Origin of the sequence: Amycolatopsis sulphurea (assembly GCF_002564045.1) — a bacterium.
Lineage (GTDB): Bacteria > Actinomycetota > Actinomycetes > Mycobacteriales > Pseudonocardiaceae > Amycolatopsis > Amycolatopsis sulphurea.
Map to the genome: position 1 here is coordinate 4,414,815 of NZ_PDJK01000002.1, position 114,502 is coordinate 4,529,316.

104 protein-coding genes, 1 tRNA gene, 4 pseudogenes and 2 CRISPR repeat arrays (2 of these 111 only partly in view) are annotated in these 114,502 nt (G+C 68.5%); of the genes and pseudogenes, 54 read left to right on the top strand and 55 right to left on the bottom strand.

The genetic code is table 11. The annotated features are described in order from the left end of the window. From ATK36_RS26300 to ATK36_RS26310, 3 genes are all read left to right on the top strand, one after another. Positions 1–1,403, top strand: partial view of a DUF8128 domain-containing protein gene (locus ATK36_RS26300; protein WP_098513934.1) — the 3' portion only. 1,234 nt of this gene lie to the left of the window's left edge; the window shows 1,403 of its 2,637 coding nt (coding positions 1,235–2,637); the start codon falls outside the window, past its left edge; its stop codon occupies positions 1,401–1,403. Between the two features lie 69 nt (positions 1,404–1,472). Beyond that, positions 1,473–2,543: a replication-relaxation family protein gene (locus ATK36_RS26305; protein ID WP_098513935.1), complete on the top strand. Its 1,071-nt coding sequence runs from the start codon at positions 1,473–1,475 to the stop codon at positions 2,541–2,543. A 7-nt stretch (positions 2,544–2,550) separates the two neighbouring features. Then, positions 2,551–3,513, top strand: a complete 963-nt coding sequence (locus ATK36_RS26310) for a C40 family peptidase (protein ID WP_098513936.1) — start codon at positions 2,551–2,553, stop codon at positions 3,511–3,513. Here ATK36_RS26310 and ATK36_RS26315 read toward each other — a convergent pair. Next, on the bottom strand, positions 3,486–3,938 hold the full coding sequence (locus ATK36_RS26315; protein ID WP_098513937.1) for a hypothetical protein: 453 nt from the start codon (positions 3,936–3,938) through the stop codon (positions 3,486–3,488). The genes ATK36_RS26310 and ATK36_RS26315 overlap by 28 nt on opposite strands. Positions 3,939–4,038: 100 nt before the next feature. Continuing rightward, positions 4,039–4,911 (bottom strand): restriction system modified-DNA reader domain-containing protein, encoded by an 873-nt coding sequence (locus ATK36_RS26320; RefSeq protein ID WP_098513938.1) that lies wholly within the window; start codon positions 4,909–4,911, stop codon positions 4,039–4,041. Positions 4,912–5,230: 319 nt separating this feature from the next. Between ATK36_RS26320 and ATK36_RS26325 the strand changes: the two genes are divergently transcribed. Further along, positions 5,231–6,076 carry a MarR family transcriptional regulator gene (locus tag ATK36_RS26325; RefSeq protein ID WP_098513939.1) on the top strand — a complete coding sequence of 282 codons (846 nt, stop codon included), beginning with the start codon at positions 5,231–5,233 and terminating at the stop codon, positions 6,074–6,076. Between the two features lie 887 nt (positions 6,077–6,963). On the opposite strand, the gene ATK36_RS26330 is transcribed toward ATK36_RS26325, so the two are convergent. The 4 genes from ATK36_RS26330 to ATK36_RS31710 form a co-directional block, all read right to left on the bottom strand. Further along, positions 6,964–7,302: a hypothetical protein gene (locus ATK36_RS26330; protein WP_098513940.1), complete on the bottom strand. Its 339-nt coding sequence runs from the start codon at positions 7,300–7,302 to the stop codon at positions 6,964–6,966. A 490-nt stretch (positions 7,303–7,792) separates the two neighbouring features. Beyond that, positions 7,793–9,559: a vWA domain-containing protein gene (locus ATK36_RS26340; RefSeq protein WP_098513941.1), complete on the bottom strand. Its 1,767-nt coding sequence runs from the start codon at positions 9,557–9,559 to the stop codon at positions 7,793–7,795. A gap of 43 nt (positions 9,560–9,602) precedes the next feature. After that, entirely contained in the window at positions 9,603–10,796 is a 1,194-nt protein-coding gene (locus ATK36_RS26345) for an AAA family ATPase (RefSeq protein WP_098513942.1), read from the bottom strand. A 44-nt stretch (positions 10,797–10,840) separates the two neighbouring features. Next, positions 10,841–11,116: a hypothetical protein gene (locus ATK36_RS31710; RefSeq protein ID WP_141544546.1), complete on the bottom strand. Its 276-nt coding sequence runs from the start codon at positions 11,114–11,116 to the stop codon at positions 10,841–10,843. A 673-nt stretch (positions 11,117–11,789) separates the two neighbouring features. Between ATK36_RS31710 and ATK36_RS26350 the strand changes: the two genes are divergently transcribed. Further along, a complete protein-coding gene (locus tag ATK36_RS26350; protein ID WP_098513943.1) occupies positions 11,790–12,260 on the top strand; it encodes a winged helix-turn-helix transcriptional regulator in 471 nt (156 codons plus the stop codon). A 63-nt stretch (positions 12,261–12,323) separates the two neighbouring features. On the opposite strand, the gene ATK36_RS26355 is transcribed toward ATK36_RS26350, so the two are convergent. The 13 genes from ATK36_RS26355 to ATK36_RS33895 form a co-directional block, all read right to left on the bottom strand. Then, positions 12,324–15,494, bottom strand: coding sequence for an AfsR/SARP family transcriptional regulator (locus ATK36_RS26355; protein WP_098513944.1), 3,171 nt, complete (start codon positions 15,492–15,494; stop codon positions 12,324–12,326). A gap of 104 nt (positions 15,495–15,598) precedes the next feature. Next, positions 15,599–16,048: an SPX domain-containing protein gene (locus ATK36_RS26360; RefSeq protein WP_098513945.1), complete on the bottom strand. Its 450-nt coding sequence runs from the start codon at positions 16,046–16,048 to the stop codon at positions 15,599–15,601. Between the two features lie 46 nt (positions 16,049–16,094). Continuing rightward, positions 16,095–16,586 carry a pilus assembly protein TadG-related protein gene (locus ATK36_RS26365; RefSeq protein WP_245915176.1) on the bottom strand — a complete coding sequence of 164 codons (492 nt, stop codon included), beginning with the start codon at positions 16,584–16,586 and terminating at the stop codon, positions 16,095–16,097. Continuing rightward, the gene (locus ATK36_RS26370) at positions 16,583–16,996 is read right to left on the bottom strand and encodes a pilus assembly protein TadE (protein WP_245915179.1); all 414 of its coding nucleotides are present in this window, start codon (positions 16,994–16,996) and stop codon (positions 16,583–16,585) included. The genes ATK36_RS26365 and ATK36_RS26370 overlap by 4 nt, the downstream gene beginning before the upstream one ends. Positions 16,997–17,137: 141 nt before the next feature. Further along, positions 17,138–17,488 (bottom strand): TadE/TadG family type IV pilus assembly protein, encoded by a 351-nt coding sequence (locus ATK36_RS26375; RefSeq protein WP_387000173.1) that lies wholly within the window; start codon positions 17,486–17,488, stop codon positions 17,138–17,140. A gap of 164 nt (positions 17,489–17,652) precedes the next feature. Continuing rightward, the gene (locus ATK36_RS26380) at positions 17,653–17,841 is read right to left on the bottom strand and encodes a hypothetical protein (protein ID WP_098513947.1); all 189 of its coding nucleotides are present in this window, start codon (positions 17,839–17,841) and stop codon (positions 17,653–17,655) included. Between the two features lie 36 nt (positions 17,842–17,877). Continuing rightward, positions 17,878–18,771 carry a type II secretion system F family protein gene (locus ATK36_RS26385; RefSeq protein WP_098515190.1) on the bottom strand — a complete coding sequence of 298 codons (894 nt, stop codon included), beginning with the start codon at positions 18,769–18,771 and terminating at the stop codon, positions 17,878–17,880. A gap of 5 nt (positions 18,772–18,776) precedes the next feature. Continuing rightward, positions 18,777–19,709: a type II secretion system F family protein gene (locus tag ATK36_RS26390; protein ID WP_098513948.1), complete on the bottom strand. Its 933-nt coding sequence runs from the start codon at positions 19,707–19,709 to the stop codon at positions 18,777–18,779. Further along, positions 19,697–21,181, bottom strand: coding sequence for a TadA family conjugal transfer-associated ATPase (locus ATK36_RS26395; RefSeq protein ID WP_098513949.1), 1,485 nt, complete (start codon positions 21,179–21,181; stop codon positions 19,697–19,699). Before ATK36_RS26395 ends, ATK36_RS26390 begins: the two co-directional genes overlap by 13 nt. After that, positions 21,178–22,041, bottom strand: a complete 864-nt coding sequence (locus ATK36_RS26400) for a MinD/ParA family ATP-binding protein (protein ID WP_245915182.1) — start codon at positions 22,039–22,041, stop codon at positions 21,178–21,180. The genes ATK36_RS26395 and ATK36_RS26400 overlap by 4 nt, the downstream gene beginning before the upstream one ends. 38 nt (positions 22,042–22,079) lie before the next feature. Next, positions 22,080–22,793 (bottom strand): hypothetical protein, encoded by a 714-nt coding sequence (locus tag ATK36_RS26405; protein WP_098513951.1) that lies wholly within the window; start codon positions 22,791–22,793, stop codon positions 22,080–22,082. Positions 22,794–22,908: 115 nt separating this feature from the next. Further along, entirely contained in the window at positions 22,909–23,961 is a 1,053-nt protein-coding gene (locus ATK36_RS26410) for a hypothetical protein (protein WP_098513952.1), read from the bottom strand. After that, complete coding sequence (locus tag ATK36_RS33895; protein ID WP_245915184.1) at positions 23,955–24,596, bottom strand: hypothetical protein; 642 nt, start codon at positions 24,594–24,596, stop codon at positions 23,955–23,957. Before ATK36_RS33895 ends, ATK36_RS26410 begins: the two co-directional genes overlap by 7 nt. 207 nt (positions 24,597–24,803) lie before the next feature. On the opposite strand from ATK36_RS33895, the gene ATK36_RS26420 reads away from it, so the two are divergent. Beyond that, complete coding sequence (locus tag ATK36_RS26420) at positions 24,804–25,457, top strand: prepilin peptidase (protein WP_245915186.1); 654 nt, start codon at positions 24,804–24,806, stop codon at positions 25,455–25,457. Positions 25,458–26,190: 733 nt separating this feature from the next. After that, positions 26,191–26,740: a CRISPR direct-repeat array (repeat unit 36 nt; unit sequence GCCGCAATGGAGTCCGGCGCTGTGCGCCGGAGGCAC). 74 nt (positions 26,741–26,814) lie between these two features. After that, entirely contained in the window at positions 26,815–28,260 is a 1,446-nt protein-coding gene (locus tag ATK36_RS26425; RefSeq protein WP_387000211.1) for an IS1380 family transposase, read from the top strand. Positions 28,261–28,468: 208 nt separating this feature from the next. Then, a CRISPR array of direct repeats spans positions 28,469–29,407; the repeat unit is 36 nt; unit sequence GCCGCAATGGAGTCCGGCGCTGTGCGCCGGAGGCAC. Between the two features lie 170 nt (positions 29,408–29,577). On the opposite strand, the gene cas2 is transcribed toward ATK36_RS26425, so the two are convergent. The 8 genes from cas2 to ATK36_RS26465 form a co-directional block, all read right to left on the bottom strand. After that, positions 29,578–29,865 carry a CRISPR-associated endonuclease Cas2 gene (cas2, locus tag ATK36_RS26430; protein ID WP_098513954.1) on the bottom strand — a complete coding sequence of 96 codons (288 nt, stop codon included), beginning with the start codon at positions 29,863–29,865 and terminating at the stop codon, positions 29,578–29,580. Positions 29,866–29,871: 6 nt separating this feature from the next. Beyond that, positions 29,872–31,515, bottom strand: coding sequence for a CRISPR-associated endonuclease Cas4/Cas1 (locus tag ATK36_RS26435; RefSeq protein ID WP_098513955.1), 1,644 nt, complete (start codon positions 31,513–31,515; stop codon positions 29,872–29,874). Between the two features lie 9 nt (positions 31,516–31,524). Continuing rightward, entirely contained in the window at positions 31,525–32,916 is a 1,392-nt protein-coding gene (gene csb2 / locus ATK36_RS26440; RefSeq protein ID WP_098513956.1) for a type I-G CRISPR-associated protein Csb2, read from the bottom strand. Then, positions 32,913–33,878 (bottom strand): type I-G CRISPR-associated RAMP protein Csb1/Cas7g, encoded by a 966-nt coding sequence (gene cas7g / locus ATK36_RS26445; RefSeq protein WP_098513957.1) that lies wholly within the window; start codon positions 33,876–33,878, stop codon positions 32,913–32,915. The genes csb2 and cas7g overlap by 4 nt, the downstream gene beginning before the upstream one ends. Then, complete coding sequence (cas8g1, locus tag ATK36_RS26450; protein ID WP_098513958.1) at positions 33,875–36,055, bottom strand: type I-G CRISPR-associated protein Cas8g1/Csx17; 2,181 nt, start codon at positions 36,053–36,055, stop codon at positions 33,875–33,877. The genes cas7g and cas8g1 overlap by 4 nt, the downstream gene beginning before the upstream one ends. Beyond that, positions 36,055–38,406 (bottom strand): type I-G CRISPR-associated helicase/endonuclease Cas3g, encoded by a 2,352-nt coding sequence (gene cas3g, locus ATK36_RS26455; RefSeq protein ID WP_211291959.1) that lies wholly within the window; start codon positions 38,404–38,406, stop codon positions 36,055–36,057. The genes cas8g1 and cas3g overlap by 1 nt, the downstream gene beginning before the upstream one ends. A gap of 658 nt (positions 38,407–39,064) precedes the next feature. Continuing rightward, positions 39,065–39,508, bottom strand: coding sequence for a DUF3558 family protein (locus ATK36_RS26460; RefSeq protein ID WP_170069912.1), 444 nt, complete (start codon positions 39,506–39,508; stop codon positions 39,065–39,067). Between the two features lie 144 nt (positions 39,509–39,652). Further along, complete coding sequence (locus tag ATK36_RS26465) at positions 39,653–39,880, bottom strand: hypothetical protein (protein WP_098513960.1); 228 nt, start codon at positions 39,878–39,880, stop codon at positions 39,653–39,655. 1,548 nt (positions 39,881–41,428) lie between these two features. Between ATK36_RS26465 and ATK36_RS26485 the strand changes: the two genes are divergently transcribed. From ATK36_RS26485 to ATK36_RS26545, 13 genes are all read left to right on the top strand, one after another. After that, a complete protein-coding gene (locus tag ATK36_RS26485; protein WP_098515194.1) occupies positions 41,429–41,911 on the top strand; it encodes a hypothetical protein in 483 nt (160 codons plus the stop codon). A gap of 2 nt (positions 41,912–41,913) precedes the next feature. Next, entirely contained in the window at positions 41,914–42,624 is a 711-nt protein-coding gene (gene queC / locus ATK36_RS26490) for a 7-cyano-7-deazaguanine synthase QueC (protein ID WP_098513964.1), read from the top strand. Positions 42,625–42,919: 295 nt separating this feature from the next. Further along, positions 42,920–43,618, top strand: a complete 699-nt coding sequence (locus ATK36_RS26495) for a reverse transcriptase family protein (protein WP_245915189.1) — start codon at positions 42,920–42,922, stop codon at positions 43,616–43,618. 3 nt (positions 43,619–43,621) lie between these two features. Further along, complete coding sequence (locus ATK36_RS26500) at positions 43,622–44,179, top strand: formylglycine-generating enzyme family protein (protein ID WP_098513965.1); 558 nt, start codon at positions 43,622–43,624, stop codon at positions 44,177–44,179. Continuing rightward, positions 44,176–44,664: a DUF6884 domain-containing protein gene (locus ATK36_RS34475; protein WP_098513966.1), complete on the top strand. Its 489-nt coding sequence runs from the start codon at positions 44,176–44,178 to the stop codon at positions 44,662–44,664. The genes ATK36_RS26500 and ATK36_RS34475 overlap by 4 nt, the downstream gene beginning before the upstream one ends. A gap of 101 nt (positions 44,665–44,765) precedes the next feature. Then, complete coding sequence (locus ATK36_RS26510) at positions 44,766–45,701, top strand: glycosyltransferase family 2 protein (protein WP_245915194.1); 936 nt, start codon at positions 44,766–44,768, stop codon at positions 45,699–45,701. Between the two features lie 62 nt (positions 45,702–45,763). Next, a complete protein-coding gene (locus ATK36_RS26515; protein WP_098513968.1) occupies positions 45,764–46,078 on the top strand; it encodes a hypothetical protein in 315 nt (104 codons plus the stop codon). 176 nt (positions 46,079–46,254) lie between these two features. Further along, positions 46,255–47,043, top strand: a complete 789-nt coding sequence (locus ATK36_RS26520) for a radical SAM protein (RefSeq protein ID WP_245915197.1) — start codon at positions 46,255–46,257, stop codon at positions 47,041–47,043. A 98-nt stretch (positions 47,044–47,141) separates the two neighbouring features. Beyond that, positions 47,142–47,705, top strand: a complete 564-nt coding sequence (locus tag ATK36_RS26525) for a phosphoribosyltransferase (RefSeq protein ID WP_098513970.1) — start codon at positions 47,142–47,144, stop codon at positions 47,703–47,705. Then, a complete protein-coding gene (locus tag ATK36_RS26530; RefSeq protein WP_098513971.1) occupies positions 47,698–48,819 on the top strand; it encodes a glycosyltransferase family 4 protein in 1,122 nt (373 codons plus the stop codon). The genes ATK36_RS26525 and ATK36_RS26530 overlap by 8 nt, the downstream gene beginning before the upstream one ends. Next, on the top strand, positions 48,819–49,676 hold the full coding sequence (locus ATK36_RS26535; protein ID WP_245915199.1) for a 5'-3' exonuclease: 858 nt from the start codon (positions 48,819–48,821) through the stop codon (positions 49,674–49,676). Before ATK36_RS26530 ends, ATK36_RS26535 begins: the two co-directional genes overlap by 1 nt. A 29-nt stretch (positions 49,677–49,705) precedes the next feature. After that, the gene (locus ATK36_RS26540) at positions 49,706–50,305 is read left to right on the top strand and encodes a PIG-L deacetylase family protein (protein ID WP_245915205.1); all 600 of its coding nucleotides are present in this window, start codon (positions 49,706–49,708) and stop codon (positions 50,303–50,305) included. Between the two features lie 96 nt (positions 50,306–50,401). After that, positions 50,402–51,793, top strand: a complete 1,392-nt coding sequence (locus tag ATK36_RS26545; RefSeq protein ID WP_098513974.1) for a helix-turn-helix transcriptional regulator — start codon at positions 50,402–50,404, stop codon at positions 51,791–51,793. A gap of 84 nt (positions 51,794–51,877) precedes the next feature. Here the strand turns inward: ATK36_RS26545 and ATK36_RS26550 are convergent, their stop codons facing one another. From ATK36_RS26550 to ATK36_RS26595, 10 genes are all read right to left on the bottom strand, one after another. Beyond that, positions 51,878–52,426, bottom strand: coding sequence for a flavoprotein (locus ATK36_RS26550; RefSeq protein ID WP_098513975.1), 549 nt, complete (start codon positions 52,424–52,426; stop codon positions 51,878–51,880). Further along, entirely contained in the window at positions 52,423–53,667 is a 1,245-nt protein-coding gene (locus ATK36_RS26555; RefSeq protein ID WP_098515196.1) for a helix-turn-helix domain-containing protein, read from the bottom strand. The genes ATK36_RS26550 and ATK36_RS26555 overlap by 4 nt, the downstream gene beginning before the upstream one ends. 88 nt (positions 53,668–53,755) lie before the next feature. Next, on the bottom strand, positions 53,756–54,229 hold the full coding sequence (locus tag ATK36_RS26560; RefSeq protein ID WP_245915206.1) for an NUDIX domain-containing protein: 474 nt from the start codon (positions 54,227–54,229) through the stop codon (positions 53,756–53,758). After that, complete coding sequence (locus ATK36_RS26565) at positions 54,222–54,581, bottom strand: hypothetical protein (protein WP_098515197.1); 360 nt, start codon at positions 54,579–54,581, stop codon at positions 54,222–54,224. The genes ATK36_RS26560 and ATK36_RS26565 overlap by 8 nt, the downstream gene beginning before the upstream one ends. Positions 54,582–54,595: 14 nt before the next feature. After that, positions 54,596–55,879: an NsdA family TPR-like regulatory protein gene (locus ATK36_RS26570; RefSeq protein ID WP_098515198.1), complete on the bottom strand. Its 1,284-nt coding sequence runs from the start codon at positions 55,877–55,879 to the stop codon at positions 54,596–54,598. A 585-nt stretch (positions 55,880–56,464) separates the two neighbouring features. Next, the gene (locus ATK36_RS26575) at positions 56,465–57,229 is read right to left on the bottom strand and encodes an ESX secretion-associated protein EspG (protein ID WP_170069913.1); all 765 of its coding nucleotides are present in this window, start codon (positions 57,227–57,229) and stop codon (positions 56,465–56,467) included. An 8-nt stretch (positions 57,230–57,237) separates the two neighbouring features. Beyond that, complete coding sequence (locus ATK36_RS26580; protein WP_098513977.1) at positions 57,238–58,560, bottom strand: hypothetical protein; 1,323 nt, start codon at positions 58,558–58,560, stop codon at positions 57,238–57,240. Next, on the bottom strand, positions 58,560–59,183 hold the full coding sequence (locus ATK36_RS26585; protein WP_098513978.1) for a DUF3558 domain-containing protein: 624 nt from the start codon (positions 59,181–59,183) through the stop codon (positions 58,560–58,562). Before ATK36_RS26585 ends, ATK36_RS26580 begins: the two co-directional genes overlap by 1 nt. Next, complete coding sequence (locus tag ATK36_RS26590; RefSeq protein WP_098513979.1) at positions 59,180–59,512, bottom strand: hypothetical protein; 333 nt, start codon at positions 59,510–59,512, stop codon at positions 59,180–59,182. Before ATK36_RS26590 ends, ATK36_RS26585 begins: the two co-directional genes overlap by 4 nt. A gap of 241 nt (positions 59,513–59,753) precedes the next feature. Continuing rightward, on the bottom strand, positions 59,754–60,104 hold the full coding sequence (locus ATK36_RS26595) for a hypothetical protein (protein ID WP_098513980.1): 351 nt from the start codon (positions 60,102–60,104) through the stop codon (positions 59,754–59,756). Positions 60,105–60,535: 431 nt separating this feature from the next. Here ATK36_RS26595 and ATK36_RS33905 point away from each other — a divergent pair. Continuing rightward, positions 60,536–60,619: pseudogene (locus ATK36_RS33905) on the top strand (HAD family hydrolase); the annotation flags it as partial. Between the two features lie 272 nt (positions 60,620–60,891). Here the strand turns inward: ATK36_RS33905 and ATK36_RS26600 are convergent. Then, complete coding sequence (locus tag ATK36_RS26600) at positions 60,892–61,692, bottom strand: class I SAM-dependent methyltransferase (protein WP_098513981.1); 801 nt, start codon at positions 61,690–61,692, stop codon at positions 60,892–60,894. Between the two features lie 14 nt (positions 61,693–61,706). Further along, positions 61,707–63,038, bottom strand: a complete 1,332-nt coding sequence (locus tag ATK36_RS26605; RefSeq protein WP_098513982.1) for a helix-turn-helix transcriptional regulator — start codon at positions 63,036–63,038, stop codon at positions 61,707–61,709. Positions 63,039–63,505: 467 nt separating this feature from the next. Between ATK36_RS26605 and ATK36_RS26610 the strand changes: the two genes are divergently transcribed. From ATK36_RS26610 to ATK36_RS26665, 15 genes are all read left to right on the top strand, one after another. Next, on the top strand, positions 63,506–64,123 hold the full coding sequence (locus tag ATK36_RS26610) for a 6-pyruvoyl trahydropterin synthase family protein (protein ID WP_245915207.1): 618 nt from the start codon (positions 63,506–63,508) through the stop codon (positions 64,121–64,123). Beyond that, a complete protein-coding gene (locus ATK36_RS26615; protein WP_098513984.1) occupies positions 64,120–64,839 on the top strand; it encodes a 7-carboxy-7-deazaguanine synthase QueE in 720 nt (239 codons plus the stop codon). The genes ATK36_RS26610 and ATK36_RS26615 overlap by 4 nt, the downstream gene beginning before the upstream one ends. A gap of 89 nt (positions 64,840–64,928) precedes the next feature. Beyond that, the gene (locus ATK36_RS26620) at positions 64,929–65,366 is read left to right on the top strand and encodes an NUDIX domain-containing protein (RefSeq protein ID WP_098513985.1); all 438 of its coding nucleotides are present in this window, start codon (positions 64,929–64,931) and stop codon (positions 65,364–65,366) included. A gap of 61 nt (positions 65,367–65,427) precedes the next feature. Then, entirely contained in the window at positions 65,428–65,769 is a 342-nt protein-coding gene (locus tag ATK36_RS26625) for a hypothetical protein (protein WP_098513986.1), read from the top strand. A 260-nt stretch (positions 65,770–66,029) separates the two neighbouring features. Then, the gene (locus ATK36_RS26630; RefSeq protein WP_098513987.1) at positions 66,030–66,377 is read left to right on the top strand and encodes a hypothetical protein; all 348 of its coding nucleotides are present in this window, start codon (positions 66,030–66,032) and stop codon (positions 66,375–66,377) included. Positions 66,378–66,763: 386 nt separating this feature from the next. Next, the gene (locus tag ATK36_RS26635; RefSeq protein WP_245915208.1) at positions 66,764–67,411 is read left to right on the top strand and encodes a DUF3558 domain-containing protein; all 648 of its coding nucleotides are present in this window, start codon (positions 66,764–66,766) and stop codon (positions 67,409–67,411) included. 1 nt (position 67,412) lies between these two features. Beyond that, positions 67,413–67,802 (top strand): helix-turn-helix domain-containing protein, encoded by a 390-nt coding sequence (locus tag ATK36_RS26640; protein WP_245915209.1) that lies wholly within the window; start codon positions 67,413–67,415, stop codon positions 67,800–67,802. A gap of 153 nt (positions 67,803–67,955) precedes the next feature. Next, entirely contained in the window at positions 67,956–68,771 is an 816-nt protein-coding gene (locus tag ATK36_RS26645; protein WP_098513988.1) for a Scr1 family TA system antitoxin-like transcriptional regulator, read from the top strand. 157 nt (positions 68,772–68,928) lie between these two features. Continuing rightward, on the top strand, positions 68,929–69,564 hold the full coding sequence (locus ATK36_RS26650; protein ID WP_098513989.1) for a hypothetical protein: 636 nt from the start codon (positions 68,929–68,931) through the stop codon (positions 69,562–69,564). A 242-nt stretch (positions 69,565–69,806) separates the two neighbouring features. After that, on the top strand, positions 69,807–70,394 hold the full coding sequence (locus ATK36_RS26655; RefSeq protein ID WP_211291961.1) for a transposase: 588 nt from the start codon (positions 69,807–69,809) through the stop codon (positions 70,392–70,394). Further along, on the top strand, positions 70,294–70,743 hold the full coding sequence (locus ATK36_RS33010) for a transposase (protein WP_245915393.1): 450 nt from the start codon (positions 70,294–70,296) through the stop codon (positions 70,741–70,743). Before ATK36_RS26655 ends, ATK36_RS33010 begins: the two co-directional genes overlap by 101 nt. Positions 70,744–71,040: 297 nt before the next feature. Further along, positions 71,041–71,439: a transposase family protein gene (locus ATK36_RS33015; protein ID WP_281259116.1), complete on the top strand. Its 399-nt coding sequence runs from the start codon at positions 71,041–71,043 to the stop codon at positions 71,437–71,439. Then, the gene (locus ATK36_RS33020) at positions 71,439–71,762 is read left to right on the top strand and encodes a transposase (RefSeq protein WP_211291963.1); all 324 of its coding nucleotides are present in this window, start codon (positions 71,439–71,441) and stop codon (positions 71,760–71,762) included. The genes ATK36_RS33015 and ATK36_RS33020 overlap by 1 nt, the downstream gene beginning before the upstream one ends. Further along, positions 71,759–72,493: a transposase gene (locus tag ATK36_RS33025; RefSeq protein ID WP_211291964.1), complete on the top strand. Its 735-nt coding sequence runs from the start codon at positions 71,759–71,761 to the stop codon at positions 72,491–72,493. Before ATK36_RS33020 ends, ATK36_RS33025 begins: the two co-directional genes overlap by 4 nt. 357 nt (positions 72,494–72,850) lie before the next feature. Beyond that, on the top strand, positions 72,851–73,825 hold the full coding sequence (locus tag ATK36_RS26665; RefSeq protein WP_211291965.1) for a serine hydrolase: 975 nt from the start codon (positions 72,851–72,853) through the stop codon (positions 73,823–73,825). A gap of 329 nt (positions 73,826–74,154) precedes the next feature. Here the strand turns inward: ATK36_RS26665 and ATK36_RS26670 are convergent, their stop codons facing one another. From ATK36_RS26670 to ATK36_RS34855, 5 genes and pseudogenes are all read right to left on the bottom strand, one after another. Then, positions 74,155–75,483 carry an AlbA family DNA-binding domain-containing protein gene (locus tag ATK36_RS26670; protein ID WP_098513991.1) on the bottom strand — a complete coding sequence of 443 codons (1,329 nt, stop codon included), beginning with the start codon at positions 75,481–75,483 and terminating at the stop codon, positions 74,155–74,157. Positions 75,484–75,995: 512 nt separating this feature from the next. Further along, positions 75,996–76,069 (bottom strand) — tRNA-Arg (locus ATK36_RS26675). A gap of 905 nt (positions 76,070–76,974) precedes the next feature. Beyond that, entirely contained in the window at positions 76,975–77,442 is a 468-nt protein-coding gene (locus tag ATK36_RS26680; protein ID WP_170069915.1) for a peptidase inhibitor family I36 protein, read from the bottom strand. A 170-nt stretch (positions 77,443–77,612) separates the two neighbouring features. Next, positions 77,613–78,416, bottom strand: coding sequence for a substrate-binding domain-containing protein (locus ATK36_RS34850; protein WP_425427411.1), 804 nt, complete (start codon positions 78,414–78,416; stop codon positions 77,613–77,615). Further along, positions 78,405–78,986 (bottom strand): annotated as a pseudogene (locus ATK36_RS34855) (LacI family DNA-binding transcriptional regulator); the annotation flags it as partial. The pseudogene ATK36_RS34855 and the gene ATK36_RS34850, both read right to left, overlap by 12 nt. Positions 78,987–79,987: 1,001 nt before the next feature. Between ATK36_RS34855 and ATK36_RS33915 the strand changes: the two are divergent. From ATK36_RS33915 to ATK36_RS26735, 10 genes and pseudogenes are all read left to right on the top strand, one after another. After that, positions 79,988–80,257, top strand: a complete 270-nt coding sequence (locus tag ATK36_RS33915; protein ID WP_245915212.1) for a hypothetical protein — start codon at positions 79,988–79,990, stop codon at positions 80,255–80,257. Positions 80,258–80,266: 9 nt separating this feature from the next. After that, positions 80,267–82,285 (top strand): bifunctional copper resistance protein CopD/cytochrome c oxidase assembly protein, encoded by a 2,019-nt coding sequence (locus ATK36_RS26700; RefSeq protein WP_211291966.1) that lies wholly within the window; start codon positions 80,267–80,269, stop codon positions 82,283–82,285. 103 nt (positions 82,286–82,388) lie between these two features. Then, entirely contained in the window at positions 82,389–84,065 is a 1,677-nt protein-coding gene (gene ettA / locus ATK36_RS26705; RefSeq protein WP_098513993.1) for an energy-dependent translational throttle protein EttA, read from the top strand. 20 nt (positions 84,066–84,085) lie between these two features. After that, positions 84,086–85,225, top strand: a pseudogene (locus ATK36_RS33920) (hypothetical protein); the annotation flags it as partial. A 1,761-nt stretch (positions 85,226–86,986) separates the two neighbouring features. Further along, positions 86,987–88,096: a hypothetical protein gene (locus tag ATK36_RS33925; protein ID WP_387000134.1), complete on the top strand. Its 1,110-nt coding sequence runs from the start codon at positions 86,987–86,989 to the stop codon at positions 88,094–88,096. Positions 88,097–88,894: 798 nt separating this feature from the next. Then, positions 88,895–93,880, top strand: coding sequence for an NAD-glutamate dehydrogenase (locus tag ATK36_RS26715; protein ID WP_098513994.1), 4,986 nt, complete (start codon positions 88,895–88,897; stop codon positions 93,878–93,880). Next, positions 93,877–94,299: an acyl-CoA thioesterase gene (locus ATK36_RS26720; protein WP_098513995.1), complete on the top strand. Its 423-nt coding sequence runs from the start codon at positions 93,877–93,879 to the stop codon at positions 94,297–94,299. Before ATK36_RS26715 ends, ATK36_RS26720 begins: the two co-directional genes overlap by 4 nt. Further along, positions 94,292–94,930, top strand: coding sequence for a DUF8010 domain-containing protein (locus ATK36_RS26725; RefSeq protein ID WP_098513996.1), 639 nt, complete (start codon positions 94,292–94,294; stop codon positions 94,928–94,930). The genes ATK36_RS26720 and ATK36_RS26725 overlap by 8 nt, the downstream gene beginning before the upstream one ends. Positions 94,931–94,994: 64 nt before the next feature. Next, entirely contained in the window at positions 94,995–95,255 is a 261-nt protein-coding gene (locus ATK36_RS26730) for a hypothetical protein (protein WP_098515202.1), read from the top strand. Between the two features lie 165 nt (positions 95,256–95,420). After that, positions 95,421–95,852 carry a DUF6292 family protein gene (locus tag ATK36_RS26735; protein ID WP_098513997.1) on the top strand — a complete coding sequence of 144 codons (432 nt, stop codon included), beginning with the start codon at positions 95,421–95,423 and terminating at the stop codon, positions 95,850–95,852. A 277-nt stretch (positions 95,853–96,129) separates the two neighbouring features. Here the strand turns inward: ATK36_RS26735 and ATK36_RS26740 are convergent, their stop codons facing one another. The 4 genes from ATK36_RS26740 to ATK36_RS26755 form a co-directional block, all read right to left on the bottom strand. Continuing rightward, positions 96,130–96,333, bottom strand: a complete 204-nt coding sequence (locus ATK36_RS26740) for a cold-shock protein (protein ID WP_098515203.1) — start codon at positions 96,331–96,333, stop codon at positions 96,130–96,132. 229 nt (positions 96,334–96,562) lie between these two features. Beyond that, positions 96,563–98,137 carry a glycoside hydrolase family 13 protein gene (locus tag ATK36_RS26745; protein WP_098513998.1) on the bottom strand — a complete coding sequence of 525 codons (1,575 nt, stop codon included), beginning with the start codon at positions 98,135–98,137 and terminating at the stop codon, positions 96,563–96,565. Then, on the bottom strand, positions 98,137–98,526 hold the full coding sequence (locus tag ATK36_RS26750; RefSeq protein WP_098513999.1) for a globin: 390 nt from the start codon (positions 98,524–98,526) through the stop codon (positions 98,137–98,139). Before ATK36_RS26750 ends, ATK36_RS26745 begins: the two co-directional genes overlap by 1 nt. Before the next feature lie 35 nt (positions 98,527–98,561). After that, a complete protein-coding gene (locus ATK36_RS26755; protein WP_211292079.1) occupies positions 98,562–99,539 on the bottom strand; it encodes a mechanosensitive ion channel family protein in 978 nt (325 codons plus the stop codon). A 143-nt stretch (positions 99,540–99,682) separates the two neighbouring features. Between ATK36_RS26755 and ATK36_RS34860 the strand changes: the two genes are divergently transcribed. Beyond that, on the top strand, positions 99,683–100,390 hold the full coding sequence (locus ATK36_RS34860; protein ID WP_245915213.1) for an HNH endonuclease: 708 nt from the start codon (positions 99,683–99,685) through the stop codon (positions 100,388–100,390). A gap of 137 nt (positions 100,391–100,527) precedes the next feature. Here ATK36_RS34860 and ATK36_RS33935 read toward each other — a convergent pair whose 3' ends face one another. Then, on the bottom strand, positions 100,528–100,692 hold the full coding sequence (locus ATK36_RS33935; RefSeq protein WP_245915214.1) for a hypothetical protein: 165 nt from the start codon (positions 100,690–100,692) through the stop codon (positions 100,528–100,530). A 563-nt stretch (positions 100,693–101,255) separates the two neighbouring features. On the opposite strand from ATK36_RS33935, the gene ctaJ reads away from it, so the two are divergent. Continuing rightward, entirely contained in the window at positions 101,256–101,507 is a 252-nt protein-coding gene (ctaJ, locus tag ATK36_RS26770) for an aa3-type cytochrome oxidase subunit CtaJ (RefSeq protein WP_098514002.1), read from the top strand. Beyond that, a complete protein-coding gene (locus ATK36_RS26775; RefSeq protein ID WP_098514003.1) occupies positions 101,494–101,979 on the top strand; it encodes a DUF5130 family protein in 486 nt (161 codons plus the stop codon). Before ctaJ ends, ATK36_RS26775 begins: the two co-directional genes overlap by 14 nt. Before the next feature lie 79 nt (positions 101,980–102,058). Here the strand turns inward: ATK36_RS26775 and pepN are convergent, their stop codons facing one another. Next, positions 102,059–104,626: an aminopeptidase N gene (pepN, locus tag ATK36_RS26780; protein ID WP_098515205.1), complete on the bottom strand. Its 2,568-nt coding sequence runs from the start codon at positions 104,624–104,626 to the stop codon at positions 102,059–102,061. Positions 104,627–104,798: 172 nt separating this feature from the next. On the opposite strand from pepN, the gene ATK36_RS26785 reads away from it, so the two are divergent. Then, entirely contained in the window at positions 104,799–105,416 is a 618-nt protein-coding gene (locus tag ATK36_RS26785) for a mycothiol-dependent nitroreductase Rv2466c family protein (RefSeq protein ID WP_098514004.1), read from the top strand. Here the strand turns inward: ATK36_RS26785 and ATK36_RS26790 are convergent. Together ATK36_RS26790 and ATK36_RS26795 are read right to left on the bottom strand one after the other, a co-directional pair. Further along, a complete protein-coding gene (locus ATK36_RS26790; protein ID WP_098514005.1) occupies positions 105,409–106,209 on the bottom strand; it encodes an MBL fold metallo-hydrolase in 801 nt (266 codons plus the stop codon). The two genes, ATK36_RS26785 and ATK36_RS26790, sit on opposite strands and share 8 nt — an antisense overlap. After that, positions 106,206–106,946, bottom strand: coding sequence for a 2-phosphosulfolactate phosphatase (locus ATK36_RS26795; RefSeq protein WP_387000205.1), 741 nt, complete (start codon positions 106,944–106,946; stop codon positions 106,206–106,208). The genes ATK36_RS26790 and ATK36_RS26795 overlap by 4 nt, the downstream gene beginning before the upstream one ends. Before the next feature lie 51 nt (positions 106,947–106,997). Here ATK36_RS26795 and ATK36_RS26800 point away from each other — a divergent pair, with 51 nt between their 5' ends. Both ATK36_RS26800 and ATK36_RS26805 read left to right on the top strand, forming a co-directional pair. Then, complete coding sequence (locus ATK36_RS26800) at positions 106,998–107,471, top strand: ribose-5-phosphate isomerase (protein ID WP_098515206.1); 474 nt, start codon at positions 106,998–107,000, stop codon at positions 107,469–107,471. After that, entirely contained in the window at positions 107,471–108,280 is an 810-nt protein-coding gene (locus ATK36_RS26805; protein ID WP_098514006.1) for an Fpg/Nei family DNA glycosylase, read from the top strand. Before ATK36_RS26800 ends, ATK36_RS26805 begins: the two co-directional genes overlap by 1 nt. A gap of 1,247 nt (positions 108,281–109,527) precedes the next feature. Here the strand turns inward: ATK36_RS26805 and ATK36_RS26810 are convergent. Further along, positions 109,528–110,304, bottom strand: coding sequence for a hypothetical protein (locus ATK36_RS26810; protein ID WP_098514007.1), 777 nt, complete (start codon positions 110,302–110,304; stop codon positions 109,528–109,530). 145 nt (positions 110,305–110,449) lie between these two features. On the opposite strand from ATK36_RS26810, the pseudogene ATK36_RS26815 reads away from it, so the two are divergent. Beyond that, positions 110,450–111,302: pseudogene (locus tag ATK36_RS26815) on the top strand (TIGR03619 family F420-dependent LLM class oxidoreductase). A 233-nt stretch (positions 111,303–111,535) separates the two neighbouring features. Further along, the gene (locus ATK36_RS26820; protein WP_211291967.1) at positions 111,536–112,090 is read left to right on the top strand and encodes a glycerol-3-phosphate responsive antiterminator; all 555 of its coding nucleotides are present in this window, start codon (positions 111,536–111,538) and stop codon (positions 112,088–112,090) included. A 1-nt stretch (position 112,091) separates the two neighbouring features. Here the strand turns inward: ATK36_RS26820 and ATK36_RS26825 are convergent, their stop codons facing one another. Both ATK36_RS26825 and ATK36_RS26830 read right to left on the bottom strand, forming a co-directional pair. Then, positions 112,092–113,450, bottom strand: a complete 1,359-nt coding sequence (locus ATK36_RS26825; protein WP_098514009.1) for an FGGY-family carbohydrate kinase — start codon at positions 113,448–113,450, stop codon at positions 112,092–112,094. Continuing rightward, positions 113,450–114,502, bottom strand: partial view of an FAD-binding oxidoreductase gene (locus ATK36_RS26830; protein ID WP_098514010.1) — the 3' portion only. It continues 393 nt past the right edge of the window; 1,053 of the gene's 1,446 nt are visible here — the last part of the coding sequence; its start codon lies off the right edge, out of view; its stop codon occupies positions 113,450–113,452. The genes ATK36_RS26825 and ATK36_RS26830 overlap by 1 nt, the downstream gene beginning before the upstream one ends.

Sequence of the window (114,502 nt, forward strand, 5' to 3'; positions counted from 1 at the left end):
CGATCTCGCCGCCACCGGGTATCGCCACGCCCGGCCCGGAGGCCAAGCCGATCGGGGTCACCGACACCGGACACGAACGCCCCGTGGCGCTGCGCATCCCGGACGCACGGCACCACCTGCACGTCATCGGCGCCACCGGCTCCGGCAAATCCACCTTGCTGGGCAACATGATCCTGGCCGACGCCGAAGCCGGGCGCGGGATCGTGCTGATCGACCCCAAGGGCGACCTCGTCACCGACATGCTCTCCCGCCTGCCTCGCTCGGTGGCGGATCGTGTCGTGATCTTCGACGCCGACTCGAAGTCCCGGCCGCCGTGCCTGAACCCGTTGGACGGCGGCGAAACCGACCTGACCGTCGACAACCTCGTCTCGGTGTTCCGGCGGGTCTACTCCGCGTTCTGGGGGCCGCGCACGGACGACGTGATGCGCGCCGCCTGCCTGACCCTGCGTGCCCAGGAAGGCGTCGCCACCCTCGCCGATCTGCCCAAGCTGCTGGCCGATCCCGCCTTCCGATCACGCGTCACCGCCGGGATCACCGACCCCGTGCTGCGCGGGTTCTGGTCCTGGTACGAGGAACTCACCGACTCCTCCCGGAGCCAGGTCATCTCGCCCTTGATGAACAAGCTGCGCGCTTTCCTGCTGCGCCCGTTCGTCCGCGACGCCATCGCGGGCGGACATTCCACAGTGGACATGGCGGAGGTGCTCGACGGCGGGATCTGCCTGGTGCGCATCCCGAAAGGCTCGCTCGGCGAGGAAACCACCCGGCTGGTCGGGTCGCTGGTGGTCGCCCGCACCTGGCAGGCCACCACCGCCCGCGCCCGCACACCGCAACGCCAACGGCGAGATGCGTCGATGGTGATCGACGAGTGTCACAACTTCCTCAATCTGCCGTATCCGATCGAGGACATGCTGGCTGAGGCGCGGGGCTTCCGCGTCGCGATGACGCTGGCGCATCAGCACCTTGGCCAGCTTCCCCGTGACTTGCGGGAAGGCATGTCCACCAACGCCCGCAGCAAGATCTTCTTCAACGCCTCCCCGGAGGACTCCCGCGAGCTGTCCCGCCACACCGCACCCCGGCTGTCTGATCACGACCTGGCGCACCTCGGCGTCTACCACGCTGCCGTACGGCTCGTGCTCAACGGCGAAGAAGCCCAGCCGTTCACCATGCGCACCCAGCCGCTTCCTCGCGCGATTCCCGGCCGCGCACGAGAAATCCGCGGCATCGCCCGCCGCGCCTTGCGCAGCCGAGTTCCCGGTGCCACCGCGTCCGGTTCGCAGGCACCAACCCGGCCTCCGCAGCGGCCCGCCGGGGCCTCGGAGCAGCCGCGGCTAGCCAGCGGTGAACGCCGAGGCCAGTCCGGCGTCCGGGCGCGCAGCGCCGACCCACGCCGCCAGCAGTCCTGACCCGACTCGGCCACACCACAAAGACGGACGGCAGTCCTTTCCGCCCAACACTTCCCGGAGGCTCGCGTCATGATCACCAATCCCACCAGGCAGCGCACTCTCCGAGGTCACAAGGCGACCTGGCCCACCCCGCGCGCGGCGAACAACGCCGATCACCAGGCGATGCTGGCGAGGCGGCTGACCCTGCGCGATCGGTGGATCATCCGGATGCTGCATGAGCACCACGTGCTCACCTCCCACCAGATCACCGCGCTCGCGTTCCCGTCGTTCCGGTCCGGCCGGATGCGGCTGCGAGAGCTGTTCCAGTGGGGCGTGGTGGACCGGTTCCAGCCGTTCATCACCGTCGGCACCGCACCGATGCACTACGTCCTCGCGCCCGCAGGGGCCGCGGTGCTTGCAGCCGAGGATGGCCTGGATGTCAAGGAACTCGGCTACCGCCATGACCGCGCCTTCGGGATAGCCCACTCGCTGCGGCTCGCGCACACTGTCGGTGTCGCGGAGTGGTTCACCGCCCTGGTCGACCGCGCTCGCCACAGCCACGCCGAGGAGCGCAGCACACTCGGCGCGTGGTGGTCGGAAGCCCGCTGCGCACGGCACTTCGGGGACCTGATCAAGCCCGACGCCTACGGCCGGTGGGCCAGCGCCGGCGGGGAGATCGAGTTCTTCCTCGAGTACGACTTCGGCACCGAGGCCCTGGCCAAACTCGCCGGGAAACTGGCCGGCTACGCCGCACTCGCCGAAGCTACCTGGATCACCACGCCGCTTCTGGTGTGGCTGCCGACCTCGCGGCGCGAGGCCACCGCTCGCCGGCTGCTGGCGCGGGCCTGGCGCGAACTCGACGATCCGTGCTCGGTCCCGGTCGCCACCGCCGCGGCCGAGCTGCTCAACCCCGAGGCCGCGCACCCCAGCCCCGCTGACGAGGTCTGGTTATCCCTGGACACCACCAGCGGCAACGCGGTGAGCGCCCGGCGCGAGTTGCACCGATTGCTCGAGGCATGGCCGCACGTCGTACCTCCCCACCTCAGCACGGACAGCCAGTCGGCTCTCAGGCCGGACTCGACGCCCGCGCGGATGGCCGTAGCGCCCGCGCCGATGCCCCCGGCACCCATCTCAAGCGAATCGAGCACCGGAAGGCGGTGAGTGCCCGATGATCCTGAAAGTGGGTGCCATCCTGATCGGCGCGGTCCTGTTCATCCTGATATTGATCGGCGGCGGGGTATCGAGCGCGATCTCAGCCATCTTCGGCAACGCCGGTAGCCAGCCCAGCGCGACCGCGCTCGCCGACATCCCACCCGACTACCTCGCGCTGTACCGCGCAGCGGCCGGGGTATGTCCGGGGCTGGACTGGTCGGTCCTCGCCGCTATCGGCAAAATCGAGACCAACCATGGGCGCTCCACCCAGCAGGGCGTGGGCACCGGGGAGAACTTCGCGGGCGCGGGCGGGCCGATGCAGTTCCTGTCCGGAAGTTTCAACGGAGTGCTTGCCCGCCACCAGATCCCGTCGGGCGGTGCCAGCCCACCCTCGCGGTACAACCCGCACGACGCGATCTATGCCGCCGCGTACTACTTGTGCGACAACGGTGTCAGGCGAGGCGACTTGCACGCGGCGATTTTCGCCTACAACCATGCCGACTGGTACGTCAAGCGGGTACTTGGCCAGGCCAAGCACTACGCCGACGCCGACGCCGCTGCGTCGGTCGGCACGGGCGACTGCGACGCCGTCCAGGCCACCAACGCGGTGGCGGTAGCCGCGATAAACTATGCCTGCGGGCAGAGAGGGCTTCCATATGTCTGGGGCGGCAACGGGCCCGATGGCGGGCACGCGGGCTTCGACTGTTCGGGGTTGACCAAGGCAGCCTATGCCGCCGCCGGAGTGATCCTGCCGCGCACCGCCCAGACTCAGTTCAACGCCGGTCCGCACGTCCCGGCTGGGCAGTCGCTGTTGCCGGGTGATCTCGTCTTCTACGGCACGCCCAACAATATCCACCACGTAGGTCTCTACATTGGTAAAGGTTTCATGGTGGACGCGCCAGACTTCCGTCAGGTTGTGAAGGTACAACCCTTCCGGCACAAGGCAGATGACTACGCAGGTGCTACGCGTCCCGGCTGATTCTTTGGGGGCGACGTCAAGGATTCCACATCGCCGATGCCGGAGCCGATCATGGCAGAGAACGGTCGGCCTTCGCGGTCGACGAACAGGATGCGTTGCGTGAAAAACGGGGGCGTGGTGGCATCGAGTGCAACAATGTTGTGGTAGCTGGCCAGTTCGAAGAGCGCGTGGGTCACCTCGCGGATGGTGGTGCGATCCGGGTCAGCCTCGACCGACAGACCTTCGACCCGGATCTCCAGGACGCGCTGCTGGGGCAGCACGGTAATCACGGTGCACATGTGCGCGGGGAGGCCCCCGTCGACACGCAGCTCGGCGATGTCGTCGGCCAGCCGCACGGCGGCAGCCTCCAAGGTGTAACCAAGGCCGACCCCGGCACGTGCGCCCCGCAGCACAAGGCAATCCACTGTGGATTCAAAGCGCGTCATGGTGCTCTCCTATGGTCGGCCGGATGCGCTGTATGGCAGGTGAATTGGCCACCACTCAGCGGATCCGGCGCGGACCAGCATCGGGGTTGAAGGGGGCGGATTACGTCCATCGTCGTGCGCGGAGTTCCCCGCGAAGGTCGCCCAACGTGCGGCCGTCGGATGCGCGCCGAAACGCGTTCCAGCCGTTCTGGTGGTTGCCACCCAGAGCCGCAGTGGCGCCAGACGGGTTGCCAAGGACACGGCCGTCGGCGAGGACGAGGGTGCCGTCGATCCGGATGCGGGCGGTGTGCCGGATTCCGAGGCTGGGGCGGTTCCAGACCAGTTCCTCGCCTGCAGTGACCAGTCCGGCGTCCAGCAGCTCGGCGATGCTGCCGCGTGCCCACTTCGGTGGCGTGGTCGGCGGTGGCGTGGTCTCCGACGCGATGGTGGCATCGGTGTCGTCGCCGTGCAGCCTCATGACGGCGGCGGCTGTCGGCGCGACGAGATTCGGCCAGCCGTCGTCGAGCCCGCGCCACTGGCCGACCCGCTGCCACTGTCCCTGGTGCGCCAGCAGCATCTCGACATCGGTGGTGTGGTCCCGGGATAACCGGTGCGCCGGGTCGGCCGGGTGGGTCAGGCGCACGACGAGGTCGCCGTCGTACAAGCCGTCGGCCGGGGGTTGTTCGGTCACCCAGTTTCCTGCGAACAACGTCACCTCGCCCGCGCGGTCGGGGTCGGCATCGCCGATGATGTCGGCCGCCGTCACGAGCATCGCCCACACGCCGTCGGGGCATCGCATCGGCGGAGGAGCGAATGTCGGGGCGAGGATCATCGTGTCCGGCGGCAGCCCCTCCCGCGTCCGCATCGTCGCCTCGTCGTGCGGCCGTGACGCCCCGGCGGTGGTGTTATCGATCGGGGGTTCGGTTCGCTGCGCGTCCACGGCCGCGTCGGTGGCCAGGTCGGGTGGTTCGTGGATGTCGCGGTCGATCTTCATTGTCTATGCGCCCCTTCGTTTTCCGGTGTGGTCGGTCGGGTTGCTGACATTTATGGACGCTTCCCGGCCGCGTGGTTGTCAACGGGCATGTGTGCGTTGGGTGCGAAGTGGACCCGTGTGGCGCAACGATTCCCAGATCCCACGCCACCGTCTACACGAGACAGACGTCTTCTTTGCCGAACCAGCTTGACGTCATGGGCCGAAGGAAGCGTTCATAGTCGTGTGGCCCGAACACAACGGCAGCGCATCGGGGGCCACGCCCGCTCCGGCCGGGGCATGACCACCCACCACCGATCATGAACGCGAATCGAGGGATGTCATGTCCAGCAAGACCCGCACCCGCAAATCCCGCACCACCACCAGCACTACCGGATCCGCTCCGATGCTGCGATCGGTTCCCGAGCAGACCGTCGCCTCGAAAGTTCGCACGGACACCGAAGACAAGTTGTGGGAGGCGTTGTACGCCGCCCCGAACAGCACCGCCGCCGACCTGTCCACGGCCGCGAAGGTCGGGAAGTCGACCGCGCAGAAGATCCTCGTCAAATGGGCCGCCGACGGCAGCGTCACCCGCACCGCCGGGATTGCCGAAGGCGGTCGGCGCGCCGCCGACCTGTGGGCGATCACCGAAGTCGACGCCCAGGACGACTTGACCCTCGCAGACACCCCTGCGGCGGAGCACGTCGACACGACGGACGTCACGCAGGCCGGGCCGGTCGCCCAGGACGTGCCTGACGCCGCTGACGCCACGGTCGCCGAGGAAGACCCCGCCGAACAGACGGAAACGGCAGCCGATGACCCGCAGGTCCCGGTTGACGTCGTTGCACCCGAGCCTGTCGCCGAGGCGAGCCAGTTCGCCGCCGACGGCGCGGCGACCGACGTCGACAAGCCAACCGAGGGCGGCTCGGACGCGACGAGCGAGAAGAAGGTACGGCTGGCACCCGGTGGGTTGCGCGGTATGGTCGAGGACTACCTGCGCGACCACCCCGACCAGGAGTCCGGCCCCACTGCGATCGCGAACGCGCTGGGCGGTAAGTCGTCGGGCGCAGTAAGCAACGCGCTGGACAAGCTGGTCGCGAGCGGCGTGGCGGCGAAGACGCAGGACAAGCCGAGGCGGTTCGCGCTCGCCCCGGCCGAGCGGGAGGCTGCCCCTACACCGACGAACTAACGCTCTGACGGTATGGCGAATGTGGTTGTTTCCCAACGGAATTCCGTTGGGAAACAACCACATTCGCGTCCGATCGCTATCCGGCTGGCGTGATGGCCTGTGCGGCGACGTCGGCGGCGGGTTCCAACAGCTCACGGGCGTAGTCAGAGTTGCGGCTCTCGGCGTAGTGGTCGGCGTCGAGCCCGAACCGCAGGCCGTCACCACGTGCTCGTGGGCGAACGGCGCGTTGGCAGGCAGCACGTGCAGGCCGCGAGCGGGGCCGGGCCGCAGCAGGCCCGTGCAGGATCTCGGGGATCGCCGGAGTGGCGAGGTCGGCCACCGGCTAACGCTGGCTCAGCAACGTACTTCGGCTGCGCGGCCACGCCCGAGGGGGCCTCGCCGGCGGTGCGGCCCAAAAAGGTAAGCCGGCGGCACCGGGAGGGGGGCCAATGTTGGCTCGGATCGGGATCGGCAAGGTCCCGGAAGCGAGTCCAGGTGAAGTCGCGGTCTTCTGCGTTGTGTCACCGAAGACGGGTAGGTCAGCGTCCGGACCGGCTGCGACTCCGGCGCCGCCGTCGGACGGGTCTAGGTCAGGCAGAACCACGGACCGTCGTGGGCCGACATCCGCGCCTGTCTGTCGGCGAAGGCGAAGGCGTACCGACCTCGGCGGCTCGCTGGTGAGCCGTGGCACCAGCGCGGCGACGGGCGCGTACATGCCTGGGTCGCCGACGGCGGGCGAGCCTCGTGGCCGTGACGGCGTTGTCCGTAGTACGGAGCCGGGTCAGTTCGACCGGGCCGTCGAGGTCGGCCCGTGAGCCCAGCCAACGGGCCTCCGGGCGGTGCCGACGTGGAAGTCTGCGTGATCGGTGGCCATGCTTTGAGCCCTCCGGTCGGTTGCGCAGCCGAGGTCAGCGGGGCTTCACCCAGGCGCACCGTGCGGGATCCCAGGTTGCCTGGGTGTAGAGGCGGTTGAGGTCGGGAAGTCCGGGGCTGATCATCCAGCCGAGTTGCTCGCAGTCGAGTTGACCGGGCCACCACCCGGTCCAGACGTCTCGCCCGCAGTCGTGGTCGAGGTCGCATATCAGCCGCTGCAGCCCGGTCACCAGGCAGCGCGCGACGTCACAGCCGCCGTCGTACTCGTCGTATTCGTGTGGCTCGCCGACCGCGACGGTGCAGTCCGGGCAGTTCGACTGGAAGTCCAGGAGACGGAACTGTTTGCCCTGAGCGTTTTCGCTGTTGTCGTTCATCGCGTTCCCTCAGCAATCGGGGTCATCGTCGGACTCGTCCGAGAGGTTCGTTTCCACGCTCGGCCTAGTGCGCCGTGTTCATCCGGTCGACTTCCTGCCGGGTTCGTCTCGGCAATCGCGATCTCGGTGACAGCGAGGACCCTTTGGGTTGTCACCTCGGTGATCCGCAGCGTTCGGCGGCGGACAGGGTCTGCCGTGCGATGGGTGTTTCGGTTGAGGCTTCCGACATCGTGAACTCCTGTGCGCTCGTAGGGATGAGGTCGTTTGATTGGTCTTACTGCGACGCGCGCTGTTGGACACGTAGCCACGCGCGCCTGGTCGTGATCCACACCCGACCGTGGGCGAACGTGAACACCCAGCCCGTGTCGTGGCTGTCTGGCCATAGCGACGGACAGCCGTTGCGTAGGTGGTAGCCGTGTCCGTGGTACTCGTCGGCCCGGACGTCGAGCAGGTCGGCTACGGTGTCGGTGTAGCGCTCCGGGTGCGGGTGTCAGTGGGTGGCGCGCAGGGCGGCGGTGGCGGCGCGGCCAATGGCCTGCGCGGTGGTGGTGGGGTCGTCCAACACGTGCACGGTCGTCCCGGTCAGCGGTTCGCCGTGGCCGTGTGGGGCGATCCATAAGACAGCGCAACCGTTGGCACGCAACCGATCGACTAGCCGCTGGGCGTTGCGCCGCAACAGGTCGGGTACGAACCCGTCGGACACGATCACCAGCAGCCGCGCGGCACCGGACTGGGACAGGCCGAGCGCACCGTCAAGGGCATCGATTGCGGTGTCGATGGCTTCCCAGTCATCCCGTGCAACGAACTCGGTCACGGCCTTGGGCCTGGTGCCGGGGCGGGTGATCGGGCGGATATGGTTGCCGAAGATCACGGTTGCGGTGTCGGCGGGCACGGGGGTCTGCGCGGCAGCGTTGGCCATGATCCACGCCGTCGAGGCAACCGGACCAGCGAAGCCGCCCATGGACCCGGACACGTCGCACGCGATGCCCAGCCGTAGCGGCGGGGTCGGTACGGATGTGCGGGTAGTGCGGGTAAACGGCTCGGCGGTGGGTATTGCCCCGGCGGCGAGTTGCGCCTCGCGTGCCAGCGCGCCGCGCATCCGCAACCGACCGGGTGGGATCGGTGAGGTCGACTTCGTCGCGATCCGGTCACGGACCCCGGCGGTGGTCAACGAGCGTGACAGCACCCGCGCGGCCGTGCGTTCGGCGGCGGTCGGCAGGCGGGTGCCGCTGATCCCGGTGTCGCCGTCACGGGAACTACCGGGGGCGGCGGAGAACACCTTCTCGGCGGTCTTCTCCGCTTTCGCGCGGGCGGCATCGGCGGCGGCCTTCTCGCGGGCGGCGATCTCGGCGGGGTCCTCGGGCAGCTTCGCCCGCGCGACCGCGCGCGCCACCTTGCCGAGCGTCTTGCCGATCGCATCCGCCAACGGAGACGGTGATCCGGTGCCGGATGGGTCGTCGCTGTCGGGGTCGGCGGGGTTGGACAGGCACGGCGGGGTGGTGTCTGGATCGGGTCCGATGATCTCGCACCACCGACGGCCGAGGGCGAGCATGGCGTCGGTGTCGTCGTCGGCGACCCGGAACGCCGCGCACCACACCGCCCGTAGTTGGGCGAGTTTCTCCTCGCCGAGCACGGTTTCCACGGCACGAGCAACGGGCGCGCTTTCGGTGCGGGTGAGGATGCCGCCGTCGGTGCGTCCCAGGAACAGTGCGGCCGTGTGCGCGGCGTCGCGCGGGGTCATTTTCGCGGGGAAGGCGAGGTCGTCGAGTTTCATGCCGCCCGTGACGATGGTCTTCACGCACGCGCGCAACCAGTGGCGGTCATCGGGGCGGCGGCGGATCTGTGCCCGTTCGATCCGGGGCTCTTCCAGCAGCAGCGCCGCGTCCACCGCGCCGGGGTCGGCGTCGTCGGGGACGGCGGCGAGCCACCGGGTGTGTTTGCTGTGCGCGCATTCGTGGGTCAGCGCGCCCCAGGTGGGGGCGTAGCGTTTCCGGTCGCTGATTCGGTGGGGTTTGGCGGTGGCAGGGTCGACCGGGTGTAGCTGCGTACCGTCGACTTCGATCATGGCGGTGGCGGGCAGGAAACACGCCGGGGCACCCTGTCCCGCACCGGGCGCGATGGTGACCAGTAGGTCGTCGCGGTCGGCGATCGCGGGGACTTCGGCAGTCAGTGCGGCGGACAGCGCGTCCCATCCGGGGGCAGCGGGGAACACGGCCGACGCGGTGGCGGCGGGGTCGGCGATCATGTGCGCGGTCATCGCGGTGTGTCCTTTCCGGACGGTTCGGGCGGGCGGCGGTGGGTCAGATACGGGCACCGAGTGCCAGCGGGGCAACGGTTTTACCGAAGACGATCTTGACGGCGGTGGCCACGATGTCGCGGTCCTCTTCCGGGGCGGCGCCGATCAGGTTCCCGGCGGCGGCGTCTGTGCCCAACACATCGGCGATCTTCTGGAATGCCAGCAGTTCGCGCAGTTGCGGTGCCCACCGGATCTCGCCGCCCGCCTGCCGGGTGGACAGGTTGCGCGCCACGGACACGGCGCGCGTGTCGATCTTGAGTTGGGTGGCGAGATCGTAGTCGGTGGACACCTGGATCTGCACGGAAAACCGCGACGCCAACGCATCGGACAGCACCGCACCGTGCACACCGGGGTTGTGTCCGGCCACGACGTAGAAACCGGGGGCGGCGTCGATGACCTCGCCGCCGTTGGCCTTGATCATGATTTGGCGGCGGCCGTCCATCGCGGGGTAGACCACGGCGAGCACGGTCGGCGGTATGAGCGTGGCGTCGTCGATGAACAGGGTCCGGCCTTCGCGCATCGCGCGGACCAGCGGACCGTGCACGAACACGAATTTTCCGTCCGGGGTTTGGGTGTACTCGCCCACGATGTCGGCGACCGTGGTGTCGCCGTCGCCCTGAACCGTGACCAGGTCACCGAAAGCGGCCTCGACGACCGAGGTTTTCCCGGTTCCGGGTGGTCCGTACATCAGGGCGGCGACCCCGGCGTCGCGCAACTTGCGCAACGCGGTCACGTCCGGAAGTCCCGACAGCTTGCGCGGGTGGTAGAGCTGCCCGTTCGGGCGCGTGACCGGACCGGTGACGGCCGGAGCTGCCGGGGCGGCGGGCGTGGTCGTCGCGGGCGGTGGCGTCGTCGGGCGGGGTGTGCGGGGGCGAGGTGTGCCGGACGGGACCGCGACGGGCGCGGCGGCGGCGTCGGCGGTGGTCGGGGTTGACCGGTAGCGGACCGGTTTGGTCGAGGTTTGTTCGGCGTAGCCCCCGGCGGTGAGCGCGGCGAGCGCGTTGCCGATCGCGCCGGACGACTTCCCGCCGAGTGCGGCGGCGATGTTGCGCGGGGTCAGTTCGGTGCCCGCCTGATCGGTGAGGACTTGCGCCACCTGTCGGCGGAGTTCGCCGTTGGGTAACCGCCCGCCCGCCGGGGCGGTGGTCGTCGTGCCGGATGCCACCGGGGCGGTCGTCGGCGTGGCTGGCGTGGTCATCGCGGGTAGGTCCTTTCGATCTAGTGCGGGGCGGCGGGGAACGGTCAGGCCGCCACGGCGGCGGTGTCGTCGATGACGTCGGGCGCGTTCTGATGGGTTTCGGCGGCGGCGGTCACCGTGTTGTCGTTTTCGGTGGCGGTGTCGGCGTAACACATAATCGGCCCCATTCGTCGGACATAGCTCGCGCCGGGTGTGGTATTCGGTGTGGTTTCCGGTTCCCCCGACGGTAATTCAATTATGACTCTGCCACGCGCCGCGCGCAATAGAAATAGCCGCCCATTTTCAAGACTCTTTTCGCGATGTTCGCCGCCGCCATTCATGGCGAATGGAAAGCCGTCCGTACGGTCACAACTTCGGCCGCCGTTGCCCCGATTTCCGCAGGTCGGCGACCAGGCTGTGCGCCGGCCACCGCGGATAGGAATGGTTCGGCGGGACGCGGGGAATGACGTCAATGAAGGCAAGAAGTAAAACAAACAAATAGGAAAGGGGGTCAGGAGTGAGCGTAAGATGAATAGAAAGGGTGACCAAGGGGGGCAGCATGGAAGCGACGACCATCCAGCCTGCCCCGATGTGTCTACCGGCTTGTGGACAAGCGAGTCTGGGATACCAGCGGATCCTCCGATGGCCCGCATGACCAGCGTCTTCGTAGGCTGTTGGGGGTGGTCCTCTAATCTGACCCCCCGCATGAACACTATCATGATCCCCCGTGTGAACCATCAACGGAAGCCACTGTGCGTGGCGATGATGTCCGAAACGACTACTTGGCGTGATATTCGGTCGTCGTTCGCTTTGAGTAGGAATACGGTGGGCTGGTTCCGCCGTTCGGCGTAACGTGGAGGGCTCTATCGCCACGAGGCGAGGAGGCCAGGACCGGCTCTGTGGTCGTGCTGAGCAGGCGCGACCGTTCAGGTGGCTGCCGTAGGGGGCGCGTCGCCGGACGAGGGGACGACGGGCGCGGCGCGAGGGCCGGGTCAGTGCACGCGGGGAGGCGCTATGAAGGTGGGGGACGAGAGGTTCCTTCGGGGTTTGTACGATCTGAAGTACCTTTTCGGGGACAAGTGGGCGCCGGCCATCCTGGTCGCGCTCTCGGGTGGCCCCATGCGGCGAAAAGAGATTCTTTCCACGATCAGCTCGTATTCCATTGGTGAAGAATGGTCGGATAAACACGCCGTCCTGCACGATAGCATGCTGGCGCGCACATTGAAGAAGATGACCGAAGAAGGTCTTCTGGCGCGCATCCGGTGCACAAAGACTTTCCCGGTCACGGTTACTTATGAGTTGAAGCCGGAAGCCTTGGAGTTTTTGATGCTGACGGAGACGCTCGTGGCCTGGGCTGATGAGCATCAGGGACTCATCGCGCAAGCTCAGGCGTACAGTCGCCGGAATGGCGACGAGACGGGTACGCTGACGGGAATTGGTGAGCTGGAAGAAGTCGGCCTCACTGATGACGAGGACGACGAATAGGCAGACGTTCGAACGGTCCGGGGCCGGGTATCGGCAGGCCCGCGCCGCCGTTGCCCCACGGTCTCAGCTGGCTGCGATGCGCCCACGTTCGCCCTGGGCCTGTGCACTCGTGGCGCCGGCTGAGTCGTCCTCGTGGCGCTGTCCCAGCCGGGCAGCCAGCCCCCGAGCCTGCGGAGTCGGCGTCACGTCGATTTCGGCGAGCCGTGTGGTCAGCAGGGTCAGCGTCCGCGGGATGGCGTCCAGCTGCCCGAGGCGTTCCTGCAGCCGCATGATGTCGCGGTAGAGCAGTTCGTTGTGCGGATCGAAGGCTCGCGCGACTTCCAGCAGGTCCAGGGTCTGCTGGGGATCGGAGTCCACCAGCGCTCGAGCCAGCGCCGCGACGGCGTCGATGGCGTCGCGGCGGATCGCCTCGCGTGCGGGCTCGATCCACTCGTTCGACATGCCTTCGGCTAGTGGGCCGCCGTAGCTGCTGACCACGTCGCGGTATGCGTCGACACGCGCGGAGTCGGTGGCGGCGGCGCGGCGGGCGGCGACGGCGTTCGCGAAGCGCCAGTAGTCACTGCGAACGTTCGTGGGATCGAGCTGGTAGCGGCCGTTGCTGGCGGAGACGATGTCGGTCACCGTGCCGTTCGTGGCGGCGGCGAGCGTGCTGCGCATCCGCGACAGCGCTGTGTGCAGGGCGTTGGTTGGCCGCGCCGGCGGGTGCTGGCCCCACAAGGCCGAGACGAGCGTCTCGCGGGTGGCACCGTCCGGATGCAGGGCCAGCAGGACTAGCAACTCCTTGGTCCGGGGCTGCAAGGCGCCGGTGATCTCGTGCGCATCGCTGGTGGCGCCGGGTTCGGGGTGCCAGTGCACGCGCAGGTCGCCGAGCACGGTCACGGTGATGAGCGCTGCGCTGGTGCCCTGTTCACCGCTGCTGCTGCTGGTGGTGGTCGGCGGTGTCTCGGCCACAGGTTTGGCGGGCTCGCTGGTGGACGCCGGTTCGTCGGCTTCGCCCTCGTCGTGGTGCTCGGTCTCGTCGTCGGCCAGGCGCGGCGCGGCCTGCCGGCCGCTGGGGGCCGGTGGGCGCAGCCGGACGCCGGGCGGCTGAACCTGAGCGGGCCCGAGGATCTCCAGCTCAGTGTCCGGAGCTGCCGGTGCCATGGCCGCGGCCGTGACTTCCAGTTCAATCTCGTCCGCGCCCGAGCCGCCGGTCTCAAGAGGGTCGGCATCGCCCGGCGCTTGGTCGTTGCCGGCGGGGTGTGCCGCCACGATGCGAGGGCGCGGCACGGGCGGCGCGACGAGGTCGTCGGTGGCCGGCGGGTCGGGTTCGGCTTGACGCAGCAGGGCCAGCAGTTCGGCCGCGTCGTCGTCGCCGAGGCGGAACATCTGGGTGCCACGCAGGGCCTCGCCCAGGCCGGGGCCGGTGGCCGAGATCGTGCCGTCGTCGCGGACGTAGGCGGTGACGCCGGGTTGCCACTGGCCCAGCAGCAGACCGGTGACGCCGAACGGCGCTCCGTTGTCCAGGATCGCCTGCAACCGCGGGTGGTGTGCTGGTGGTCGTGCCACCAGCACCAGAGGCGGACAGGTTCCTGGCTCCGCGTCGGGTTCACGGCTGTCCGTAGCTCGCACCAGGGTTTCGGCCTCCAGCGCGTCCAGCGCGTCCTCCAGGTTGGCGACGACTCGCACGGCCGAGGGCAGGTGAGCTTGGGTTGCTCCGCGTCCGAGCACGGAGACCAGGTCGTCGGCCGGGACGACGATCGTCCCGGCCGATGTTGCCGGGTGGTCAGGGGAGGTGGTGAGCGCGGTGATCAGCAGAGCATGGATTGCGGCGGGAGCGCCGGCGCCGACCAGGCCGAGGCCGCGGGCGGTCGCGAGGTCGAGGGCGACCTCGCGACCGTCGCGGACGCCCAGACCTGGCGCGACGGTGGGGGGTCGGCCGCCGCCGGTCTGGGGTGTGCCCACCACGAGGGGCGGCGCGGGCGGGACACGCTGCGGACGCTGCTGTTCCTCGTCGTCCGGGTAGTCCTTGTCAAGGTCGATCTCGTCGTCGGTCTCGGAGCGCAGGTGTGCCAGCCGCAACTGGTAGACCACCGGGGCGACGGGCAGGTCGTCGCGGTCGCCGCTGCCGGGTCGGTATCGGCTGTTGTGGCGGCGGCGGGCGACGAGCAATGCCGTGCTGATAGCGGCGGCCAGGCCGAGTCCGACGAACAGCTCCGGTCCCCAGCGGAAGCCGGGTTCACTCGTTGCGGGAGCCGAGGTGGTGCCGCTCGTGGGCGGTGGTGCCTGTTGGGGGGACGGCGCTGGTTGCGCTGGCGTGGACGGTTGGATGCTTGGTGGTGGAACAGTGGTGGTCGGCGGGGCGGGAGCGGATTGGTCTGGGTCGGCTGGCTGTTGCGGCGGCATCGCGGGCGCGCTCGCGTCGCGAGGCAGTGCGAGTTCCTCGCCGGGGAAGATCAGGCTGGGTTTGGTGAAGGTGTGCCCGTTCGGTTGCGGTTTGCCCTTGTTGAGGGCGAAGATCTCCGGCCAGCGCGCGCCGTCGTCGAGGGTGCGTTCGGCGATGCGCGACAACGAGTCGTGCACCCCGTTCTGTGGTGCGAGCACGACCACCGACTCCGGATGTGTGGGTGCGGCGACGGTGGTGCTGTCTCCGGTGGTGGTCTGGGTAGTGAAGACCGCGTTGCGGGCCACCGGGGTCTCACCGGCGGGGAACGGGTGTTGCCAGGCCGGGGCGGTCGCCACGACTTGCGATCCGGTCCCGAGCGCCGTGGACAACGAGGTGGGTGGTGCCGGGGCGGGCCGATTGCCCAGTACTGCCAGCAGGACCGCGCCGACCAGTACGGCCGCCAGCGCGTGCATCGGACCGGCGGCGGAGAAGGCCGGCAACCGGGCCGCGTCGAACCCGCTCCGAGCCAGATCGGCCGTGCACCGAAGGACGTCGATGGTGAACGCGGCCCACGTGATCCAGCACAGGCAGGCGAGGAAGTCCAGCAGGAACGTGGTCGTCATCGGGCCAAGCAGCACGCCCTGGACCTCGGCCCACGTCGGGACGTGGTTCGGCAACGGCCAGCCGACGTAGCGCCACAAGGCCCCGGGCAAGCCCGCTACAAGCGCGAGCAGCACCGCGGCTCCGATGAGCCCGCGGAGCACCCGGCCGCCGAACCGGAACATGCTGGCCAGCGCCCACCACACGCGGCGGCCCGCGCCGGGTGACCGCGTCGGCTCCCGGCCGGACTGGTGCGATGTCGAGGTCACAGCTGACTCGTTTCCTTGGCAGTACAGGGCTTTAGGGTTCGATGCTCACCACTTCACGGGGCAACGGATGCACGCGTCGGGTGTGTCTTGGTGACAATCGCCTTTCAGGTCACCCCCGCCGTGACGCGTTCGGGCGTGCCCGCGGTGTCGGTGCGAGGTGCGGCGGGCTCGCGCGGCACGGACGCAAGGCCGTTTGTCGGTCCCTTCGTCGCGGACGGTCCTCGGGCTGTGGTGCTCGCCGCAGTCACAGCGGGCTTCTTCTTTTTCGTGGTGCGGTTCGGTTTCCGGGTCGTGAGCCATCCCGTCAGATCGGCTGCCGGAATGTTGGTGAACCGCGCCAGCTCGTCGATGTCCAGCACGTCGCTCGCGTCAGCGAGTACTTCGCCGAGCTGTCGTTCGACCTCATCGAGTTGCGCGGCGAGCTCGGTTCGGGTCTTGGCGAGTTCGCCGACTTGCTTTGCCGCGGCGGTTCGCTTCAGTCGCCGAGCCGTGTCGGCCGCCTCGACTCGGCGGTCGATCTCCTCGGCCGTGGCGATCTCGTCGGTCGTAGCCATCCTGATCTCCTCTGTGTTGACGTACTGGTGTGAGCGTTTGGTGCGGCTATGGGTCGATGGTCACCACCCCGCGCTGGGGATGAGCGCTGCCGTTGCCATGGACGGTGAGGCTGGAGATCCCGACCATGCCGAGCAGTTGCGTGTTGTGGGAGGCGGTGATGGTGACCGTGACGGTGTCTCCGGAGACGGACACGGTCCCGGAGGCGCCGACGGTGGCGAGGTAGCTTTGCGCGTCGACGGCCGCTTGGGCCGGCACCAGTTGGAGGGTGCCGGTGCTGCGGTATGCGGAGAGGTCGATGGCCTGGGCGCCTGCGCGGGCGGCGGCCTCCGCCTGCCCGTTGGCCTTGACCTTGGTGGACAAGGCCAAGCCACCGTCCAGGGTCAGCCCGGCCAGCGCGAGGATCCCGATGGTGAGTACCACGACGAACGCGGTCGTCCGGCCGTCGTCGGCTCGCCACCAGGTCCGCCGCTGCGTTCGCCACCAATGGCTCCACCGTGTCCACCAGAGTGTCGACTTATCGTGTGCCTGGCGGATCATGCGCCGCCTCCGGAGGCGTTCCCCGAGATCGAGCGCCAGGTGTCGACTGGTTCGACAGCGGTGGCGGACAAGCGTTTCTGACCGGGAACTCCAAGGATCAATGCGTCGCCGAAGTCGACGGCGCACGATACAGTCACGCTGACGGTGCCGCCTGGTCGCATTCCGCCGGTGGCGGTGTCCACGCTCAGGGACGCGCACGAGACTCCGGCCGAGGACAGCGCGTTGGCGGCGGTGGACTGGGCCGCCGCCGTCGCGGTGGCTGTGATGCGTTCGATGCTCGCAGCGCGGGCCGCTTGGTGCGCGGCATCGTCCAGCCGCAGCCGGGCATCCACCCCTCGGTGGATCACCACGGCGACGAACACGAGCAGCATGACCAGAAACGGCGCCGCTAGGGTGACTTCCGTAGCCACGGAGCCCCGGTCCGCGCGCCACCAGGCCACCCACCAACTCCAGCGGGGGTGATCGCGCCGCAGGGGGCGTTCTGGACTACCGGACGGGCACGTGGTGGCGGTCCGGGCGGTGGGCGTGTTCGTGGTCGTCATGGCGTCCGATCACCTACCGCTGGCCAGATCGGGGACGAACCGTTCGACCGGGCCGGACGCCTCGGCGTGCACCGGCAAGCTGAGGAACGGGATCACCGACGTCGCGGTTCCGGAGATCCGGATCGACGCCGAGTTGGAGGTGCGGTCGGCACCAACACTGGCTCCGGTCAATGGGCCGCGTGCGAGCTGATCGAGCATCTGCTGCGCACTCGCGCTGCCCGCGGCCGCGGTTCCGTTCTGGGCTCGTGCGGCGGCGAGCCCCTGGGATGTGGCTGCCTGGGCGATGTGCGTGGCGTGCGACCACAACGCGAACTGCACGATCGCCAGCAGCATCAACAGAAGCAGCGGTGTCGCGATCACCAGCTCCGCACTGACAGCGCCGCGGTCACCGCGCAGCAGCAGCCGGATATGGGCTCGTGAGGCCGTCCTCCCGCGCGCAGGCCGCGACCGGCCATCACCGCAGCCTCTGTCGGCACGGTGACGGCGGCGGCGCGACCATTGTGCCTGCTCCCCGCGTATCACGGCTACAGGTTGATGCCGTTGGCCTTGGCGGTGACCTTCGCGATGATGATCGCGATGATCGCCAGCGCGGCCACCACCAGCAGCGCCGTCACCAGCACGGTCTCGGTCGAGTACCCGGCCTCGGGTTCCCGGCGCAGCACTTCCCACCGTGCTTTTACCGTCGTCCACAATGTCACCAGGTAGAGGTGCATCGCGTTTCTCCTCCCATTTCCACGTGGTCCCGCAGCTCACAGTCCATTGAGGACTTGAGTGAGAGCGGGGTAGGCGATGAACGCCAAGAAGCCCAGGAACAACGCCATCACCGGCAGCGACATGCGTTCGGTGGCGGCCTGGGCGTCGCCTTCGGCGTTGGTGATCTGGTGGGTACGCAGGGCACCGGCCTTGGCTGCCAGTGAGGTGCGGACCTTCGCGCCTTCGGTGCCGGCCAGGCTGACCGAGGCGGCGAGCTCGGACAGTTCGGTGACGTCGAGTTCCTCGCCGAGCTGGCGCAGCGTCGCCCATGGTGTTGTGCGGGTCAGCCGGGCGGTGTCCAGGGCTCGGCGGATCTGCTCGAACGCCCAGCCTCGGCCGATGGCGACCGAGTCGTTCAGCGCGCTGTCGACCCCGGCGCCACCGGCCAGAGTGATCCACACCAGGTCGAGGTAGGCGGACAGGGCGTGGCGGAACCCGGTGCGCAGCTTCGCCGCGTCGGACTTCGCTTGCAGGTCGGGCAGGACGAATCCCGCAGCGGCCAGAACGAGTCCGGCGATGATCGGGAACTCGATTCCCAGCGACAACCCGGCCAGCGTGAGCAGCAGTTGCAGCAGGACGGGGGCGAGCAGCCCGGCGATCGCGAGGGTTGCCTTCTCCGCCAGATGGGTCGCGACCGGGCGGCCGATGACCGCCAGATCGCGAGCCAGCCGCTCGCCGGGCAGACCGAGCGCCCGCAACGGCGCGATGAACGGGCGACCGAGCCGGGCCGCCCACCCAGTGTCCTTGGCGGCCAGGATCGGCGTCGGCGCGGGCGCCGCCGTGCTGCGCGCCAGGACCGCGCCCAGAGCGGGCCGGGGAGGGAAAGCCCACACCGCCAGCGCCCACAGGCCGAGGCCCAGCCCGGCTCCCAGAATCAGTGCGGTGATCACGGTGGTCACACCTGCCTCTCGGCGACGAGTGCGGGCTGGTCCTCGGAATCGGCGGCCAGAGACAAGAACCGTTCGGGCTCGGCGACCCTGGCGACCCGCACCAGCCACGCGAACCCCAGTCCAAACAGGACCCCGATGCCCAGCAGGACGATCTGCCCGGTAGCCGAGTCATAGGCCGACAGGTACGGGCGGTTGAGCAGCACGACGGCCACGGCGAAGCACAAGGTGGTGCCGACGATCACCCGCACGCTGGTTCGGGTTCGGGCGCGTCCGGCTTCGACCCGCATCCGCATCGAGGCTTGCTCGCGCGCGGTGTGCGCCAGCGAGCCGAGCAAGTCGCCGAGCTGACGGGCCCGCTGTTCTGCCGCGAGCACCAGCGCGGCGATGACGAGGTCGCCGGTGGGGTCGGCGAGCTGGCCGGCCAGGTGGCGCAGAGAGGGCGCCAGCCGGTCTCCGTTCTCGATCCGCACCGCGAGTTCGGTGATCTCGCTGCGGATGGCGGGCGGCGCCAGCGGAGCGGTCGCGAGGATGGCCTGCTCCAGCCCGGCGGCGGCCGAGAGCGTGTCGCGCAGCATCTCCGTCCACGTCGCGATCGCTTCGATCCGCGCCACTCTGCGGGCGTGCTCGGGGTCGCGGCCCAGGACACGGGGCAATGCCCAGACCGCGAGCCCGGCAAGCACGGCGCCGACGATCCAGCCAGTGGACACCCCGGTGAGCACACCCACCGCGACCGCCAGGCCGATCCGCAGCGCCTGGCGCTGGTCTCGCGGCGCGGCTTGGGCGCGGCGCGTCTGCCCGCGGCGGAACAGTCCGGAGCGCCGGTTCGGGTCCACGCCGCGCCAGCCGATGATGACCAGCAGCAGCCCAACCCCGGCACCGACGCCGAGCAAGGCAGACAGGGCGGCGGTGGCGCTGATCGTGATGTTCACCGCGGCCACCAGCCTTCCGGCTGCTCCAGTAGGCCGGGGTCGAACCCGGCGTCGACGAGGTCGTCGAGGGTGTCGGTGCGCAGCGCTCCGGCCACCGGGCGGGCGCGGCGGTCCGCGCCGGGCCGGTAGACCTCGTTGGAGACCACCTGCGGGCCGTCGGCGCCGACGACCTCGCGGATCGAGGACACGACGCGAGTGGTGCGGTCGGTGCCGCGGGCCAGATGCACGACAAAATGCACCGCCGAGGCCACCAGCAGGTTCGTCGCGTCCAGCGGCAGGCGCTCGACGCCTTGCGCGGCATAGGACGCCAGCCGGGTAAAGGCGATCCGCGAGCTGGAGGCGTGCAGCGTCGCCATCGAGCCGTCGTTGCCCTGGCTCATGGCGTTGCACATCGGGATGACCTCCGGTCCGCGGATCTCACCGACGATCACCCGGTCCGGCGACATGCGCAGGCCCCAGCGCACCAGCTCGGCCTGGGAGATCGCGCCCTCGCCCTCGACGTTCGCTTCACGGGCCTGGAAGGCGGTCACGTCGGCGTGGACGTCAGGGTCGAGTTCCAGACCGAGCTCGAAGGCGTCCTCAATGGTCACGATGCGCTCCATCGAGTCCATCTCCGACGCGAGTGCCCGCAGCAGGGTGGTCTTGCCCGCGCCCGTGCCGCCGGTGATCAGGATGTTCTTGCGTGCCCGCACCAGCGCGCGCAGGAATTGCTCCAGACCGGGGTCGATGGTGCCGCGAGCGCGCAGTTCAGGCAGTGTCACCGTGAGGTAGCCGTGCCGGCGGATCGACAGCGAGGTCACCCCGCCCGCGGTCAGACCCATCACCGCGAACAACCTCTCCCCGCCGGGCAGTTGGAGGTTGACCGCAGGGGAGCCGTAGTCGAAGCGGCGTTCCTGGCTGGATGCGCGCGCCGCGAGCAGCCGGACCAGATCGGTCAGCTCCTCGTTCGAGCCCGCGATCGGAGCGACCCGCGCGCGGCGGCCGTCGTTGTACTGCACGAAGACCCGATCGAACCGGTTGGCGTTGATCGTCTCCACCGCCGGGTCATCCAGCAGGGGCTGCAGCCCGGCCATGCCGAACAGTTCGTTGATGACCTCGGTGATCACCCGCTGCTCGATATCCCGGCCGACCAACGCCCGATTGTCCATCAGCTCGTTCTCGCTGTGCGCGGCCACCGCGTCCTCCAGGATCGCCTGCGCCAGCTCGCGGCGGCCCTCCCTGGTGACCGGGGCGCCGGTGCGGTTCTGCTGTGCATCCACTCGCAGCGGCAGTTCGGTACCGAGTGTGTCTCGCAGGTGCTGGCGAAGCCGTCCGACCGCCTCGGTCGCCTGCCTTGGCTCCGGGCCGCTCGGAGCAGGCTGTCGCAACGGTTGCGCCCAGCTGGGATGGCCGGCCGGAGTCGTTGGCCAGGCGGGTGGCTGTCCCTGCTGCTGGGGGCGCAGAGGCACCGGCGGCGGATAGCCGTTGGACGGATAGGTCATGACGCTTGCCCTCCGCGCGAGGTGTTCTCGTGGTTCGGCGGCAGGGGCGCGGGCGCGGGTCGCAGACCGTTCTCCGAGACCGGACTGGCGGGCACGCCGGGCACTGCGCGCAGCACTTGCATCGGCTGGCTGGTGGCGGGTAGGCGCTGGGACAACGCGGGTGGCGATGCGTGTTCGGAGATGAGCATTTCCGCGATTTTGTGCGCGACCTGCCCGAGAGCCGAATGAGCCGGTCCGCTGCGACCCCACCGCACCGGACCGGGCCGTCCGCACAGCACTGCGGCGCCGTGCGGATCGTTGGGAACGCGGCCCAGCGGCAGGACTCCGAGTTCGCGGGCGACTTCGGCAGTGGAGTACCCGTCGCCGACCAGCACCATCGCCGGATGCGCGGTCCATCGGCCGATGGCCGGCAGACGACGGGCGAGGTGCGCGAGGTCGTCGGCGTGCGCACGAGTCAGCAAGATCATCGCGTCGGCCGAGCGCACGATCGACATCGCCGGAGACCCGGCATCGATCCGGCCGCAGTCCACGATGACAACGGACTCCGGCGCGCTCGCCGCCGTCCGCAGGATGCCCACTCCAGTCGCTGGGTCGGCCAGCGCGGACAACGCCGCTCGGGCGCGGTCCGCGTCCGGTGGCGCGGCCACCACCGGCAGCCCGCCCGGCAGAGCTTGCGTGTGCTGCCACACCAACGCCCGGTCGTCGTTGCGCCGGGCGGCGACCGCCAAGCTCACCAGCCCTGGGGCCGATTTCAGCGAGAACCGCGTACCGACGTCCCCGCCAGAGGGGTCAGCCTCCACCAGCAGCGCGCGCGTGGGCGCTGGCCAGCGCGCGGCCAGCGCGACCGAGAACGTGGTCACCCCAGGCGACCCTTTCACCGACAAGACCGCCACCAACATCACTGACCCATCCCCGGAAGCATCACGATCGACAACTGGCCCGCGGGCACGGCGGCGACCTGGCGGGCGGCGGCCTGGCTCAGCTGCACCGACACCACAGTGATCTGCTGGTTCGGCGGCGAGGTCACGCTGGTGACCACCGCCGGCCACACCATCGTGGAGTCCGGCGTCGGAGGACCGGCCAGCGCGGCGCCCGCCTGGCCCGGCACGAACACCACAGACACGTGCGCGCCCGGCGACACCTCCACCGGGAACTGGCCCGCCTTCAACGACAACGCTGCGATCGCCTGCCCCGTTGCAGGAGCACCGGCACCGCGCACCGCGTCCAAGGTCAGTAGCGCGCCGGCGGGAAGGCTCGCGGACATCGTCTTACCCACCACGCTGACCGCCTGGTTCGCATCCACAACGGACACACCGGGGTCGACGGCGACGTTGACCTGCTTGAGATCCTGCACAGTCAGCACCTGCCCGACCGCCACCGGCCGAGCCAACGCCAAGACCGATTCGCGGTTTCCGGAGTTCAGCGACACCAGCAGGAAAGCGGAGGCGCACGCCAGCACAAGCAGCGCACCCAGCAGCAGGTGCGGGAGGCTGCGCCGCCGTTTCGTTCCGCGCAGCCGCGAGGCAGGCTTCTTGCCGTCCGAGACCCAGGGACCGCTGGCCGACTTCGTGTGTCGGTCGCTGTTCGGCTGGGTCGAGATGTTCGTGGTCACGCCGGTACCTCCTCCGGGCATGGGAGTAGTGCGCCGCGTCGCCAAGGTTCTTCAGCGAGCGGAAGGACGAGTTGTTGTTTGTGTTGTTATGAAAGGAGGTGCTACCCGAGCGAGGTCAGCCGCCGCCGTTGTTGAGGGCTTGGGACTCCGCGACACGGAGGACCGCGTTACCGGTCGTGGTCAGGCCCGGGAACGTTCCGCCTTGGCCTGCACCGGCCCAGGCGACTGTCCAGCGCACCGTCGCGGCGACCGGGAACGCTTGCCCCGCTTGCTTTGCGGACGAGGTGCGGTAGGTGTGGCCGCAGTCCGGCGAGGGAGCTTTCGGATCACTGCCCGTTCGGAACGGTGTACCCGCCCCAGTACACGTCACGGTGCTGCCGTCGCCCATGGACCACGTCACAGACGTCGGTGTCGCGGTAGCTGTCACGGATACACCCGGCACGGAGGCTGTCGCCGACACTGGCCCCCACCCGCTCGCCAACCACATCCACGTCGGCAGGTTCACCAGTTGATCACCGACAGGGTTCGCCGCGATCGTCGGTGTGGGCAGCCGCAACTGTTTGCGCGCCATCTGCGCCAACTCGGCTGGTGAGGGCAACTGTGCCTGCACTGGCTGCTGCCCATCCGCGATCCACTTCGGCGGCCGATATAGGGCGTCGACGGCACCCGGACCGGCGCACTTCCATACGTACCAGGCACCTTGCGGCCCCTGGGCCGGTTGAGCGGCCTGCGCGAGCACCACGCCACCTGCTGCGGGGCGCGTCAACACAGCAGATTGAGAGGTCCCGGTGTCTGCGTTCAACGGTTTGGCGACCGCGGCGGTGATCACGCCGCCGGATGGAGGCTGGAAGTCGCTTTTCACGTACGAGCACTTCGCCAGGTTCGAGTTTCCGTCGATGAGCGTGTCGCCGGGGCCGCTATGGCTCGTGTCGGGATTGCCCGTGCCCGGACGCTCTGGCTTGCGGCCGGTTCCCGGTTTGGCGCCATCTCCCGGGTTGCTCGGCTTGGTGTCGCCGCCTCTGCCCGCACCAAGGTCACAGACCGGCGCGGGCGTTTGGTTGCACGTGGTGCTGCCGTAGCCATCGTCAGCGAGAGCTGGTCCGGCGGCGCAGATACCGCCGACGACCACTATTCCTGTCGCAATCGAGACACGTCGTAGTTTCAACATGTCCCCGCCCCATGGACGCCGTACTCCGAGACCTTCCATGATCCGTCGGCCTGCTTCTGGGCAATGGCGTTAATGAGGTGTCGGCCGCCCGGGGTGTCGTTGGCCAGTTGCCCGGTGGTGGCCTTGTACTTCAGCCAGTTCGTACTGTCGGAGCAATCGGTGATCACGATCTTGTTCGGGTCGTCGGGAGGTTCGGCAGAGGACACCGAAGGCTCGTACGTGGGTTCGCCCTTGGTGATCAGGCCGTTGTAGTGATCTGCGTACAAGGCCCGCGACATGTTCGTCAGCGCGATTCCCGTCGCATACCGTCCCAGCTTCGGCGACTGCCAGTCGGACGTGGTCCCGGCGGTGACGAAGTCCCGCCACATGCCGCGGTAGGACGCGAGGGCATCCTGCTTGGCTTTGCCCGCAACGGGCGATGCAGTGGCCGGTCCAGCCGATGTCGGCTGGACCGGTCCGGTGGGCAGGGTTGTCGTGCCAGGCGATGAAGAGGCGGTGCCGGCACCGCAGGCGGCGACGATCACCAGCATGGCCCCGAGCCCGAGCATCGACCCGATCTGGTGCCCGCCTACGATCACGGCCTTGGAAGCCACCACGCCCCACCCCCGGACATCAATGAAGATCGTCGTTCTCACTGTGGTACAGACCACGACTACACCACTCGCCCGGTCGACTGCAAAGCGTGTATGTGACTGACTTTAAAGTCGGAATGGGGTTTCAACAGATCTTCACTCTTTCGAGGCACGGGTATCACTGTCTGAGGTTGCCGCGGGTGAGACTGAGGCGTGGCCAGCAGCTTTCCGGAGGTGGAGGTTGGCACATCGACTACCAGAAGTAACTGATTGCGGCGCTGGCTGATGCTCACCTTGTTCACTGCGGCGTGGGCAGGCATGGGGATCCTCGCGGGCGCGGCATCGGCGTTCGGCGTTTCACGCCTGCTCCGGGTGGCTCCACCTGCGGGCAATGCAACGCGGCTCACGACTGCGGTGCTGACCGCACTCGCGTTCGGTGCACTTGCCTGGCACTTCGGTCACCAGTTCGATTTGCTGCCGTACAGTGTCCTCGCCGCACTCGGAGTCGAACTCTGCGTGATCGATACCCTCGAGCAACGGCTACCCAGCGTGCTCATCTATTCGGGTATCGTCGTCGTCGGGGCACTTCTGGCTACTTCGGCGATCCTTCATTCCAGAGGGCCGGATCTCCTGCGCGCCCTGGTCGGAATGGTGATCATCGCCCTGCTTTACCTCGTACTCGCGCTGGCGTCCGGAGGCGGGCTCGGTGCCGGCGACGTGAGACTGGGCGGTCTGCTCGGCCTGGCGCTCGGCTGGCTGAGCTGGTCGGCACTCGCCACGGCTACCGTCCTCGGCTGGTTCGCAGCCGCCCTGGTGTGGCTGCTGCTTCGAGCGACTCGACGACGGCAGCAGGGCTCATTGCTTCCGATGGGGCCGTTCCTGCTGCTCGGTGCTTTCATCACGATCACGGCCGTTCCGACATGACGTTGCTCCGTCTGCGACATCAACGACGAGGCTCGGCGGACCGCTCCGGAGGCCGGTTGCCGTCGGGCTTGCGTGACCACGCCGGAGAATCTCCGCCATCGCCCCGCACCCGTGGTGCTGGGCGCCCGGCTGAGATACGGGCCAGTTCGCTCCACCGCATCTGGCTGGTGAAACCAGACGGTCCACGACCGCCCGTCGACCGGTTGTCACTCACCTTGCGCAGTCCTGCCCCCCGTGCCCGACCGCTGCGGGGAAGACAGCGATGACCGTTCCCACGCCACGCGGGAACACATGTTCGATCGTAAGACCTGATCCGTGCAGGTCAAAGGCGCGAGCCGTCCTCTCGCTTTAAGCGAGAGCTTTTCCGACAACTTGAGAGAACCGGGTCTACGGCGTAACCGATCTGGGTGAATTTCCCCGCCTCTCGCGCTACCGTGCCGGTCGGCACCACCGGCTCGGCCGGTCAGCTGGATCCGGTAGGAGCGGTCGACCAGTCCTCGGCGTCATCGAAGAGCTTCTCCCTAGCCTCCCCGGACCTGTTCCAGGCGAAGCTGCGGGTCCTCGGCGGCTCACGTTGCTGTGCTGCCGCTCCGTCTTGCTGACGACTTTTCTTGTGGCTCTTCTGGTGACGCGGACGTTCGATCACGAAGCATGTCGCCGATCGCAGTGATCCCCAGCAAAGACACCCAAGTCGCGACGTTGATGGGTTGGCCTACCGCGATGGCCGCCCCTGGCCGCAATGGAGTCCGGCGCTGTGCGCCGGAGGCACCAGCACGCGCCGCCAAGCGATGTGCGGCCCTTCGTCCCGCTCACCGCAATGGAGTCCGGCGCTGTGCGCCGGAGGCACATCCCGGAATGGATCGACGAGGCGAAGCGGCGAAACGCCGCAATGGAGTCCGGCGCTGTGCGCCGGAGGCACATCGACGGCGCCGCCGAACCCGGGGAGGCCTCGGCGTGCCGCAATGGAGTCCGGCGCTGTGCGCCGGAGGCACATCCCGGAATGGATCGACGAGGCGAAGCGGCGAAACGCCGCAATGGAGTCCGGCGCTGTGCGCCGGAGGCACATCGACGGCGCCGCCGAACCCGGGGAGGCCTCGGCGTGCCGCAATGGAGTCCGGCGCTGTGCGCCGGAGGCACCGCTGAGCTAATCGCGCGAGGTGGAGACGGGATTCGAAGCCGCAATGGAGTCCGGCGCTGTGCGCCGGAGGCACGGTGCCGACCGCGGTGATCGGGGCAACCCGGTCCGGGCCGCAATGGAGTCCGGCGCTGTGCGCCGGAGGCACTAGCCCGCCGCTTTCGTGCCGATTCGGCGTGATGGGTGTCAATACAGGAGAAAGGTGCTCTGAGCTGCAAGGATATGACTTGTCGAGGGTCATGTCCGAACCAGCACAGGAGCACCTTTCTGGTGAGCAAGCCTACCGGGGCCTACCCATCGTTGACGGTCGACACCACGGGAACAGTGATCGTGTCGCAGGCAGGAGCGACACTGCTGACCACCACGGTGACCAAAACCGGCCTTTACCAGGCACTCTCGACAGCCATGGCCCGCTGGCGGCACCCCAACGCCATCCACGACCCCGCCAAGATCATCTGCGACCTGGCCGTCACACTGGCTCTGGGCGGTGACTGCCTGGCCGACATTTCCATCCTGCGCGCCGAACCCGGCTTGTTCGGCCCGGTCGCCTCCGACCCCACCGTCTCCCGTCTGATTGCCACCCTCGCCGACGACGTCAACGCGGCACTGGCCGCGATCAACACCGCCCGCGCCACCACACGAGCAACCGCCTGGACACTGGCCGGCGACCAGGCGCCCGACCACAACATCACCCCCGAGCACCCGGTGATCGTCGACCTGGACGCCACCCTGCTCACCGCCCACTCCGACAAGGAGTCCGCAGCACCAACCTTCAAGCGGGGCTACGGTTTTCACCCGTTGTGCTCGTTCGTCGACCACGGTGCCAACGGCACCGGCGAACCACTCGCGTTCCTGCTACGCCCCGGCAACGCGGGCTCCAACACCGCCGCCGACCACATCACCGTCACCCGCGATGCGTTGCGGCAACTGCCTTTCACCGCCAAGGGCGGACGCGTCGGCCGAAAAGTGTTGATCCGCACCGACGCCGCCGGGGCCACCCACGACTTCCTGGACTGGCTGGTCGCCCGGAAACTGGGCTACTCACTCGGATTCACCCTGCCCGACGACGCCGTCGAGCGCCTGGCCCGCATCCCACGGCAGGCATGGACTCCGGCCTACGACGACGACCGCATCCCCCGTGATGGGGCCTGGGTCGCCGAGGCCACCGGAGTCCTGGACCTGACGGGCTGGCCGAAAGGGATGCGGGTCATCGTCCGCAAGGAACGACCGCACCCCGGCGCGCAGTTGCGGTTCACCGACGCCGACGGGCTGAGGCTGACCGCGTTCGCCACCAACACACCCCGCGGACAACTCGCCGATCTGGAGTTGCGGCACCGCCGACGGGCACGTGCCGAGGACCGCATCCGCGGCTGCAAGGCCACCGGTCTGACCAACCTGCCCATGCGCGGATTCGCCCACAACCAGATCTGGGTCGCGATCGTCGCGTTGGCGGTCGAGCTGACCGCATGGACCCAGATACTCGCCCTCACCGGCCACCACGCCCGCAGATGGGAGCCCAAACGCCTGCGGCTACGCCTGTTCTCCATCGCCGGGCGCATCGCCTGCCACGCCAGGCGGGTCCACCTCCGGCTGGCCGGCCACGCGCCCTGGGCTGATCTGGTCCTGACCGCCTACCAGCGCCTACACGACCTACCGCGACTGGCTTGACCAGCCAGAACCCTGTTCCTACGAACAACCAGCATCACCATCGGGCAGTGGAACCCGGCGACACCCGGTCGACAGCGGGCCATCTTGGCCATCCCGAACAACGGAAGGAGCACGCGCAACAGCCACTGGTCGCGGTCTCAAGCCCGGCCGTCACCCACACGAAAGATCCGGGCTAGGCGGGAGAACCGCCTGTCGCCTCGGTTCCGGCGCCGCAATGGAGTCCGGCGCTGTGCGCCGGAGGCACATCCGGATCATGGACCTAAGGTTTTTTGCCTCTACCTATAGCCGCAATGGAGTCCGGCGCTGTGCGCCGGAGGCACACCCGGTGCGGTGAGGACCGGGTTGCCGACTACGCGTGGCCGCAATGGAGTCCGGCGCTGTGCGCCGGAGGCACGGAGGCGTCTCTGAGGCGGCGGCTCGCACGTGACACGCCGCAATGGAGTCCGGCGCTGTGCGCCGGAGGCACCGCAGGGCGGGCCCCCCTACAGCATCGAGAGTTATCGCCGCAATGGAGTCCGGCGCTGTGCGCCGGAGGCACCTGGAGCAGCCCGGCGAGCTGCTCGCTCAGGAAGTCGCCGCAATGGAGTCCGGCGCTGTGCGCCGGAGGCACATCGCGACGTCGCCGACGAGCTGCAGCGGATTGCACCGGAGACGCCGCAATGGAGTCCGGCGCTGTGCGCCGGAGGCACCCCGAAACTCAGAGGGAAGGTCAGCCGACCTTGTTCATGCGGCCGCAATGGAGTCCGGCGCTGTGCGCCGGAGGCACAAGCTCCTGGACGCCCAGGCATTCACGCACGGACAGATCGTGCCGCAATGGAGTCCGGCGCTGTGCGCCGGAGGCACTCCGGCGGTTCCGGACTGGTGTCACCCGCCGCTTCTTTTGCGCCGCAATGGAGTCCGGCGCTGTGCGCCGGAGGCACAACCCGAAACACCACCGAGCCGCCGCGTGGAGGGCTCGGGCCGCAATGGAGTCCGGCGCTGTGCGCCGGAGGCACCTCACCGGAACCGCTCAGGCACACCGACACTTAGAATCTAGGCCGCAATGGAGTCCGGCGCTGTGCGCCGGAGGCACTCCGGGAGCGCCGCGCCGAAACTGGCGCCCGCCGACCACGCCGCAATGGAGTCCGGCGCTGTGCGCCGGAGGCACGGCTCGCTGGTTTTGCGGGTCGTGACCTGGGATTTTACTCCAGGATGCGAGCGGTCGTCGGTGCAGGCTGTGAATTGGCTGGGGTGTGGCTGGGCTGGGGTGGGTTTTGGGGGTCTGATCTGTGTGCGAGCGGTGGCTGGGGGTTGGGTGGGTACTGGACCGCTCGCGGTTCATACGATCTTGGCGCGAGGGTTCGGAAGCGTGCGGGGTTTTCCGAGGGTATGGATGGGTGGCGCGGACGGGATCGGGCCGAGGTCGATGTGGATGATGCTGTCGTGAGCCAGGTCGATGACGTCGGTGGCGCGTGATTCGAGTTCGGCTCGTTCGGCGGGGGACAGGTCGCAGAGGAAGACCGAGTATTGGAGGCGTTCGCCGTGGTCTTCCATGAGTGTGCAGACTCGTCTGAGCCTTGCGGGGTCGGCGATGTCGTAGGCGATGACGTATCGATGCCGGGCCATGGGTTTTCACCTGGTGATCATTGGCTTGTATTCGGGAATCTCTCCGACGAGGGCGCCGGAGAGGAGCCGCGCTTGTAGATCCATGACGCGGCGGTAGGAGATGCGGTAGCCGAAGAGTGGATGTTGGATTTCGGTGTCGAGCCGGCGTTCGTAGGCGCGCAGGACGGTGCGTCGGCCGTTGGCGGTCAATGAGACGGCTCCTGCGCGGCGGAGGAAGTCTGAGCTGGTGATTTCGCCGTTGTTCAGCAGGCTGATCACGACAGAGTCTGCGATCAGCGGCCGGAACTCTTCGGCGAGGTCGAGGGCAAGGGAGGGCCTGCCGTGGCGTGAGCGGTGGTAGATCCCGAGGTAGGGGTCGAGGCCGACACCGAGCGTGATCGCGACGAGGTCTTTGGTCAGCATCGCGTAGCAGAAGGACAGCAGAGCGTTGAGCGGGTCTGGTGGTGGCCGCCGGTTGCGTCCGAGCTGGGAAAACGTGTGGGCGATGTGATCGGCTGCGGGAGCGATCATGGCTGGGAAGGCAGCGAAGTACAGTCTGGCTGCGGTGCCTTCGATGCCCAGGAGAGTGGGGAAGGTGCTGGTGGATCGTGCTTGCTCCGCAAGCCGCTTCAGCGAGGCTACGGTGACGTTCACGTCTCCTCGGGCATTGCGCCGGAGCAGAGTTCTGGCGTTGAGGATCTTGCCGGCGATCATGCTCTGTGCGTATCCGGTGCGGCTTTGCGCGTGCGCAGCGGTTTGGCGCCTTCGCAGCTCGGCGTATTTGGGGGGTTGTCCGAGCGCATAGCCGTGCAGCCAGCCTCCGGTGCTTAGCCAGAGGACCGGTATCTGGCGGGCGAAGCATGCCTGCAACGCCTGGGTGCTGACCTGGACTCGGCCGAACACGGCGAGCTGAGCGACGTCGATCAGCCGGAACGAGGCGAGCTTCTCCTTGTCCCGGGTTATCTCGAGTCGTCCGCTGCGGACTCCGACGAACGAGCCTGGTTCGGTGACATATACCGGCCGTTGGTCTGGATCGCGAGGAACCAGGCGACGTGGTGGCTGGTCTCGGCGTGCGAGAAGTGCGTTCGTTTCGTCGGGCAGGCACAGGCCGACGAGTGAACATCGAACGCATTTGGGGCTGTCGACCAGCGGAAGCGGTGCTGTGTCGCGCTCGGCTACGCGGCGGGCGCCGGCGACGACGTCTTCGACCCGGGCAACGCGTTCCCCGGTCAGCTCGATGCGGACCCGTTGCCGAGTGGCGGCGTAGTACAGCTCCGCGTGCGTGCACGAATATCCGTTGTCGCGCAATGCCAACGCCTGCAGGCATACCTGCACTTCGTCGCTTGGCCACGGGCTGCCGTCCGGCTGCGGCTTGCCTTTCTTGTAGTCGACCGGGACAACGGCTCCGTTACCGTCGTTTTCGAGCAGGTCGAGCTTGGAGATCACGCCGAGCCGCGGCGAACTCACCGTGATCGATCGAGCGGCTGTCACCGGGCCGTCCTCCGGTAGTGGTACGGCGCCGGATGCTTGGTCGACTTTGCGGTGGACCTGTTGGCCGAGACGGGTGTCGTCGTTGTCGGCGAACCGGGCCTCGACCCATTCGAGGTAAAACAGGCGCGGGCAGTAGACGAACTCGTTGACCATCCGCGCGGGCAACAGGTCTTCCAGCATGACCGCTCCTCACGGTCGAGGAATGAACAAGCCTAGTCCGAAGTGGCTCAGATGTCCCAGTGCCAGAGGGCCGGCGATTTCCCGGTTCACCGTGATGGTGACGAATGCGGAGGGTCGCCGGCGGTCCGGGGCGGAGGGCCTGGTGCGTCTGAACGGGGTCCTTTCTTCTCGAAGGTTCAGGTCGCGGATGTGCAGGTCGTCGAGTCCGCGGTAGCCGAGTTCTCGTTCGATTTCGGTGCGGAGGAATTCCGGCCAGTCTTTGTTTTTCGGGTATCGCGTTGGGGTGAACGGGGTCAGCGAGGTCCAGCGGCGTGACGGCCGAGCCAGTTCCGGGGCGGTGTCGTGGATGTTGCCGGTGTCGGTGGCGCGGAGGTTGAGGCGCCATTTTTCGTTCATGCCGGTGTGGAGTCGTGTCGCGGCGGTCAGCGCGTCGAGTTCGTCGCCGCTGAGCCCGGCGGGGACCCAGACCAGCAGCCCGCTCAGGTGGCGGTCTTGTGTCAGTGGCAGGTAGTGCGCGTGCCGGTGGTGGTCGCGGGTTGTGGTGCCGGTGGCGGTTTTGCCGCCGAGGAGGGTGTCCGCGGGTTCGGTGCGGAGGTCGCCGAGTTTCCGCAGCGCGGCTTTGCGTAGCAGGTCGGTGTAGATCAGCGCGTCGGTGCTGGGCGGTTTTACGCGTTGGGCGATCGCGAACCGGATGGCGGTCACAGAGGTTGTCGGGGGCCGTCGCCGCGGGCGGGTGGTCGCGGGTGTTTTCTGGTAGCCGGCGAAGCGGGTGCCGCGGGGGAACAGCAGCCCGCCTCTGCGGACGTCGACCGGCCGTGCGACCAGTGCCTCCAGGTCGAGGGGATGTTCGGCGGCGAGCACGGCGGTGACCTCGGCGTCGGCGGGGATCATTTCGGCCGTTTCGACGGATTGCCAGATGTCGTGACCGGCTGGTTCCCAGTGGTCGGCGAGGGTGGCTTCGCAGATGCTGTCGGCCCGGCCCAGGTAGGGCAGGGACGCGGCGAGTTTGGCCAGGGCGTCGCGGTGCGGGCCGGTAAGGTCGAGGCCGCGCCATTGGAGCGCGAGTTCGGCGTCGGGGTCGAGGACGGCGAAGGCGTCCAGGGTCTGGTCGACGCTGATGCCGGCGGTGGTGTGTTTGCTGTCGGGGTAGTAGTGGCGGGTGTGGGCGATGGTGTGGGCGGGCACGAACACTGTCGGAGGCACGGCGGCGAGCTTGTCGAGGAGCGGGTGCACGACGTGCTCGTCGAGGTCGGGTGCCCGGGTGCGCCACACGGCATACAGCGCGCGCAGGATCCGCCAGGGCGACGGCGGCAGTTCGACGGCGCCTTCGTTGACGTGACGTCCCCAGGGGGTGGCGTGGTAGCGGCCCCAGGGGAAGCGCAGGGCCAGGGTGACGGTCATTTTTTCTTGCCTTTGCCGGTCCAGTGCACGGTCAGGGGCTCTCCGCTGCCCAGCATGTCGGCGCAGTGGGGCACCAGTTCGGTGATCTTTGCGGTCAGGTGGTCGAGGGCGGGCAGCGGTGGGCTGTTGCGGCGGGCTCGGACGTCGCCGTCCAGGTCGAGATCGCAGGCGGTGCGCAGCCGGAGACCTCCGGAGAGCAGGGACCGGATTTCCCATAACGCGATCGTTTCGAGGAGGTCGGTGGTGGGTGCGGGCAGGCCGTAGGAGTGCAGCAGTTCGGTGTCGAGGACGAAGGATGCGCGGATGTGTTTGGCGGTCCATTCGGTCCGGGCGAACGGGACCGATCCGTAGCCTTCGGAGGTTCCTTCGGTGTCGTCGGAGATCTGGTGGCGCACGCGGTCGGATTTGCGTCCGCCGCTGTCGGCTCGCTCGACGTGGTGGGCTTCGATGACGCTGGAGAGGGCTCGGGGGAATTTCGGCTGGCCCCACCAGGCCTTGTGGGCGAAGAACACGCCGTGGATGAGGCAGAACGGGTCCAGTCCGGCGATCGCGGCGGCCATCGCGGACCGGTTGAGCGGGGTGTCTTTGGCCAGGCCGAGGCGTTCGCCGATGAGGTCGAATACGGGTTTTCCGTCCACTGTGGAGGCGTGGACGAACGGGGAGGCGAGCCGGTGGGCTTCGAGCCGGCTGGAGGTGAGGAATTCGCCGGTGCTGTCGCGGACCACCCGGATCCAGGGCAGGCCGTTCATGGCGGGCACCGGCTGGTTGCCCGGCTCGTCCCAGGCGGTGGCTTCGAGCCGGTTGGCCATCGACTGCACCGATTCGACCAGCAGCGCCGGGACGTCCTGGCCGTCCTCGAACCGGGTGAAGGTGGCCGCGCCGAGGTCGGGGAACCCGGTCGGCTGGAAGGTGCTGCCCAGGATCGGGACGAGATCGGCTTCGTAGGCCAGGCGGGTTGTCACTGTGTTGACCTTTCTGGAGTGGGCAGGACGGAGATCCGGTTCAGTGCCCGGATCCGGTCGCGTTCGCTGATGCGGAACAGGAGCACGGCGGTCAGCCGGTCGCCGCTGATGCGGGCTTCGGGCGGCCGGAGGACCTGGGGGATACCGGTGATCGTCAGGCGGCGGGCCGCGTTGTCGAGCACGTCGGGGACGTGGCCCGCGATCAGCTGGGCGGGCCAGGCATTGCCGGGGCGAAGTCGTATCTGTGTCGTGCCACCGTCTTCGCGGGGCAGTTCCAGGGGCGCGGTCGACGCGAACGGCAGCAAGTAGTTCGTTGCGCTGCTCAGGAACCCGTGCTCGTCAGGCGGCAGCCGGAAGTCGGTGCCTGTCCAGTCGACGGTGAGCAGCCCGGCCAGCAGGTCGGCGATTCTCGGCTCGTCGAGGTGACCGGCGAGCAGCGCCTGCACATCCGGGGGCCGGGCGAACATGCCCTGGTGGAACGCGATCCTGGCGCCGCGTACTGCCGGGAACGGAGCGGTGTCGCCGGGTTCGTCGGGGCGGGGGATCGACCGGCGCCGTGCCAGGGACGCCAACGCCGCAACGAGTCCCGCACCGAGCGAGGCAGTACTGGGGCGGCCTGACCACACTGGCCGCCGGCGCGGGCCGACCGTGACCGGGGACAGCAAGGGGCGCAGTCCGCCCAGCGTCGGGCATTCGGCACCGGGATCCCGCGCGGTCGCGAGCGCGAGCGCTATCCGCAGCTCAGAATCATCGGCGAAGGCGGGGCGTAGTTCGTCGGCGAGGGCGCGGCCGTGGGGGAGGACCAGCGGCGACACGATCGTGCGGGTGCTCCCCGCGCGGGCGGTCGTCTCGTGGCATCGCCCGATGGCGGCGAACACGGCGGCCAGGTCGGTCGCGTGTCCGGTGTCCGCGTGGGTGAACAGTGCTTGCTCGACGCCGCGAATCCGGGCGGCGACCGCGTTGCTCGCCGGGCCGCGCAGCGCGTCCAGCCACGGATCAAGACTGGCGAGCAGCTGGACCGGACGCCGTGTCCTCGGGACAGTGATGGTTCCGGCGGGCACGGCGAGCGGGTTCTGGCCATGGCGGTCGACGAAAACGTGTCGGTGGAAGGCGGTGATACGCCGGTCCACAGCACGATTCGCGGCTGCGCGGACCAGGTCGAGCGCTGATCGTGCCGGTTTCCCCCGCCACTGCGCTCGGCCCTCGCCGAACAGCGCCACCAGTTCCGGCAGGCGGGCCGGAGCGCCCCATTCCGGGGCCAGGAACTCGCCGAGAATCGATTCTCCCGGCGCCGCGGTTGCGAACCCACCGGCCGAGCCCTGCACCTGGAACGGCAGCGCGGCGCCCGCGTAATCGCTGCCGTGGCGCCGGACCACCGCGGAGGCGAACGGCAGCGTTCCCTCCACCGTCATCAGGAATGCCCAGGGGTTGACGAACCCTTTGTCGTCCGTCTTCTCCAGCGGTGAGGATTGAATGCCGCCCGCGCGGCCCGGGTCGAACTGCCCGACCGCGTCCCGCAGATACGGCGCTGATTCGTCTCCGGTGAGCAGCGCGGCCAGCCAGGCGCGGCTGCGCCGGTCGGCTGTGACTGTCCGGAGCCGGGACAGGTAGGTGACCGACAAGTCCTGGCGGCCGAAGTTCCCGCCGGTCCCGAGCAGGCGGCTGAACGCGACATCCGCATCGCCGGCCAGTGCCGTCGCGGCGTCCAGCCAGGCCAGCGCGGCGTCCGGGAACTCGTTGCGGCACAACTGCAGCACGTCCCGCTTGCAGGCCGCGTCCCACAGCGCGCCGTTCTTGCCGCCCCAGCCCAGCTCTTGTCCTTGTGCGATCACCCGGTCCGCCGCGTCGACAGCGTCGCGCAGAGCGGCCAGCCGGGGTTCGTGCGAGGCGCGTACCCATTCGAGCGCGGCTTCGGCGGTGGTGTTCTTGCCGTTGCCCGCGAATCCTGAGCCTGCGTTCCACGGCGACACGATCGCTTCCGGCTCGAACCTCTCGTCCAGCACCGCGACGAGCGCTTTGACGGTCGGCACCGTGCTGCGCAGGACGAATGTGCCGCGTCGCCAGTATCCGGCCGCTTCGTCGTCGACGCATCGCGTCACGGCCCGCAAGATCCCCAGAGCGGACAGGTATCCGGCCAGCGGCGTCGTCCGGCAGCCCGGCAGGGCGAGGTCGGGCATCACACACCGTCCTTGTCGCTTGCCCGGCCGTCCGCGGCGCGGACCAGGGCTTCGCAGAACGCCAGCCGGAACGGCCCGAGATCCTTCCGGTCCCGCAGCCGAAGCGCCCGGTCGGTCAGCGAGCCGACGCCCAGGTGGGTCGCGGCCAGCGACAGGGTCCGCTCCTCGAGGCGCGTGCCCGGCAGGTCGGTCGCGGCTGTCACGGAGCCTTCCCGGACGCCCAGCACGGTGTCGCGCGGCTCGTCCTCGACGGCACGCACGGTCAGCCGTGCTTTTCCGTGATGCGCCAACGCGAGATACACGACGAGGTCACGCTCCGCCACACCGTCCAGCAGCCCGGTGTCGGGATCGAGCAGCAGCAACGCGCTGACCAGTTCGTGCCGGAAATGCCGCGGATCGTGACGCAGCGGTGTCCGGCTGGGCGACTTGGCCCACACCGTGGCGGTCGCCGGGGGCGGGGTGTCCGGGTTGGCCTTGTCCAGCGAGGCGATAAATGTGGGGTGGGCCTTGCCGAGATCGTGGTAGCGCGCGCCCAGCGCGATCGCCTCACGCAGGTCCTGCCCGAGGTCGGGGTTCAGGCCGTCCAGCAATACGCGTGCGGCGTGCTCGGTGTCGGCGAGATGCTCGGCCAGCCCGGTCCACGCTCGTCCGCCGGACTCGGGGTCGCGGTCCAGCCCGTCCGGTCCGGACCGCTGCCTGTCCTCGGCGGGCTCGACCGGGTCGACCGGGGATGTGCTTCGCGGATCGAATCCGGTCTGGGACGTGTAGCCGCCGCGCGCCGCGTCCAGGACCAGCAGCGCGGTCGGGCGGACGTCGTCCTCGCGGGCGATGCGCCAGTCACCGTCCCGTTGGTCGAGCACCACCGAGGTCCCCGCGGACACCACGCGCTTGACCGCGCCCACTGGTGCCGGACACAGTTCCTCGCGCCGTGGGGCGGGCATCGCCGTCCACCCGTCACCCGAGAGGTCACGCCAGGCGACCGGCACCGTCCGGTCGATCGTGTCCCGGATGAACGGGCTGACGTCGATGTCGTTGCCGGACAGGTCTGGTGCGGTGTCGAACAAATCGATCAGGTCGCGGCGGCGCAACACCGGATGCAGCTGGTCGCGCTCGAGGACGTCTTGCGCCGCGAGTTGCGGCCCCGTCAGGCCGTGCCCCTCCAGGCTGCGCAACTGGTCCACGGTGGCGTCGACATCGCCGGAATCGTAGGGCAGGTACATGTCCCGGCTCCGCGGCGGCACCACCCACAGCAGCCGGGCTTCGCTGGCTTTACCGTCGCGGTTGCACCGCCCCGCGCGTTGCACCAGCGACGACCACGGCGCCGCCTCCGTCACCAGCGTCTCGGACGTGACATCGACACCCGCCTCCAACACCTGCGTGCTGACCACAATCGTGCCCGCCCCGCCCGGCTCTGCGAGCGCAGCCTCGACATGGTGCTCCCGATCCCCGGGCCGAAACCGCGCATGCAGCAACACCAGTCGTGCGGCCGGTGCTGCTCCGCGCAGCTCGGCGAACATCGCGGCGGCCCGGTCGACGGTGTTCACCACGACCAGAGTGCGGGTCCCCGCCCGGTGCTCGGCCAGCACTCGCTTGGCCAGCTCCCGCGGATAACGCCGCCCGTCCGGGTCGCCCAGCCGAACCTCCGCGACCGTTTTCCGGGCGTCCAATAGCTTCCGCAAACCCTCATCGCTGTCGTCGTCTCCCAGCTCGACAACAGACAATTCCCTGGTGAAATCCGGTGTCCGCAAGCGCTGAGGGTCCAGCGTCGCCGACATCCACATCGACCGGCACGGCAACGCGGCACCGAAGCTGTCCCGCAGTCCCTGCAGCTGCAACGATGTCGGCAACCCCGGCCCCATCAGCTGCACCTCGTCGAACACGAACTGCACCCCGGCATGCAGCAACCCGAAACTGCGCGGCCAGCTCGACCGCGCCTCCCCGAAGCCGCGCATCAACAGCCTCGACAACACCATGTCCTGCGTGCCCACGAAAACCCGATCACGCACAGGACCGGACATCCACTCCCAGGTCTCGGAATCCTCCCCGCCCATCAAGACATGCACACTGATCGGCAACTCCACCCGCTCAACCCATTCCCGGACCTTGCCGAGAGTCTGCTCGACCAGCACCCGCTGCGGCACGACGAACACCAACCACCGCGGAGTCGTGTCAGGATGCACCTGACGCCGGTACATCCACGGCAGCACCGCCGCCAGCGTCTTCCCCGTACCGGTCGGCACCCGCAGCACGTCCGGGAACCCCTCGTCCGCCAGGCGCACCTGATACCGGTACGGGCTCATCTTCCCGCCCGTCGCCACCGCGACGAAATCCTCAAAACTCCCCACCGTCACAGCCGGCCCCCTTCCCTGTCCTCGCCGATCGCCGGCCGCGCCTCTCCGTGCCGGCCGACGCGGACCACCCCGCCACCGTCGCGCCGGGCACGCGCACAGGCGTGGGGTCTCTGCTGCTCATCGACCGGTTCCGCCGCAGCCGTCATCGAGCAACGACCACGGATATCACCGATCGCGCCTGCGTCAGAACTCACTGTGTTCACAGGGCGCCACTGTAGGGCAGGGGTCCGACAATCTTGCGTCCCGATGAATCCTCGACGCTTTCGCAACGCTGTAGGTGGCGGCCTTGATGGGAGTCGGCGATCGTGACCAGCCGCGACTGGGATCAAGAAAGCCCACCGCTGCAGGGTCGGTGGCCGTGGTTCTCGCTGCGCAGCCGGACTCTGTTGATCCGTGGAGGCACGGTGTCCTTCCTCAAGTCGAGCGCCGGCGCGGTGCGTCCACGGTCGTGAAGGCGGCTGACGGTGTCACCGCGAAGCACGTCGTGGTGAAGCTCATCCCGCGTGCGGGCGCGGACAAGACGAACCGGGTGTTCTTCCGGCGCGAAGTCGACGCTCTTTCGCGGCTGAGCCATCCGAGCATCGTCTCGCTGCTCGACCACGGCGAGGACGACGATGAAGATGCGTTCTACCCGGTTTTCCCGTGGTTGGAACAAGGGCTACGCGATGTGCTGCCGCCGGCCGAGGGAGGGGAGGGTGGGCACCGGACCTGCGTTGACATGATCGCATGCGGTGTGGTCAGTTCTTCTCTTCAGCGTGGTGAGGACGTCGTTGGCGACGTCGGCCGCGAGCGGGCATGGGTCTATCTTGCCCATCTTGCTCGTTCGGGGTGCGACATCGACCAGAAACGACAGCCGATCCGTGACGCCGACCAGCACATCGCAGGTGTTGGGGGTCGATCCCGGCTGAGTGGCGTAGGCGACGGCCGGAAAACCTTGGATCGGTGGCAGCACGTCCCAGCGCTTCATCTGCGGCTTGACGTTGGTGTAGGCGTTGCTGAGACCTTTGTTGCGCGCGGGGTAGTAGGAGACTCCTATGGAAGCGGTGGTTTCGGCGTTGGTCCACGAGCAGCTCGGAACCGGACAGCACCCGCCCGGCCTCATCGCGGATGAGTACGCCCGCGGCCACGTTCTTGCAAGGCAGCCAGGCGGCGATGCCGGGATTGAACTCCACCTCGGGTTTGCCCTCATCGCGCAGGTCATGCGCGAACACCGCACGGTCGCTGCAGTGGTTCGGCTGCTTGTCGCTCAAGGCTCCTCGCTCGGTAGGAGCGTGGCCACCGTCTCAGTCAGCTCGCGCACCGGCCGCAGCTGCCGGTGGCCATGGAGCTGGCCGAGCAGGTCGTGGACGATGCGGTGCGAGTGCTTCGATTCGGCAGCCGCAGCGGCTTCGGCCGCCTTGGGTGTCATAGTGTGCGCACTGTCCACCGCGTTCTCCGGCAGCGCCGCTTTGACGAGCTGGCCGGCGGCGAACACCCGTCGCCTGTTTTGCTGGCGAACGCCCTTTGTGTTCGGCGGGAAGCATCGCCCACTGCGGGATGGCGTGAGGAGCATTTGCTCACGCTTCCGAACGCGACCGATCAATTGTTCCTCCTGGGGGTGCCGTGGCATCCGCGGATGCGCCGTCGAGAAGCCTGGTTGCACGGTTCCAACCCGCTTCACCCGTCGGGTATTGGAGTGGTTAGGTCCGCGTTTGTGCAGTTCATCGGGGGTGACGCTCCATCTGCGCCCTATCGCCGCCGCATAGCCGCTCTGGTCCGATCCCCGTGGCGATCGTTTAGTAGGTCGGTGTTCGCAGCCGTGACCATCAAACAGTTGGAACCGGCCACGGGCATCGCCTGGCAGGCGCATCGAATGGTCGCCGGGTGCTGATTCGCTGTCCGCTTCTAGCGTCCTGGGTGGACGGAATAACTCAACAGGCCGAATAGGGACTCGCTGACTATTGGAGTGGATGATGCTCTCCCAGCGATTCGCGACGCCCTGCGCGCCGCGATGCCCACAGACTCAGCTCGCTGTGCCGTGCTTGTTCGTGCAGCCGATGTGTCGACGGGAATGGAATAGCGACACCGCGCGAGGCGGTGCCGCATGACGGACACCGGATCCTGGTCCATCGCGTGCCGGGATGTCGTCGGTCGCGAGCGGGCCTTGCGTGTTGTCGTGCGTGGCTCGGAGGTCGCGGTCTTCGACCACGCCACCACCGCCCAATTCCGCTCTGCGGTCATGCAAGCGATTGAGGCGGCGACCACACCCGCGCGAAGCGCTTCTGGACCCACGACAACCGGCTTGGCGAGCACGGCGGAGCAAAACAACGGCGGTCTTCGCCCAACCGCTGAGCAGTGCCCTGCTCCGTCGCCATATCGCGGCGGGACCACGATCCCGATGCGTGGTCCCGCCGCGATCCCCGTAACCGGGGGTGAGCTCGGATGATCACGGCTGGCGCCCTGCTTGTCTGTTGCCTGCTGCGGTTGGCATCGCGAAGTATGCAGCAGCCCGCATCCGAGTACGACGGTTCGCACCGCCGCGCGCCACGCCAGCCGCCCAACCGGGTCTTGCGGCACGCGATCGCGACTGCTGGAACGCGCGGCCTCGGCTTGATCAGAAAGACCGAAGGCTCATGAGGCGGTCAGGTCAGACCGTGCCCGCCGCGATCTTGCTCCGTCGCCTGGGGTGGTACCACCGCAGAGTCGACTGTCGTGACGGCGACGGCCATCGATCCGCTCTGCACCTGCGGCGGCTGACTCCTTCGGACGTCGAGATCGAGTTGCCCGGCGGACGGCTCGCCCGGCTGACCAACGCCGAGGCCGGGAGACTCCGGGCAGCTTTGCGTGAGGTGCTCTTCGCCGAGCACTCGCCGCACCGAGCGGGGGCCGTTTAACCGAATGTGACGGCTCGGCCGGAGTTCTCGCCATGCCTTCGGACGGCCGCGCGCCCTCGCACCACCGACTGCGGCTGGGCGGAAGTGGTTCCACGACGCCTTCCGTTCAGCCGTCACCAGCACTCATGTCTTTAGAGGAGGACCTGCTCATGATCGCTGTCATCGACGACCACCACACCCAGGCCATACAGCAATCCGATCAACCCGTACGGGACCGCAGCGACGGGTTCGTGTGGCCAACCACCATCGACAGCGCCACTGGCAACGTCCACCTTCCGCTCGGCGAGAGTATCGACGCGCTCATCATGCACGCCGGATTTGCCGGGGAGGTCAACAACTTTCTTGCGCGGCACATGTTGCGTACCCCCGTCATTGTGGTTCCTGGTGATCCTGACGACTGGATCTTCCTCACTCAGCCACGGACCACGATGCGGCAGTCGTCATGGGACGACTTGATCCGCATCGGCGTTGGGTGGAAACGACGCGGCGACACCATCTTGCTTCCTGCTGTGTGCCACGTAGAGAACGGCGTGCGGTGGCTTCAACGGCCGCAGCCAAATATGACCCTCCCGCCGTGGACTGCGGTGGCCGGCGCTGCGCGCTTGACGTCCTCGTTGCGCGGGAGGCGGTGAAGATGCCGATCGGCACCCCTGCCCACCGGCATCCGCGCCACGCCATCGTGATCGCTTCCGGCGGGCTGGACTCCACCGTGCTGGCGTACTGGCTGGCAGCGCGCGGAGCGAAGCTGACGTTGTTGTCCTTCGACTACGGCCAACGGCATCGGGTTGAACTGGAGCACGCGGCCGACATCGCAAGCCTGCTTGGCTGTCCACAGAAGACCATTGAGCTCGCGACGCTCGGGCGGCTGCTGGCTGGCTCGGCCCTGACCGACACCGTCGTGCCGGTGCCCGATGGTCATTACACCGACGAGTCGATGCGTGCCACGATCGTTCCGAATCGGAACGCGATCATACTCGACATCGCGGTCGCAGTGGCGATTGTCAGCAAGGCCGATGTCGTGGCGTTCGGTGCGCACGCTGGTGATCACGCTATTTATCCAGACTGTCGACCGGAGTTCGTCGAACGGTTCACCCGGACGGTTCGTGCTGCGAACGAGGGCCTGCTGGCCAGCGATTTCGAGGTCCTCGCCCCGTTTCTCGCTCACAGCAAGACCGACATCGTCCGGATCGGTGCGGCGCTCGGAGTTCCCTTTGAACGGACGTGGTCCTGCTACCGGGGCCAGGCAATGCACTGCGGGACATGCGGAACCTGCATCGAGCGCAAGGAGGCTTTCGAGAGCAACGGCCTCCCCGACCCCACCACTTATCGCAATGCGTGTGCGTGAGGAGATGGCCATGAAAACAGGGGAAGAACTCGGTTTACCGGCCGGGCTTGGGCGGGGCCGTCGTTCCCCGCGCCACGGTTCGCGCGTGTCGGGTTGCGAACCAGTGCAGCGTGGCGAAGGGATCGTTCCTGCCGCCCAAGCACCGAGCACGGTAGCGCAGCGGGCCGGGATTGCGCCAGTGCCCTTCGCCTCCGGACTGCAATCGCACTCGCTGATGCCGCTGTTGTCCGAACCGCGCCTGCGACGTGCGTTGCGACAGTGCGGCCAGCGAGCGTCAGCACCCGGTGCCGACGGCATGACCTGGGGCGACCTCCGCCGCGAAGCACAAACGGTGCTACCGCAACTCGCCATAGAACTCGCTGAGGGAACCTGGCAACCGGGACCGGTCCGCGACGTGCCGCTTTCCACTTATACTGGTAAACAGATTCACGCCTTCGTTCCCACCGTGCGGGACCGGCTGGTGCACCGTGCGCTCCGCAACGCCATCGAACCGATACTGGAGGCGCGCGCCTTCCGCGGCTGGGTCTCAGGGTTCCGTCCGCGCCGCAATCGCATCACCTCCCTCCGTCAGGCAGCCATGTATCACCAGGCCGGTTTCCGGTGGGCAGCCGATCTCGACGTCGCCTCGGTGTCGGCAGGCGCGATAGTCGACGAAGTCATCGACTGGCACGCCGAACACATTCACGACGGCGCTCTTCTGGCCCGTTTGCGCACGGCGCTCGCCGCGATGCCGAGCCCGATCGCGCCGGGCTCCGGCCTCGCACCCATGTTGATCAACCTCCGACTGTCTCAAGTGGACAAGAGGGTCTCTGGGCTCCGTGTCGTGCGCTTCGCCGACAATTACGTTGCTTTCGCCGGAGCCCGCGAGGAAGCGCACGAGGCGTTCTATGCGATCAGCGACGCGCTCCTCACGCTCCGGTTGTGTCCCAATGAGATCAAGAGCCGGATTCGCGAAGACGTGAATGTCGAAGACCTGTTCCTGATCGGCGGCTGAGGTATGAACCTGGAATGGATCGAGATCAACGGGGGAGTCTGCGCGTTCGGCGACGACGCGCGTCCCATCCGGGTCCCGACCTTGTTGTGGACGCGCACTCCGATTGCCTACGGCCACCTGCCAAGCGAGTATTCTGGCCTCGGGCAAAGGTTTCCCGTCGCCGGGATCAGTCACGCCGAGGCCGTCGAGATCGCCAGCCTGCTGGGCGGGCGGTTGCCTCGCTCGGTGGAGTGGGAATGGATGGCCGCCGGACCGAACCGTCGACGCTGGCCGTGGGGCAATGCACCGTGGCTGCCGACGCTTGGGAACCTACGTGACTCCGGGCACGGCACGGTCACCCCAGTCGGCACGCACCCCGATGGGGCGACGCCTGAACGCGTGCTCGACGTGGCCGGCAACGTGTGGGAATGGACCTCCAGTACCGCGATGAGCGACGGAGTCGTCATCCGCGGCGGTTCGTACGCCGCGCTGCCGCTGTATGCCCAGTGCACATTCCTCAACGCCGCGCCCGCTGAACTGCGCTCGCGCGGTATCGGCGTACGGGTGGTGCGCGAGCCATGACACTTCGGTCGCTGGCCCCACGGGTCGTGCCACCCGACCAGGGTTTGATCATTCTCAACTGCTCGCGGCGGAAGCTCGTGACGAGCGTTCCGGTCCCGGCGCTTCAGCTCTACCGGGGTGCGTGCATTCCGGGTGCGCGTGAGCACTTCGCTACTGATGCAGCTCGCCGAGCCCGCATCCGTATCCTTTCGGCCGCGCACGGCCTTCTGCACCCTGACGACGCAATCCACACGTACGACCGCAGGCTCGCGAGCAGGACCGATGCAGTGCGTCTGCACGAACGAACGGTCTCCGCGCAGCTGGACGCCGAGCTCGCCGAGACGCCGTCGTTGCGGCACATGCTGATCCTGGTCGAGCCGCTGTACCTGCTCGCCTTGCAGCGCGTGTTTGACCACCTCGACCGCGTCGAACAGATCGCGATCATCCCCGACCCCCGGGGATGGCAGGACGGGTTGATTCACCTGCGCCGGTGGGGGTGGGCGTGACCTCATTGCACGAGAATCTGCGGTCCCGCAGCAACTTTCACACCGGCAAAACCCGTAGCTGGGAAGCCACATCAGGGATCGGCTGGCATGAGCCCACGCCGTTGGACCTCTTTCCAGCTGCCGCGCGTTCTCTCTCGGTCGTCGTCCCGGCCCACAATGTCGGCTACTGCCTGCCGGCCGTGCTCGATGCCCTGGAAGGCCAGCACTGCCGGCACCGGTTCGAGGTCATCGTCATCGACGACGCCAGCACCGACGCCACAGCCGCTATCGCAGTCCGACACCCGATCGTCACCACTGTCCTGCGGCTCCCAGAACGCGTGGGTGGGGCCATCGCACGGAACCTCGGCACCGCGCTCGCCTGCGGGGAGACGGTGCTCTACCTCGATGCCGACATGGTCCTGCCCCCGCACGCGATCACCGACATCACCGCCCGTGCCACCGACACCACGGTGCTCGTGGGGTTCCGCCACAACCTGCCCTACTACCTGCACCAAGGCGGACGCGGCGTCCTGGCCGAGCATCCCCAACTCGGCGCAGACCATCGGGTCGTATGGCGGCCCCCGGTCGGCCGCCCGTTGCTCTACAGCGGCATCACGCTGACCGAGTGCTTCGATGGCCGTCCGCTGGACCACACGCGTGACTTCGTCGACCTCGGCTATGGCCGGCGCTATGTCGACTGGGACCTGCCCCGCATGGTCGTCACCTGCCTCGTCGCCGTGCCGCGCGCAGCGGTCCTTGACATCGGGGGGTTCGATCCCGAGTTCGGGCGGATCGGCTGGGGCATGGAAGACACCTACCTCGGTGCGTGCCTGATCGCGAGCGGGCTGCTAGTGATCCCGCTACGGCAGGTCGTCGGGTTCCACCTCGATCCACCGGACGCGGAACAGCAGTGGCAACGAAAGCTCGCGACCTGGCCCGGCACCCTCGCTCGCTACTGGGACCTGATGCGACGGCCCGCCCCGACCGGCCGCACCCACTCGTTCATCGCTGAGGTAAGCGAGCTGCTGCACACCTGCGAGGTGCTGCGACCCCACTAGCGCCAGAGACGGGCCCCTTGCATCGAAAGCCGCCACGACGACGAGAAAGAAGACACTGCCCGATGATCGACCCGATTTCCCTCGCGGTCGGCGCTGGCCTGCTCGCCACAGGGCTGCTGGCCGGCAAGCTGACCTGCCGCCGCGCACCCGCAGACACCACGCCGAAACCGGTCTGCGGCTGCTCGCACGGGCTCGAACAGCACGACGCCGACACCAAGGAATGCCACGGCCAGATCTTGCACAGGGACGCTCGGACCGAGTTCGGCGTGTGGATCGGCAACCAGTGGGTGTCCTGCACGTGCCGCCAGTATGTCGGCCCGAAGCCGTTCGAGGAGCTGTTCTCCCCGTCGTTGCTGCCACCGCAGGACAACCTGTGACCAGGCGATGTACCGCTACGACGCGGACTTTCACGGCGGGGGCATACGGGACCGAGCGCGTCGTCCATGACCCGCTCACTGGGCTGACCCACCGTGCCGGGACCGAAGTCGGCTCTGGCCGTATAAGGCTGCCCGACGCCGATGTTGCCTCCTGGCTCGAGATCCACCCGGCGGCCGTGCATGCCGACGAGCCGATCAGCGTGTGCTGGTCGCCCCTGGTGCGTTGCGACCTCACCTGCCCTCACTGCCTGGACGACAAGTCCGTGTCCGAACTGGCGCGGTCCGACCGTCGTCGCATCGCGCACCTGCTCGCCGAGTCCGCGGTCCTGGGCGTGGACATCTCCGGCGGCGAACCACTGCTGCTGCGCGAATTGCCCGAGCTGATCGACATCCTCGTCGCGGGCGGCAGCGCGGTCAGCGTCACGACCAACGGCACCCACCTGGCACGCCGCGTCGAAGCCCTAGCGTCCCGCGTGGACGCCGTCCGGGTCAGCCTGGACGGCCCGGACGCCGAACGCCACGACCACTGGCGCGGCACGGGCAGCTTCGATCACGCCATCGCCGGAATCCGCGCGGCGGTTGCCCACGGCATCCCCACCCAGATCCAGACCGTCCTGCTGCGGTCCACCGCAGAAGCCAGCGTCCGGCCGATGATCGAGTTGGCCGCCGCGCTTGGCTTGCACGGGGTGACCTTCCTTCAAATGCTCCTCATCGGGGAAGGCGCCCGGCTGGCCGGCGACGAGCAGCTGACCGACGTCGAGGCCACCGACCTCCTCGCAGATCTGACCACCAGCTCGCCCGTGCCGGTACGGCTGCGCACCCGTGAAGCAGCCGGGGGGTTCACCGTGATCCGAGCGGACGGCCAGGTATGGCGTAATCAGCCGGGCGCGCACTCCATCACCTCCCTACGCCCACTGCGTGGAGTCATCGACCTCGCACTGACTGCCCGAGACGGCTCGGCATGAGTGGGTTCGTCAAACCGGCCAGGAGGACCGCGGGTACGCACAGCACCCGCAGTCACCTCGGCGAGGCAACCCCTTGCCCTCCAGGAGCGGAAGCACGAATGACGGCCGGACGCCGCGTCTTCGAGCACCACCAGATCTGGCGCGTGAACCCTGACTCTCTCCGGGAGGCCACTACGCTGCTGGCCGGCGCGATCCTGCGCGATCATCAAGCGGTTCAGCACGTCATCGGCATCGCCCATGGCGGTGTCGCGCCTGCCCGCATGATCGCCGCCGCTCTCGGGCTGAAAGCCCGCACCGTCCACGCCCGACACAACACCAGCGACACGGCCTACCAGCAAGCAACGGGCAAGGTGACCCTCGACCTCGACCCGCTGACCCGCACCCTGAACGGTCAACGGATGAAGGGCCGAGTGCTGGTGGTGGACGACATCTGTGGCAGCGGCGCCACCCTTCGCCATCTCCGACACGAGCTTGCACCCCTGCTCAGCCCGAGCGCGCAGTTGCTGACCGCAGTCCTGTGCCTCAACGCCGGGGCGGCCCGGTCGCCGGACTACTCGGTCTGGACCGTCTCGGACTGGGTGGTCTTCCCCTGGGAGAAGCCGCCCGCCGACCAGGACACCAATCCGCTGCCGCTCCCAGAGAAGGTCGATCGCCATGTCTAGCCTGGATCCGTTGACCTTCGCGTTCGTCCTGGTCTCCTACACGGCGAACGCGCCGGCCGGGATCGAGCGCGCCACCGCCGCCCTCGCGCACGGACTGCGCCAGCTCGGTCACCGCACCCTCATCCTGACCGCCGCCCCGACCGATACCCCGGACGACGGCGTGATGAAGATCTGCTCAGTGGGCGTCGACTTCCCCTGTGACGACGATGAACTGCGCGACGCGATCAGCACCCATGGGCAGGACGCACTGCTCGCCGCCGAACTGTGCGAGTTGTACCGCGAGCACCGGGTCGACATCGCTGTCTACACCGACGGCTTGTGGGGCCTCGGCAGAGCCGCGCCGGTCAGCCGCGCGCGCTCGGTACTGGCCATGCACGTCGTCGGGCACGACCAAGACCTCCAACCCGCCCTGGACCGCGCCGACCTGGTGATCGCGCCTTCCCAGACGGTGCTCGACCAAGCACACGATCGCGACTACGACACCGACTGCTGGCAGATCGTGCCCAACGCCCTGCTCTACGACCACGAGCCGCCACCCGGCTCACGACGGGAAGCGCTGCGACGGCACGGCCCCCTCCGGATCCTGGCCCGGCTCGGGCCGGAGAAGAACATTCGAGCCCTGCTGGACGCCGGACGACTGGTTGACCGGACGATCGAGGTGATCGTCGGCGAGGCCGGATTCGAGGACGCATCCGGCGGCCAGGCGGCTGAACTGGATAAGTGTCGCTACTCCGCAGCCCATCTCAAGCTCGGCACCATCCACGGCAGCGGCCTTACCTGGGACCAGGTGCCGTCCTGGCTCGCGCAGGCCGCGGTGGTGATCGTGCCCTCGCTGCGCGAGACCATCGGGCTGGTCGCGCTCGAGGCGATGAGCGTCGGCACCCCCGTCGTCGCCTTCGACGTAGGCAACCTTCCCGCCCTAGTCGGCACTGGCGACGGGGCCGGTGGGGTGATCGTCCCCCGATCTTGGGGCGAGCACGGCCTGTGGCGCGCCGCCGAGCATCTACTCGAAGACCCGCTAGGCTACGCCGAACGATCCAGGGCTGCGTACTACCGCTCGCGGGACTATCTGCCCACCACAGTCGCCGAGACATTCGTAAAGGCGGTGCGGTGATGCCTGCTGGCGTCCCTTTGCTCCTGGTTGACGGTCACAACCTCCTCTGGCGCGCGGCGTTCGGGTTCCCCGCCGCGATCCTCTCCCGCGACAAGACCCGCGACCTGACCGCCGAGTTCGGGTTCTTCGCCCTGCTCAGGGTCGCGATCCGCGAGGAGATGCCGGAGCCGCCGGAGGTGCTGGTCGTGTTCGACGGCGAGCACGGCGCCGCCGACCGCAAGGACAGCGATGCTGACTACAAGGCCAACCGCGTCCTCGACGAGGCCGCGCTCAAACCCTTGCGCGCGATCCCGCACGTCCAGCGAGCACTGACCGACTACGGCATCGCCTGGATCGAGATCGACACCGCCGAAGCCGACGATGTGATCGCCACCCTCGTCACCGCCACCCGCAATCGAACCCCCGAGCGGCACGTGCGGATCATGTCCGGCGACCGCGACTTCTACCAACTCGTCGACGACCGGGTCCACGCGCTCAACACCGTGATGAAGCGCGGCCGACGGCACATCGGCCCGGCCGAGGTCGTCGACCGCTACGGCGTCACACCGGACCAGTGGCCCGACTTCTGCGCGCTGAAGGGCGACACCGCCGACAACATCCCAGGGGTGAAGGGAATCGGTGAAGGCACGGCCGCCAAGCTCCTGGCCGGCGGGTTGCGCCTCGACCAGCTTGCCGCCTCCGGACGGCTGACCGGAGCGAAGAAGACCAAGGTCACCGACGCCTGGGAGCAGGTGCTCGCCTGGCGCGACCTCATCCGGATGCGCACCGGCCTCGACCTCCCACACCACCCGACCGGCCACCCCACGCGCGAGCTGCCCAAGCCGGCCGACGTCATCGAGAAACTCGGACTCTGGTGACCGCCTCGCCGTTCACCGCTCCAGCGTCCGTGCTGACCGTGATGGCACACCCCGACGACGCCGAACTCTGGGCGGGCGGAACCCTCGCCCGCTGTTCCGCCTCCGGGGCCGCCGTCACCATCGCGATCCCGCATCACCCCGAACCAGCGCGGGATGCCGAAGCAGCGGCCGGAGCGGCGATCCTGGGGGCCAAGCTGTACCAGTACGACCAACCCACCGTGACGGCCCTGGGCGAACTGCTGCTCGCCGTCCGACCCGAGATCGTCATCACTCACCCCATCCGCGACGTTCACCCCGATCACCGGAGCCTCGCTGAAACGCTCGTCGCCGCCCTGCCCGACGTCGTCATCGCCACCGGGTACCCACGCCGCGTCTACACCGCCGACACCTACAACAGCCTCACCGCCGACGGCCCCGTACCCGCACACACCACCATCGACATCACCGACACCTACGAGATCAAGAAGCGCGCGCTCGCGGCCCACACCTCGCAGCCGATCAGCGACCACTTCGGTCCCATGGCCGAGATCCTTGCCCGGTTATGGGGCTCCCGAATCGGCGTGCGCTACGCGGAGAACTTCGTACCGGTGCCCATCCTCGGTCGGCTCCCAGCGGCGTCGTCATTGTGACCAGGCTCCGATCAAGCGGAGCCGCGCGGCCCCTGTGACCTGCGCATACGTGAGATGTCGGTACGATGCGTCGGTGACTGACGGGGTGGTCTGCTGATGGGCGAGTCGGTGAGTCCGCTGGCCGCGTACCGCTTGGCGGCCGGCTTCACGCAGGAAAGCCTCGCCGAGCAACTGAGTATCGACCGCGGCACCATCGGCCGATGGGAACGGGGTACCCAAGCACCCCAGCCCTGGCAACGACCCGACCTCGCGACAAGTCTGCGGATCTCCCTCGCTGAACTCGACGACATCCTGCACCGGACGAAACGCCAGACCGGCTCCAGGTCTGCCACCCCGACGTCGAACAAGGCCGCTCCAGCGGACGTACGGCGCAGCCAGCAGGAATGGCTCCACGTGCGAAACGCGCCAGGGGTACGAGGCCGCGAGCTGTCCGAACTGGCCGCCTGGCTCTATCCGGAATCACAACGGGCACCCGGCGGCCACGTGCTCGCCGGCCCCGGCTGGCTGCTCGAGCAGCCAGTTCCCTTGGAATCGGTGCGGCTGGCGTGGTCGGACCAGCAGCGGCCGACTCGCCCACTGCGATCGTTGGAACACGTCCTGCCGCTGACCGACCGGGGCGAGCTGTACGCGGGTTACAGCCGAGCGGTGCGGGACCTCGTCCGCCCACGGCTGCTGGAGAACCGGCTGAGCTACCGGCTACTCGACCTGCAATCCGATCACGGACTGGCGCTGAGCTTCGGAACCACCACCTTCTTCGAGGTGTTCGACGTCAAGCAGGCCCTCGCACACGAGTTCAAGGCTGCGTGGCTGGCCTCGAACCACTCAGTGCCCGGCTGGAGCGCCCTTCCCTTGCGCGCGGCGATCGGTGATCCTTTCGACCCTCAGCGGCTGCTGATGTCGCCGGGTATCAGCACACTGACCATCCGGCGTGACCGGTCGGACGGTCAGCACAGGTTCGTGCTGCACGAGCGCGACGGCGGAAGAGTCGCGGACGGTGGCGGCCTGTGCCATGTGATGCCGGCCGGTGAATTCCAGCCCTCCTCGGTCGATCTGGCCGACGTGCGCAACGACTTCTCGTTGTGGCGCAACATCATGCGCGAGTTCTCCGAGGAGTTCCTCGGAAACCCCGAGCACGACGGCTCTACGTCCCGGCCGATCGACTACGCACATGAGGAGCCGTTCCGATCATTCGATCGAGCACGCGCCGAGGGTGGGCTTCGACTCTGGCACTACGGCCTGGCGATGGAGCCCCTGGAACTCGGGGCCGTCCAGATGACCGTGGCCGTGGTCGACGACGTGGTATTCGACCGGTTGTTCGCCGATCTCGTTGACACCAACGACGAGGGACGGGTGATCGGCCGCGGTGGACGAACCGACATGCCGTTCACAGCCGAGGCCATCGACCGGCTTGGCCCCCGGTTGTCAGCCAGTGCACTCACCTTGCTCCGCTTGGGCTGGCGTGATCGACAACAGCTACTGGATGACTGATGCTCCGATGATCTACATTGGACGGTCGATGACAGCGTGCGCGGTGAGAACGGAAAACCGAACCTTCGCAGCACAAGCGCCTCGCTACCTGTCCGCAACAGACTTTGTTGCGTCGCGCAGAGCTGCGACAATTTGCGACCAATCGAAGGTCGCCAGACCGTCCTCAGCGCGCCTGGTTATGGCGTCTGGATCGAGTAGCACCACGCCGGCGCTTGCAAGCCGGGCGATGCTGTCGGCGTAAGCAGGATGCTGGCGGAGTACCGGTTTGACACACGGGGCCGCGATGATCGGGACTCCGGCACCGAGCATCTCGTTGAGCACGCCCAGCGCGAGCGTGTCGCTGGTGCCAGATGCCCACTTGTTGATCGAGTTGAACGTCGCCGGGGCCGCCAGGACCGCTTCGGCTCGCGGGAGCGACTCTTCCTGCTGTCGGGGCGGTCGCGGGTGCACCCTTGTCAGGCATCCAGTGGTTGCGGCCAAGGCATCGAGGTCGATCCACGTCGCAGCAGTCGGTGTCGCGATCACACACACCGCCCAGCCGTCGGCGTACAGGGCGGGAATGAACTCCTCAAGCCGCAACACCGGCGGGGCAGCTGAGGTCACCAGGTACAGCCACCGCAGGTCGACGTTCACGCGGCGACTCCAGCGCGCAAGGCGAGACCGCGCAAGGCGAGACCGCGCAAGGCCGGCACGTCGCGGCGACGCTCGCGGGCGAGCAAGCCCTCTATCAACGAGCGAGCGTTCGGGTTGGCCCGGACCAGTTCGGGCGCCACCCGCTCGGTTTCCAGCAGATGGATCACCGCCTGCGGGTCTTCCGTGAGCTGCGCGTGCGCCCACGCGCTGTCCAGGTGGAACTGAGCCTGCCGTCCGTTCAGACCGACCGGCAACGCGGTGATGTCCAACTGCTCTGCCGTCGCAAGCGCACCTCGGGGATCATTCAGGGCGACCGCGACTGACGTGCGATGGATCAGCACGTTCGTCGGGCCGAATGCGGTCCACCCGATGTTGCCGTCAGCGCCGAGCCGCCGCGCCAGTGCGTCGGCGTGATCGAGTCGCTCGCCTGCTGCGGCAAAATCGTTGCGGCGCGCGGCGATGACCGCACTGATCAGGGTCAACGCGCCTCGCCAGGTCGCACACTGCGGGTCCTGGCCACGCAGCTCGGCAGCGGCCGAGACTGCTATCTGCTCAGCAATCTCGCCATTGTCCGCACGCAGCAGAGCGCACGCCCGCTGATATGCCGCAGCGGCGAGGCCAAAGGTGTCCTCGGCCGACTCGGCCGCCTCCCGAGCCCGCTCGGCTGCGGCCCAACCCTCCTCACCGTCGCCCGCCTTGGTCGCCAGCTTGGCCGCCACGATGGCCACACTGCACTGCAGCCCGAGCGCTTCTCGCCGTTTTCGCGCTGGCCCGTCGGCTACCAGGGCATCAACCGCCGCATTGACTTCAGGCAATCGCCGGGCAACGTCGCCATAGTGGGCGGCCTGATACTTCCGATGGAGATCTGCAACCCGCGCTGACGCGCTCGAGAGCGTCGTCCGATGACGCCGCAGTGGCTCCTCGCTGCGGGTGCCCAACATGTGGTCGGCGGCAATCACGCCAGTGAGAAGGGCCGCGTCCACCATGACCTCGCACCGCGTCGCCGAGGCGTGGCCAGTCGCAATCTTTGAGCCCGGCGGATTGAGCAGGATGTCCAGATCATCCAGGGACACCTTGAGCAACTTGGCTAGATCCGGACGCCTCCAGGGCTGCGGCGTCAGCGTTCCGCGTTCCCACCGCCCGGTTGTCGAGAGCTCCACCCCAAGCTCCTGGGCGAGGGTTTCCTGGGTGAAGCCGAGAGCCTCGCGCCGCGCTGCGAGGGCATCTCGTCGTATCGCCATGATCACTCCCAGATTCGCTAGCTCACCCACGCTACCCGGCGTTGATCGGACCTGATCAGCTGCCATGTCAACGACGAAAGGCAGACGTTCACGTCCGGACGTGCGACCCAGACGTCCATGAAAGCACCAGGGCGGGATGGCGCTTGGGACGATCTGTGCTTGTCCGTCCCGTCTCCCCGCCGAGTGGCGCGTCGCGGCTGATGACGGCTCCGTAGGACAGGCTCAGCGTTGGCGTCCAGGCGGCGCGGAAAGAGCGGACAGCGACAGCCGCTGGCACTGACAGCAGTTCGCCCAGCAGGCCAGTCTCCTCGAAGAGTTCACGGGCTGCTGCGGCTCGAGGCGTCTCGCCTGGCTCGACGGTTCCGCCAGGCGGTACCCTGCCTCGCACCCGGTGCCGCACGAGCAGCACGTGTCGGTGCTCCGGGTCGGTGACCCAGACTTCGGCCGCGAGTGGCTCCGACGCGGTCGAACGTGCGTGTAGCCATGCCTGAGCGTCGTCGTACTCGGTCTCGGCAAGGCGAGCATCGACGGCCGCAGCGTCGATGGTCGCCTGGTCAGGCATCGTGTTCGATGCGCTCGAAGATGTCGATGTCCGTCGCCTTCTGCCAGTCCGGCAAATCGTTCCAGTCCGCGACGTACGACGGCTTCGGCTCGGGGAAGTGCTTGAAGATCTGGCCGATCCAGCACAACGCCACAAAACGGCCTTTCTGGTCTGGGGTCATTTTGGTGGTGGCGCCGTCGGTGGCCTTGATGAAGGCGAGGACCTGGTCGTACACGGCGGTCGCGGCGTCGCGTTCCCAGTGGGGGGTCTGGTCCCACGGGGTGATGTAGCCAGGCTTCGGCTCACCGGGGTAGTGCTTGGTGACTCCGGCGATCCACGCCTCGCGGAACACGCGGCCACGGTCGTTGTGCATTCGGTCGTCCTCCATCACGCGGCGCGGTTGCCGACGAGTTCGGTGATCTCGGCATCGAGTCGCTGGATTTGTTGGTCGTTGAGCAAGGAAGCAAGGTGTGGTTGAAGGACCCGTAGCTTCTGCGCGATGACCCCCGAGCGGGTCTGGCGGGCGGTAGTCAGGACGGTGTCGGCGTAGGTGACGACCTGGTCCGGGTCTCGGCGGTGCACGCCGATCATCGCCAGGTCGGTCAGGACGCCTGCTTTCCGGCGGGCGGTCAAGGTGCCCTGCAGGGCGTCGACCAGAGCCGCTTCAGCTAGGTCGTGGCGGCCCAGCGTGACGTAGCAGGTACCGCGTTCTTCAGCCAAGCGGGAGCCGTCGAACCGGAGCCAGCCGCCGTTGTGCACCGGGCCCCGTAGGTGCTTGACCTCAGCAGCGGTGTCGAGGGCATGTTGACAGGAGTCAAAGTCGCCGAGGCCGGCGAAGGTCTCGGCCTGCACCACGGAGACCCAGTGTCGGGTCGACAGGCTGGGGTCGCCTCGGCGTGCGAGGGTGGCGGCCACGTCGAGCATCGGCGCGGCATCCGCGAATCGGCGCTCGTACACGGCGACGAAAGCATGCCTGGTCAACGCGCAGGCCCACAGGTCGGAAGCGGCGGCCTCCCTGCTCGCTGTTGCCGCGAGCGTGTAGCAGTGAGCGGCGTCGGTGTATCGGTTGCCGTCGAAGAAGATTTCCCCCGCCAGCTGGAAGAGGTCGGCGGTCAGTTCGCAGAGCCGTTGTCGGATGGTCGGTGTCTGCGGTCGTCGCAAGGAGTCGCTGAGTACACCGAGTTGGGCTCGGACCAGCGGTAGCACCTGGGCCTTGGTCGGCGACAGTGCGTACACGCGCCACAGGTGGGAGTTGAGTTGGGCGAACTCGGCTGCTCCCGCCGTGTCCATCGTGCCGGTGTGAGCTGTGGCGGCGAGCCGGTCGACGTCGCCGAATACTGTCTCCCCAGCAGGCAGCGCGAGCAACGCGCCGGTCATACTGAACAAGCGCAGCAGGTCGCGACGGTTCATGTCGTCGGCCTCCGCAGGGTCGGCTGGTTCATTGGCAACGGTAGAAGCTTGCCGGTTCGGCGTGAGCAACGCATCCAACTGGTCGAGGCTCACATCGAGGGTCTTAGCCAAACGCGGTCGACGGTACGGCTGCGGGGTCAGGGCGCCGCGTTCCCAGCGTCCGACCGTGGAAAACTCCACGCCCACCGCCGCGCCGAAGCTCTCCTGGGTGTAGCCCATCTGCTCACGCCGCGCGGCGAAGGCATCTCGCCGGTCACCCATGAACACCACCTCACCCCGTCGGTCACCTGCCACGATAGCCAGCTACGGGTCAAGGCTGATCACCCGCTCGGCGAGCTGTACCCGTTCGGACTACCGCCTCCGAAAAGGCGTTTGAGCAGGTCAGAGGTGGTGACGCCTCATTGCCGCCTCATCGACGCCGCGTTGGCGCTCTGGCTGTTGTTGATCACCAGGGGCTTGACTGATGTCGCTGCGTCCGGCGAGCTTCCGCTTCGGCGCAGCCCGAGTATCCGGAAGCGTCCCTGACCCGGGACGTGCCGCCGAGGGAAGCGGTGGTGAGGCTGCCAGGCAATTCGATGGAATTCCGCTCAGGAGGTCGAGATGGGCTCGGAGTTCGACCTCGAATATCACGCTGGTCGACACGGTGGACCCCGGTGCATCTGATCAACCCGTCATGATCATCGACGACATCGCCGGCAAGTTCCTCCGGCATCCGAAACGAAGCAGTGCGCCGTCTTCAAGTCTTGATTGTCCCGTCGTCGCGTCCCCTCTGCGACCAGCCAGGCGGGCGATCAGGCCATACCGGCAGGCGCGGGCGGCCGCGTCTGCCGGAACTGGTACGGCTACCTATCCGAGCGCGCTGAGCGTGAGCGCGTCGACCAGATGAGTACGGTGGCCTGGATAGAGGTTGATTTGCGGGTCACCACTGGGGCCGTCGTTGACGAAACTGAGGACTCGGCCTTCGCGGGTGAGGTCAATTGCTGACAGCGGTGTGGAACGTGTGCGCCCGCCGGCACGGTCGCGGGTGGCCGCGTAGAGCTGGTGGATCGCGTCCCGCTCGGCACGCATCAGGCGTCGCAACTCGTCGGCATCTGCGGCGACATCGGTGAGCGGATCGTCGCCACCGTAGTCACGACCGCCGTCGTCGTAGTGTCCCTTCGGCACACACAACGGCCTGATCCGCCCCACGCGGTATCCCGGAAGCGTGTCCACCAGGCTCTCCACCAAAGCCCGCGGCCGGACGGGATCAAGCTGGATCACCTCGTGGCCGATGATCAACCGGACCGCGTCTTGCCCGGACTCCGCAGTGAGGATCGCGGCAGCCTGGACGTTCGCGTCTCGGAGGTTGCTCCAAGAGTACACCTCACGCCGCGCTGTCGCGAGTACCCCGAGCGTGGCCTGGTACGGCGGAATCAGCCTGCCGTTCTCGTGGGTCAGGCCGAGCCGGGCAAGCTCGTCGAGCGCGTGCTGCCGGAAGGCGGTGGCGCCGTCGTCGGTCCGGTAGGTCTGGTCTGGTTCGACCACGACGGGAAGCGCGCCGAGTCCGGCCAGCTCCCAGGACACGAGGAATACCGGCCGGGGCAGTCGCACCGGCCTGTCGATGATGTTCACGGGTGCCCTCAGCCCCCGATGGTCGGAGGCGTGGGCGGTAATCCGGTCCGCGGATCCAGCAGCCGACCGCCGTCGTCGTCGGTCAGGCTGAACGCGGAATCGTCATCCACGCCGTACTTGCGCTGGTGCTCCTTGTCGTCCTCGCCCTTGCCCTTGCCACTGGCGGCACCCATGCCGCCCATGCCAGTCCCACCGCGGGCACCGGTCGCGCCGCGCCCCGCTGCCGAGCCTCCCGAGCCGCGTGCCGTGCCTTCCTCACCAGGACCGACGCCTGACCGCGCGCCACCGCCCGGTCCGCGGCCGGTCGATCCGCCAGCTCCTGCGCCTGGTCCGGGCGACGAGCCACCGGCACCGCCGAATCCGCCGGGCACGAACCCACTGCCCGACCACGACGAACCACCGACGCCGGTACCCGGGGAGGACCCGGGTAGCCACAGCGGCGGCATGGAACCGAGCCGGGTGTCCGGCAGCGACGGAGGTACATAACCCGCAGTCTGGGTACCGCCCCCGCCGGACTGGTTGCCCGAACCATGGTTCTCGCCCGGCGGCGTGTACGCGAGGGGAGGAGCGTACCCGTTCGGCACCGAACCCCCGGCTGGCGGCGTATGTGCCGCACCGCTCGCACCGGTGAACTCCGACCGCGCCGACGAATGCCTGTTCGGCCCGCCCGTCGACGTGTGCTGCGAGTGCGAGGAAGCAGGATCCTGCGGAGTGATCGAGACTTCGCCGTCGAAGTTCGTCAGCTGTCCGTAATCGGTCTTCAAACCCTGACCGCTGGTTTGCGCCTGCTTCGCGTAGCTGTTGTACCGGTCGAGATTGTCTTGCGCCTGCTTGTTGTAGGTGTTGATCTGATCTTCGGTGTCGGTGTCCCACGGCGTGGCCGTGTCGAAGAAATCCTTGTGCGGCGGCGTGTTCGGCATCGGCTGCAGCGCGGCCTTCATCTCATCGAACCCGTGCGCCAGATCCGTCAGATTCTGCGCGTTGCCGGTGTAGGTTTGCGCTGCCGCGGACGAAGCGTCTGCCAACGGCCGGATCCTCGCCTGCGCCGCGTCAGCTCCGCCGCCGGTCCACGTCGACTCCAGGGCAGTGCTCAGCTTCTGCACATCCGAACTGGCCTCGTCATGGTCTTTCGCGATTTCGCCGAGCGAGGCCGCGCCCTGATGCCACTCGGCGGCACCCTTGCTGGCCAAGATTTTCTGGACCAGCTCCGGGGCCGGAACCGCCTGGTCCCCGGTATTGCCGTGCCACACGTCCGAAACCCAATGCTCAACGTCATTGAACCGATCATTGAACCACTTCGCACCATCGCCAACCCAATCGAACAGACCCATCACGCACCCGCCTTCTGCCGCAGGTTGGTGACCACCATCTCCGCCACCCGCGCCGCCGACTCACACGGATCCGCATGGGCGTTCTTCTTGGCTTGGCTGAGGGTTAGCACGACATCGAAGGACAGAGCGTCCGCAACACCGACGCTCACCGTGCAGATATCGCCCGAGGCAGCCCCGGCCTTGTCGATGTATCCGACGGCTGGGAAGCCCTGAATCAGGGGAAGCTCATGCCATACCGATGTTTGCGGCTTGGCGTTTTGGTAAACAGCGCTGAGCCCCTGGTGATCTTGCGTCGCATAGCCCACTGACACACCGGCGTCCGCTTGCCAGTCACAGTTCGGGCCGAGGCCGGCCTTGGAGTCCGGCACGCCTTGTGGCACGGTGCCGAAGATCTTGTGGAGCTGACCCGGAGTCAGCGCGCCTTGGCAGGGGTCGCCGGAGAGCACGGACACAGGAAGCGGATGCTCGACCTTGGGGGCACCACTGTGCGGTAACGCCTCGCTGGTCGGCGACGGAGGTGGAGTACTCGCAGGAGCAGCAGCCGGTGTCCCTGAACATCCCGCGACCAGAACAACGCCCGCAACCACACAGACCAGGGGTGCCAGCGACTGGGATGTCCTCATGCGAACCCCTTGTCCCCGCCGGGTGCCACGTTCCTGACGTCGGTGGCAGCCTGATTGTCCGAGGACTCGGTGATCCCCAGCGCCTTCTCCAGCCGAAGGACCAGCTCATTCGAGTAGTTGTAGACGAGCTCGACCTGATCTCTGCCGCCAGCGAGCGTTCCACCGTTGTGATCTCCGCCCACCATCAGGTTGTTGTAGCCGCTGCTACCGGGATCGTCTGTTGGTGGATTCATCCGGAGCGTCAACCGTGCCTTACGACGCATGCTGTCGTATTTGTCGCGAGCGCGTTTGGCCACGACGAGCATGCTGCGTGCATCGTCGGTGCTCATGGCGAAGCCCGGCCCGGACGGTGCTGCGCCTCCTCCGGAGGCGCCTCCGCCGCCGGGTTGGTCGGTGATCGCGAAACCGAGTCCTTCGAGCCAGTTCGGCCCAGATGCAGGTTGAGACACTGATTTACCCCTCTGGTGACACCCATTAACGCTGGCAGAGCGGTCCAGCCAAGACCGCCTGCCCCGAATCACAGTAGCGGACGGTCACCGAGCGGTAGTCACTTCGGGAGAAACGTGATCATCAACCCAGGGGGTCTCTGGGAAGTAGTTCCTGGTGGCGGCGGGTCATGGCCTCGTACTCGACGTAGGCGCGGGAGTTCTCCGGGCCGCCCGCGGCCATCATCTCGTCGTGGGCGATGCTCTGCGCGGCGTTCACGCTGGACACCTGCGCCATGAACGCGGCCGCGCGCCGTGCCTCATCTCTGCGTTCGATCGCGTGAGGCAGGCCGAGTTCGGCCAGCTTGTCGTACATGTCGGCAGCCTTGGTGTGGACGTCGACTGCTTTGTACGCCCAGACCACGGCTTCGCGTAGCTGGTCGCCGTAGGTCTTGCTGCTGGTGTCGCCCTGGCCGGTGTGCTCTGTCTCGCTCACCCTGGCATGGTGCCACGCAGAGCCGGTGCGGGTGGAGGATCCGTCAACTCGTCTCCTGGTCCCGGGTCGATCACGTCCCCTATCGGGCAGAGCGGGCGGTCGGTGTCGGTTTGGCGTGGGGGTGGGCGTGCCTTGGTGCGTCCAGGCGCGGGGCGCCAGAAATCCCGGTTGATCCAGGGTCGGTGTTGTTCACGCTGATCTGCTGTCCGCAGAGGACGGGGATGGTCTGCGTGTTCATTGTGGTGGTCGCGAGCCTGTCTCGGACTGTGGCGAGCAGCCAGGCCGACGCAGACATCCCGGACAGTGAGCTTGGCCCCTCTTTTCAACAGGACTCAGCAGGTTCGTGTTCACCTACGACTGCGTCTCCGAGCGGGCCGCGTCGGGATGAGACACCCAACCGACGAGGCAGACCGGCCTGATCTCATAGGGGCATGATCAGTGCGGTGGTGTTCGACGTGGGTGAGACCCTGCTCGACGATTCACGCGAGTGGCGCGCGTGGGCTGATTGGGTGGGAGCCCTCTTGTTCGATCGGTAGCCAGGCGGTCGTCGGGTGACCTGTGGGGTTCGCAGCGGCGCCGACAGCGTCCGGCGGACCTGGGGGTGTTCGCGGACGTGTTGCGGGAGCGCCCCGGCGAGCGGCGTCCAGCCCTCGGGTGGCGTCATGGTGGTCGCCGAGGCGAAGTTGGGTGCGGGCGAGGTAGGCGACAGCTCGGCGGGGGTGAAGCAGGTTGTCCGTCTCCCGCGTCCGTGAGTGCGAACCAATGCCGATATTGAGATCATGTTCGGCTACACGTGGCATACCAGAATGCCTCCGCGGCAACTGATCCGGAACTCGCCGTCGCGATCAATCAAGCGATCCAGCAAGAGCCGGACGCGGTCGAGCGTCGCGTCGAAGGGCACGCCGATGGTGCCGGCCCACGTGCGGTAGGACGCGAGATGGGCGATCACCGGGTCTGGCTCGTAGACGGTGATGGTGCCCGGGAGTTGCACAAGGTGAACTTCCGCGAAGTGCTGGCGCAGGATCGCGGGGGCGTCGTCCAGTGCGAACCTGTTGCTCAGCGAGATGCGTAGCGGCCCACGGTCAACGCCGAGAACATCGGCTGCAGCTTGCGCCCAGAGTTCGTCGAGTTCCTTTTTGTCGTCTCGGGCGTTGGTTGATGCGATATATGTTCCGCCGGGTGAGAGCACACGGGTCGCCTGCGCGAGCGCGGCGTTCACGTCCTCGACGTGGTACAGCATGTGCATTGCCAATACCGCGGTGGCGGAGTGGTTGGCGATCGGTAGGTTTGCGGCGTCGGCCACAGCTACCGGGGACGCCACGGCTGTGAGGATGCCCTCGGAGATATCAAGCCCGATTACAGTCAAATCCGGTCGCTCAGCGCGGATTCGGGTGAGGTACTTGCCGTTTCCGCAGCCGACATCCAGTACAGCACCCGTCTGACACGAGAGGTGATCGAGCACCACGCCGGGAAGGTCATGGCGAGGCTGCTGCCAGTGGTACAGCGACTGGCGGGCGGCGAGGTGGCCGTCGTCTCGGTAAGCACTCCCGGCAAGAACGGTGCTGCTCGTCGTGTCAGGCTCGTTCATGTCGGAACCCCTTCTCACGCTGGTGGTAGCGCTGGGGGCGACGCGCAGAAGGAAGCGATCTCGTCCCTAAGCCGACGAGTTTGGGGCGAGTCCGAATACCGGGGGCCGGCAAGGGCCTCGCCGATGCTTGCGGCGCGTTTGACTATGCTGGCGGTCCGTCTCACCTGCGGCACATCGAGAACAAATCGCAGTTGATCAGCTAGACCGTCTACATCGGACTGCATGAGATACGCGCGGCCGATGTCCAGTCGTGCCGCGAGAATGTCGCCACTGGACCGGTCTGCAGGTGTTGCGGCTTCGTAAAGGCTGAGCGCATGCGACGATTCTTGGACAGCGTTCGGGATGGAATCTTCGTCGCCTACCGTGAGCAACGTGGTTCCGGCGTACACAGCCTGCTTGGCTTCGGGAAAGGTGAATACGCCAACGTCATCTTCGGTACCAGCGAAAGTGCGGGCTTGCCGTGCGCGTGTAAGAGCAGCAAGCGCGCTGCGCTTGTCGCCGCGACTCGCCGATGCCCGCGCTTCCAGACTTGGCAGACGCGCCGCGATTGAACCGTGGGAGCAATAGCGGGCGCCGTCGCGGGCGAACTCGACGGCGTCGAGCAGTTGACCGTCCCAGAAGGCAATGAGACTTTGGAGGCCGTGAACCCACGCCAGCATTCCGTTATGGCCAGCCAACTCTGCACAGATAAACGATGTGTGCGCCTGAGTCTGCGCGGCACGGTAATGGCCGAGGTCTAGGCAGATGTGCGCCTGCAATCCACTCAATCGGCTCGCTGACAAATAGAGTTCACGCATCTGGACGGGGGACCGGTTGCCTTGGACTAGTCTGAAGACCTCGGCGCGTAGTTCGCGAATGTCCACGAAGAGTTCTGACAGCGGTTGAGAAACGTAATCTGAAGCAAACCGCCGAATCTCGATGGTGATCCGTTCCAGTGTGGTGCTGCTGACCCTCGAAGCGTCGACTTGGCGAGCAAACCGTGCAGCGTCGCGAGCGTCGTCAAGAACCAATGCTCGATCCAGCCAAGGCGTCGTCTTTATTGTCGTGTGCGTGGCCGTTGCCTGTACGCCGCCGATATCGACAACGGTATCATCGGTGGCGGTAAGAAATTCGTTCAATTGCTCAAGGGAGACGTTGAGCAATTCGGCGATCCGATGGCGGCGCCACGGCTGCGGTATCAACGTACCGCGTTCCCACCTGCCGACCGTCGACAGTTCTACTCCAAGCCGAATCGCGAGACTCTCCTGCGTAAAGCCCATAGCCTCGCGTCGTGCGGCCAGCTCATCTCGTCGGCGCCCCACGCCACCACCCCCGTTCCTGGACATCCCACCATAGCCAGTCGCCATAAGCGCAGGTCACCGGTGGGCGAGTGTCACTCGTTCGGGTTAAGCCCATGCGTCGAAGTACTACGGTGCGGCCAGGCAAGTCGTCCGCGGTAGCCAGAACGGACAGCTGCAACAGGTCAACGATCCGAGTCGAGAGACCGAAGCAGCCGATCTTGTACTTGCACGCCGCTGGCCCCCGGAAGATGGGCGGCAGGAGTACGGCGGTTTGCGCCACTGCGGCGGGCGCCAAGCAGTCCTCAAACAATCGGGTTGGATTTCGGTGCTGACCAAGTGAACAGGCACCGCGCACCAAACGCTGATGTCGCGTGTCTTTGCTGGTCACGATGGTCGACGCCCTATTCGCGCCTCAGAGACGCCGTACGCACGCTCTGGAGAATGCGGGGCATCCGTCCTTGACTGGACCTGGCTGCGGCGGAGGGCTTCCCTTTCCCCCTTGGTCTTCCGTCGCAGCCACATCTGAACCTTGTTTGCATGAGTACGCGCGCGGTAACGCGCTTGCGGGAAAGGATCCGGCGCTCACGATGCGCGGTACGGCGACAACCGATCACACCATCGCCCGTCTGGCGAACCTCCTGCCGGGCGATCTCGCACGGACCGCCCACCAGGTCACCATTGAGCACACCTTCGAAACGGCGCATCGACTGCCGCATCTGGGCGGCAAGTGCACCAGTCTGCATGGACATTCGTGGCAGGTCGTAGTGCCGGTGATCGCCCCGACTCTCAGTGACGATGTGACCGTCGTGGAGTTCGGCGTTCTCAAAGCCGGGATCCGGGAGTGGATCGACACTTACCTCGACCACGGAACGATGCTCGGCGTGCGCGATCCGCTCGCTGTGTCCCTTTACGCTGAAAGGTGCAAGGTTTTCCGCTTTGGCGCGGATGACGACCAGGCGGTCGATGGCACGGAGCTGCTGGCTGCCGATTTGGGCTGGCCCACTGTCGAAGCTGTCGCGGTTCTGCTGCGACGCGTGAGCCAGGCCGTTCTTGCCGCACTGCCCTGCGCCCCCGATGTCCGTGTCGGTGGTGTATTCGTCCGCGAAACCCACCTCAACACCGCGACCTTCGGACCGGTGGCCACGCCGTGAAGCTGCCCGATGTGTCCGATGCGGACGGTGGCCTTGTCGTCAACGAAACGTTCGGGCCGACCTTTCAAGGCGAGGGGCCGAGCACCGGTCGCTACGCGCACTTCATCCGCCTGTTCGGCTGCCACCTCTCGTGCGCTTGGTGCGACAGCCCGCACACCCATGACACCCGCTACGACCTCGACGCCGAACAGCGGGTCCTCTCGATCGAGGACATCCTGTCGTGGCTTGCCGCCGACCCCGCCGACCTGCTAGTGATCACGGGTGGAGAGCCGCTGCTGCAGGCGCACCTCCTGGGACGACTGCTGTGCGCGATCCGCGAGCGTGCGCTGGCCACCGAGATCGAGATCGAGACGTCCGGCACGATCGCGCCCACAAACATGATCACCTCGGCGGTGAAACGGTTCAACGTCTCGCCGAAGCTTGCGCATTCGGGGTTGCGGCGCCATCAACGCATCCGCCCCACAGTGCTGCGCGACTTCGCCGAGGGTGGAAAAGCCATCTGGAAGTTCGTCGTTCAAGAACTCGCCGACCTGGCCGAGATTCAAGAACTGGCTGACACGTATGGCCTTCATCCGGTCTGGATCATGCCGGAGGGCACGGACAGCACCACCGTCCTGGCACGGATGCGGATGCTGGCTGATCCGGTGCTGGCGCGCCGCTGGCGCCTCTCGACCCGGCTCCACACGTTGCTGTGGGAGAACGACCGTGGCCGCTGACATTTCCGCAACCGAGTCTGCCGGCCACAAATTCACGCCTGGCGTTTGCCCCCACCCGAGCTATCTCCCAACGACAGGAGCGGTCCACGATGAGCGAACCCGACACCCCTGCCGACGACGGCCCCCGAGTCCGGGTCTACGCCCTCATCGGACACAACGACCGCCTGCTGCTCGTCAAGTACCCGGGCCATGATGCACTGCCCGGCGGCGCGGTCCGCGCCGGTGAACCCATCGAGCAGGCCCTCCACCGGACCCTCCTCGACCAGCTTGGCGTGACCATCACCGAACTGGACTTCTGCACCGTTGTCGAACACGGCAGCAGTGAGCCCGGCGAGCCGTCGGCTGCCGGGATCGCATTCCTGTTTGACGTGACGCTCACCGATGCCGACGTCCTCGTCGACTCGGCGCTGCCACATCGGTGGGCCGGCGACGACGAACTCTCCGCTCTTCGCCCCGAGGAGGTCAGGGCCGGGCTGATCGCGGGCACGCTGTCGACCGATCGTCCGTGGCAGACGTGGGCACCATGAACAGCCCCGGCCCCGCGTTTCCGACCAACCCCACAGCGTGCGTAGTCGAGGTGAAGGCAGTATGACCCCAGACGAGGCAGCCGCCCTGACCGAGTTTCCCGAGCTACAGCGGCTTATCGACCTTCGCGAGGCGGGCTGGATGTTCCTGCCCACCGTCGTCGATGGGGAGATCGTGCAGGTGCACGGGGTACGGACCTGGGCGGAAGGGTGGGCGGACGCCCTGCGTGTCCGTTACACGACCGACGCTGCCGGCCTCCGCAACGACCACACCGGTGGCGTCACCTGGCAACGCGAAGGCACCCTCACTGAGATCATCGACGGTCTCATCGCTCTACCCGCGCCGAGCGACCGCCTCGCACCGCGGCTCGTCATCGCGCGCCGCCCATTGCTGTGGACCGCGTAGGTCCGGACTCCGCCCGGACGCGCGTCGGCCGGTCGGCGCTCGGCGGCCGCGTCCCGCAGAACTCAAGGAACGCTACTCGATGCTCTTCCCTCACCGTGATCACGCTCTCACCGCCCCGCCATGCGCGATCGATCTCGCCGTGTATCGCGCCCTGGGTCACCGGCCCACCCCGCTGTCGGCTTCGGGGGATAAGGAAACAGGTTTCTCCCTGCGAGACAGGTCTTCGCCCGTTCAGGCGGTGAGGCGTCGGTGATGACCGTGTGGTCGCCGACGCCGTATATATCGCGCCTGTTCGCCGCGGCGTCGGCACCGGGCACCCGCTCTTCCATGATCTTTCGGATGAGGATGCCGGGCTGCGACGGTTTGTTCCTTGCGATGACAACTCCATCATGCCACGAGAGTTCTTACTCCTGCCGAATCACGACCTATGCGAAGCGGTCACCGCCTACCTGCCGCGAGTCGGGCGGCTCGACGACGAGCTGTCCGACGAGATCGGCGACGCCGCCCTCGCTAACGAGAGAGCCACAGCGACTCGGGCAATTCGACAGAGTATCGAGCCGAACCTCGCGCTTCTCCAGCGAGTCTTGGACGGATTGCGACGGCTGTGATCTGCGGCCGGACATTCGACCCGGTAAAGACTATTCGACTGTTTCCTGGCTAACCATATAGATTGGTGACGGGAAATTGTATTCCAGTGTGCCGGTTGCCTTTTTTGTGGTGTCTTCTGTATTTCGACCCGGGTGCCTTAAAAAACTTGAGGAGAATTAGTCAATGAAGATGAGTAACCTTCGGATCCGCTGGGCGTGGTTGCGTGAAGACAATCGGCGGCTCGTGCGCCTTCTGCTGATAGTTGTGACATTTGTGTCCACGGTGTCCGTAGTCATCCTTGCGGCAGCGGCGAATCGTGTGTGAGATTCTGGGCGGCGCTGGGCGCCGACTCCGTTGCCGAGGACGCACGTGGGGTCGAGATCGAGCGGGCCGGGGGAGGAGGTCTGTGAAGCGGGCTGCCGCCGTGCTGGCCGGAGCCGTGTTTCTGGTGCTGGCGGGGTGTTCCGGCGCGGTGCCCGGCAATGCGGAGCCGGTGGCGCAGGCGGGTTCGGTGGTGGAGTCCAGGTCGGTGGCGGCGGATGGTCCGTCCGGGCGGCAGGTTTCGGGGAAAGGCGTGCCGAAGGTCGAGCATCCGATCGATATCGGCAGGCCGAGTCGCATGCCCTGCGCGGTGCTCACCGCGCAGCAGGCCAGTGAGCTTCTCGGCGGCGTCGCGCCACCGAAGCCCTACCTGGACGGCGCGGCGGGGCCGTCTTGCTACTGGGGCGGTGACGCTGCGCACGGTAATGCGAGCGTCGAGGTGATATTCCCGGATATCGACAAGCTCGGGCTGACTTCGGTCTACCAGGCGGCGGGTGGTGCGTACAGGTTCTTCCGGCCGCTCGATCCGGTGAACGGATATCCCATCGCTGCCTATTCTGTCCGGGACAACCGCAGTGCCGGTGAATGTCACGTCGCGCTCGGCGTGAGTGATCGGCAGACCGTGGACCTTTCGGTTCGGCAGGATCGGAAGAATGTCGGCAAGAAAGATCCTTGTGATTCTGCACGCGGTATTGCGGAAATGGTGCTGAGCAATATTCGAGGGGACACGTGAGATGGGTGCACGTTCCGCCGACGCCGGCGGGTGTTCGGTGGGTGATGACGACGCCCCGGCGGGCAAGGCGGTGGCGCGGCAGGCCCGGAACGCCGCGATGCTGCAGGCCTACCTCGGCGGCGAGTCGCTGACCGAGATCGCGGATCAGGCCGGAGTGTCGCTGTCCTGGGCAGGTCGCCTACTGAGGGACGCAGGTGTAGTGATGCCCGAGCGTCGCCAGGGGGTCAAGCGCCACAACCTCGATGTGCCGGCCATCATCCGGGAATACAGGGACGGTCAGAGCACGCGTGCCCTGGGCGACCGGCACGACACCAGCTACCAGACCATACGTCGGCTCCTACTACGGTCCGGCGTTCAGCTTCGGCCACACGGCAAGCCACCGCGACAATGAACAGGGCTGGAATCGCCAGCGAACCTTCATACCGGACACGACACCGTCCGGGACCCGGTGGCAGGGCTCTGCGTCGTCTGACCACCCGGCTGCCACTCCGGCCACACCGAACCCGGCCGGCACACCCGGCCTCTCCGTGAGGACGACACGACCATGAAAGAACTGCACCGGGCCGTGGTGCTCGGTATCGCTCTCCGCGCCGCTCGGACGCGACAGCGTTTCCAGCTCAGGGAACTCGCCCGGCGCATCGGCGCGCACCCGGCCCTGGTGTCGAATTGGGAAGTCGGGAACCGTCGGGCCAACCCAGCTACTGTGGCGCGGATTGTCGGGGCGCTCGGCGTTGTCGGCGAGGATGAGCGTTGGCTCACCCGTCTCGCCCGCACCATCGACGATGGGATCATCGTCGGCGGCCCGGACGATCCCCACTGCCTCGCCGCGCTCCGGGACTGCGCCGGACTCGCCAAAGACATCTGGGTGTGGCATCCCCGTCTGATTCCCGAGATCCTGCAGATCCCTGAGTACACCATCGCGGTCCTGGGACAGCAGGGCGTCGACCCGCCGACCGCGCGGCGTCTCGCGGCCAGCGAGGGATGCCAGCGTCTTGCCTTCGGCACCACCCCGGTCACCGCCTATATCTCCCGCGCTGCCCTCACCTCGCAGGAGCACCTGGGCACATCCACGATCATGACCCGGCAGCTCGCGTACCTCGACCGCCTCGAGACCATCGCGGGCCTCACCATCCGCGTCCTGCCCGACCACGCGCCGCCCGCTGGGTTCTCCGGCCCGTTCACCCTTTTCAGTACCTACTCGGCGCCGATTGTGCACATTCCTCACCACGCCACCTCCGGGGTCGTGCTCCCCGACCTGCGCGGCCACTACACCGACATCACCGACCGCCTCGACGACCTCGCCGAACCACCCCGGGACTCTCTCGCGACCATCGCCCGCCTCATCATGGCCGACCTCTGAACCGCAGTCAGTACGCCGGGGCCGCGCCAGCCAGCTGGGCCTCGGAAAGATCCAGAACCCATTCGCCCTCGTACCGCCGGCCGGGCGGGACGCCAGAAGAGTCGAGGAGTCGGTACATGTCCGTTGAGAGCGTCGCCCGCCACATCTACGAACGCGCATGACGGTACCCGCGAACCGCCCGCCGGCGGCCTCGCCCCGGTGGCAGACGGGCCCCAAGATCGCCCTGGGGACAGGCATTCTGGTCGCGTGCGCCGTGCTCACGCTGGCCGTGGCCTGGACGCAGCTCGGCCTCGATGCGATCCGCCTCGACGGGGCGAGCACACTGGACAAGTACCACGAAGCCGACTTCGCCACCTGCGACCAGTTCACCGAGCGCACCTCCGCAATCCCGCCGCTATCCGCCGAACTGGCACGCAACTGGTCTCCCAAGTTCCAATCCGGCTTCCTCGTCTGCGGCTTCGGCTCGAACGACCCGGCAGCACAGTACATCTCACTCGACGTCTACTGGCACGGACCGCGCCACAGCGAATCCGGCACCAAGCGCACAGCAGGCCTCTTCACCGGATTCTCCTTCCGCGGCAAAGACCACAGCCCCGTCGGACTCGACTTCGCGGACCAGGCACGCTGGCTACCCGGCAGCAACCGGGACTCCTGCGCAGTACTCGTCCTCGACCACAACGCCCTCTTCAAAATCGACTACACCCCCGCAAACCCCGACCACAACACCCCAACCTGCCGCACCCAGCTGCGCACCATCACCCGCGCACTCCACACCGCGGCCCAACCACGCTGACACCCCGACCGTGCGGCTACGAGGATCGAGATCAGGCCTCGCGGTCAGAGACCGCCATGTACACAACCCCTCGAAGGCGAATAGGACTCTACTCGGAGAATCCACGCCCCAGAATCGTTTCCCGATCCTGAGAGCCTGTTGGTGGATGGTGTGGCCCTGGTCGTGAGCGTGTCGTGAGGGCATGAAGGTGGGGCTTCTGGTAATCGAGATGTACCACCAACTTGATCACCAGAAGCCCCGGGATGTCCGTCTACCGTGTCGAGGCCGCGAAGGCCAGTTGCGGCGTGTCTGGTTGCGCGTGTCGTGACCGGGTACGTCGATATCCCTCCGATCTGACCGATGAGCAGTGGCAGGTGCTCGAACCCGAGGCCCGGGCGGTGATGGCCGAGCTGCGCAAGAGCCCTGCCGGGGCGCCGATGCGCCATGACCTGCGGGCGATGCTGGACGCGATCGGCTATCTGACCCGCTATGGCATCGAGTGGCGGGCGTTGCCGGTCGATTTCCCGCCCTGGGAGGCGGTGTATGCGTTCTTCGAACGGTGGAGCGAACGCGGCCTGCCACGCCGACTGGCCGGCCGGTTGCGGGAACGCATCCGGATCGCGTGCGGCCGGGCCGAGTTGCCGACCGCGGCGGTCATCGACGCCCAGACCGTGCGTGGCGCCGACACCGTGGCCGCCGGCAGCGCCGGCTATGACGCGGGGAAGAAGACCAAAGGGGCGCAAGCGAAATATCGCCACCGACTGTCTCGGGCTCGTGTTGATGGTCACCGTCACCTCCGCCGGTATGCAAGACCGCGACACCGCGTATCGCCTGCTGGCGTTGCTGCGTGAACACTTCTCCACCGTCACTCTGGTCTGGGCCGACGGCGGCTACGCCGGGCGCCTTGTCGTGTGGGCCAAAGCCGTGCTGCGCCTGACGATCACCATCGTCAAACGCACCGACGACATCAAGGGCTTCGTGGTACTGCCCCGGCGGTGGGTGGCAGAGCGGACGTTCGGCCGGCTGATCCGCCACCGGCGCCTGGTCCGGGACTACGAACGCAAGCCCGAACATCACGAGGCGATGGTCTGGTGGGCCACCCTCGCCATCATGAGCCGCCGGCTGGCCCGAGAACTCGCCGGCGACCCACCACCGCCACACTGGGGACAGCCCCACCCACCCAGCCCAACCACAGCCTGACCATCCACCAACAGGCTCTGAGACCCCGGCGGCTATAACTCCCTGTCGGACTGTGCCCCGGTGGTCTGTGCACGATCCGGCTGGATCGCTGTTGGCGCTCTCCGAATTTGGCTCTGGCGCGGGTTCCGTGGTCCGGTGACGGGCGGTGAGCGCGGTAGTTGATCATGTCGGCGGTGCTCTGTTGATCTTGAGAGGCTGTTACCGCATCTGGGCGGGCTGGTCGTTGAACGGGTGGAGACTGCGGGCGAGGGTGTGACGATCTTCGCGCGGCCGGGCGCCACGGGCTGGCCGTGTCGGGTGTGCGGGTCGTGGTCGGAGCGGGTGCACAGCCGCTACTTGCGTCGAGTGTCCGATGAGCCGGTCGGTGGGCGGCCGGTGACGATTGTGTTGACGGTGCGGCGGTTCTACTGCCGCAACGCAGACTGCGCGGCGGCGACGTTTGTGGAACAGGCCGAGGGCCTGTCCGAGCGGTATCGCCGCCGGTCGGTCCCGCTGCTGGCCACGTTGGCGCAGGTCGGTCTGGCTCTGGCCGGGCGAGCCGGGGCGCGGCTGGCAGCGCAGCTGGGGGTCAAGGTCAACCGAACGACCCTGCTGCGCCTGGTGCGTGCACTGCCGGAGCCCGAACTCACCGAGGCACCACCGGTGCTCGGTGTCGATGACTTCGCGCTGCGTAAGGGAAACGTGTACGGCACTTAGTGGACATCGCCACCGGCAAAGCGATCGATCTTCTGGATGGTCGCGACGCCGACCCGCTGGCTCAGTGGTTGCGAGACCACCCTGGGGCCAAGGTGGTCTGCCGCGATCGTGCCGGCGCCTACGCCGAAGGCGCGAAAGCCGGTGCCCCGGATGCCATCCAGGTGGCCGACCGGTTTCATCTGTGGCGCAACCTCGGCGACTATGTGGAGAAGGCCCCCGTTGCGCGCCACCGTGGCTGTCTCAAACCTGATGCGCCCGAACGCGAGGTTCCGAGGCCCCTCTTGCCGACCCGACGCCTGAGCCCGCTGAGCCGCGGCTGGTGACCCGGACTCGCGAACGCTATGCCGCAGTCCAGGAGCTGCGGCACCAGGGCGAGTCCTTGTCGGCGATCTGCCGGATCCTGTCGCTGGACCGCAAGACCGTCCGACGGTTCGCCGGCGCCACCACGGTCGACGAGCTGCTGGGCAAGGCGATCGGCCGCAGCGACCTGCTTGAGCCGTTCAAACCGTATCTGCACCAGCGCTGGGGCGAGGGCATCACCGACGCCGCCCAGCTCACCAAGGAAATCACCGTCCGGGGATACCGCGGCAGCAACCAGACCGTTCGCCGCTACCTGCACCCGTTCCGCGAGCTGCTCACCCCGCCCCCAGCACCGCCGACCGTACCCAAGGTCCGCCAGGTCACCGGCTGGCTCCTGCGTCACCCTGAGGACCTCGACGCCGACGAGCACCGTCAGCTCGCAGACATCCGGTCACGCAGTCCTCACCTGGACCGTCTCGCCGAGCACATCAAGGCCTTCGCGACCATGATGGTCCACCGACAAGGCGAGGACCTCGACACCTGGCTGTTCACAGTGGAAGCAGACGACCAGCCCGACCTGCGCTCATTCGCCATCGGCATCCGCCGCGACCACGACGCCGTCACCGCCGGACTCACCCTCCTCTACAGCTCAGGCAAGGTCGAAGGCAACGTCAACCGACTCAAGGCCATCAAACGACAGATGTACGGCCGAGCCAAACTCGACCTCCTCCGCAAACGAGTCATCCTGGCCTAACCCCAACGAAACTCACACCGAGTAACCGGACCACGGAACCCGCGCCAGAGCCCCGAATTTCCCGACTTGTGCTCTCTGAAATTCCCCAGTGGGGGTGTCTTGTCGGCGCGTCGTTTGCGCTGGTCAACGGCCTTCGGGCGACGGTTCGCGGTGTTGGTCACCGACCATATGGTGTGTTTCAGTGGGAGAGTCTCCGGGCGGGCGGGCGGGCCACGGCGAGGGGGAACAATGTTCGGTGCACGCAAGCGAGGCTTGCTGGGGGCAGTGGTGCTCGGTGCTGCTGCCGCAACAGGTTGCGGCACAACGCCGGCGGCGCCTGACCACTGCCCCACCACAGCGCCGCCGGACGTGGCCACCGTGATCGGGTGGACCGGCTACATCGCGGCCCACCGCGATGACGTGTCGTTGGTCGTCGACGACGGTCGGGGCACCCGCGTGGTCAACCGTCCCGACCAGCCTCAGCCACTGGCGTCGGCGGTGAAGGTGGTCACCCTGGCCGCCTACGGCCGCGCGGTCGCGCAGGGCCGTGTCCGGCCCGACGAACCGTTCCGGGTGGGTGACTGGGAACGATGGTTCCTGCCCGACACCGACGGTGGTGCGCACGTCCGCGCGCTCGACCTGGCCGGGATTGCCCACGACCGGGTGCGCGCCCTGGACCCGCAACGCGTCGTGCCGCTGGACCAGCTGGTCACCTCGATGATCCAGGTCAGCGACAACGCCGCGGCAGACTTTCTGCGTGACCGCCTCGGCGACGAAGCCCTGCGCCAGGCTGCCGCCGACGGCGGCTGGCCCAACCTTGACCTGCCCGCCGAAGTCGGCGGCATCATCGCCCTCTACGCCCCGGAACTCGCCCCGCCGCTCACCGCACCACGCTCGGTCCGCGCGCTCGCCGAATGGGCGCTGGCCCGGCGCTACGCCACCGATCCCGTGCTACGGGCGGATCTGCTCACCCGGCCACTACCGCCCCAAGACTTCGAACGACAGTGGAGCGACAGCGGCGCAGCCGCCTCCGCCCAGCAACTCGCCGCCCTGCACCGGGCCATCGCCACCGGCTCGTTCGGCCCCGGCACCGACATCGCGCGAACACACCTCGAGCACCAGCCGAGCACCCTGCCAGACGTGACCGGAATCGGCTACAAAGGCGGCAGCCTCAACGGCGTCCTGACCGGCGGCATCGAACTGCGACGCGACGACGGCACCATCGCCAGCGCTGCCCTGCTGGTCCGGCGGATGCAGCCAGACGAGCAGAGCAAGGCCTCAAGTCCCGAAAACCTCCTCATCGCCGCCATGACCGATCCCGCGGTCATGGCGCGTCTGCACTGCAGCGTCTGACAGAGCACCCGGACAGACCTATTCGGACAGTTCCAATAACAGACTGTGCCGTTAGGCGTCAGCTCATGCTCCGACTCCAGAAGTTCGCCATCAGAGCCCGCCCCGTACGCAACACGGCCATGCTCGACCTGGCCGCCCAACTGCCCTCCGTCGTCCTGAGCAAACTGCTGGGTGTCCACATCACCACGGCGACCCGCTGGACCGACCGAGCCGGCACGCCCACGGCGCCCTACGCCGCCGAGGTCGCCCGGCGCAGCGAAGCCAGCGAGTCCCAAGCCCGTAGTCCACCCGAATGCAGGCCCTTCCGATCCCAGGCACAGCCGCAGAACTCACTCGGGAATGCTCGAACAGCGCATCCCGAACTGCTGATCAAGATCATCGGCGAGCTGCCGGGCCACTCCGCGCAGAGTGGCGACCTCGGCGTCGGCGGAGAACTCGGTCTCCACGGCCACCGGCTCGCGCAGCGCCCGTGATCCGGGGACACGACTGAAGAACGAGCTCTGCATCCCGCCGGAAGCCCGATTGTCGATCGCCACTAGCGGCGCACGGCCGCTTGTCTCGTCCCTCAACAAGGCGGCACGGGTCAAGATCGTGCCGACGCCACCAAGTCCGCGGACATGAGCCGACACCAACGCGACCGCCTCGGTGATCACAGCGTCGACGATCGCGACCCACACATGCCAGACCGCAGCGTCATCGCCGGGGAGCTCCACACCGGTCAGTGCCCTGACCATCCCGATCGCCAAGGCGACGGAGCCGTCGTGGTGAAGTTCGACCAAAGCCCAGTCGACCAGTTCGTGGGGGTCCGCCGGGTAGTGGTTCGACCGGATGACCCAACGCCGCAGGCCGTTCCGAGGGTTGTTCACCGCATCGGAAGCGATCATGTCGAGCATCGGTACTCGGCCTTGCGGCTGTCCGAACATCTCGGACGCCAGCTGCAACGCGTTCTTCATCGTCGCGGTCGCCTGGTCCCGTTCCGGGCGTCCGCTCAGCAGTGGCAACGGAGCAACCGGACGAGCCGCCACCGCCACCCAGATCCCCTTCTCCAGGTCGATCTCGGGCACCAAGCCATCCATCAGCGTGCTCAGTGCCGCCCGGTCATCGGCACGTCGAGAGAAGCGATCACGATAGGCGCGCTCAAGCTGGCCCTCGGACATCCAGTTCGTGTCGGTCCCATAGCGATACGGAACGCCCACCTCGTTCTTATCGCCGACCAGGTGAGGCGCGTCCGGGCTCGGGGGCACGAACACGGCGATCAAGCCAGGCTCCCCGTCCTCGCCGTTGATCGCCTCGATCAGCACGCCGTCGACTAATGGCCTCACGTGATGCCAGATCAGCACCCGCAGCGACTGACGAGTGCGCTCATCGTTCGACAGGCCTGTCAGGTCTGCGGCTTCCTCGTTCTCGTCCCGGACGCCGAAGACGATCAGTCCGCCACGCGTGTTGGCCATCGCCGCCACGTCTTTGGCGAACTCCGCCTTCTTCTTCGCCTTGACCTCGGCCGGCAGGTCCTTGTTCTTCCAGGCCAGGTCCAGCTTCCAGTCCAGGTCCTCGTTCTCGCGAACACGCTGGCTGACGGCCTGCGTCAGCATGTCAAGGGTCAACGGCGTCGGAGACAGCCCGAGCTCGACATGGATCCGTGACCACATGATCGCCATCAGCCTACACTAGATCACCCAGCCCCTCACCGGCTGGCCGCCACGCGGACACCGCCATTCAGCAAGTTCTGATTCCGGTGGTTACCAATAGTGGCGACGAGGCCGAGGCGCTCCTCACCCTTCTGTCCGATATCTCTCAAGGCCACGGTGACGACCCCGGCGTTCGTGACGCGGCTAGCGCAGCGTGGTCGATGCTGGGCAGCCGCTCGGCAGCCCAGGGCGGCTACGCGCAAGCTCCCTCCGACGGCGACTACGCCCGCCTTCTGGGGCGAAATGCAGAACAGAGACCGGCCCTGGCGTACCACGGGATAGCGGTCGGGCCGTGGTGGTGGCTAGCGCCGCCAGCGGTAGTTCGTGGTGTGCAGACCTGCTGGTCAGCTCGGTTGCAGTGGTACCAAGTAGCCCCACGTCATTGTGCTGACCAGCAGGAACAGGCGAGCGGCTGGTACTCACATCTCGAAGATGTCTTCGAGTACCAGCCGCTCACCTGGCGCCGTTGCCCATGTTTTGTGTGCCCTCGGCAGGACTCGAACCTGCGACCTAGAGATTAGAAGGCTCTTGCTCTATCCAGCTGAGCTACGAGGGCCCGGGCTGGCGACGGCGGCGCTCCAGCAGCTTAGCCATCGCCATCCTCTCGATCGTTCGACACCGCCGGATCGTTTCACGTCTGGACGGACGGATTTGCTTCTTGTGCGGTGTGGGTGCAGGTGTGCGGGGTGGCGACACGCCGAAGAGCCGGTGGGGTCGGGGCGCGGGGTTTCGCAGGGTCGTGCGGTGAGTGGTGGCGTGGTTGCACAGGGTGCCTAGGTCCAGCTCGAGCTGGTGGTGACGGGTGAGTGGGGTCGGGTGGCGATGGCCCTGGGCAGGGGTGGCGCGAGCGTGTGAAGGCACGAGGCGATTGAGGTGTCGGGTGATGGCGCTTGCTGCGGTGGTGATGGGCATGGTGGCGCCGGGTAGTCGCGGGAACAGGTGTGGCGTCGGTGGCCGAAGAAGGTGACGTGGAGGGTGCGCGAGGGGCGGCGGGTGCGGTGGAGGCGGCGGGTGGTGGAGGCGTGGAGGTCGAAGTGACCGGGGCCGGAGGCGTTGTGGGGCAGAGAGAGGCGTCGCGGGGCAGGGACGGGTGTGGGGCAGGGATGGTGTAGGGCCGAGAGCATTGTGGGCCACGGGGCGTTGTGGGGCAGGGAAGGTATGCGGCAGGGGGCGTTACGGGCAGGGAGGGTTTGGCCAGGGGCAGCGTGGGCAGGGGCAGCGTGGGGTGGTGCCGGTGCGGACTGGAAGGGCGGGAGCAGGAGCGAAGCCCTGGCCTCGCCTCCCGCGCGCGGGTCGGGGGCCGGTGCGGGAGGCGAGGGTGTGGGGCCCGTGGGCGCGGCTGGTTGCGGGAAGCGCGCCCACGGGCTGGGGGCCGCCCGGGGGTGCGGCCCCCGGGGCCGGCGAAACGCCGCGAGTCGACTCGGCCTGGAGCAGGGCGGTTCGGCGGTCCCCGTTTCGGGGTTATTCCCAGATCTTGACGGCGCGGACCACGAACGGCGACTGGGGAACATAGGTGCCGCCACCCGGATAGGTGACGAAATCCCCTTCGGTGGAACAGTCGGCGCCTTGGTAGATCGTGACGTCGCGGGTCAGGCGGTTGCCGAACGAATGTGCATCGAAACCCTCGGGAAGGGGAATGCAGTCGCTGGGGTTCGCGGTGCGCAGGTCGTACTTATGGGTGGTTCCGGAATAGTTTTCATCTCCCCACAGGCAGAATTCGCCGACCGCGCACGACGCGGCGGGCGGTGGTGGGGTGGCCGGTGCGGGCAGCGGGGCGGCCTGTGCCAAGGCTCCGCTCGCGAGTAGACCCGTGGCGGTCAGGAAAAAGAGGTATGGCAGACGCGCGGGCCGGAGGTGGCGCGATGGGCGATCCGGTCGGCCGGAATCGCCGGGGAACGCCGGACGGGCAGAGCGCAGGTGACGGAACATAGTGGTGAATTCCCCTCTGGATGCGACCGGATGGCCGCCGTGGAAATCGGGCTGGTTCCAGAATGGCGGGTGGGTGGGGGTTTGTCTGCAGGGAATCCTACTTCTGTGGACAAGTAGTCGTACTTAGCTCGAATGGGACGAGTTGTCCACAGATCGGCGAGTTGCCTTGCCTAAATCGCCGTGGTGCTTTCCCGGATGATGAGCGACACCGGGAGTTCGATCGGCGGCGGAGCGGAATCGCCCTCGAGGAGGCGCAGGACGAGTTCGCCGGCGATGCGGCCCTTGCCGGCGAGATCCTGGCGGACGGTCGTCAGCGGCGGATCGGACCAGGAGGCTTGCGGGGTGTCGTCGAAGCCGACGATCGACACGTCTTCCGGGACGCGGAGGCCCAGCCGGCGAGCGGCGGCGATGGCGGCGAAGGCGAGTTGGTCCGACATGCACAGCAAGGCAGTCGGGCGGGGCTCCGCGGTGAGCAGTACGGTGGCGCTGGCCCGTGCTGTCGACGCGGCCAGCCAGGGTGCCTCGGAGACAGTGACTTCGGTGATTCCGGCGGCGGTGAGAACGTCGAGGTAGCCCGCCAGTCGTTCGCGGGTCCCGCGGAAGGCGCTGGCCTGGGCGGATTCGAGGCCCGTGTGGGGTGCCGGGCCGGTGAGTTCCGGCGTGCGGCCGGTGTCCCGCTCGGCGAGGCGATCGGTCTGTGGCGTACACGGGCCGACGTGGGGCCTTTGACGCTTGTCGACAGGGCGGTCCGTGCGGAGCTGTCGTGGGGTCGCGGGGCTGCGCTTTCCGGTGGACGACGCGGCCGTAACGGGGGCCGGTCGAGTGGCGCCAATGGATTTGGCGGAGCGGTCTGGCGGGGCGTCGCCCGGTGAAAGCCGTGCAGCGTTGGCGGGTGCGGATCCTGGGGGAGTGGCGGTATCGCTAGGCCGTAGCTCAGCGGGCGGCGTGACGGCGACCCGAGGAGCGGAGAGGATTCCGAAGCGGCGGTGGCCCAGTTCTACGAGGTGGTGCGCAGCGAGGGAGGCGCCTCCATGGTCATCGCAGCCGACTCGGGCGGTTGCGGGTAGCGGGGGCTGGTCGATGATCACCAAGGGGAGGACTCGGGCATGTACGGCGTCTAGTGCGGCAGTGCCGTCGGCTAGGGAGTACGCGACGGCGATGTCGGCCTGCGCGGCTAGTACGCGTTCTGCCGGGGGACCGTCCTGGGTTTCGCGTCCGGGAAGTAGCAGTAGCGCGTGGCCGGTGGGGTCGACAGTCTTCGCCAGCGCGTCGAGAGTGATCGACAGTGCTGGGTCGGAGAACGCTGCAGACAGCGATTGGTCGAGCAGGAACGCGATGGCGCCGGTACGGCTCGTAGCGAGGCTTCGCGCTGTTGGATTGGGGCCGGGGTAGCCAAGGCCCCGCGCGGCACGAAGGATCTCTTCGCGCAGTTTCGCAGACAGCTGGTCCGGACGGTTGTACGCGTTGGACACGGTGGCGCGAGAGACCCCGACCGCCTCTGCGACGTCGTCCAGTGTCGGGCGCCGTCGCCGGGTGGTACTCATCGGCGGAGCATAGCGTGCCCTAGGTTTCCTGAAGCGCTTAAGCCATGCTGAGCCGACGGGGCGAAGGAACGGTGCGACGCGCGATCGGACGGCGGTCTTCGCGCTCAACGGTGCGACGCTCGGCTCGTGGGCGCTGCGTACGCCGGCCTCGCCGCACGGGTCGCTGCTACACCGGGAACCTTCGGCCTCTCGTTACTCGGCGCGAGCGTCGGGATGCTGTGTGGCGCCCCGCTTGCCGATCGGCTTACGGAATGGCTCGGCGCACGTACAGCAGTTGCGGGGAGCACGGTCGCGGCAGTTGTCGCGCTCGCGCTTGTCGGGTACGCGTCGTCGGGTCCCGTTGCTCGCTGCTGCGTTGTTCGTGCTCGGTGCGAGCGTGAGACGTGGCGATGAACATTGCCGGGGTGCTCGTAGGACGCAGTATGGGCCGGGCTGTGATGCCGACATTGCACGCGGGGTCCAGCTTCGGCGCACTCGTTGGTCCCTGCTTGCCGGATTGGCTGCAGGACAGGGCTGGTCTCCGGCGAGGCATCTGACAACCGGGGCGGCAGTGACGCTGGTCGTGCTGGTTGTCGGGCTACGCGCTGCTCCGGATGGGCGGCCGGCCATGAGGCTCGGCAACAGACGCCCGCGCGTGCGCCGATCCGACGCCCGGTCCTGTGACTGTTTGCTTCGGTGGCGTTGTGCTCGGCTATCGCCGAAGGAGCGAGCTCCGATTGGTCTGCATTGCTCATGGTTACGGTGCACGGCGTCGGCCAGGGTGCGGCCGCGCTCGCGTACGCCAGCTTCGCCCTGGCGATGGCGCTTTCGCGAACCGTGGGCGCGTGGATTCAGGAGCGGCTCGGCGCGACGCGTTCCCTGGCCGTTGGTGCCGGTTTCGCCGCACTAGGTCTGGTCATCGCTGCACTGTCTCCGGCAGGGTTCGCGTACGCCGGATTCGCGCTCGCAGGGGGCCGCAGCGTTTCCCCTCGCGCTCAGTTTGGCCGGCGACGCAGGCCAGCGTGCCGACGGTGGCGGTGGCGGCGGTGAACGAGAGCGCATTCGTGTCGACCATCGCCTACTCGGGATTCCTCGCCGGGCCGCCATTGATCGGAGGAATCGCGCAGGCGACGTCGTTGCCGGTGTCCTTTCTCATAGTCGGTCTCATTGCCGCGCTGATCGTGCCAGCGGCAATCGGCGCGGCGCGGGCGGCACGACACGACCGTGTGCCGGTCGGGTTGATCCAGCGACAGCGGCCTACCCCCGTGCCGCGGCAAATGGGACAGTCTTAGTCTCGACGGGTGACGTCGGAGCCCGTATTGAAGCCGGAAGCACCCACTCGTCGACGGACGAGCGTGCTGCCGTTGCTCTCGGTCGGCGTCCTGCTAGCCGCGGTGGTCGCAGTCGGTCTCGTAGCGCTTACGGGAGGCGCCGGTTACGTTATCGCCGGGTTGCCTGATCCGGGCCTCGTCACACGTTACGGCGTCACTGTCGTCCGAGTGCTGGCCGAAGGCGCGTCGGTTGTCGCTGTCGGCTCGCTGTTGCTGGCTGCGTTCCTAGTGCCGCCACAGCAGAATGGCACGCTCGCTCCCGAGGGGTACGCCGCTGTACGCGCGGCTGGTATCGCCGCGTGGGTTTGGTTTGCCGCTTCCATTCTTTCGGTCGTCTTCACCGCCGCCGACAGCGCAGGGAAGCCGCTGTCGGAGGTTCTTTCCCCACAGACCTTGCTCGACCTCGTCGACGCGATCGAACAACCGAAGGCATGGCTCTGGACGGCGCTCATCGCGATCCTGCTCGCGCTTGGCTGCCGTCTCGTGCTCAGCTGGGGCTGGACGGCGACGCTCTTCTTCGTCTCTGTCGCCGGACTCATACCCGTGGCGGTCACCGGTCACTCGGCCAGCGGCGGCTCGCACGACATGGCCACCAACAGCCTGCTGTTCCACCTCATCGCCGCCGCGCTGTGGGTTGGCGGGCTACTGGCGCTGCTGGCGCTCGGCTGGCGCCGGGGCAAGCACCTTTCACTCGCCGCGCAGCGCTTCTCGCGCCTTGCGCTGGTGTGCTGGATCGTGATGGCCATCTCCGGCGTCATCAACGCGCTGGTGCGGATCAACCTGAGCGACCTGTTCACCACCGATTACGGCCTGCTCGTGGTCGCGAAGGTGGTCGCGCTGCTGCTTCTCGGTGTCTTCGGTCACCAGCAACGGCAGCGCGGCGTCGCGAACCTGGTCGACGGCGAGGGCGGTGGCCAGCTGTTGCGGCTCGCCGCGGTCGAGGTGCTGATCATGTTCGTCACGATCGGCATCGCGTCCGGGCTCGCGCGTACGCCACCACCGCCGGACGCAGTCACCCAGCCGTCCGCCGTCGAACTGCTCATCGGCTACAACCTCGACGGTCCGCCCACGTTCTGGCGCCTGCTTACCGAGTGGCGCTTCGACCTCGTGTACGGCACTCTCGCGATTGTCCTCGCCGCGGCGTACCTCGTCGGCGTACGCCGCCTTCGCAAGCGTGGGGACCAGTGGCCGATCGGCCGGACGATCTCGTGGGTCGCCGGCTGTCTGGTGATCCTTCTCGCCACGTCGTCCGGTGTCGGCCGCTACGCGCCTGCGATGTTCAGCGTGCACATGGGCAACCACATGCTCCTGTCGATGGTGGCACCGGTGCTGCTGGTCCTCGGTGGGCCGGTCACGCTCGCGCTGCGCGCATTGCCGGCAGCCGGTCGCGACGCGCCGCCAGGCCCGCGTGAGTGGCTGCTCGCCGCGGTGCACTCACCGGTGTCGCGGTTCCTGACCAACCCGATCATCGCGCTGCTGCTCTTCATCGGGTCGTTCTACGGGCTGTATTTCTCGGGCCTCTTCGACGCCGCCCTGAACTACCACTGGGCACACCTGGCGATGAATGCCCACTTCCTGCTCGTCGGCTACGTCTTCTACTGGCCGGTGATCGGCGTCGACCCGGCGCCGCGACGGCTGCCCCCGATCGGGCGGCTCGGCATGATGTTCGGCGCGATGCCGTTTCACGCGTTCTTCGGCGTGATCTTGATGAACATGCAGACCGTCATCGGCCGCGAGTTCTACACCTCGCTTCGGCTGCCGTGGGTCGGCGACCTGCTCACGGATCAGCGGCTGGGCGGCGGCATCGCATGGGCGTCCGGTGAGGTGCCCGTGCTGCTCGTGCTGATCGCGCTGCTGGTGCAGTGGGCGCGCGCGGACGAGCGCGAGGCGAAACGGCGTGACCGGCGCGAGGAAAACACCGGTGACGAGGAGCTGACCGCCTACAACGCGATGCTGAAGAACCTCGCGCAGGGCAAGCGGAGCGAGTGAAACCTCCGGAAATGATATCGTCCGCGTGACGTCGAGGTGACCCTCGGTAGCGCGGTGGTGACCGCCGTCGGGGCGCCGAGAGGCCCACTCTACGATCGCTGGCATGGCCGAGTTCATCTACACCATGAAGAAGGTGCGCAAGACCGTCGGGGACAAGGTCATCCTCGACGACGTCAGCACCGCGTTCTATCCCGGCGCCAAGATCGGCGTGGTGGGCCCGAACGGCGCCGGTAAATCCACCGTGCTGAAGATCATGGCGGGGATCGAGCAGGCCAGCAACGGCGAGGCGTTCCTGCAGCCGGGGGCCTCCGTCGGCATCCTGATGCAGGAGCCGGAGCTGAACGAGGGCAAGACCGTGCGGCAGAACGTCGAGGAGGGCCTCGGCGAGACGAAGAAGAAGCTCGACCGCTACAACGAGATCGCCGAGCAGATGGCGACCGACTACAGCGACGAGCTGATGGAGGAGATGGGGCAGCTCCAGGAGGACCTCGACCACGCGGATGCCTGGGAACTCGACTCTGCCGTGGAACAGGCGATGGACGCCCTGCGCTGCCCGCCGCCGGACGAGCCGGTGACCCACCTCTCCGGGGGTGAGCGGCGCCGTGTCGCGCTGTGCAAGCTCCTGCTCTCCGCGCCCGACCTGCTGCTGCTCGACGAGCCCACCAACCACCTGGACGCCGAAAGCGTGCTGTGGCTGGAACAGTTCCTCGCGAACTACGCGGGCGCCGTGCTGGCCGTGACCCACGACCGGTATTTCCTGGACAACGTCGCCCAGTGGATCATGGAGCTCGACCGTGGCCGCGTCGTCGGCTACGAGGGCAACTACTCCACGTACCTGGAGAAGAAGCGCGAACGGCTCGAGGTACAGGGCAAGAAGGACGCGAAGCTCGCGAAGCGGCTTCGCAGCGAGCTGGAGTGGGTACGGTCCAACGCGAAGGCGCGGCAGACCAAGTCCCGCTCGCGGCTGGACCGCTACGAGGAGATGGCCGCGGAGGCCGACAAGCACCGCAAGCTCGACTTCGAAGAGATCCAGATCCCGCCCGGCCCGCGGCTGGGCAACGTGGTGGTCGAGGTCGAGAAGCTGCGCAAGGGCTTCGACGACCGCGTCCTCATCGACGGGCTCTCGTTCGACCTGCCGCGCAACGGCATCGTCGGCGTGATCGGGCCGAACGGCGTCGGTAAGACCACGCTGTTCAAGACCATCGTCGGGCTGGAGGAGCCGGACGGCGGTTCGGTCAAGATCGGCGAGACGGTCAAGTTGTCCTATGTGGACCAGAACCGGGGCGGCATCGACCCGAAGAAGACCGTGTGGGAGGTCGTGTCCGACAAGCTCGACTACATCCACGTCGGGCAGACCGAAATGCCTTCGCGTGCGTACGTGAGCGCGTTCGGCTTCAAGGGCCCGGACCAGCAGAAGCCGGCTGGCGTGCTCTCCGGTGGCGAGCGCAACCGGCTCAACCTGGCCCTGACGCTCAAGCAGGGCGGCAACCTGATCCTGCTCGACGAGCCGACGAACGACCTGGACGTGGAGACGCTGGGCTCGCTGGAGAACGCGCTCGAACAGTTCCCCGGCTGCGCCGTGGTGATCTCGCACGACCGGTGGTTCCTCGACCGGGTGGCCACGCACATTCTGGCCTGGGAGGGCACGGAGGAAGACCCCGCCCGCTGGTTCTGGTTCGAAGGCAACTTCGAGGGCTACGAGAAGAACAAGATCGAACGTCTCGGTGCGGAAGCCGCCCGCCCGCACCGGGTCACCCATCGCAAGTTGACGCGCGACTGACCGGCGCGGGGGGTCGGAGAGTGGAAACCAGCAGGCACAACCGGCCCAGCCCGTCCGCACCCGCGGACGGGCGGCCCGCCGTTGCCGGTGGCGGGACTCTCGCCGACCTCGCCCGGCTCATCGGGCAAGCGGAGGCACTGCACCTGCGCGCGCCGGAGGTGGCGCTGGTGCTCGGCGAGCGCGCGGCGGCGCTCGCCGAAGCGGCCGGCGCGGACGGACACTGGATCCGGGCGGAAAGCCTGGTCGTGTCCGCGCGGGTGCGTGTCGGTGATCGCACCGACACGGTCGGCCGTGCCGTGGCGGCGTTGCGCGCAGCCGAGCACGCCGGGTACGTGAGCACTGCTGCGCGGCTGCGCATCGACCTGGCGGTGTGCGCGCGCAGCCTCGGCGTACCGGTGATGGGCCTGGCCGCGCTGCGCCCGGCGTTGTCGAAGGACGTACTGCCGTCGTTGCGCGCCGAAGCGCTGTGTCACCTTGTGGGCTGTCTCGCCCAGTTCGGCCGTAAGCCGGAGCTGGATCGCGTACTGGTGGAAGCGGACAAGCTGCTGGTGGCTGACGACGCGCTTGACGCGGACAGCCGGCTCCTCATGCGCGCGTTGCTGCGTAACGGGACTGCTGCGCACCGCCGTCGCCATGGTGATCTCACGGCGGCCGCGGACGCCGCGCGCACCGGTCTCGGCTTTCTCGAGAAGCTGGATCGCCCTGGCGACGACGGTGGGCTTGTACGGATCCGGCTGGTGCTACAGCTGGTGAGCACTTTGCTGGACCGCGGTGACGCGGACATGGCGTACGACATCGCAGAGCCGATGCTGCGGGGGCCGGAACGCGCTGCTGGTGTGGCGCCTGCGGCTTGGTTGCGGCTCGCGGTCGCTACGCGCGTACACATGCCTGCAGGGGCTGGCGACGCTGCCGCGGAGCTGGTGGGGCACGCTGTCGGCGCCACCGACCGGCACGGTCTGCCCGCGCTCACCGCGCGGCTGTGGCTGGAGCTGTCGCAGATCGAGGAACGCTTCGGCAGCGCTGAAGATGCTATTGCGTGCTTACACCGCTCGCGCGCTGCGGAGCACGTACACGCCCGCGCGCGGCGTCAGGCATGCGGTCTGCTCGCAGGGGAGTTCGGGGCCAGTGAGCTGGCGTCGTTCGATCTGGACGAGGTACTTGCGACGTGTGGGCCGCGTGACGCCCAGTCGGTGGCGATGGCTGTTGAACCACGGGTTGAGGCGGCGGTCACTTCGGTGATGCCGGTGATCCGGGACGAGCCGTCGTCGGCTTCGCCGTCTTTCGAACCGGCTGTTGTCGCGGAGACGTCTCCTGAGCAGACGGCTGTGTTTCCGGCTGTCTCTGTGGACGATGTTGCATCCGTCGGGACTGTTGCGTCCGTGGGGAGTGTGCGGGGGTTGCGGCCGGATGCCGCTGGGGATGGTGAGGCGCCTGCTTCGCGGTCGGCGGGTTCTCACGCCGCGAAGCCGGGGCGGGACGTTGCTGAGCGGTCTGTGGCGGACCTGCTTGAGGTGTCCGAGCGGCGCGCGGTGGGTGGCGCGGCTGGGACGGCTTCGGCTGCTTCGTCGGGTACAGCGCGTACGCGGGCGACGGTGGCGTCTGAGGGAGCTGTTGCTGGGAAGCGTGCTGCTGGTGGGAAGCCCGGGACTTGGGGGACCGTCGGGCGGCGTGCGGCTGCTGGGGCGAGTGCGGGGCGTCATGCTGGTGGGAAGCAAGGGGATGCTGGGGAGCAAGGGGCCGCCGGGGAGCCTGTGGCGCATGGGGTTCTGGGGGGACAAGGGGCTGTTGGTGAGCAGAGGACGGTTGGCGAGCGTGGGGTTGCTGGGGAATCTGTGGTGGGTGAGGTGGGTGGAGCTGGTGAGGCTCGGGCGCTTCGTGCTGTAGGTGAGGTGCGTGAGGTTGGCGAGGTTCGTGATGTGCGAGAGGACCACGGGGTACGTAAGGACCGTGGGGCGCGTGAGGGGTATGGAGCACGTGAGGACCGTGGGGTGCATGAGGACCGTGGGGTGGGTGAGGACCGTGGGGTAGGTGAGGACCATGGGATGGGTGAGGGCTGCGGGGTGCGTGAGGGCCGTGGGGTGGGCGAGGCCCGTGGGCTGCGCGAGGGGCGCGGGGTAGCGGGGGCGCTGGTGACTGGTGGGGTAGCGGAAGGACGTCGAGCTGACGTCGACTTTGCGGCACGTGATGCTGCAGCGGCGCGTGATGGCGCTGTGGTGCGTGATGCTGCCGCGGGGCGTGATGCTGTGGTGACGGGCGATGCTGTGGTGATCCGTGACACTGCCGTGGCACATGTTGCTGGTGGAGTGAATGGGGCCGGTGGGGTGCACGGAACTGGTGGGGTGCACGGGGCAGGTGGGGTGCACGGGGTAGATGGGGTGCATGGGACTGGTGAGGCATATGGGGCTGGAGGAGCGCGTGTGGAGAGGCAGGGGCGTGCGGCGGGAGAGGAACATGTGGCGGCTGGGGAGGCTGTGACCAGGGCTATCCGTGAGGGAGCGCCTGGGACTTCTGGGGAATCTGTGCGGCGGGTATCGGCGGAAGCCGAGTCGCGGGTGACGGGTGAGCCAGTGCTGCGGGCTGCGGACGACGGAGCGCCGAGGGTGGCGGGGGGCTCTGCGTTGCGGGCGGCCGAGGAGGCCGCGTTGCGGGCGGTTGATGCGGCTGCGCGGCTTGCCGGTGGGGAGGGTGCTTGGCGGGCCGTTGAGGAGGCTGCGCGGCGGGCTCTCGCGGAACCGGTGCGGCGATGGGATGTTGGTGGGTCGGCAGGGCCTGGTGACGGCGCGGAACCGGTGCGGCGACGCGAAGTCGGTGGGTCGGCAGGGCGTGGAGAAGGACCGGAGCCGGTAGGGCCGGGCGGAGAAGAGTCGCTGCGGCGGGTAGAGGCCGGGGAATCGGCGGCCCGTGGGGAAGTCGCGGAGACGGTGCGTCGGGGGACCGCTGAGGAGTCGGTTCGCCGGGACGTGGCGGAGTCCGGCCGGTGGCCGGAGGCCGAGCCGGGAGCACCATGGGACGAGGCGCAGGACGCTTCGGCGCGGCGGGGACCGGCGGTGCGATCCGAGGACGAGCCGCCGCGGTTCTCGTTGCGGATGCCGGATCTTTCGGACATCTTGCCGGAGCTGCCGTTGGCGCCGGCGCCGGCGGACGAACCTGCGGCGCCGTTGTGGGAGAGCGACGAGTGGGCGCGCGAGGAACAGGCCCGCCGGGACGCTCGCCGGACGACGCGGCATGACGCCGAGCACGGGTCGGTCGCGGCGCGGTCCGTGCTGGACCGGTTGGGGATCTCCGCTGGGGACGGCGTGGGTGGCCGGCGTCGGGCCGACGCGGCCGGTCAGCGGGAGGACGAAGCCGGGCGGCAGGTAGACGCGCCTGGCTGGGAGGCCGGAGACGGGGTTGAAGAGCCCGGGCGTCGGGCCGACGCGGCGGAGTGGCGGACCGGAGGGGAACCCGCCCGGCGAGTCGACGCGTCCGGATGGCATGTCGAAGAGGCCAGACAGCAGAACGGGGAAGCCGGACGGCGTGCCGACGAACCGGAGCGGTGGGCTGGAGAGGCAGGGCAGTGGGCACACGAAGCCGGACGGCGAGCCGCAGCGTTCGGACCGCAGGCGGACGAGGCCGAGTGGCCTGCGGAGGCAGCCACGCAGCGGGCGGCCGGTCCTGCCGAGCCGGGGGAAACCGGTGCGGGAGAAGCGAAAACGGCGGCCGGGAGTGCGCGTGAGCCGGAACTGGACGAGCTTGCCGGTGAGCCGTGGTTGCCGCGATTGCGGATGCCGCCCGCGCTCGATCCGCTGACGGACGTGGAGGACTGGACGCCGTCGTCGCAGCCGTTCCCGGACAGTTACGCGCGGGCCATCGCAGAGGACGAACCGGCGGCGGACGCGGGGCTGGCCGAGTTGCTCGCCCGCGCGCTCGCCGAGCATCAGGCGGGGACCGCGAGCGCGGCCGCGCTGGTGAAGCGGCTCGGGCCGGAGGACGGGACGAAGCGTTCGATCAACGGGCACGCCACGGCGGATCGGCACCGCAGGACCGACTGACCCAAGCTGCACGACCCCACGGTGTCGGACGGGTCCGTGCAGCATCAGAAACCGCGATGGGGATGGCTTTGAGAACGGGACGGCCGGGTTGTCCAGGCAGGCGCGGAGTTCCGTCTGCGTAGGTGTGAAGGGGGCCGGCCGGCGGGAGGGCCGCGCAGATCAGAGGGTTGCGCGGCTGGTGGTGAACGCCTGGTGTGCGGGTATGGCGTACCGGAGGATCTGAAGGGTGCGGCGGGTTCGGGTTCGCAGTGGGCGTCGACCGGGGTTGCGCGAATGGCTCGCGAGGTGCGCGGTCGGAAGTAGCCGAGAGGCACGCGTGGAGGCACTGGGCGGCCGGAGCCGGGAGGAAACCAGAAGGGTGCGCGGAAAGACAGCCACCGTGGACCGCCGCGAAGATCGGCCAGCGCGAGCCAGAAGCCGGAGGCGTAGCACGGCCATCGACGAGCGGCCACGTAAGCAACGATCGTGTGTTGTGCCAATCCTCGCGCTCAGCCGAAGCAACCTTCCCAACCCGCGAGACGTTCGAGCCGAGGATTCTGAACCGATCCCGAAAGCCGCCCGCGGCGCCCGCGACCGCGGCGGCGGGCCGGTGCCGGGGGTTTCCCGGCGGGGCACCGCGAAGCGACCGGCGGGTAGCTGAACCGATCACGCGCAAACCCTGCGGGGGCAACGCAATAGCGGGAACCTTAAGTCTTTCCCCGCGCCGTACGGGCGCGGTGGCGGGCCGATTAGGGTGGGGGTGTCCGGCACGTTGTGGTGACGGACGCGTCTCGATCTCGCACACTGGAGAGTTGCTCAATGAGCTCGACGGGAGCCTCGTCCCTGTCCGGAACCGACGTCGGAACCGGCGTCGGCACGGACGTCGGCGCGCCAAGCGGTACCACCAGCCCGGAGCAGATCCGGGACGAACTGGTCGAGGCCGCCGCGGCGCGCGCGCCCGAGATGGCAGAGTTGATCCGCCGTTATTATCGGCACATTCCGGCCGACGAGATCGTTGGCGACGATCCGGTCGCGCTGGTCGGTGCGGTGCGGTCGCATCTGCAGCTGGCGGGGCAGCGGATGCCGGGGCGGCCCGCGGTGCGGCTGCTCAACCCGACTGCCGCCGACGACGGCTGGACCCGGGAGGCCACCGTCGTGCAGGTGGTCACGGACGACATGCCGTACCTGGTGGACAGCATCACCGCGGAATTCGCCCGCGACGGCGTGCAGGTGCACCGCATCGTGCACCCGATCGTCGTGGTCAGCCGTGGGCTGACGGGTGAGCTGGAGGGGCTGCACCTGGACGCCGACCCAGGCGATCCGCCCGCGGGCGCGGCGGCGGAATCCTGGATGTACGCCGAGATCGACCTGGTCACCGATCCGAACCGGGCGCGTGAGCTGGACAACCGGCTCGCCTCGGTGCTGGGTGACGTGCGCGAGGTCGTCGAGGACGCGGACAAGATGGGCCAGACAGCCTGCGCGCTCGCCGCCGAGCTGGAGCAGAACCCGCCGAAGCTGCCCGCAAGTGAGATCGACGAAGGCGCCCGGTTGCTGCGCTGGCTCGCCGACGGCCACTTCACCTTCCTCGGCTACCGCCGCTACGAGCTGGTCGACAATCCACATCCGGACACGGACGAGCCGGCGTTGCGTGCGGTGCTCGCGTCGGGTCTCGGTGTGCTGCGCCAGGACAGCCTCGCCGCGCGCAGTCTCACGGCCGGGCCGGACAGCTCGGCCGACGGGCTCGCGCCGACCCTGCTGGTGCTCACCCAGGCGAGTGCGCCGAGCACCGTGTACCGCCCGGTGTACCCGTACTACGTCGGCGTGAAGACGTTCGACGGCCAGGGCCGGGTGACCGGCGAGCACCGGTTCCTCGGCATGTTCACCACCACCGCGCTGCACGAGAACGTGCTCGACATCCCGGTGGTGGACAAGCGGGTGCGCGAGGTGATCCGCCGCGCCGGTTTCCCGATGGAGTCCTTCTCCGGCCAGCGGATGCTGGAGGTGCTGCAGAACTGGCCGCGCGCCGACCTGTTCTCCGCCGACTCGGATTCGCTGTATGCCACCACGACCGGCGCGATCACGCTGTCGGACCGGCGGCGGCTGCGGCTGTTCCTGCGCCGCGACCCGTACGGCCGGTTCTTCTCCTGCCTGGTCTACCTGCCCGGCGACCGCTACACCACGAAGACCCGGCTGGCCATGCAGGACGTGCTGCTCAAGGAGCTGGAGGGTGTCCAGCTCGAGTACAGCGCGCGGATCGGCGAGACCCTGTTCGCCCAGGTGCATTTCATCGTGCACACCGATCCGGCGAACCGGATCGAGCCGGACGTCCTGAACATCCAGGAGCGGCTCAACACGGTCGTGCGCAGCTGGGAGGACCGGCTGGCGGAGGCAATTCTCGCCGAGCGCCGCGAGCGGCCGGGTGCGGGCGGCGTTGTCGCCGAGGAGTCCGCGGTCGAGCAGGGCCAGCGGTTCGCCCAGGTGTTTCCGGAGGCCTACAAGGAGGACTTCGGCGCGGAGGACGCGCTGGCCGACCTCCGGAAGCTGGACGCGCTGGCCGAGGAAGGCGATCTCGCCCAGTCGTTCTATCTGCCCGACAACGCCGAGCCGGGGGAGCGGCGGTTCAAGCTCTACCTGCGCGGTGAGGGCGTCACCCTGTCCAAGGTGCTGCCGGTGCTGCAGGCGATGGGCGTCGAGGTGGTCGACGAGCGGCCGTACGAGCTCTTCCGCGAGGACGGCGGTGCGAGCTGGATCTACGACTTCGGCCTGCGCATCGACGCGAAGGGCCTGGAAAAGACCGACAGCACGGCGTTGGGCGAGCTGCGCGACCGTTTCCAGGAGGCCTTCCACGCCTCCTGGCGCGGTGACGCGGAGGTCGACGGGCTCAACGCGCTCGTGTTGCGGGCCGGGCTGAGCTGGCGCCAGGTGGCCGTGCTGCGCGCCTACTCGCGGTACCTGCAGCAGACCCGCAGCCCGTTTTCCCAGTCCTACATCCAGAACACCGTCGTCAAACACACCCAGGTGGCCACGAAGCTGCTGCGGTTGTTCGAGACCCGCTCCGATCCGCAACTGTCCGATGTGGACCGTGCGACCCGCGAGGAGACGCTGGCCGCGGAGATCTCCGCGATGATCGACGAGGTCACCAGCCTGGACGAGGACCGCATCCTGCGCAGGATGACCGCGGTGGTCAACGCCACCCTGCGGACGAACTATCGCGTACGCGATTCCGGCGGGAACCCGCGCGCGTTCCTGGCCTTCAAGCTCGACCCGAGCGCGGTGCCGGATCTGCCGGAGCCGCACCCGAAGTTCGAGATCTTCGTGTACTCGCCTCGTGTCGAGGGCGTACACCTGCGCTTCGGCCCGGTCGCCCGCGGCGGGCTGCGCTGGTCGGACCGGCGGGAGGACTTCCGCACCGAGATCCTCGGCCTGGTCAAGGCACAGGCGGTGAAGAACGCGGTGATCGTGCCCGTGGGGGCCAAGGGCGGGTTCGTGGTGAAGCGGCCGCCGGCGCCGACCGGCGACGCCGGGATCGATCGCGAGGCGCAGCTGAACGAGGGCATCGCCTGCTACCGCATGTTCATCTCCGGTCTGCTGGACCTGACCGACAACCGGGTCGAGGGCGCCACCGTCGCGGCCCCGGACGTGGTGCGTCACGACGCGGACGACAGTTACCTCGTGGTCGCCGCGGACAAGGGCACCGCGAAGTTCTCCGACATCGCCAACGAGGTCTCCGCACAGTACGGCTTCTGGCTCGGCGACGCGTTCGCTTCCGGCGGCTCGGTCGGTTACGACCACAAGGCCATGGGCATCACGGCCAAGGGTGCGTGGGAGAGCGTCAAGCGGCACTTCCGCGAGCTGGGCAAGGACATCCAGGCCGAGGACTTCACCGTGGTCGGCATCGGCGACATGATGGGCGACGTCTTCGGGAACGGGATGCTGCTGTCCGAGCACATCCGGCTGGTCGCCGCGTTCAACCACCTGCACGTCTTCCTCGACCCGGACCCGGACGCGGTGAGTTCGTTCGCCGAGCGGCGCCGGCTGTTCGACCTGCCCCGCTCCTCGTGGGACGACTACGACCGCTCGCTGATCAGCGAGGGCGGCGGGATCTACCCGCGCTCGGCGAAGACCATCCCGGTCAGCCCGCAGGTGCGGGCCGCGCTCGGGCTGGCCGAGGGCGTCACCCGGCTCGCGCCGATGGACCTGATCCAGGCGATCCTGCTGGCGCCGGTGGAACTGCTGTGGAACGGCGGGATCGGCACCTACGTGAAGGCGGGCTCGGAGAGCAACGCCGACGCCGGGGACAAGGCCAACGACGCCATCCGGGTCAACGGCGACCAGCTGCGGGTCAAGGTGGTCGGCGAGGGCGGCAACCTCGGCCTGACCCAGCTCGGCCGGATCGAGTTCGCCCGCACCGGCGGCAAGATCAACACCGACGCACTGGACAACTCGGCCGGGGTGGACTGCTCCGATCACGAGGTCAACATCAAGATTCTGCTCGATCACCTGGTGGCGGGCGGCGGGCTGGCCCGTACCGGGCGCGACGAGCTGCTCGGCGCGATGACCGACGAGGTCGGCGCGCTGGTGCTCGCGGACAACTACCGGCAGAACGCGGTGCTCGGGGTCAGCCGGGCGCACGCCGCGCCGATGGTCTCGGTGCACGCGCGGCAGGTTTCGGCGCTGGTGGCCAAAGGCGCGTTCGACCGCAGGCTGGAGGCGCTGCCGACCACTTCGCAGTTCCGCGCGCTGGAGAAGGCCGGGGACGGGCTCAGCTCGCCGGAGCTGGCCACGCTGCTGGCGCACGTGAAACTCGACCTCAAGGACGAGCTGCTGGAGTCCGACCTGCCCGAATCGGAGGTGTTCGCCCGGCGGCTGCCGGAGTACTTCCCGGCGCCGCTGCGGGAACGGTTCGCCGAGGCGATCGCGCAGCACCCGCTGCGCCGGCAGATCATCACCACGCTGGTGACCAACGAACTGGTCGACGGCGGCGGCATCTCGTTCGTCTTCCGGCTGATGGAGGAGATGAACGCGACCGCGACCGACGCGGTGCGCGCCTACGCCGTGGTCACCCACGTCTACGACCTGCCGAAGCTCTGGGTCGAGATCGCGGAGCTGGACAACCTGGTGCCCACCGAGGTGGCGGACCGGATGGTGCTGGAGACCCGGCGGCTGCTGGACCGGGCCGCTCGCTGGTTCCTCACCAACCGCCCGCAGCCGCTCGCGCCGCTGGCCGAGATCAACCGGTTCGGCCCGGTGCTCGCCGAACTCGGCCCGAAGCTGGGCGGGTTGCTGCGCGGGGTCGAGCTGGAGTCGGTGGAGGAGGACGCGGCCGCCTACGTCAAGGACGGGGTGCCCGCGGATCTGGCCCGCCGGGTCGCGCTGCTGCTGCACAGCTACGGCCTGCTCGACGTGGTCGAGGTTGCCGAGCTGGCCGAACAGCAGGTCGGCCTGGACGCCACGCACACTCCGGCGGACACCGCGGGGCTGTACTTCGCGCTGTCGGATCACCTCGGCGTGGACCGGATGCTCACCGAGATCAGCAATCTGGAGCGGGGCAACCGCTGGCACGCCCTCGCGCGGCTCTCGCTGCGCGACGACGTGTACGGTTCGTTGAGCGCGATCACGCTCGATGCGTTGCGGCAGAGCGATCAGGACCGTTCCGTGGACGAGCAGATCGCGCAGTGGGAGAAAGCCAACGCTTCGCGGCTTTCGCGGGCGCGCGTGGCGCTGGACGAGATCACCCGCTCGGGGCGGCTCGACCTCGCGACGCTGTCCGTGGCCGCGCGACAGATCCGGAGCACTGTGCGGTGACCTACGTCAGCCACGTCCGTCCGCGGTGGTCGGATATGGACCTGTACGGGCACGTCAACCACGCGAACGTGGTGACGTTGCTCGAAGAGGCCCGGATTCCGGTGCTGTTCGGCGAAGCGGTGAAGGAAGGTCTCACCGAGCTGCCGAAGGGCGTCGTGGTCGTGAAGCTCGCGGTGCACTACCGCGCGCCGATCGTCGCCGGCCCCGCAGACACGGTGCGCGTGGAGATGGAGCTCACCGAGCTGAAGGCTTCGACGGTGACCCTCGGCTACCGGGTGCACGGCGGTCCGGACGAGACCGATCCCGTGGCCGTCACCGCGGAAACCGTGCTCGCGCCGTATGACACCGCCAAACTGCGGCCACGGCGGCTCAGTGAGGCGGAGGGCGAGTTCCTCAAGCGGGTGTTCGCGGGTGCCTGAACTGCGGATCCCGGATCCCGCCGACCGGGAGACGCTGGGTGCGTTCGTGGCCCGCGCGGTGCGGCTGGACGGGACCACCGCGGTCCGGCTGCGCCGTCGCGCCGGGGAAGAGATCGTGGAAGCGTGGACGGCAACGCCGTTCGAGGTCCTCGCCACCCGCGCGGTGGCGGGGACCGTCACCCCGGCCGATGTCACGGTGTCGGGCAACGAGCTGCTGGCCGCGCTCACCGTGGCCGGCGGCGAGGTGATGGATCCCGGCCCGGCACGTGATCTGCTGTGGCACGGCGAGCTGCCGCCGAGCGGCCGGTGGCGGCTGGTGGACGAGCTGCCGGTCGGCGTGGTGTCCGAGCTGTCCGACCGCGGGGTCGCGCTCGCCCGCGACAATGCCGGCCCGCACGGCACCCCGCCCGCGTCGCTGATGGACCAGGCGGTGCTCACCGTCACCGGCGGCGACCTCGAAGTGAAGGTCCAGATGCGCTGCTTGTTCGCGCTGTCCGGGATGGGCCTGTTCGACTCGTCGGTGGATGGCGATGTGGTCCGCGTGTCCGCCACCGATTCCTGGCTCCGCCTCGACGCTCGCTACGGCGCCGTGCTCCGGCGGCGGCAGGCGCTGCTGCCGTTGCTGTTCTGACCCGTTTCCGCGGGATTCGCGGAATGTGCCTGCGCGCGGCGGCCCGCGGTGTCAGGGTGTGGGCATGAGCGATTCCGACGGTGACCCGACGGCGGACTTCCTCGCTGAGGTACGGCCGGGGGAGACGCCGTGGCGCACCGATCGCCCGGCGGACGTCCCGGGACCGGAGACACCGGAGCGGCCCGAGGGGGGCGCCCGGCAGGTGGTGCGTGCGGTCGGGGAAGCCGCGCCGTACGTGCAGGCCGGGTTGTTCGCCGCGTGGGTGGCGATGTCGGTGGCGGATGCGGCAAATGGCGGGGATTCGGGCAGCAGCGCGCAAAGCTGAGCCGTTCGCTTGCCCCGGCGGGTAGAGTCGGGACCGGTTCATCAGCCGGATGTTCGTTCGGCGCACCCGATCACCGAGCCCGCCGGTTCTCCTCCCACGGCGCGGGTCGTGGCACGGGCTCCTGCCCGGCCGCGGAGCGGAACCCGGCGGCGGAAGAGGAGAACCATGCTGCGTTCCGGTCCTGAGCGTCCGAGGTCCCTGCCCGCCGCCGACGATCCGCATTCGCTACGCCGGGAGCTGGTCGCCTACGTGCGCGAAGTCGCCGCGGCCGTGGGGGTGTCGGCGGAGTGCGCCTCGTGCGAGGTCTCCGACACAGTCACCGCGTACGTGGCGTTGAACGGCCGTGCGCCGGAGTTTCCGGGGCAGGACTTGATGTTGCTGTGGAACGCTCGCCAGGGCTGGGCGGTGTCGGTGGAAACCGCGCCCGGCGAACCCGCGGTGCTGGTGGCCCGCCTGGACGGGGACGTGACTCCCGAACCGGATCTGGTCCGCCGGTTCGTGGCCGCGTTGCTGACCACACCACACGATGCCGACTCTCGTATCCCGCCCCAACCGGTGCGTGACCACGGTGAGCCGAGACGGCGCAGATTGGCCTGACCGATCCTGCCCCAGGGTGTCGGCAGAGTCGGTGTGGAGGGCCCTGCGCAGCTGCGGAGGGCTGTGAAGGGCCCCTTCACGGACTCTGGGTCCGTCAGGGGCACCTTCACGGACCCGAAACCGGTCGGGTAGCCACGGCTCTGTCTGCTGATCACGGGTCCTCGACCGACTTTGCCGGGGCCCTGGATCCGGCCCGATGCGTCCCGGATGGACGATGGGGCCGGTGCACCAGGCACCGGCCCCATCGGAAAAACCTTGTCCTACCGCGAAATCCGCGTCAGATGACGCTGACCCCGGTGGCCTGCGGCCCCTTCTGGCCCTGGCCGACCTCGAACTCCACCCGGGCGTTCTCCTCCAGGCTGCGGAAGCCGTTGCCCTGGATCTCCGAGTAGTGCACGAATACGTCGGCCCCGCCGTCGTCCGGGCTGATGAACCCGAAGCCCTTTTCGGCGTTGAACCACTTCACGGTGCCTTGCGTCATGTTCCACTCCAGTACACGGAAAAACTCGCGATACCGCTTCGGCATCGGGGTCGGACACCGACGGTTTGATCTTCCGCTCGCGGAGAATCACTACGCCCGCTGCATCTTGCGAGCGTGGTGGCGGGAGGGCCCGCCGCACGAACACAAAACATGACCGCGGTCAGTAAAGCATGCCCGCCGCGGCCGCACCAGGGCAACTTTTGGTCCACTGTGGACATCATCCGGATGGTCAGACCAGCCAGGCGGCGGCGTCCGGGGGCAGCCTGCCCTGCACCAGGGGACTGCTGCTGAGCAGCACCTCCCCGGGCGGCAGCGCGATCGAGCTGGCCGAGGTGTTCAGGGCGCAGATCAGCCCGCCGCGGCCCCGGCGGAAGGCGAAGCAGCCCGCCGGCGCGCCGTACCATTCGAGTTCGTCGCCCGCGTGCAGGGCCGGGTGCGTCCGGCGCAGCTCGATCGCCTGCCGGTACAGGGCCAGCGTGGACTCCGGATCCGCGAGCTGCCGCTCCGCGGTCAGCCCGGCCCACTCCGGCGGGGTCGGCAGCCAGGTGCGCGGATTGCGGGAGAACCCGAACGGCGGCAGGTCGCCGTCCCACGGCATCGGCACCCGTTCGGGGTCGCGGCCGTACTCCGGGCCCAGCGTGCGGGCCCGCGGGTCGGTGAGCGCGCTCGCCGGCAGGTCCGCGTCCGGCAGGCCCAGCTCCTCGCCGTTGTACAGGTACACCGCGCCCGGGAGGGCCAGCTCCACCAGCGCCATCGCCCGCGCCCGGCGCAGGCCCGCCGCGCCGCCGCCGTAGCGGCTCACGGTGCGCGACACGTCGTGGTTGGACAGCGTCCAGGTGGCGTCTGTGCCCGCGGCCCGCGGCACGGCCAGCGACCGCTCGATCGCGGTGCGCAGGGCGTCCGCGTCGAAATGGGTGAGCATCAGGCGGAAGTTGAACGCCAGGTGCAGCTCGTCCGGGCGCAGGTAGCGGGCCAGCCGCTCCTCGTCGGACACCCAGATCTCGCCGACCGACATGGTGCCGGGGTACTCGTCGAGCACCTTCCGGATCATCCGGTGCACGTCGTGCACCCCGTCGTCGTCGAACCGCGGGTCGTAGGCCTTGCCCTGTTCGCTGGTCCTGTACTCCTGCGCTGCGCGCGGGTCCATGTCCGGCAGGCCCGGCGCTTTCGCCATGCCGTGCGCCACGTCGAAACGGAACCCGTCCACGCCGCGGTCCAGCCAGAACCGCAGGGTGCGTTCGAGGTCGTAGCGCACCTCGGCGTCGTCCCAGTTCAGGTCCGGCTGCTGCGGGGTGAACAGGTGCAGGTACCACTGGCCGTCCGGGACCCGGGTCCAGGCCGGGCCGCCGAACACGCTGACCCAGTTGTTGGGCGGTTCGGCACCGTCCGGGCCGCGGCCGTCGCGGAAGAGGTAGCGGGCCCGCTCCCGGCTGCCGGGGGCGGCGGCCATCGCGGACTTGAACCAGGCGTGCTGGTTGCTGGTGTGGTTGGGCACCACGTCCACGGTGACCCGGATGCCCCGCCGGTGCGCGTCGGCGAGCAGCTCGTCGAAGTCGCGCAGCGTGCCGAACATCGGGTCCACGTCCCGGGGATCGGCCACGTCGTAGCCGTGGTCGGCCATCGGCGACCGGTAGAACGGCGTGAGCCACAGCGCGTCCACGCCCAGCTGCTCCAGGTAGCCCAGCCGGCGGCGCAGCCCTTCCAGGTCACCGATGCCGTCGGTGTCGGAATCCGCGAACGAGCGGAGGTAGACCTGGTAGAAGACCGCGTCGGACCACCAGGAAGCATGCGGTGCAGCGGCCATCAGACGAAACTGTTCATCATGCTGTGCGCGGCCATTTCCAGGTACGCCCACAGCTGCTCGCGGTAGGGCTCGGGCAGGTTCTCCTCGTCCACCGCGATCCGGATCGCGCGCAGCCAGGCGTCGCGTTCGATCGGGCCGATCTTGAACGGCGCGTGCCGCATCCGCAGCCGCGGATGGCCACGCTGGTCGGAGTAGGTGTGCGGGCCGCCCCAGTACTGGATGAGGAACAGCCGGAAGCGCTCCTCGGCCGGGCCGAGATCCTCCTCCGGGTACAGCGGGCGCAGGATCTCGTCCCGCGCGACCTCCTGGTAGAACCGCGCGACGATCCGCCGGAAGGTCGGCTCGCCGCCGACCGCCTCGTACAGGTTCGCCGGTTCCGGGTCACTCACAGTCGACACCCTTCCATCTTGCCTTGCCGCACCGGTCACTTGTCGACCGACGGGGAGGACAGGAACCGGCCGAGCGGCGGCTCGAAACCGGCGTCCTCCAACGCCCTGAGCAGCTGCCCGCGCAACGCCCGCTGCACGGCCCACTGCTTGCCCGGCCGCACCTTCACCGTCAGCCGCAGCTGGATGCTCTCCGGGGTGACCTTCTCCACCCCGAGCATCTCGGGCGGCTCCAGCACGAGCGCGGCGAGCGCCTCGCTCTCGGCCGCCTTGGTCGCGGCTTCGGCGAGCACGTGCGAGGCGCGGTCCACGTCGGCGGAGTACCCCAGCGGCACGTCGACCACCGCGACCGCGAAACCCTGGCTGGAGTTCCCGACCCGCAGCACCTCGCCGTTGCGCACGTACCAGACGGTGCCCTGCAGGTCGCGCAGGGTGGTGATGCGCAGGCCGACCGCCTCGACCGTGCCGGTCGCCTCGCCGATGTCCACCACGTCGCCCACGCCGTACTGGTCCTCGATCATCATGAAGATCCCGGACAGGAAGTCCTTGACCAGGTTCTGCGCGCCGAACCCGAGGGCGACCCCGACGATGCCCGCGGACGCGATCAGCGGGGCCAGGTCGTAGCCGAGTTCGCCCACGACGAGGCAGAACGCGGTGCCGTAGATGATCAGCGTGGCCATCGACTTGAGCACCGAGCCGATCGTCTTGGCCCGCTGGCGGCGGCGTTCGAGCACCGCCGGGCCGAGCATCTCCGGGGCGCGTTCCCGCAGCGGGCGCAGCAGGGCCGGCAGCTTGCCGCCCGAAGGCAGGCGGGTGACCCGGTCGATCATCCGGCGTGTGAGATAGCGCACCAGGAAGGCGATGACCACGATCAGGATGATCCGCAGCGGCTTCGTGACGAGCCAGCCCGCGGAACCGGCGAGCCACTCGTTACCGGTGACCGAGTAGACCTGGGAACAGAAGGTGCTCGGGTCGGAGATGCAGGGCGGCGGGGAAGCACTGAGCACGGCATTCACGGGCGGAGGCAGTCCTTTCGTCGCGTTTTCCGGCTTCTTCGCCGGTGGCTCGCGGGTCGCGGACGCGTGACGCGTCACGGAACACACGTGCGCAGGGGGCCCGATGTGTGGTCGACTATGCCTGCACCGGTGGAGGTGGTCGAGTGCCAGACCGACAACCCATCCCCCTCGGCGGCAGCGGCCAAGCCATGGCCGGTACGCCGCCGGAGGCGTTCCTGCGTGCCCGCGCGGGAGGTTCCGCATCCGGCGGAGCGGTCCCGTCCGGGCCGGGGAACCGGCCAGGGGGAGCGTCCCGTCCGCCCGGACAGCGTAGAGCTGCCGAGCCCGCGGCCCCGGCCTGGGGCCGCCGTCGCGTCCTGCTGCTGAACGCGACCTTCGAACCGCTCACCGCGGTGCCCATGCGGCGTGCCGTGGTGCTGGTCATGTGCGGCAAGGCCGAGGTCGTGCACGGCGATCCCGAGGGGGTGGAGCTGCACGCCGCCACGGTGTCCCTGCCCGTCCCGTCGGTGATCCGGCTCAGCACCTACGTACGGGTGCCGTACCGGGCGAAGGTTCCGCTGACCCGCGCCGGGCTGATGCACCGTGACCGCTACCGCTGCGCCTACTGTGGCGGCCGGGCGGAAACGATAGACCATGTGCTGCCGCGCAGCCGCGGCGGCCCGCACAGCTGGACGAACTGCGTGGCCTGCTGCGCGAAGTGCAATCACCGCAAGGCCGACCGGCTGCTGTCGGAGATCGGCTGGCGGCTGCGCGTCGTCCCGCGGGCGCCGCACGGCCCGCACTGGCGGCTGCTCGCGCACTCCAAGGAGGCCGACCCGCTGTGGCAGCCCTACCTGGGGACCGCCGCGTGAGCTGATCCGGCGGTGCTCCGGCTCGGGCGGATTCTGGTCCGGACCGCACGGTGCCCCGGCTGCCTTCGGGCTGCCGGGGTGGGTGCCGTTTCGCCGACGGCCGGATCGGAAGTGTCGGCCAGGTGCCGGGTGCCGGGTCAGGCGGCGAGGGTGTAGTCGTTCCGGCAGGTGACGCGGGTGCCCATGGTGGCCCTCGTGCCCATGGTGACGTGGGTGCCGGAGGTGACTCGCGTGCCCATCGTGACTCGCGTGCCGCGGGTGACCATCGTGACTCGCGTGCCCATGGTGACCCTCGTGCCCATGGTGACGCGGGTGCCCCGAGTGACCCGTGTCCCCATCGTCACGCGCGTGCCGCAGGTGACGCGCGTGCCCCGGGTGACGCGAGTGCCCATGGTGACCCGCGTGCCCCTCGTCACGCGGGTGCCCCGGGTCACCCTGGTCCCCATCGTCACCCGGGTTCCGCGGGTGACTCGTGTACCCCGCGTGACCCTGGTACCGGAGGTCACACGCGTTCCGGGGACAGCAGCGACATCGCTGGGTGACGAAATGGTCTCGGTGATCGCCTGAGTGGGGGGCTGGACGCTCTGCATGAGGGGGCCTCCTGGGGCCGGTGCGTGACCTGCTGGGGCTGATGAAGGGGGCGCAAGGCCCGTACAGGTGAAAAAGCTACGAGCATTTCAGGGTTTCGACAAGGCGAGGTCCGCCGGTACGGCCGCCCGTACGGTGAGTTGCCATCATTCGGCGTGCGGGGCTTCGCCCCAACGTGCCAGCGGGGGCGAGCCAAGCGGCGGACGGCGCTTTCCGGACGGTGAACGGTGGGTGCGCCGCGCGGTGCCGGAAACCGGCATCCGATACGCTCACCGGCGTGAACGTTGTCGAGACGATCCTGGTCTACGCGGTCATCCCCCTGGCCATCTACCTGGTGGTCGGCGCGGCCACCCTGCGGAAGAAGTCCTCGGGGACGCAGCGTTACCGGCCGGGTCAGCCGTGGGAGTACCCCGCGATGTGGTGGACCGGCAATCCGGAGGGCGTCGGTGCCGCCCACGGTGCCGGTGCGGAGACTGCGGTGCCCGCGGGCACCGCGACGGCAGCGGGAGGCGCTCGTGGCAAGTGGTGAGCTGACCCACCCGGTCGGGGTGGCGGAGAAGGACCTCGCGTTCGGCGAGGTGATCACGGGCAGCGGGCGCCTGTCAGCGGCGAAGATGTACGAGCCTGCTCCGCCGGACACTCCGTTCAGCGTGCAGCAGCTGGCTCGTCTCGACGAGGCGCTGACCTTTGCGAGCCGGGAGACCGGGCTCGCCTTCAGCGTCTATCTCGGCGACCTGGCCGAGGACACCCGTGCCGAGGCAGAGCGGCTGCACGCGACCACCGCGGACCCGCGTGACTCGGTGCTCGTCGCCGTTTCGCCGACGCAGCGGGCGATCGAGATCGTCACCGGGCAGCGCGCGCACCTGCGGCTTCCCGACCGCGGCGCGAACCTCGCGGTGGCGAGCATGGTCGCCTCCTTCAAGGAGGGTGACCTGGTGGGCGGGCTCGTCAACGCCCTCCGGATGCTCAGTGACCAGGCCGGCCCCGCGCCGAAGCACTAGCTACGCTTGAGAAGCTGTGAAGGGGCCCTTCACGGACTCTGAGTCCGTGAAGGGCCCCTTCACAGCTTTCGGGGTCGGGTCAGGCCTGGCTGTCGAAGTCGCGGGCGGCGAGTGCCCGCACGATGCCCGCGCGGCCCTCGGACACCAGCCGGCGCAGTGCCGCCGGGTGCTCGCCCGCGAGCCATGCGTCGGCGGCGGTCACCGTGGCCGGTTCGACCGCCCACGACGGGAACAGCCCGACCGCGGTCGGCTGCGCGCGCTCGCTGGACCGGCGCGCCCACACGTCGTCGATCACCTCGAAGTACCGCGCGACGTACTCGCCGAGCAGGTGCTTCTGGCCGGGGTGCGAGAACCCGGCGATGAGCGCGTCGCTGACCGCGTTGGGGATCTCGTCGTCGTAGATCGCCCGCTGCCAGGTCTGGGCCTTGGACTCCGCGGTCGGGCGCAGCGCCCGGCTCCGCTCGGCGTGGCGGCGGCCGGCCGCGGTGTCGTCCGAAGCCAGCTCGGCGTCGATCTCGGTGGCGCCGGCTTTGCCATGCGCGACAAGGGTTTGCAGCAGACGCCAGCGCAGATCGGTGTCCACGGTCAGGCCCGGCAGCGGTGCGGATCCGTCCAGCCAGCCCGCGATCACCGTCACGGTGTCCTCGTCGAGCACCGCGCCGGCCAGGGAGTTCACGAAGGCCAGCTGGTGGTCCGAGCCGGGCTCGGCGGTACGGGCCAGCTCCAGCAGCTGCCCGGACAGCGCGGGCCAGCCCTCCGCGGCCGCCCACTTCTGCTCGGCGTAGGAGTTGAGCGCGGTCTGTGCCTGCAGCAGCAGCCGCTGCACCACGCCGACCTCGCTCTCCGCGTGGATGCCGCGGGTGACCAGGGTGACGAAGTCGCGGGCCTTGAGTTCCGCCTCGCGGGTCATTTCCCAGGCCGCCGACCAGCACAGCGTGCGCGGCAGCGGTTCGGTGATGTCCGCGATCCGGTCGATCAGCGTGGTCAGCGACGCCGGGTCGAGCCGCATCCGGCAGTAGGTCAGGTCGTCGTCGTTGACCAGCACGAGCCGGCCCGCGGGCTGCCCGGCCAGCTCCGGCACCTCGGTGCGTTCGCCGGACACGTCCAGCTCCACCCGGTTGATCCGGGTGATCCGGCCTTCGCCGTCCTCGTCGTACACGCCGACCGCGACCCGGTGCGTGCGCAGCTCGCCGGCCCCGGGCTTGGCGCCGGTCTGCACCACGGCGAACGAGGCGAACGTGCCGTCCGCGGCGACCTCGTAGCGTGGGCTCAGCGAGTTCAGGCCGGTGGTCTCCAGCCATTCCGCGCTCCACCACGAGAGATCGCGCCCGGACGCCTCTTCGAGCGCGGCCAGCAGATCGGCCAGGGTGGCGTTGCCCCAGGCGTGCTTGCCGAAGTACACCTTCAGCCCGTCGAGGAAGTGCTCGATGCCGACGTAGGCGACCAGCTGCTTGAGCACGCTGGCGCCCTTGGCATAGGTGATGCCGTCGAAGTTCACCTCGACCGCGTGCAGATCGACGATGTCGGCCGCGATAGGGTGGGTGGAGGGCAGCTGGTCCTGCCGGTAGGCCCAGGACTTCTCGATGTTCGCGAAGCTGGTCCAGGCGTTCTTGTACTCGGTCGCCTCGGCCTGGGAGAACACGCTGGCGAAGGTCGCGAACGACTCGTTCAGCCACAGGTCGTCCCACCAGCGCATGGTGACCAGGTCGCCGAACCACATGTGCGCCATCTCGTGCAGCAGCGTCTCCGCCCGCCGCTCGTAGGCGTAGCGGGTGACTCGGCTGCGGAAGACATAGTCCTCAAGGAAGGTGACCGCGCCGGCGTTCTCCATCGCGCCCGCGTTGAACTCCGGCACGAACAGCTGGTCGTACTTGGAGAACGGGTACGGGGTGGCGAACTTCTCGTGGTAGAAGGCGAAGCCCTGCTTGGTCTCGGTGAACAGCCGCTCCGCGTCGAGGTATTCGGCCAGCGACGCGCGGCAGTACAGACCCAGCGGGATCGTCCGGTGCTCGTCCCGGAACTCGTCGCGCCATTCCGCGAACGGGCCGGCCACCAGCGCCACCAGGTAGGTGGAGATCCGCTCGGACTCGGCGAACCGGGTGCGGCGGCCGCCCTCGGCGGTGTCCTCGGCGGAGGCGGCGAGCGCGTTCGACACGATCTTCCAGTCGCGCGGGGCGTGCACGGTGATCCGGTAGACCGACTTCAGGTCCGGCTGGTCGAAACAGGCGAACATGCGCTTGGCGTCCGCCGTCTCGAACTGGGTGTACAGGTACACCCCGTCGTCGACCGGGTCGACGAAGCGGTGCAGGCCTTCGCCGGTGTTCATGTACTGGCAGTCCGCGGTGACCACCAGCTCGTTCTCCGCGGCGAGGCCGGGCAGGGCGATGCCCTGGTCCTCGGTGTAACCGCTGACGTCGAGAGCGGTGCCGTTGAGCACCGCGCTGCGGACGCCCTCGGCGACGAGGTCGATCCAGGACGACTCGCCGGGGCGGGCGGCCGAGAACCGCACGGTGGTGGTGGAGAGGAAGGTCTTCTCCCCGGGACCGCCGTGGCCGTCGGTCAGGTCCAGCTCGATGTCGTAGGAGGCGACTGCCAGCAGGCCGGAGCGCTGCAGGGCTTCGTCACGAGTCAGGTTGGGGGCGGGCACGGGCACCTCTGGTCTTCGATTCCGGTTACGGTTTGCACACTGCCGAGCATCCAATCATGGCCGGGGCGTGCCCGGCGAGAAGGGAACAATCCGGCCGGTGCCCGGCGTTGCCGCCTGATGAGGGGACAGTCCCCGCGGCTCCGGCCGAACTTCGTCGAGGAGTATCTGACAGATGACTGTCGCGTCCCAACCGGTGAAGGTGGATTTCTACTTCGACCCGGTCTGCCCGTACGCCTGGATCACCTCGCGCTGGATCCTCGAAGTGGAGAAGCACCGCGAGCTGGATCTGACCTTCCGGGTGATGAGCCTGTCGGTGCTCAACGAGGACCGCGAAGGCCTGCCGGCGGAGTACAAGGCGCTGATGAAGGGCGGCTGGGCGCCGGTCCGGGTGGCGATCGCGCTCGCCGAGCACCTGGGCCAGGACGTGGTGCGTGCTTTCTACACCGAGTTCGGCACCCGCTATCACAATCAGGGCAACAAGGACCGCACCGTCGTGCTGAAGGAGGCGCTGGACGCCGTCGGCGCGCCGGAGCTGTTCGTCGCGGGCGAATCCACCGAATACGACGAAGCTCTGCGGAAAAGCCACCGCGAGGGCATGGACCCGGTGGGCATGGACGTCGGCACGCCGACCATTCACGTGAACGACGTAGCGTTCTTCGGCCCGGTGCTCGGCTCCATCCCGCGGGGCGAGGACGCGCTGAAGCTCTTCGACGGAGCCGTGGCGATGGCCAGCTACCCGGACTTTTTCGAGCTCAAGCGCACCCGTAGCGGTGAGCTGAACTTCAGCTGACTCCCGCTGACGCCAGTGCCGCACGCGTCACGTCGGCCGGGTAAGGCGACGCGGCGATCGCCTCGGCAGGCGTGACGCCTGCGGCTTTCAGCCCGGCGAGCACGCGGAGCCCGTCACAGTGCTGCCGGACGAATGCCGCGTCCACCGGCTCGCCGTGTCCGGGGACGACGACGTGCGGTTCCAGCGCGAGGAGTGCGTCCAGCGCGGCCGGCCATGCGGCGAGGTGGGTGTCCGGGCCGAAGGAGTCCGCGGTGAACCCGTGCGGACCGTGCTCGACCAGGTCCCCGGCGAAGACGACCCCGGCGTCCGGAACGTGGACCAGCAGGTCGTGGTCGGTGTGACCGGGGCCGGGATGACGCAGTACGGCGGTGCGGCCGCCGAGATCGAGTTCCGCGTGGGCATGCACCGGATGGCCGGGGAGTGTGATCGACGTGCGTTCGAGGGCGTCGGAGATTTCCGGCTTGCCTTCTTTGCGGTACTGGGCGGCGCGTTTCCGCCGTTCGGAATCGCCGTGTTCGGCCAGTTCGGTGACACATCCGGCCTGCGCCCACACTTCACACGGCAGGAACGGCGTGGTGCCGAAGGAATGGTCGAAGTGGGCGTGCGTGCAGACCACGGCCCACGGGAGTGCGGTCAGCTCGCGCACTGCGGCGGCCAGCTCGGCACCTTGGTCGACGTCGCCCCTGGTGTCGACCACCAGGCAACGTTCGGCGCCGAGCACCAGCCCGACGGTCAGGTCCAGCTCCTCGTACCGGCGCACGTGAATGCCGTCGGCGACCTCGGTCCAGCTCATCGGGCCTCCAAGATTCCGTCGGCCAGTACCGGCACGCTGCCGCTGACGTCGAGCTGCGCGGCGAGCGTGAGGTCGTTTCCGTGTGCCGCGGTCGCCAGCTCGCGGCCCGACACACAGGTGAGCAGAGCCGCGTGCACGTCGGATGCCGAGTATGCCGCCTCTGCCAGCGCTGCTTCCGCCGAGAGGGACCGGCCGTCCTCGGCCAGAGCCGCGACGATCGCGCCTGCGCCCAGCTGATCTTCGACGCAGGGGCGAAGCGGGCCGAACTTTTCGCCTGGGTTGAAGAGGTCCACGCCCCAGCGTTCCCCGGCCGGAATCACGCCGATCGGCTTGCCTCCGGCCAGCGCGCTTGCTTTCGCTGCGACCGCGGACGCGTTGCGCAAGCATCCGGCGAGGACGTGCGCGCCGGTTTCCGCTGCCGTGGCGCACAACGTCGCTCCGTTCGGGGAGGGGAGCGCGAGCAGTGTGCCGGACGGGATCTCCGTCACAGAAGACGGCCGGAGTGTCCACTGTGTTTCGCCCGCGAGCACGGCGCCGGCCTCGCGGGCGGAAGCTGCTCCGCGTTCGTCGCGCCACCGGATCGGCCGGATCCGGCCGCCGCGGGCGACGACGAGATCCGTTGTGGTGCTGAAGGAAAGCACGTCGACGATGATCAGCACGGCGCAGTCCCGGCCCAGCGCGGTGACTCCTTCGCCACCCCATTCGAGCCGGACCGCGGCGCCGGGCTGGTTCGTGATGTTCACCCCCGGAGCATGCCGGGTGCGGGATGGGGTGGCAGACTCCGGCCTGTGCGCGTCTACTTGGGATCCGATCACGCCGGCTTCGAGCTGAAGAACCACCTCGTCCGCCATCTCGGCGAACAGGGCCACGAGATCGTCGACGTCGGCCCGCATGTCTACGACGCGGCCGACGATTACCCGGCGTTCTGCGTGGAGACCGCCCGCCGCGTGGTCGCCGACGAGGGCAGCCTCGGAATCGTGATCGGTGGTTCCGGCAATGGCGAGCAGATCGCCGCGAACAAGGTGCCCGGTGCGCGCGCGGGGCTCGGCTGGAGTGTCGAGACCGCGAAGCTGTGCCGTGAGCACAACCACGCCCAGCTCCTCGGCGTCGGTGCGCGGATGCACACCGAGGACCAGGCGACGGAGATCGTCGAGGCCTTTCTGGCCACCCCGCCATCGCCGGACGAGCGGCACGCGCGCCGGGTCCGGCAGCTGCTGGACTACGAGCGCACCGGCACCCCTCCGCCGCTGCCGGAGGCCTGATGCCCGAAGGGCACACGCTGCACCGGCTGGCCCGCCTGCATCAGCGCCGGTACGCGGGTGCGCCGGTCTCGGTCGGCAGCCCGCAAGGTCGTTTCACGGCTGAAGCGGCGACGCTCGACGGCCAGGTGCTTACCTCCGCGGAAGCACACGGGAAGCATCTGTTCCACCACTACGGTCCACTTGGGACAGTGCACGTCCACTTGGGCCTTTACGGCACGTTCGCCGAATCGGCGCTGCCCGAAGCGGATCCGGTCGGCCAGGTGCGGATGCGGCTGGCGGGCCGGACACACTGGACCGACCTGCGCGGCCCGAACCGCTGTGAACTCCTCGACGCCGCCCAGGTCGACGCGATCAAGGCCCGCCTCGGCCCCGACCCGCTGCGCCGCGACGCGAAACCGGACCGGGCGTGGGAGCGGATCACCCGCTCGCGCTCGTCCGTGGCCGCGTTGCTGATGGATCAGGCCGTGCTGGCCGGGGTCGGCAACGTCTACCGCGCCGAAGTGCTGTTCCGGCACGGCGTCGCCCCGCTGGTCCCCGGCCGCGCGCTGGACCGCGCGCTCTGGAACGACATGTGGGCCGACCTGGTGACTCTGATGCGCGCCGGGGTACGGGTGGGGCGGATCGACACCGTCGCCCCGGAACACCTGCCCGCCGCGATGGGCCGCGCCCCGCGCGAAGACCGGCACGGCGGCGAGGTGTACGTCTACCGGCGCACCGGGATGCCGTGCCTGGTGTGCGGAACCGCGGTGGCGTATCAGGACTTGGCGGGGCGGAAGTTGTATTGGTGCCCTACCTGCCAGCCTGGTTGATCGGGTGGCCGGGGCGTTCGGTGGCCGGGGTGGGTCGGGGTGGGTCAGGCCAGGCCTGGTTGGGTTGGGTTGGGTTGGGTTGGACCAGGCCAGGCCAGGGCAGGTCAGGTTGGGCAGGGTTGGTTGGGTTGGACCAGGGTTGGACCGGACTGGGCTGGGTCGGATGAGTGGCTGGGGGAAGTGATCGGGGCCGAGCCTGGCGAGTGGCCGGGCCAGCGGGAGTTGCCGGGGCCAGGCCCGAGGAGTGGCCAGGGTGCTGGGGCCGGTGGGGTGTGAGGGGTGTTTTGGGTGGGGCACTGGTGGGTGAACGGGTGCGGCGGTCTGTCGAGTCGGTGGGTGGTGCGTGGGGTCGTTCGGGTGCGCTGGGTGCGGCGCGGCTCGTGCCCGAGGGGCGATTCTCAAGGCTGTGAAGGGGCCCTTCACAGCCTTGGTTTGGGCGTTTCGGGCACGAGCGAGGTGGGTCGGCGCGCCATGTGGGTGTGCCGGGGAGTTGCGCCCGCGCGGCAGGTAGGTAGGGCAGCACCGGAGGATCCTTGCGGGTGCCGCGGGTGCCGCGGGTGCCGCGGGTGCCGCGGGTGCCGCGGGTGCCGCGGGTGCCGCGGGTGCCGCGGGTGCCGCGGGTGCCGCGGGTGCCGCGGGTGCCGCGGGTGCCGCGGGTGCCGGGTTGGTGTGGCTGAGCATGCTGGTGTGGCCGGGTGCGCCGGGTGCGGCGGATGTGCGGGGTGTGGCCGGGTGCGGCGGATGTGCGGGGTGTGGCCGGGTGCGGCGGGTGTGCGGGGTGCGCCGGGTGCGGCGGATGTGCCGGGTGCGCCGGGTGCGTTGAGCGTGCTGGTATGGCTGGGCTGGTGTGGCCGGTGCGCCAGGTGCGTCGGCCACACCGGGTGCGTTGAGCGCGCTGGTGTGGCCGGCGTGCTGGAGTCCGGGTTTGGCCTAACTGCCGGGCGCGCTGTGTTTTCCTACGGCAGGCGCACGCGAAAGCCGTCGTACGCGCCGGAGGCCACCCGTCAGAGGTCACCCATCGAAGGTCGGGTGCCGCAGGTGCCGTGCGGTTCGCGCCGGAGCGCCTCCCCACCCGGGGGCGGAAATGGCTCGGCCGCCCCGCGAACTGAGCGGGGCGGCCGAAACTCGTGGCCGGGCCGGGGAAAGCCGGTCCGGGGGATCCCGCGCGGGAGGGACCGGGACGTCGTCGGGTCCGAGATGTGGACCCGGCCGGAACGTCAGGGGGTCACCGCGGCGGATGCGGGTGGTCAGAAGTCGAAGCCGCCCCCGCCGTCGAAGCCGCCACCGTCGAAACCTCCGCCATCGAAGCCGCCGCCGAAGTCTCCGCCGTCGAAACCGCCCCCGTCGCCGCCACCGGCATCCATGGCGTCCTGCTGGCCTGCGTCGTAGCCCGATTCCCAGGCCGAGGCGCTGGCGATGCCGCCCATCCCGGAGAACATCGCGCTGAACAGGAACATCGAGCCGAGGCCCCAGGCGCCGGCCACCAGCGCGGGCTTCCACCACGGCTCGCTGTACCAGCCCTCCGGCACCGGGCGGCCGGCCACCCGTCCGCCGGGGTAGTAGTACGGCGTGTCCTGGCCGGGGTCCGGGGAGGCCTGGTAGTTCTGGCCCTCGACGTCGACCGAGCGGTGTTCGGTGACCTTGCCGGCGCGCTCGCGTTCGGCCTCGTCCGGCAGGGCGGGACCGGGGTCCATGCCCATCGCGGTACGCGCGGCGCGGACGTAGTACAGGCCCTCGATCGCGGTCTCCTTGACCAGCCTGGCCTGCTCCGCCGTCTGCGCCTGCTCCAGCTGCGAGCCGGCGGCGTTGTAGCGCTCGCTCGCATCCGCCATCGCCTGCTGGGAGGCGGTATCGGTGCCGGTGATGTTGAGTACCTGGCCGCCGAGGCGCTCCACCAGCCGCCGCGCGTCGGCCTTGGCGTCCTCCAGCTGCCGTTTCCGGGCGGCGCCCTGCGCGCGGGCGAAGTACAGCCCACCACCGACGATGACGACGACCAGCACGATCAGCAGGATCGCGGTGCCCATGGGTTAACTCCGTGTCTCTTGCGGACTCGGCGGTACGGTGACCGCCTCTTGAATCGGACAACGCGGACGCTACCCGGGAAGTTCCCGCCGGCCGCACCGACCGGCCGATGGCCGGGTGGACTGGAACACATTATGGTCCCGCGGCATGCGGTTCTCGCTGTCGATCGCGATGAACCCGCTCGGCGAGCTGGCGCGGGCGGCGGAGGAGGCGGGGTTCTCCTCGATCGTGCTGCCGGATTCGCTCTTCTACTCCGAACAGGGCTCCGCCGGCTACCCGTACACGCCGGACGGCAGCCGCTTCTGGGACGCGGACACGCCTGGGTCGACCCGCTGGTGACGACCGCCGCGACGGGTGCGGTGACCGAGCGGATCGAGTTCTGCACCTCGGTGTTGAAGCTGGGTTCCCGCAATCCGGTGCTGCTCGCCCGGCCGGTTGCCTCGGTCGCGGTGCTGACCGGCGGCCGGTTCGGCATCGGCTGGGCGCCGGAGGAGTTCGGATGGTGCGGCGCGCCGTACGCGCGGCGCGGCAGGCGGTTCGACGAGGCGATCGAGGTGCTGCGGCTGATCCTCGACGGCGGGATGGCCGAGTACCACGGCGAGTTCTTCGACTTCGGCAGGCTGCAGATGAGCCCTGCTCCGCCGAAGCGGGTGCCGTTTCCCATCGGCGGGCACGCCGACGTGGCGCTGCGCCGGGCGGCCCGGGTCGCGGACGGGTGGTCGTCGGCGATGATGACGCTCGACCAGTTGCGCGAGACCATCGGCAGGCTGAAGGTCCTGCTCGCCGAGCGCGGGCGCGAGCACGATCTGTTCGAGTTCCAGGCGGGGTGCGTGGACCGGTTCGGGCCGGCGGTTTCCGCGAGCAGGAGGCGGCCGGGGTGACCGACGCGAGCACCATGCCGTGGGTGTTCGAGGGGCTCGGCTTCGACGCGGCGGCCGGGCCGAAGATGGACGCGATCCGCAGGTTCGGCGAGGAGATCATCGCGAGGTTCGAGGGGTGACCGGGGAGCTTGCGATCACTGGAGCGGTGCAGCGGGTACCCGGTCGCAGAGCAGCGGTGGTTGGCGACGAGCGTGGATACGCGACGGCGGCGCAGGCTCGGTCCGTTCCCGCTGCGTCCGCACCTGACTGGGGTTAGTGGGGGTCCGTCCGGTACTTGACAGGAACGGCCGTCGCCGCGTCGGCAAGGACCGCCTTTCCTTGGCCTGCAGGGCATTCGTGTCATAGTGGGACTGTGCGTGAACTCCTGCTGGACCACCCGGTCGTCGCGAGTGTCAAGGACGAGGCGGGGCTGGCGGCCGCCGTGGCGTCCGGGCCGCCGGTGGCGTTCCTGCTCTTCGGGTCGATCCTGACGCTGCCCGAGCTGGTGGGGCGGCTGCGTGCGGCGGGCAAGACCGTGCTGGTGACCGTGGATCTCGTCGAAGGGCTGGTCGGCCGGGACATCGCGGTGGACTTCGTGGCCCAGCAGACAGCCGCCGACGGGGTGCTCAGCAGCAAGGCCGCGCTGGTCAAGGCGGCCAAGGCCCGCGGGCTGCTCGCGGTGCACCGGTTCTTCCTCGTCGATTCGATCTCCTACCACAATTTCGGCCGGCAGCTCGCGATCTCCCGGCCGGACTACGTCGAGATCCTGCCGGGCTGCGTGCCCCGGGTGATCACCTGGCTGAAGGCGGACACCGAAGTGCCGGTCATCGCCGGCGGCCTGGTCTGCGACAAGGACGACGTGCTCGCCGCGCTCGGTGCGGGCGCCCTGGCGATTGCGACGTCCAATGTGGACGTCTGGGCGATGTAGCTCACTGCCGGGCCAGCCAGCCGAACAGCGGATCGGTGTAGCCGCGTACCTGCTCGTACGTCTGTCGCAGCCGCCGGTACAGCTCGTGGGTGCCCGGGTCCGGGGCGAATCGCACGCCCGGCCGGACCATCGCCGTCACGGCTTCGTCGAATCCGGAGTGGACACCGAGGCCGACCGCGGCGCAGATCGCCGCGCCGAGTTCCGCGCCGCCTTCGGCGCGGCGGGCGGGTTTGCCGAAGGCGTCCGCGACGATCCGCATCAGCACGTCCGATCCGGCGCCGCCACCGGAGACGAGCACCTCGTCGAATTCCGTGCCCAGTTCCGCGGCCATCGCGGCGCCGTTGCCGCACAAGGTGAGCGCGATCGCTTCGAGCACCGCGCGGTACAGGTGGAACCGGCCCTGTCTGCCGTCGAAGCCGAGGAAAGCGCCCTTGCGGTCGGGCGCCTCGACCGGGGCCAGCCAGTCGAGTACGGCGATCAGTCCCTCCGAGCCGGGCGGCACTTCGGCCGCGCCCGCGTTGAGCGCTTCCTCGTCGCCGAGCAGGTCCCGCAGCCAGCTGACCGTCCACATGCCACGCCGGATACCGTGGCTCTCGTAGAGGTACCGGCCGGGACGGCAGGCGAAGTTCGTCCAGAACGCCTTGGCGTCCGGGACATTCCGCGAACCGGTGGTCATTCCGGCGATGTAGGTGCCCAGTGACAGCAGCAGGGTGCGGTCATCGGCGAGCCCGCTGCCCAGCGCCTCCACCGCTTTGTCGTTGGCGGTGGCGAACACCGGTGTGCCCACTGACAGCCCGGTGTGCGCGGCGGCCTCCGTGGTGACCGTGCCGAGCAGCTCGCCCGGATCCACCAGGTCGAACAGCATCTCCCGGGGAATGGCCGGTTCGTCCACCCAGGACCAGGTGTCCGTGTCGATCGGCCACACGCCTTGGTAGTTCGCCGCGGTGTCGCGGAACCGGCCGGTCATCCTCGCGGTGATGTACCCCGAGGAGGCGCTGACGTAACGCACTTCCGGGTTCGTGGGCTCATACGGCCGGGAGACGCGCTCGTCCATCCAGCTCAGGACTGGCTGGGCGAGCGTGCCGTCGGCCCGCAGCAGCGCCCGGCAGAACCGGATCGTGCACAGCCCGACGCCCGCGATGTCTTCGGGGCGGCCGTCGAACGAGGCGAGCGCGGCACGGGTCGCCGCGCCGATCGAATCCCACAGGTCGTCCTCCGGGTGCTCGACCACGCCGGGGCGCGGGGTGTCGTTGGGACGCAACGGAACCCGGGCACTGGCCCGGGTCACCCCGCGCTCGTCGAACACGGTGACCTTGGTGCTCTGCGATCCGTTGTCGATGCCGAGCAGGTACCGCGTCATCATCGTTCCCCGGCGGGGAAAACGGTGCCCGGGTTCATGATCCCCTTCGGGTCGTAGACCTCCTTGAGCCGGTGCAGGATCGGGTACGCGGTGCCGTGCTCCTGTTCGGTCCACTGTGTACGGTACTTGCCGATACCGTGGTGGTGCACCATGGACCCGCCGCGGGCCAGCGTTTCCTCGACGATGATCGCGTTGAGCGGGATGTGGTATTTCGTGATCTCCTCGCGGGGCTCGCAGGTGATCCGGTAGTCGTAGACGAAGTACATGTTCGTCCCGTTCTGGTAGCTGTGCGAGGAGTGCCCGCCGAGCATCGTGAGATCTTCGAAATGCGGGTATTCCTTGGTGATCCGGGAGATCACCGCGTCGTAAATGTCGCCGATCACCGACCAGTTCGCGGACACCTCGGTGGTGTAGCCCAGGCGATGCTCGGCGAGCATGGTCGCCTGTTCGGCGCGGATCTTGTCCGGTCCCCAGTTGAGTTCGTCGAACCACTCGCGGATCAGCTGCGGGTCCACCTTCTCGTGCCGGTATTCTCCGACGATCTCCTCGATCGCGATGCTGGTCGCTTCGGCGAGGGGCGCGGGTCCTTCGGCGAGGAACACCGCGACGCATTTGCCGTCCGCGAAATGCGAGAAGTGCTGCGCGGCGTCCTGTTCGGAATAGACCCGCGCGACCGACGGGCGGTAGCCCTCGGTGATGACTTCGCGCAGCAGCTCGATTCCGGTACGCACGTCGTCGATCAGGTAACCGTGGAAACGGTTGTTCTCCGGTTGGTATGTGAACAGCTTCACGGTGACTTCGGTGACGTAGCAGAGCGCGCCCTCATTGCCGATCACCACGTGCCGGATGTCCGGCCCGGCGGCCCGGCGCGGCACGTTCTTGATCCGGCTGACGCTGCCGTCCGGGAACACCGCCTCCAGCCCGACCACCATGTCCTCGATTCCGCCGTACAGCGTGGAGAACTGGCCGATCGACCGGGTCGCGACCAGCCCGCCCATCTGGGCCAGCGGCTTGGACTGCGGCGAGTGGCCGGTGGTGAGGCCGAGTTCCCG

Bases quoted from the DNA above. Each gene is read 5' to 3' on its own strand.
- ATK36_RS26305 (WP_098513935.1), top strand. From the start codon at position 1,473: ATGATCACCAATCCCACCAGGCAGCGCACTCTCCGAGGTCACAAGGCG.
- ATK36_RS26310 (WP_098513936.1), top strand. From the start codon at position 2,551: ATGATCCTGAAAGTGGGTGCCATCCTGATCGGCGCGGTCCTGTTCATC.
- ATK36_RS26315 (WP_098513937.1), bottom strand. From the start codon at position 3,938: ATGACGCGCTTTGAATCCACAGTGGATTGCCTTGTGCTGCGGGGCGCA.
- ATK36_RS26320 (WP_098513938.1), bottom strand. From the start codon at position 4,911: ATGAAGATCGACCGCGACATCCACGAACCACCCGACCTGGCCACCGAC.
- ATK36_RS26325 (WP_098513939.1), top strand. From the start codon at position 5,231: ATGTCCAGCAAGACCCGCACCCGCAAATCCCGCACCACCACCAGCACT.
- ATK36_RS26330 (WP_098513940.1), bottom strand. From the start codon at position 7,302: ATGAACGACAACAGCGAAAACGCTCAGGGCAAACAGTTCCGTCTCCTG.
- ATK36_RS26340 (WP_098513941.1), bottom strand. From the start codon at position 9,559: ATGACCGCGCACATGATCGCCGACCCCGCCGCCACCGCGTCGGCCGTG.
- ATK36_RS26345 (WP_098513942.1), bottom strand. From the start codon at position 10,796: ATGACCACGCCAGCCACGCCGACGACCGCCCCGGTGGCATCCGGCACG.
- ATK36_RS31710 (WP_141544546.1), bottom strand. From the start codon at position 11,116: ATGAATGGCGGCGGCGAACATCGCGAAAAGAGTCTTGAAAATGGGCGG.
- ATK36_RS26350 (WP_098513943.1), top strand. From the start codon at position 11,790: ATGAAGGTGGGGGACGAGAGGTTCCTTCGGGGTTTGTACGATCTGAAG.
- ATK36_RS26360 (WP_098513945.1), bottom strand. From the start codon at position 16,048: ATGGCTACGACCGACGAGATCGCCACGGCCGAGGAGATCGACCGCCGA.
- ATK36_RS26365 (WP_245915176.1), bottom strand. From the start codon at position 16,586: ATGATCCGCCAGGCACACGATAAGTCGACACTCTGGTGGACACGGTGG.
- ATK36_RS26380 (WP_098513947.1), bottom strand. From the start codon at position 17,841: ATGCACCTCTACCTGGTGACATTGTGGACGACGGTAAAAGCACGGTGG.
- ATK36_RS26395 (WP_098513949.1), bottom strand. From the start codon at position 21,181: ATGACCTATCCGTCCAACGGCTATCCGCCGCCGGTGCCTCTGCGCCCC.
- ATK36_RS26410 (WP_098513952.1), bottom strand. From the start codon at position 23,961: ATGTTGAAACTACGACGTGTCTCGATTGCGACAGGAATAGTGGTCGTC.
- ATK36_RS26425 (WP_387000211.1), top strand. From the start codon at position 26,815: ATGACTTGTCGAGGGTCATGTCCGAACCAGCACAGGAGCACCTTTCTG.
- cas2 (WP_098513954.1), bottom strand. From the start codon at position 29,865: ATGGCCCGGCATCGATACGTCATCGCCTACGACATCGCCGACCCCGCA.
- ATK36_RS26435 (WP_098513955.1), bottom strand. From the start codon at position 31,515: ATGCTGGAAGACCTGTTGCCCGCGCGGATGGTCAACGAGTTCGTCTAC.
- csb2 (WP_098513956.1), bottom strand. From the start codon at position 32,916: ATGACCGTCACCCTGGCCCTGCGCTTCCCCTGGGGCCGCTACCACGCC.
- cas8g1 (WP_098513958.1), bottom strand. From the start codon at position 36,055: ATGCCCGACCTCGCCCTGCCGGGCTGCCGGACGACGCCGCTGGCCGGA.
- ATK36_RS26460 (WP_170069912.1), bottom strand. From the start codon at position 39,508: ATGAGGCCGGGCGGGTGCTGTCCGGTTCCGAGCTGCTCGTGGACCAAC.
- ATK36_RS26485 (WP_098515194.1), top strand. From the start codon at position 41,429: ATGATCGCTGTCATCGACGACCACCACACCCAGGCCATACAGCAATCC.
- queC (WP_098513964.1), top strand. From the start codon at position 41,914: ATGCCGATCGGCACCCCTGCCCACCGGCATCCGCGCCACGCCATCGTG.
- ATK36_RS26495 (WP_245915189.1), top strand. From the start codon at position 42,920: ATGACCTGGGGCGACCTCCGCCGCGAAGCACAAACGGTGCTACCGCAA.
- ATK36_RS26500 (WP_098513965.1), top strand. From the start codon at position 43,622: ATGAACCTGGAATGGATCGAGATCAACGGGGGAGTCTGCGCGTTCGGC.
- ATK36_RS34475 (WP_098513966.1), top strand. From the start codon at position 44,176: ATGACACTTCGGTCGCTGGCCCCACGGGTCGTGCCACCCGACCAGGGT.
- ATK36_RS26515 (WP_098513968.1), top strand. From the start codon at position 45,764: ATGATCGACCCGATTTCCCTCGCGGTCGGCGCTGGCCTGCTCGCCACA.
- ATK36_RS26525 (WP_098513970.1), top strand. From the start codon at position 47,142: ATGACGGCCGGACGCCGCGTCTTCGAGCACCACCAGATCTGGCGCGTG.
- ATK36_RS26530 (WP_098513971.1), top strand. From the start codon at position 47,698: ATGTCTAGCCTGGATCCGTTGACCTTCGCGTTCGTCCTGGTCTCCTAC.
- ATK36_RS26535 (WP_245915199.1), top strand. From the start codon at position 48,819: ATGCCTGCTGGCGTCCCTTTGCTCCTGGTTGACGGTCACAACCTCCTC.
- ATK36_RS26545 (WP_098513974.1), top strand. From the start codon at position 50,402: ATGGGCGAGTCGGTGAGTCCGCTGGCCGCGTACCGCTTGGCGGCCGGC.
- ATK36_RS26555 (WP_098515196.1), bottom strand. From the start codon at position 53,667: ATGGCGATACGACGAGATGCCCTCGCAGCGCGGCGCGAGGCTCTCGGC.
- ATK36_RS26560 (WP_245915206.1), bottom strand. From the start codon at position 54,229: ATGCCTGACCAGGCGACCATCGACGCTGCGGCCGTCGATGCTCGCCTT.
- ATK36_RS26565 (WP_098515197.1), bottom strand. From the start codon at position 54,581: ATGCACAACGACCGTGGCCGCGTGTTCCGCGAGGCGTGGATCGCCGGA.
- ATK36_RS26570 (WP_098515198.1), bottom strand. From the start codon at position 55,879: ATGGGTGACCGGCGAGATGCCTTCGCCGCGCGGCGTGAGCAGATGGGC.
- ATK36_RS26580 (WP_098513977.1), bottom strand. From the start codon at position 58,560: ATGGGTCTGTTCGATTGGGTTGGCGATGGTGCGAAGTGGTTCAATGAT.
- ATK36_RS26585 (WP_098513978.1), bottom strand. From the start codon at position 59,183: ATGAGGACATCCCAGTCGCTGGCACCCCTGGTCTGTGTGGTTGCGGGC.
- ATK36_RS26590 (WP_098513979.1), bottom strand. From the start codon at position 59,512: ATGAGCACCGACGATGCACGCAGCATGCTCGTCGTGGCCAAACGCGCT.
- ATK36_RS26600 (WP_098513981.1), bottom strand. From the start codon at position 61,692: ATGAACGAGCCTGACACGACGAGCAGCACCGTTCTTGCCGGGAGTGCT.
- ATK36_RS26605 (WP_098513982.1), bottom strand. From the start codon at position 63,038: ATGGCGACTGGCTATGGTGGGATGTCCAGGAACGGGGGTGGTGGCGTG.
- ATK36_RS26620 (WP_098513985.1), top strand. From the start codon at position 64,929: ATGAGCGAACCCGACACCCCTGCCGACGACGGCCCCCGAGTCCGGGTC.
- ATK36_RS26625 (WP_098513986.1), top strand. From the start codon at position 65,428: ATGACCCCAGACGAGGCAGCCGCCCTGACCGAGTTTCCCGAGCTACAG.
- ATK36_RS26640 (WP_245915209.1), top strand. From the start codon at position 67,413: ATGGGTGCACGTTCCGCCGACGCCGGCGGGTGTTCGGTGGGTGATGAC.
- ATK36_RS26645 (WP_098513988.1), top strand. From the start codon at position 67,956: ATGAAAGAACTGCACCGGGCCGTGGTGCTCGGTATCGCTCTCCGCGCC.
- ATK36_RS26650 (WP_098513989.1), top strand. From the start codon at position 68,929: ATGACGGTACCCGCGAACCGCCCGCCGGCGGCCTCGCCCCGGTGGCAG.
- ATK36_RS26655 (WP_211291961.1), top strand. From the start codon at position 69,807: ATGTCCGTCTACCGTGTCGAGGCCGCGAAGGCCAGTTGCGGCGTGTCT.
- ATK36_RS26670 (WP_098513991.1), bottom strand. From the start codon at position 75,483: ATGGCGATCATGTGGTCACGGATCCATGTCGAGCTCGGGCTGTCTCCG.
- ATK36_RS26680 (WP_170069915.1), bottom strand. From the start codon at position 77,442: ATGTTCCGTCACCTGCGCTCTGCCCGTCCGGCGTTCCCCGGCGATTCC.
- ettA (WP_098513993.1), top strand. From the start codon at position 82,389: ATGGCCGAGTTCATCTACACCATGAAGAAGGTGCGCAAGACCGTCGGG.
- ATK36_RS26715 (WP_098513994.1), top strand. From the start codon at position 88,895: ATGAGCTCGACGGGAGCCTCGTCCCTGTCCGGAACCGACGTCGGAACC.
- ATK36_RS26730 (WP_098515202.1), top strand. From the start codon at position 94,995: ATGAGCGATTCCGACGGTGACCCGACGGCGGACTTCCTCGCTGAGGTA.
- ATK36_RS26735 (WP_098513997.1), top strand. From the start codon at position 95,421: ATGCTGCGTTCCGGTCCTGAGCGTCCGAGGTCCCTGCCCGCCGCCGAC.
- ATK36_RS26740 (WP_098515203.1), bottom strand. From the start codon at position 96,333: ATGACGCAAGGCACCGTGAAGTGGTTCAACGCCGAAAAGGGCTTCGGG.
- ATK36_RS26745 (WP_098513998.1), bottom strand. From the start codon at position 98,137: ATGGCCGCTGCACCGCATGCTTCCTGGTGGTCCGACGCGGTCTTCTAC.
- ATK36_RS33935 (WP_245915214.1), bottom strand. From the start codon at position 100,692: ATGGGCACGAGGGTCACCATGGGCACGCGAGTCACGATGGTCACCCGC.
- ATK36_RS26785 (WP_098514004.1), top strand. From the start codon at position 104,799: ATGACTGTCGCGTCCCAACCGGTGAAGGTGGATTTCTACTTCGACCCG.
- ATK36_RS26790 (WP_098514005.1), bottom strand. From the start codon at position 106,209: ATGAGCTGGACCGAGGTCGCCGACGGCATTCACGTGCGCCGGTACGAG.
- ATK36_RS26805 (WP_098514006.1), top strand. From the start codon at position 107,471: ATGCCCGAAGGGCACACGCTGCACCGGCTGGCCCGCCTGCATCAGCGC.
- ATK36_RS26810 (WP_098514007.1), bottom strand. From the start codon at position 110,304: ATGGGCACCGCGATCCTGCTGATCGTGCTGGTCGTCGTCATCGTCGGT.
- ATK36_RS26825 (WP_098514009.1), bottom strand. From the start codon at position 113,450: ATGACGCGGTACCTGCTCGGCATCGACAACGGATCGCAGAGCACCAAG.